76 protein-coding genes, 1 tRNA gene and 3 pseudogenes are annotated in these 88,336 nt (G+C 65.2%); 44 read left to right on the forward strand and 36 right to left on the reverse strand.

The genetic code is table 11. The features are described from left to right. The 8 genes from A9W99_RS04260 to A9W99_RS04295 all read left to right on the forward strand — a co-directional run. A partial coding sequence (locus tag A9W99_RS04260) for a transglycosylase domain-containing protein (protein WP_253869585.1) occupies positions 1 to 1,555 on the forward strand: 1,555 nt, incomplete at its 5' end. After that, positions 1,552 to 3,207: a glycosyltransferase family 87 protein gene (locus A9W99_RS04265; RefSeq protein ID WP_067373937.1), complete on the forward strand. Its 1,656-nt coding sequence runs from the start codon at positions 1,552 to 1,554 to the stop codon at positions 3,205 to 3,207. The genes A9W99_RS04260 and A9W99_RS04265, both read left to right, overlap by 4 nt. Then, positions 3,207 to 3,845, forward strand: a complete 639-nt coding sequence (locus A9W99_RS04270; RefSeq protein WP_067373940.1) for a DJ-1/PfpI family protein — start codon at positions 3,207 to 3,209, stop codon at positions 3,843 to 3,845. The genes A9W99_RS04265 and A9W99_RS04270 overlap by 1 nt, the downstream gene beginning before the upstream one ends. 122 nt (positions 3,846 to 3,967) lie before the next feature. Then, the gene (rpsF, locus tag A9W99_RS04275) at positions 3,968 to 4,258 is read left to right on the forward strand and encodes a 30S ribosomal protein S6 (protein WP_067235043.1); all 291 of its coding nucleotides are present in this window, start codon (positions 3,968 to 3,970) and stop codon (positions 4,256 to 4,258) included. A gap of 119 nt (positions 4,259 to 4,377) precedes the next feature. Beyond that, positions 4,378 to 4,896: a single-stranded DNA-binding protein gene (locus A9W99_RS04280; RefSeq protein WP_067373943.1), complete on the forward strand. Its 519-nt coding sequence runs from the start codon at positions 4,378 to 4,380 to the stop codon at positions 4,894 to 4,896. A 45-nt stretch (positions 4,897 to 4,941) separates the two neighbouring features. Then, positions 4,942 to 5,196 (forward strand): 30S ribosomal protein S18, encoded by a 255-nt coding sequence (gene rpsR, locus A9W99_RS04285; protein ID WP_067235040.1) that lies wholly within the window; start codon positions 4,942 to 4,944, stop codon positions 5,194 to 5,196. Positions 5,197 to 5,229: 33 nt separating this feature from the next. Continuing rightward, the gene (gene rplI / locus A9W99_RS04290) at positions 5,230 to 5,688 is read left to right on the forward strand and encodes a 50S ribosomal protein L9 (protein ID WP_067373946.1); all 459 of its coding nucleotides are present in this window, start codon (positions 5,230 to 5,232) and stop codon (positions 5,686 to 5,688) included. 581 nt (positions 5,689 to 6,269) lie between these two features. Next, positions 6,270 to 9,350: a replicative DNA helicase gene (locus A9W99_RS04295; RefSeq protein WP_067373949.1), complete on the forward strand. Its 3,081-nt coding sequence runs from the start codon at positions 6,270 to 6,272 to the stop codon at positions 9,348 to 9,350. Positions 9,351 to 9,557: 207 nt separating this feature from the next. On the opposite strand, the gene A9W99_RS04300 is transcribed toward A9W99_RS04295, so the two are convergent. Further along, positions 9,558 to 10,073, reverse strand: coding sequence for a nuclear transport factor 2 family protein (locus tag A9W99_RS04300; RefSeq protein ID WP_067373952.1), 516 nt, complete (start codon positions 10,071 to 10,073; stop codon positions 9,558 to 9,560). Positions 10,074 to 10,475: 402 nt separating this feature from the next. On the opposite strand from A9W99_RS04300, the gene A9W99_RS04305 reads away from it, so the two are divergent. Next, positions 10,476 to 10,817, forward strand: a complete 342-nt coding sequence (locus tag A9W99_RS04305) for a helix-turn-helix transcriptional regulator (RefSeq protein ID WP_067373954.1) — start codon at positions 10,476 to 10,478, stop codon at positions 10,815 to 10,817. Positions 10,818 to 10,820: 3 nt separating this feature from the next. Then, on the forward strand, positions 10,821 to 11,306 hold the full coding sequence (locus A9W99_RS04310) for an SRPBCC domain-containing protein (protein ID WP_067373959.1): 486 nt from the start codon (positions 10,821 to 10,823) through the stop codon (positions 11,304 to 11,306). Between the two features lie 57 nt (positions 11,307 to 11,363). On the opposite strand, the gene A9W99_RS04315 is transcribed toward A9W99_RS04310, so the two are convergent. Continuing rightward, positions 11,364 to 12,002, reverse strand: a complete 639-nt coding sequence (locus A9W99_RS04315; protein ID WP_371514917.1) for a TetR/AcrR family transcriptional regulator — start codon at positions 12,000 to 12,002, stop codon at positions 11,364 to 11,366. Between the two features lie 73 nt (positions 12,003 to 12,075). Between A9W99_RS04315 and A9W99_RS04320 the strand changes: the two genes are divergently transcribed. The 3 genes from A9W99_RS04320 to A9W99_RS27090 all read left to right on the forward strand — a co-directional run bounded on the left by A9W99_RS04320 (position 12,076) and on the right by A9W99_RS27090 (position 14,995). Further along, positions 12,076 to 12,930 carry a metal-dependent hydrolase gene (locus tag A9W99_RS04320; protein ID WP_067373961.1) on the forward strand — a complete coding sequence of 285 codons (855 nt, stop codon included), beginning with the start codon at positions 12,076 to 12,078 and terminating at the stop codon, positions 12,928 to 12,930. A gap of 201 nt (positions 12,931 to 13,131) precedes the next feature. Then, positions 13,132 to 13,566 (forward strand): hypothetical protein, encoded by a 435-nt coding sequence (locus tag A9W99_RS04325; RefSeq protein ID WP_216639704.1) that lies wholly within the window; start codon positions 13,132 to 13,134, stop codon positions 13,564 to 13,566. A 19-nt stretch (positions 13,567 to 13,585) separates the two neighbouring features. Next, positions 13,586 to 14,995, forward strand: a complete 1,410-nt coding sequence (locus A9W99_RS27090; RefSeq protein WP_253869587.1) for a hypothetical protein — start codon at positions 13,586 to 13,588, stop codon at positions 14,993 to 14,995. Between the two features lie 17 nt (positions 14,996 to 15,012). Here A9W99_RS27090 and A9W99_RS04335 read toward each other — a convergent pair whose 3' ends face one another. Beyond that, the gene (locus A9W99_RS04335; protein WP_067373967.1) at positions 15,013 to 16,044 is read right to left on the reverse strand and encodes a fused (3R)-hydroxyacyl-ACP dehydratase subunits HadA/HadB; all 1,032 of its coding nucleotides are present in this window, start codon (positions 16,042 to 16,044) and stop codon (positions 15,013 to 15,015) included. A gap of 123 nt (positions 16,045 to 16,167) precedes the next feature. Between A9W99_RS04335 and A9W99_RS04340 the strand changes: the two genes are divergently transcribed. The 4 genes from A9W99_RS04340 to A9W99_RS04355 all read left to right on the forward strand — a co-directional run bounded on the left by A9W99_RS04340 (position 16,168) and on the right by A9W99_RS04355 (position 19,425). Continuing rightward, the gene (locus tag A9W99_RS04340; RefSeq protein ID WP_067373968.1) at positions 16,168 to 16,407 is read left to right on the forward strand and encodes a hypothetical protein; all 240 of its coding nucleotides are present in this window, start codon (positions 16,168 to 16,170) and stop codon (positions 16,405 to 16,407) included. After that, on the forward strand, positions 16,394 to 16,810 hold the full coding sequence (locus A9W99_RS04345) for a PIN domain-containing protein (protein WP_067373971.1): 417 nt from the start codon (positions 16,394 to 16,396) through the stop codon (positions 16,808 to 16,810). Before A9W99_RS04340 ends, A9W99_RS04345 begins: the two co-directional genes overlap by 14 nt. A 263-nt stretch (positions 16,811 to 17,073) precedes the next feature. Beyond that, positions 17,074 to 18,306 carry an acyl-CoA dehydrogenase family protein gene (locus A9W99_RS04350; protein ID WP_067373974.1) on the forward strand — a complete coding sequence of 411 codons (1,233 nt, stop codon included), beginning with the start codon at positions 17,074 to 17,076 and terminating at the stop codon, positions 18,304 to 18,306. Further along, positions 18,307 to 19,425, forward strand: coding sequence for an acyl-CoA dehydrogenase family protein (locus A9W99_RS04355; protein ID WP_067373977.1), 1,119 nt, complete (start codon positions 18,307 to 18,309; stop codon positions 19,423 to 19,425). It abuts the gene before it with no gap. Between the two features lie 24 nt (positions 19,426 to 19,449). On the opposite strand, the gene A9W99_RS04360 is transcribed toward A9W99_RS04355, so the two are convergent. Then, on the reverse strand, positions 19,450 to 20,073 hold the full coding sequence (locus A9W99_RS04360) for a PAS and ANTAR domain-containing protein (protein WP_067373980.1): 624 nt from the start codon (positions 20,071 to 20,073) through the stop codon (positions 19,450 to 19,452). Positions 20,074 to 20,411: 338 nt separating this feature from the next. Here A9W99_RS04360 and A9W99_RS04365 point away from each other — a divergent pair, with 338 nt between their 5' ends. The 4 genes from A9W99_RS04365 (at position 20,412) to A9W99_RS04380 (ending at position 23,440) form a co-directional block, all read left to right on the forward strand. Next, positions 20,412 to 20,696, forward strand: coding sequence for a type II toxin-antitoxin system Phd/YefM family antitoxin (locus A9W99_RS04365; protein WP_067373983.1), 285 nt, complete (start codon positions 20,412 to 20,414; stop codon positions 20,694 to 20,696). Further along, positions 20,693 to 20,950 (forward strand): Txe/YoeB family addiction module toxin, encoded by a 258-nt coding sequence (locus A9W99_RS04370; RefSeq protein WP_067373986.1) that lies wholly within the window; start codon positions 20,693 to 20,695, stop codon positions 20,948 to 20,950. The genes A9W99_RS04365 and A9W99_RS04370 overlap by 4 nt, the downstream gene beginning before the upstream one ends. Positions 20,951 to 21,017: 67 nt before the next feature. Then, a complete protein-coding gene (locus A9W99_RS04375) occupies positions 21,018 to 21,758 on the forward strand; it encodes an SDR family NAD(P)-dependent oxidoreductase (protein ID WP_067373989.1) in 741 nt (246 codons plus the stop codon). A gap of 245 nt (positions 21,759 to 22,003) precedes the next feature. Continuing rightward, positions 22,004 to 23,440 carry an FAD-binding oxidoreductase gene (locus A9W99_RS04380; RefSeq protein WP_067374143.1) on the forward strand — a complete coding sequence of 479 codons (1,437 nt, stop codon included), beginning with the start codon at positions 22,004 to 22,006 and terminating at the stop codon, positions 23,438 to 23,440. Between the two features lie 113 nt (positions 23,441 to 23,553). Here A9W99_RS04380 and A9W99_RS04385 read toward each other — a convergent pair whose 3' ends face one another. Further along, positions 23,554 to 24,876 (reverse strand): lipase family protein, encoded by a 1,323-nt coding sequence (locus A9W99_RS04385; RefSeq protein ID WP_067373992.1) that lies wholly within the window; start codon positions 24,874 to 24,876, stop codon positions 23,554 to 23,556. Between the two features lie 452 nt (positions 24,877 to 25,328). Between A9W99_RS04385 and A9W99_RS04395 the strand changes: the two genes are divergently transcribed. Next, positions 25,329 to 26,795, forward strand: coding sequence for an amidase (locus A9W99_RS04395; RefSeq protein WP_067373998.1), 1,467 nt, complete (start codon positions 25,329 to 25,331; stop codon positions 26,793 to 26,795). Positions 26,796 to 26,811: 16 nt separating this feature from the next. On the opposite strand, the gene A9W99_RS26415 is transcribed toward A9W99_RS04395, so the two are convergent. Genes A9W99_RS26415 through A9W99_RS04405 form a run of 3 tightly spaced genes read right to left on the reverse strand, consistent with a single transcriptional unit; the run spans position 26,812 to position 28,855 of the window. Beyond that, entirely contained in the window at positions 26,812 to 27,159 is a 348-nt protein-coding gene (locus A9W99_RS26415; protein ID WP_156622934.1) for a hypothetical protein, read from the reverse strand. 54 nt (positions 27,160 to 27,213) lie between these two features. Further along, positions 27,214 to 28,425 (reverse strand): thiolase family protein, encoded by a 1,212-nt coding sequence (locus tag A9W99_RS04400; RefSeq protein WP_067374001.1) that lies wholly within the window; start codon positions 28,423 to 28,425, stop codon positions 27,214 to 27,216. 31 nt (positions 28,426 to 28,456) lie between these two features. Further along, a complete protein-coding gene (locus tag A9W99_RS04405; RefSeq protein WP_067374004.1) occupies positions 28,457 to 28,855 on the reverse strand; it encodes a Zn-ribbon domain-containing OB-fold protein in 399 nt (132 codons plus the stop codon). 74 nt (positions 28,856 to 28,929) lie between these two features. Here A9W99_RS04405 and A9W99_RS04410 point away from each other — a divergent pair. Both A9W99_RS04410 and A9W99_RS04415 read left to right on the forward strand, forming a co-directional pair. Next, a pseudogene (locus A9W99_RS04410) lies at positions 28,930 to 30,180 on the forward strand (DNA polymerase); the annotation flags it as partial. 24 nt (positions 30,181 to 30,204) lie between these two features. Next, complete coding sequence (locus A9W99_RS04415; protein WP_067374010.1) at positions 30,205 to 30,921, forward strand: CoA pyrophosphatase; 717 nt, start codon at positions 30,205 to 30,207, stop codon at positions 30,919 to 30,921. 10 nt (positions 30,922 to 30,931) lie between these two features. Here the strand turns inward: A9W99_RS04415 and A9W99_RS25825 are convergent, their stop codons facing one another. The 3 genes from A9W99_RS25825 to A9W99_RS04430 form a co-directional block, all read right to left on the reverse strand. Continuing rightward, a complete protein-coding gene (locus A9W99_RS25825; RefSeq protein WP_082929816.1) occupies positions 30,932 to 31,360 on the reverse strand; it encodes a hypothetical protein in 429 nt (142 codons plus the stop codon). 25 nt (positions 31,361 to 31,385) lie between these two features. Next, positions 31,386 to 32,285, reverse strand: coding sequence for a hypothetical protein (locus tag A9W99_RS04425; RefSeq protein WP_067374017.1), 900 nt, complete (start codon positions 32,283 to 32,285; stop codon positions 31,386 to 31,388). Between the two features lie 149 nt (positions 32,286 to 32,434). Further along, positions 32,435 to 33,010, reverse strand: coding sequence for a hemerythrin domain-containing protein (locus A9W99_RS04430; protein WP_067374020.1), 576 nt, complete (start codon positions 33,008 to 33,010; stop codon positions 32,435 to 32,437). 246 nt (positions 33,011 to 33,256) lie between these two features. Here A9W99_RS04430 and A9W99_RS04435 point away from each other — a divergent pair, with 246 nt between their 5' ends. The 3 genes from A9W99_RS04435 (at position 33,257) to A9W99_RS04445 (ending at position 36,707) form a co-directional block, all read left to right on the forward strand. Continuing rightward, the gene (locus A9W99_RS04435) at positions 33,257 to 34,768 is read left to right on the forward strand and encodes an FAD-dependent monooxygenase (RefSeq protein ID WP_256389934.1); all 1,512 of its coding nucleotides are present in this window, start codon (positions 33,257 to 33,259) and stop codon (positions 34,766 to 34,768) included. A 407-nt stretch (positions 34,769 to 35,175) separates the two neighbouring features. After that, positions 35,176 to 35,475, forward strand: a complete 300-nt coding sequence (locus tag A9W99_RS04440) for a PE family protein (RefSeq protein ID WP_067374026.1) — start codon at positions 35,176 to 35,178, stop codon at positions 35,473 to 35,475. Between the two features lie 11 nt (positions 35,476 to 35,486). Then, positions 35,487 to 36,707, forward strand: coding sequence for a PPE family protein (locus A9W99_RS04445; RefSeq protein WP_067374030.1), 1,221 nt, complete (start codon positions 35,487 to 35,489; stop codon positions 36,705 to 36,707). A gap of 16 nt (positions 36,708 to 36,723) precedes the next feature. On the opposite strand, the gene A9W99_RS04450 is transcribed toward A9W99_RS04445, so the two are convergent. After that, positions 36,724 to 38,544, reverse strand: a complete 1,821-nt coding sequence (locus A9W99_RS04450; RefSeq protein ID WP_067374035.1) for an acyl-CoA dehydrogenase — start codon at positions 38,542 to 38,544, stop codon at positions 36,724 to 36,726. 164 nt (positions 38,545 to 38,708) lie between these two features. Between A9W99_RS04450 and A9W99_RS04455 the strand changes: the two genes are divergently transcribed. After that, entirely contained in the window at positions 38,709 to 39,896 is a 1,188-nt protein-coding gene (locus tag A9W99_RS04455) for a cytochrome P450 (protein WP_067374037.1), read from the forward strand. A 6-nt stretch (positions 39,897 to 39,902) separates the two neighbouring features. Here A9W99_RS04455 and A9W99_RS04460 read toward each other — a convergent pair whose 3' ends face one another. The 4 genes and pseudogenes from A9W99_RS04460 to A9W99_RS04470 all read right to left on the reverse strand — a co-directional run bounded on the left by A9W99_RS04460 (position 39,903) and on the right by A9W99_RS04470 (position 43,043). Beyond that, positions 39,903 to 40,844 carry an FAD-binding oxidoreductase gene (locus A9W99_RS04460; protein ID WP_067374039.1) on the reverse strand — a complete coding sequence of 314 codons (942 nt, stop codon included), beginning with the start codon at positions 40,842 to 40,844 and terminating at the stop codon, positions 39,903 to 39,905. Between the two features lie 23 nt (positions 40,845 to 40,867). Further along, positions 40,868 to 40,966 (reverse strand): annotated as a pseudogene (locus A9W99_RS27095) (hypothetical protein); the annotation flags it as partial. Then, positions 40,966 to 42,183: a GNAT family N-acetyltransferase gene (locus A9W99_RS04465; protein ID WP_067374042.1), complete on the reverse strand. Its 1,218-nt coding sequence runs from the start codon at positions 42,181 to 42,183 to the stop codon at positions 40,966 to 40,968. The gene A9W99_RS04465 and the pseudogene A9W99_RS27095, both read right to left, overlap by 1 nt. A gap of 296 nt (positions 42,184 to 42,479) precedes the next feature. Further along, complete coding sequence (locus A9W99_RS04470; protein ID WP_067374045.1) at positions 42,480 to 43,043, reverse strand: PadR family transcriptional regulator; 564 nt, start codon at positions 43,041 to 43,043, stop codon at positions 42,480 to 42,482. 87 nt (positions 43,044 to 43,130) lie between these two features. Here A9W99_RS04470 and A9W99_RS04475 point away from each other — a divergent pair, with 87 nt between their 5' ends. After that, a complete protein-coding gene (locus tag A9W99_RS04475) occupies positions 43,131 to 43,544 on the forward strand; it encodes a nuclear transport factor 2 family protein (protein WP_256389935.1) in 414 nt (137 codons plus the stop codon). A 2-nt stretch (positions 43,545 to 43,546) separates the two neighbouring features. Beyond that, positions 43,547 to 44,587 carry an LLM class F420-dependent oxidoreductase gene (locus A9W99_RS04480; protein WP_067374048.1) on the forward strand — a complete coding sequence of 347 codons (1,041 nt, stop codon included), beginning with the start codon at positions 43,547 to 43,549 and terminating at the stop codon, positions 44,585 to 44,587. Between the two features lie 49 nt (positions 44,588 to 44,636). Here A9W99_RS04480 and A9W99_RS04485 read toward each other — a convergent pair whose 3' ends face one another. The 6 genes from A9W99_RS04485 to A9W99_RS04510 form a co-directional block, all read right to left on the reverse strand. Continuing rightward, positions 44,637 to 45,887 carry a sulfotransferase gene (locus A9W99_RS04485; protein WP_067374051.1) on the reverse strand — a complete coding sequence of 417 codons (1,251 nt, stop codon included), beginning with the start codon at positions 45,885 to 45,887 and terminating at the stop codon, positions 44,637 to 44,639. Further along, on the reverse strand, positions 45,884 to 46,969 hold the full coding sequence (locus A9W99_RS04490) for a DUF1214 domain-containing protein (protein WP_067374055.1): 1,086 nt from the start codon (positions 46,967 to 46,969) through the stop codon (positions 45,884 to 45,886). The genes A9W99_RS04485 and A9W99_RS04490 overlap by 4 nt, the downstream gene beginning before the upstream one ends. Then, entirely contained in the window at positions 46,966 to 47,574 is a 609-nt protein-coding gene (locus A9W99_RS04495; protein ID WP_067374058.1) for a TetR/AcrR family transcriptional regulator, read from the reverse strand. Before A9W99_RS04495 ends, A9W99_RS04490 begins: the two co-directional genes overlap by 4 nt. Positions 47,575 to 47,624: 50 nt before the next feature. Then, positions 47,625 to 48,164, reverse strand: a complete 540-nt coding sequence (locus A9W99_RS04500) for a TetR/AcrR family transcriptional regulator (RefSeq protein ID WP_067374061.1) — start codon at positions 48,162 to 48,164, stop codon at positions 47,625 to 47,627. A 216-nt stretch (positions 48,165 to 48,380) separates the two neighbouring features. Then, complete coding sequence (locus A9W99_RS04505) at positions 48,381 to 49,592, reverse strand: acyl-CoA dehydrogenase family protein (protein WP_067234883.1); 1,212 nt, start codon at positions 49,590 to 49,592, stop codon at positions 48,381 to 48,383. Further along, on the reverse strand, positions 49,589 to 50,227 hold the full coding sequence (locus A9W99_RS04510) for a TetR/AcrR family transcriptional regulator (protein WP_067374065.1): 639 nt from the start codon (positions 50,225 to 50,227) through the stop codon (positions 49,589 to 49,591). The genes A9W99_RS04505 and A9W99_RS04510 overlap by 4 nt, the downstream gene beginning before the upstream one ends. A 149-nt stretch (positions 50,228 to 50,376) precedes the next feature. On the opposite strand from A9W99_RS04510, the gene fdh reads away from it, so the two are divergent. Genes fdh through nrfD form a run of 3 tightly spaced genes read left to right on the forward strand, consistent with a single transcriptional unit; the run spans position 50,377 to position 55,690 of the window. Further along, entirely contained in the window at positions 50,377 to 53,643 is a 3,267-nt protein-coding gene (gene fdh, locus A9W99_RS04520) for a formate dehydrogenase (RefSeq protein WP_253869589.1), read from the forward strand. Continuing rightward, positions 53,643 to 54,632, forward strand: a complete 990-nt coding sequence (locus A9W99_RS04525) for a 4Fe-4S dicluster domain-containing protein (protein WP_067374074.1) — start codon at positions 53,643 to 53,645, stop codon at positions 54,630 to 54,632. The genes fdh and A9W99_RS04525 overlap by 1 nt, the downstream gene beginning before the upstream one ends. Continuing rightward, entirely contained in the window at positions 54,629 to 55,690 is a 1,062-nt protein-coding gene (gene nrfD, locus A9W99_RS04530) for an NrfD/PsrC family molybdoenzyme membrane anchor subunit (RefSeq protein ID WP_067374077.1), read from the forward strand. The genes A9W99_RS04525 and nrfD overlap by 4 nt, the downstream gene beginning before the upstream one ends. 72 nt (positions 55,691 to 55,762) lie before the next feature. Here the strand turns inward: nrfD and selD are convergent, their stop codons facing one another. Beyond that, positions 55,763 to 56,734, reverse strand: a complete 972-nt coding sequence (selD, locus tag A9W99_RS04535) for a selenide, water dikinase SelD (RefSeq protein ID WP_067374080.1) — start codon at positions 56,732 to 56,734, stop codon at positions 55,763 to 55,765. Between the two features lie 103 nt (positions 56,735 to 56,837). On the opposite strand from selD, the gene A9W99_RS04540 reads away from it, so the two are divergent. From A9W99_RS04540 to A9W99_RS04555, 4 genes are all read left to right on the forward strand, one after another. Then, positions 56,838 to 56,930 (forward strand) — tRNA-Sec (locus tag A9W99_RS04540). 29 nt (positions 56,931 to 56,959) lie between these two features. Next, complete coding sequence (gene selA / locus A9W99_RS04545; RefSeq protein WP_067374083.1) at positions 56,960 to 58,267, forward strand: L-seryl-tRNA(Sec) selenium transferase; 1,308 nt, start codon at positions 56,960 to 56,962, stop codon at positions 58,265 to 58,267. Beyond that, positions 58,264 to 60,054: a selenocysteine-specific translation elongation factor gene (selB, locus tag A9W99_RS04550; RefSeq protein WP_067374087.1), complete on the forward strand. Its 1,791-nt coding sequence runs from the start codon at positions 58,264 to 58,266 to the stop codon at positions 60,052 to 60,054. The genes selA and selB overlap by 4 nt, the downstream gene beginning before the upstream one ends. 308 nt (positions 60,055 to 60,362) lie before the next feature. Further along, positions 60,363 to 61,958: a SulP family inorganic anion transporter gene (locus A9W99_RS04555; protein WP_067374090.1), complete on the forward strand. Its 1,596-nt coding sequence runs from the start codon at positions 60,363 to 60,365 to the stop codon at positions 61,956 to 61,958. Here the strand turns inward: A9W99_RS04555 and A9W99_RS04560 are convergent. The 10 genes from A9W99_RS04560 to A9W99_RS04605 form a co-directional block, all read right to left on the reverse strand. Further along, positions 61,955 to 63,001, reverse strand: a complete 1,047-nt coding sequence (locus tag A9W99_RS04560) for a phosphotransferase family protein (protein WP_067374149.1) — start codon at positions 62,999 to 63,001, stop codon at positions 61,955 to 61,957. The two genes, A9W99_RS04555 and A9W99_RS04560, sit on opposite strands and share 4 nt — an antisense overlap. Further along, positions 63,001 to 64,215: an acyl-CoA dehydrogenase family protein gene (locus tag A9W99_RS04565; protein WP_067374093.1), complete on the reverse strand. Its 1,215-nt coding sequence runs from the start codon at positions 64,213 to 64,215 to the stop codon at positions 63,001 to 63,003. The genes A9W99_RS04560 and A9W99_RS04565 overlap by 1 nt, the downstream gene beginning before the upstream one ends. Before the next feature lie 44 nt (positions 64,216 to 64,259). Next, positions 64,260 to 65,030 (reverse strand): SDR family oxidoreductase, encoded by a 771-nt coding sequence (locus tag A9W99_RS04570; protein WP_067374152.1) that lies wholly within the window; start codon positions 65,028 to 65,030, stop codon positions 64,260 to 64,262. 38 nt (positions 65,031 to 65,068) lie between these two features. Next, the gene (locus A9W99_RS04575; protein ID WP_067374095.1) at positions 65,069 to 65,770 is read right to left on the reverse strand and encodes a transporter; all 702 of its coding nucleotides are present in this window, start codon (positions 65,768 to 65,770) and stop codon (positions 65,069 to 65,071) included. A gap of 21 nt (positions 65,771 to 65,791) precedes the next feature. Next, on the reverse strand, positions 65,792 to 67,132 hold the full coding sequence (locus tag A9W99_RS04580; protein WP_067374099.1) for an FAD-binding oxidoreductase: 1,341 nt from the start codon (positions 67,130 to 67,132) through the stop codon (positions 65,792 to 65,794). Between the two features lie 10 nt (positions 67,133 to 67,142). Next, entirely contained in the window at positions 67,143 to 68,468 is a 1,326-nt protein-coding gene (locus A9W99_RS04585) for a saccharopine dehydrogenase family protein (protein ID WP_067374103.1), read from the reverse strand. A 36-nt stretch (positions 68,469 to 68,504) separates the two neighbouring features. Further along, positions 68,505 to 69,812 (reverse strand): saccharopine dehydrogenase family protein, encoded by a 1,308-nt coding sequence (locus A9W99_RS04590; RefSeq protein WP_067374108.1) that lies wholly within the window; start codon positions 69,810 to 69,812, stop codon positions 68,505 to 68,507. A gap of 234 nt (positions 69,813 to 70,046) precedes the next feature. Next, the gene (locus tag A9W99_RS04595; protein ID WP_067374112.1) at positions 70,047 to 71,153 is read right to left on the reverse strand and encodes an NDMA-dependent alcohol dehydrogenase; all 1,107 of its coding nucleotides are present in this window, start codon (positions 71,151 to 71,153) and stop codon (positions 70,047 to 70,049) included. Between the two features lie 215 nt (positions 71,154 to 71,368). After that, positions 71,369 to 72,019 carry a TetR/AcrR family transcriptional regulator gene (locus A9W99_RS04600; protein ID WP_067374114.1) on the reverse strand — a complete coding sequence of 217 codons (651 nt, stop codon included), beginning with the start codon at positions 72,017 to 72,019 and terminating at the stop codon, positions 71,369 to 71,371. Between the two features lie 34 nt (positions 72,020 to 72,053). Next, positions 72,054 to 73,166, reverse strand: coding sequence for an adenylate/guanylate cyclase domain-containing protein (locus A9W99_RS04605; RefSeq protein WP_067374117.1), 1,113 nt, complete (start codon positions 73,164 to 73,166; stop codon positions 72,054 to 72,056). A gap of 154 nt (positions 73,167 to 73,320) precedes the next feature. On the opposite strand from A9W99_RS04605, the gene A9W99_RS04610 reads away from it, so the two are divergent. From A9W99_RS04610 to A9W99_RS04620, 3 genes are read left to right on the forward strand one after another with little or no spacing between them, the layout of a single operon-like run. Next, positions 73,321 to 74,622 carry an NAD(P)/FAD-dependent oxidoreductase gene (locus tag A9W99_RS04610; protein ID WP_156622935.1) on the forward strand — a complete coding sequence of 434 codons (1,302 nt, stop codon included), beginning with the start codon at positions 73,321 to 73,323 and terminating at the stop codon, positions 74,620 to 74,622. Next, positions 74,619 to 75,506: a phytanoyl-CoA dioxygenase family protein gene (locus A9W99_RS04615; RefSeq protein ID WP_253869593.1), complete on the forward strand. Its 888-nt coding sequence runs from the start codon at positions 74,619 to 74,621 to the stop codon at positions 75,504 to 75,506. Before A9W99_RS04610 ends, A9W99_RS04615 begins: the two co-directional genes overlap by 4 nt. Next, positions 75,466 to 75,849 (forward strand): RidA family protein, encoded by a 384-nt coding sequence (locus A9W99_RS04620; protein WP_067374122.1) that lies wholly within the window; start codon positions 75,466 to 75,468, stop codon positions 75,847 to 75,849. The genes A9W99_RS04615 and A9W99_RS04620 overlap by 41 nt, the downstream gene beginning before the upstream one ends. 5 nt (positions 75,850 to 75,854) lie before the next feature. On the opposite strand, the gene A9W99_RS04625 is transcribed toward A9W99_RS04620, so the two are convergent. Then, a complete protein-coding gene (locus A9W99_RS04625; protein ID WP_067374155.1) occupies positions 75,855 to 77,102 on the reverse strand; it encodes a CdaR family transcriptional regulator in 1,248 nt (415 codons plus the stop codon). Positions 77,103 to 77,230: 128 nt separating this feature from the next. On the opposite strand from A9W99_RS04625, the gene A9W99_RS04630 reads away from it, so the two are divergent. Both A9W99_RS04630 and A9W99_RS04635 read left to right on the forward strand, forming a co-directional pair. Beyond that, positions 77,231 to 78,727: an NAD(P)/FAD-dependent oxidoreductase gene (locus A9W99_RS04630; RefSeq protein WP_067374125.1), complete on the forward strand. Its 1,497-nt coding sequence runs from the start codon at positions 77,231 to 77,233 to the stop codon at positions 78,725 to 78,727. A gap of 31 nt (positions 78,728 to 78,758) precedes the next feature. Beyond that, positions 78,759 to 79,748, forward strand: coding sequence for an alpha/beta hydrolase (locus tag A9W99_RS04635; RefSeq protein WP_067374128.1), 990 nt, complete (start codon positions 78,759 to 78,761; stop codon positions 79,746 to 79,748). Between the two features lie 75 nt (positions 79,749 to 79,823). Here A9W99_RS04635 and A9W99_RS04640 read toward each other — a convergent pair whose 3' ends face one another. Beyond that, positions 79,824 to 82,061 carry an NADP-dependent isocitrate dehydrogenase gene (locus A9W99_RS04640; RefSeq protein ID WP_067374131.1) on the reverse strand — a complete coding sequence of 746 codons (2,238 nt, stop codon included), beginning with the start codon at positions 82,059 to 82,061 and terminating at the stop codon, positions 79,824 to 79,826. A 136-nt stretch (positions 82,062 to 82,197) separates the two neighbouring features. Next, a complete protein-coding gene (locus A9W99_RS04645; protein WP_067374134.1) occupies positions 82,198 to 83,445 on the reverse strand; it encodes a cytochrome P450 in 1,248 nt (415 codons plus the stop codon). A 252-nt stretch (positions 83,446 to 83,697) separates the two neighbouring features. Here A9W99_RS04645 and A9W99_RS04650 point away from each other — a divergent pair, with 252 nt between their 5' ends. Next, positions 83,698 to 86,994: a LuxR C-terminal-related transcriptional regulator gene (locus A9W99_RS04650; protein WP_067374158.1), complete on the forward strand. Its 3,297-nt coding sequence runs from the start codon at positions 83,698 to 83,700 to the stop codon at positions 86,992 to 86,994. 161 nt (positions 86,995 to 87,155) lie between these two features. Further along, positions 87,156 to 88,336, forward strand: a pseudogene (locus tag A9W99_RS04655) (DUF222 domain-containing protein); the annotation flags it as partial.

The raw sequence follows: 88,336 nt of genomic DNA on the forward strand, positions 1-88,336 counted from the left end.
ATTCCCGAGTGACCTGCCGCTCGATAAGCCCGTTGGAGCCGGTGGTCTGGAACTGCGCGCGGGCCTGATCCGGCGGCACGGTCGCCGGAAACACCTGTGCCGCTCGGTCGCTCGCCGACAGAGCCTTGGTTTCCACCATGCCGTCGAGGACCCAGTTCCAGCGCACGTCGGCACCCTTGGGATCGACGGCGGGATCAAGCGTGGACGGCCGCCGGATCAGGCCCGCGCGCAGTTCCAGACCACCGGCTCCAACGGGCTTATCGAGCGGCAGGTCACTCGGGAATTGATGGAGCTGTTCAACATCGACGAGCAGACGTTAAACACCCAGGGGCTGCAGGTCACCACCACCATCGAGCCGCAGGCTCAGCAGGCCGCGGTGAAGGCGGTGTCGAAATACCTCGACGGCCAGAATCCCGGCATGCGGGCCGCGGTGGTGTCAATCGACCCGCACAACGGCGCCATTCGCGCCTACTACGGCGGTTCTGACGCCAACGGATTCGACTTCGCTCAGGCCGGACTGCAGACGGGTTCGTCGTTCAAGGTTTTCGCGCTTGTCGCGGCGCTCGAACAGGGTATCGGCCTGGGCTACCAGGTCGACAGCTCCCCGCTGACCGTCGACGGCATCAAGATCACCAACGTCGACGGTGAGGGCTGTGGCACCTGCAATATCGCCGAGGCGCTCAAGCAGTCGTTGAACACGTCCTACTACCGCTTGATGCTGAAGCTGAAGGACGGGCCGCAGGCCGTCGCGGACGCTGCACATCAAGCGGGTATCGCGACCAGCTTCCCGGGTGTCCCGCATACCCTGTCCGAGGACGGCAAGGGCGGACCACCCAACAACGGAATTGTGCTGGGCCAGTATCAAACTCGGGTTATCGACATGGCGTCCGCGTACGCCACGCTGGCGGCGTCCGGCATTTATCACCGACCGCATTTCGTGCAGAAGGTCGTCAACGCCGAAGGCCAGGTGCTGTTCGACGCCGGTACCGCGAACAGCGCCGGCGACCAGCGCATCCCCAAGGCGGTGGCCGATAACGTCACCGCTGCCATGCAGCCGATCGCCGGCTATTCACGCGGCCACAGCTTGGCCGGCGGACGGCCGTCGGCGGCCAAAACCGGCACCACGCAACTGGGTGACACGAAGTCGAACAAAGACGCGTGGATGGTCGGGTACACGCCCTCGCTGTCCACGGCTGTCTGGGTGGGCACCGCCAAGGGTGACCAACCGTTGGTAACCGCCTCGGGTGGAGCGGTTTACGGGTCGGGTCTGCCGTCGGACATCTGGAAGACGACCATGGACGGGGCGCTGAAGGGCACCTCCAACGAGTCCTTCCCCAAGCCCACGGAGATCGGTGGTTACGCGGGCGTGCCCGCGCCACCGCCCAAGCCCGTCGCGCCGGCACCGTCGGTGACGGTCATCCAGCCTACCGTGGAAGTCGCCCCGGGCATCACCGTCCCGGTCGGTCCGCCGCAGACTGTCACCGTCGGGCCGCCGCCACCGGCGCCTCCCGCCGGCCCGCCCGCTGGCCCGCCCGCTGAGCCCTCGCCGCCGTGACCGGCGCTCAGCAGCAGCGCGCCACCATCTCGCCGCGTCCGTTGGCCGCGGATCTGCGGAGTATCGGCAACCGCGATTGCCCAAGCCGCACCGACCCTTTGGGCGCCGCGCTGGCGGACGTCATCGGTGGACCGGTTGGCCGGCACGCGCTGATCGGCAGGGCCTGGCTGATGACTCCGCTGCGGGTGATGTTCGTGATCGCGCTGGTGTTCCTGGCGCTGGGCTGGTCGACGAAGGCGGCTTGTCTGCAGAGCACCGGTACCGGGCCGGGCGATCAGCGCGTCGCGGTCTGGGAAAATCAACGCGCCTACTACGAACTGTGCTACTCCGATACCGTGCCGCTGTACGGCGCGGAGTTGTTGAACCAGGGCAGGTTTCCGTACAAATCCAGTTGGATCGAGACCGACGGCAGCGGCGCACCGCAGACCCGCTACGACGGCAAGCCCGCGGTGCGTTACATGGAGTATCCGGTGCTGACCGGGGTCTACCAGTACGTGTCGATGGCGGTGGCCAAAACCTATACCGCCCTGAGCAAACTCATCCCCCTGCCGGTGATCGCCGAAGTCGTGGTGTTCTTCGATGTGGCCGCATTCGGGCTGGCTCTGGCCTGGCTGGCGACGGTATGGGCAACCTCGGGCCTGGCCGGCAGGCGCATCTGGGACGCAGCCCTGGTGGCGGCTTCGCCGTTGGTGATCTTCCAGATCTTCACCAACTTCGACGCTCTGGCAACGGGATTCGCGATGGCCGGGCTGCTGGCATGGGCGCGGCGCAAACCGGCGCTGGCGGGCGTGCTGATCGGGTTGGGCGCGGCGGCCAAGCTGTATCCGCTGCTGTTCTTGGGCCCGATGTTGGTATTGGGCATCCGCACCGGTCGGCTGCGGGCGGTGGCCGGGACCGCCGCCTCGGCGGCCGCGACCTGGCTGCTGGTGAATCTACCTGTGCTGGTGCTGTTTCCGCGAGGCTGGTCGGAGTTCTTCCGGCTCAACACTCGCCGCGGCGACGACATGGACTCGTTGTACAACGTGGTGAAGTCCTTCACCGGCTGGCGGGGTTTCGATCCGAATCTGGGCTTCTGGGAACCGCCCATGGTGTTGAACGCGGTGGTCACCGGGTTGTTCGTAGTGTGTTGCGCGGCAATCGCTTACATAGCGCTCACCGCACCGCAGCGCCCCCGGCTGACGCAGCTGGCCTTCTTGACGCTGGCCGCGTTCCTGTTGACCAACAAAGTGTGGAGCCCGCAGTTCTCGCTATGGCTGGTACCGCTGGCGGTGCTGGTCCTACCGCACCGCCGAATACTGCTGGCGTGGATGACGATTGACGCGTTGGTGTGGGTGCCGCGGATGTATTACCTGTATGGCAACCCGAATCGCTCGCTTCCCGAGCATTGGTTCACCACGACCGTCCTGTTGCGCGACATCGCCGTTGTAGCGCTGTGCGCGTTGGTGATCCGGCAGATCTACCGGCCTGATGAGGACCTCGTGCGGTGGAACGGGCGGCTGGACGATCCGGTGGGCGGCCCATTCGACCGTGCGCCCGACGCTCCACCCGGTTGGCTGCCAGACGGGCTACGTCCGGCCTTGCAGCGGCGTGCGGTCACGGCGCGGGCTCCCGCCGAGACCGGGGCAGCAGCGTCGGGCGCCAGGAGCACCTGATGCTGGTCGCGATCCCGGTGTTTCCCCGATTCACGGCACTCGACGCTGTCGGGCCCTACGAAGTGCTGCAACGCATTCCGGCGGTGGATGTGGTCTTCGTCGGCCACCAGCGGGGTGAAATGCGTACGGAGAACGGGATGCTGGGGGTCACCTGCGACGCCACGTTCGACGAGGTCGGGGCACCCGACGTCGTGGTCGTCCCCGGGGGTATCGGCACCCGCGCGCTGATCCACGACCAAGTCATCCGGGGATGGCTGCAGCGGGTGCATCCGCACACCACGTTCACCACCTCGGTATGTACCGGTGCTTTGCTGCTCGCTGCTGCGGGCCTACTGGACGGACTCACCGCGACGACCCATTGGCGGGCGGCCGACCTGCTCAACGAGTTGGGCGCGCGCTACGTGCCGGAGCGCGTCGTCGAGCATCTGCCGCAGCGGATCATCACGGCCGCGGGTGTTTCCAGCGGCATCGACATGGCCTTAAGGCTGGTCGAGCTGCTGGTCGACCGGCAGGCGGCGCAGGCAGCTCAGCTGCTCATCGAATACGACCCGCAGCCTCCGTTCGATTCGGGTTCACTGGCCAAGGCCGACGCGGCGACGAAGGTCAGGGCCGAGGAATTCCTGCAAGCCAGGAAGTGATCGGGTCGCGGATTTTCCCCGCTGACTGCCGTCCGGTAGCCTAGCGGGGTTGCCGACGCAGGCGACCCTCCTGCCACGGACAGGCCGTGGCCGCACAGACCAGAGGAGGTGGTGAGGTTTCCATGCGTCCATACGAAATCATGGTCATTCTTGACCCCACGCTCGACGAACGCACTGTGGCCCCGTCCCTGGAGACGTTTCTCAACGTCGTCCGCAAGGACGGCGGAACGGTCGAAAAGATCGACATCTGGGGTAAGCGCCGGCTGGCGTACGAGATCGCCAAGCACGCCGAGGGCATTTATGTGGTCATCGACCTGAAGGCCGAGCCGGCGACAGTGTCCGAGCTCGATCGTCAGCTCAGCCTCAATGAGTCGGTGTTGCGCACCAAGGTGATGCGCACCGACAAGCACTGACTGTCCGCTGTCAGCGCGGTTGCCTAGTCTGTTGAAAAGCTCGTTATGTCCTATCGGCCGATTCAAGGCGAAACCCGAGGCAAGACCAGGTCGGAACAGGACGGACCAGGAGGAACATTGTGGCTGGTGACACCACTATCACCGTCGTCGGTAACCTGACCGCCGACCCGGAACTGCGGTTCACGCCATCGGGTGCCGCGGTGGCGAACTTCACCGTGGCGTCCACACCCAGGATCTACGACCGCCAAAGCGGGGAATGGAAAGACGGCGAGGCGCTGTTCCTGCGGTGCAATATCTGGCGTGAGGCTGCGGAGAACGTGGCCGAGAGCCTGACCCGCGGGTCCCGCGTGATCGTCAGCGGCCGGCTCAAGCAGCGTTCCTTCGAGACCCGCGAAGGCGAGAAGCGCACCGTCGTCGAGGTCGAGGTCGACGAGATCGGCCCCTCGCTGCGCTACGCGACCGCCAAGGTCAACAAGGCCAGCCGCAGCGGTGGCGGTGGCGGCGGCTTCGGCAGCGGCGGTGGCGGCGGGTCCCGGCAGGCGCCGGCCCAGCCGAGCAGCGCACCGGCCGACGACCCGTGGGGCAGTGCCCCGGCGTCGGGCTCGTTCGGCGGCGGCGACGACGAACCCCCCTTCTGATTCCCGATACTTCAAGACACTTCTGAACGGAAAGAAACTAGAGACATGGCCAAATCCACCAAGCGGCGCCCGGCTCCGGAAAAGCCCATCAAGGCGCGTAAATGCGTCTTCTGCGCCAAAAAAGAACAGGTGATCGACTATAAGGACACCACGCTGCTGCGGACCTACATCAGTGAGCGCGGCAAGATCCGGGCGCGCCGGGTCACCGGCAACTGCGTACAGCACCAGCGGGACATCGCGCTCGCAGTGAAGAATGCCCGCGAGGTCGCGCTGCTGCCCTTCACCTCGTCGGCGCGGTAATCGACGAAAAGTTAACGGAGAGTTCGTAATACGATGAAACTTATTCTGACGGCCGACGTCGACCACCTGGGTACCGTCGGCGACACGGTCGAGGTCAAGGACGGGTACGGTCGCAACTTCCTGCTGCCGCGCGGATTGGCGATCGTCGCCTCACGTGGCGCCCAGAAGCAGGCCGACGAGATCCGCCGGGCGCGCGAAACCAAGACCGTGCGCGACCTGGAGCACGCCAACGAAATCAAGGCGGCGATCGAAGCGCTGGGCAAGGTCTCGCTGCCGGTGAAAACCGCCGCCGATTCTGGCAAGCTGTTCGGCTCAGTGACCGCCAACGACGTCGTGACCGCCATCAAGAAGGCCGGCGGGCCCAACCTCGACAAGCGGATCGTGCGGTTGCCCAAGGCGCATATCAAATCCGTTGGCACCCATCCGGTGGCGGTACACCTGCACCCCGAAGTCGACGTCGAGGTTGCCGTCGACGTCGTCGCCGAAGCCTAACCTCGCGAACAGACGCAAAATCGCCCCATTTCGGCCGAAATTGGGCGATTTTGCGTCTTCTCGGGAGCGTGGCAACGCGCCTCGGCGAACCGTGCAGCGGTCATGGCTGGCGAACTATTTCGAACGCGGTTCGAGGCGACCGCTTTTACCGGTGCTTAACGCGCCGAAAATCTGGCCGAAAACCAACACGCCCGACTAGGTAACCTGGCCCGACACGCCGAAGAGATTGTTGTCCACACACAATGTGGCTTGTCGTGGGACGTTTATCAGCAGTGATGTCGTAACACCCCGCATTGATCCACAGGTTCTCCACACCCCGCTCAACACAGGTGCCGACGGATATGCACACGCGATGCACAGCTCCATGAACAACACCTCTTGGAGTACTTTCCAGCAACGTTTAACGTCATCCCGGCGCGAGGCGATGGCAGGTGCTTCGGGACGACGACAATGCGGGCTGCGCAGCGGCCTGCTGAGTAGCCGGTCAATTGAGCGGGGCGGGTGTCGGTGCCGTGACTTACGCTCTTGAGAACAGCTGTCGAATGTATGTTCGGGTGCCTGGTCGGAGGAGGTGAGAGCGTATGGCGGTCGTTGACGATCTGGGGCACCCGGGCATGGATGCCACGCCGCCCAGTGAGGACTTCGGCCGTCAGCCACCGCAGGATCTGGCCGCCGAGCAGTCGGTGCTGGGCGGCATGCTCCTGAGCAAGGATGCGATCGCCGATGTGCTGGAACGGCTTCGGCCCGGCGACTTCTACCGCCCGGCGCACCAGAACGTCTACGACGCCATCCTCGACCTGTACGGACGAGGCGAGCCGGCCGATGCGGTGACGGTAGCCGCCGAGCTGGACCGCCGTGGGTTGCTGCGCCGTATCGGCGGCGCGCCGTATCTGCACACCCTGATTTCGACGGTGCCGACAGCTGCGAACGCGGGTTACTACGCGGGCATCGTCGCCGAGAAGGCGCTGCTTCGCCGGCTGGTGGAGGCCGGGACACGAGTCGTGCAATACGGCTACGCCGGTGCTGAGGGCGCCGATGTGGCCGAGGTGGTGGACCGGGCGCAGGCCGAAATCTACGACGTCGCCGACCGCCGCCTGTCCGAGGACTTCGTGCCGCTCGAGGATCTGCTGCAGCCGACGATGGACGAGATCGACGCCATCGCGTCCAATGGCGGCTTGGCGCGCGGTGTGCCAACCGGTTTCACCGAGCTCGACGAAGTGACTAACGGTCTGCATCCGGGGCAGATGATCATTGTTGCGGCCCGTCCGGGTGTGGGGAAGGCGCTTGCGCTGGATACGCCGCTGCCGACGCCGTCCGGTTGGACCACGATGGGCGATGTCAGTGTCGGCGATGAGCTGCTCGGCGCTGACGGGAAACCGACGCGGGTAGTGGCGGCGACCGATGTCCTGTTGGGTCGCCCGTGCTACGAGATCGAGTTCTCTGACGGCACAGTCATTGTCGCCGACGCGCAGCATCAATGGCCGACGAGCTACGGCATCCGGACGTCGGATCAGTTGCGTCGCGGCTGGGACACCATCAATGCAGCCGGGTCGGTCGCGCAGTGCGCCCAGGGGCAGACCGCCGTATTGGCTCCGGTGCTCCAGGTCGATTCGGTGCGTCGCGTGCCCAGCGTGGCTGTGCGCTGCGTCCAAGTGGACAGCACCGATCATCTGTACCTGGCCGGCCGCGGGATGGTTCCGACCCACAACTCCACCCTGGGGTTGGACTTCATGCGGTCGTGTTCGATCAAGCACCGCATGGCCAGCGTCATCTTCTCGCTGGAGATGAGCAAGTCCGAGATCGTGATGCGGCTGCTGTCGGCGGAAGCGAAAATCAAGCTCTCCGATATGCGTTCGGGTCGGATGAACGACGACGACTGGACTCGGCTGGCGCGGCGGATGAGCGAAATCAGCGAGGCGCCACTGTATATCGATGATTCACCCAATCTCACCATGATGGAGGTGCGGGCCAAGGCTCGGCGGCTGCGGCAGAAGGCCGACCTCAGGCTGATTGTGCTGGACTACATGCAGCTCATGACCTCGGGTAAGAAGTACGAGTCGCGACAGGTGGAGGTGTCCGAATTCTCAAGGCATCTCAAGCTTTTGGCGAAGGAGCTTGAGGTTCCCGTGGTCGCGATCAGCCAGCTGAACCGCGGGCCCGAACAGCGCACCGACAAGAAGCCGATGTTGGCCGACCTTCGCGAGTCGGGATGTCTGACCGCCGCCACGCGAATCCTGCGTGCCGACACCGGTACCGAGGTCACGTTCGGGGAGCTGATGCGCACCGGCGAACGCCCCCTGGTGTGGTCGCTGGACGAGCGGCTGCGCATGGTCGCCCGGCCGATGACCAATGTGTTCCCGAGTGGCCACAAAGAGGTGTTCCGGCTGCGGCTGGCGTCGGGGCGGGAGGTCGAGGCAACGGCTAACCATCCCTTTATGAAGCTCGACGGTTGGACCCCGTTGGAGCAGCTGAAGATTGGTGATCGTATCGCGGTGCCCCGACGGGTGCCCGAGCCCGTCGACACGCGGCGGATGGACGAGTCTGAGCTGATACTGCTGGCCCACATGATCGGAGACGGTTCGTGTGTGAAGAACCAGCCGATTCGCTATGCGTCGGTGGATGAGGCGAACCTCGTCGCGGTGACGATTTCGGCCGCGCACTTCGGTGTTACAGCCGTTCGCGACGAATACCCGGCGGCGCGGGTGACGACGCTGCGGATGCCCTCGCCGCATCGTTTGACACACGGCAAGCGCAACCCAATTGCGGCCTGGCTCGATAGCCTCGGCTTGTTTGGAAAGCGCAGTTACGAAAAGTTCGTGCCGCAAGAGGTTTTCAAAGTTCCCAATGATCAAGTCTCACTATTTCTGAGCCACATCTGGGCGACGGATGGTTCGGTGCGATGGAATGAGTCGATTGACCACGCGCAGATCTACTACGCATCAACCAGTCGCCGCCTGATCGATGACCTTATGCAGTTGCTGCTTCGTCTTGGCGTATATTCCCGCACAGCACGTGTGCGGAAGTATGGGTACCGCGATTGCTGGCATCTATATATCGATCGGACCGAGAATCAGGCCAGGTTCCTGAGAAGCATTGGTGTGTATGGTGCCCGAGGTGAGTCTGCGCGAGAGGTCCTCGCTAAGCTTGACAAGCGAACTGGCCGTCCAGGGGCTGACACGATACCCAAAGAGGTGTGGGCCAAAATCGGAGAAGCGCTGGCTGCCAAGCGGATCACACACCGTGAACTCTCAGCCGCGATGAACTCGCATTTTGCTGATGCGACAAGGAGGTTTGCGCCTGGCCGGCGGCGGTTGCATGACGTGGCTCTCGTGCTTGATGATCGCGAAATTCACACGCTGGCAACGAGCGATGTCTTTTGGGACAAGATCGTGGAGATCAGTAGCATCGGCGAACACGATGTTTACGACGGTACCGTTCCTGGTACGAATAACTTTGTGGCACAGGGTATTTCAGTGCATAACAGCCTCGAACAAGATGCCGACGTGGTAATTCTCTTACACAGGCCCGATGCATTCGAACGTGACGACCCGCGTGGGGGAGAGGCGGATTTCATTCTCGCCAAACACCGTAACGGTCCGACCAAGACGGTGACCGTCGCGCATCAACTGCATTTGTCCCGATTCGCCAACATGGCCAGGTGATCGCCGAATAGTAGTCGCTCTTGTCGATCCTCATTTCAAAGGCCGCATTCTCATTCGGCGTGTCATCCCAGTGTCGCGAATGACAAATAATGACGCGATGTGATTGCCGGGATGATGGCGTGCCGCGCGATTTCACCGATCATGGCTAGGTAGACGAAGCGCAACTTCAGTGTGCCGACCCGACTTCGCCTGCCAGCACTCCTGTCGCTAGATGAGCCTCGGCACGAAGACGTCGGCAGTCCGCAGGGCGAAACCGAGTGGGGCGGCAAGCGCGGCGACCAGCGCGCCTTTCGCGCGTCCGCGCCGTCGTGTAGTCACTCTGGGGGGCAGTGTCGCGAAAAGTGTTGCCAGAGTTGGCAACGGTCGGGCGAAGATTGTGAGTTCGACGATCATTCCCTGCTCGTTGACACGGACCAGATTCATGGCATCTAGCTGCAGTCCGCGCACGTTTCCGCTGAACGTGAACACTCCTGTATCTCCGCGAGTCAGTGGCTCAGTGGTGGACAGACATTCGATGACCGCGAAAATATCGCTGTGCAGCGCAATGACTTCCTCCTTACCTTCAAAGCGGATGCGCGAGGTCAACGGACTCCGAAAGACAACATCGGAAGCAAGAATCGGTGCGAGGGCACCGCTGTCGGCATTTTCCGCGGCGGCGCGCAGGGCAGTGATCGCCGTCAACAATGCCGGTTCGTCTGCTTGGTTAGAACCTGATGTGCGCATCGATACTCCTTAGGTGAGAGTTGCTTCCAATGTGTTCGCGATCTACAGCTCTTACCTTTATGACGAATGGCGAAGCCTCAATCCGACAGACAACTCTGCGAATATCCGGCAGTGCTCAGATGCTCGTGTTGTGAAGTTTGCCGAGTTGGCTGTCCAGGCCGAGACAATGCATTCGTTGCCGGCGAGCTCCTCGACGACACCCACACCATGGTTGCGGTCGACACACGACAGACGTGCGGGGACCGGTAGCTGCGGGTGGTTGGTGTTCAAGCCAGGTTGCGTAAGTCGCGCGGGCCACATCTCGACAAGTGGAGCGCGGCCCGCGGCGGCTTACCCGGCGGTGCGTATTCAGCGGGGACAGGGGCCTTGAAACATACAACCATTTGGTTGTATGTTTGCTCCGTGACCCGGGTTGACGAGGATGGGGTGGACGCCCTATTCCATGCGCTCGCCGACCGCACGCGACGTGACATCATGCGCCGGGTGCTGGCCGGGGAGCACTCGGTGTCCGCGCTCGCGGCGAAGTATGAGATGAGCTTCGCGGCGGTGCAGAAGCACGTCGCCGTGCTAGAAAAGGCCACCTTGCTGACCAAGCGACGCAGCGGTCGCGAGCAGTTGGCCAGAGGCGACGTGGCGGCGGTGCGGTCGGTGGCGTCCATGCTCACCGAGCTGGAACAGGTTTGGCGTGGTCGTATCGCGCGCATCGACGAACTCATCGCATCCGACTCAACCAGGGAGGACTGAACCATGCCTGTCACCGACGTCCAGCAGGACCTCGATAACTTGACTCTGACCATCACCGCGGACTTCGCCGCGCCGGTCGAGCGGATCTGGCGGGTCTACGCCGACCCGCGCCAGCTGGAAAAGGTGTGGGGGCCGCCGACCTATCCGGCGACCGTGGTCGACCACGACCTCACACCCGGCGGCCGTATGACGTACTTCATGACCGGGCCGGATGGCGACAAGTACGCCGGGTACTGGCAGATTACGGCGGTCGACAAGCCGACGAGTTTCGCCTTCATCGACGGGTTCGCCGACCTGGACTTCAACCCGAACCCCGCGCTGCCGGTCTCCAAGAACGTCTATACCTTCGCCGAGCACGGCGGCGGCACGCGCGCGATCTACGTGAGCACCTTCGAGTCCGCCGAGGCGCTTCAGCAGGTGCTGGACATGGGTGTGGTCGAGGGCGCCTCATCGGCGATCAACCAGATCGACGACCTGGTTGCCTCCTGAATAGCGCCGCAGCCGGGCGTCTGCGCAGGTCAAGGATCGCAGTAGGAGATGCCGACGCTATTCGGCGGCGGGATCCGCCAAAACGTAGCCGGCGAGGCTGCCCAGCAATCCGGCGCAGTGCTCGACGAGTTGGTCCGGGTGGTAGTCGAGTTCGCCGTCAGCCCAGCGGCGCAGCACCTCGAACACCCCGCCGACACCCACAATTGCGGCGAGCCGGCCGACCTCGACCGCGGAATCGGGGATGTTCAGGTGTAGCCGGGACTGTTGCCAGACGAGGTCGGCGAAGCTGGCAAGCAGCTCGCTGCGGAGTCGACGCAGGGTGGGTTCGGTGCCCGATTCTACGAACAGAATCCGGGCCAGCCGTGGATCGTCGTGGATCATGGTCAGCATCGCCCGGATCGGGGCTTGCGCCAGCGCGTCTGGTGTGAGGCTCCCCTCGGGGATAGCCGCCACGATGGCGCCTTGCATGGAGGTGCGCAGTTGCTCGGCGACGGCGCGCAGCAGCGCGTCGCGGTCAGCGAAGTGCTGATAGAAGTAGCGCGACGTAACCCCGGACGTCGCGCAGACCGCGGTGACCGTGGTGTCGGCGGCGCCTCGGGTGCCCATCAGCTCGATCGCCGTATCAATAAGACGCGCTCGACGCCCGGCCTCGCGCTGCTCGGCTGTCATGCCGCCATAGATCCGCGCCGGGCTCACGGCCTACAGTCTGTCATTCATATCTGACTAGGCGTAAAGTCAGATGCAAAGCTGCTACTGACAGGAGACTGCTATGTCCAGCGCATCGCCGGCCAAACGCCCTGCTCTGAAAGCCCGCCGGGTTCAGTTCACCCCGCCCACGGGCAGCCGCAAGCATTTCGCCGGCGACGACCTGGTGATGAGCCATTTGGTCGCGATGCTGTCCGCGGTGTTTCCGGAGGGTGAGGACTTTTTCATCCGGTCCGTGCGCAACTATCGCGACCAGGTGACCGATCCGGAACTGCAGCAGGCGGTCAAGGGATTCATCGCCCAAGAGGCCACCCACCGCCACCAACACCGGATGCTCAACGATCGCCTCCAGGAGATGGGGTATCCCACCGCGCGGTTCGACCGCCACGTCACGTGGTTGCTCGCCAAACTCGAAAAGGTGTTCTCCACGGAGATGGCGCTGGCCGGCACCGCCGCCCTCGAGCACTACACGGCGACGTTGGCGGAGCTCCTGCTCACCGACGACCAAATGTTGGATTTGCTCGGCCGATCGGACGTGCGCCCGATACTGCTGTGGCACGCATTCGAGGAGTGCGAGCACAAAGCGGTGGCCTTCGACGTCTTTCGAGCGGTCGGCGGAACCGAGCGGACCCGGGTGCGTGCCATGCGAATTGCCACCGTGATCTTCTTGGCCGAGATGGTTTTCCAGACGCTCCGGTCGATGGCCCGCGACCGCGCGTCCTATGACCCGCGACGGTTGCTGCGAAGCCTCAACGATTTCCGCAAATCGCCGTTGGTGAGCGCCGAGACCCGTCGTCGCATCGCCTCCTACAACCGCGCGGGATTCCACCCGGACGACTGGGACAGCACCGAGGTCCTCGACCACTGGTCCAAAGAGCTCTTTGACGCCGACGGAAATCAGCTCGTTCAGGCGAGGTAGCTCCCGCCTGACGAACCGACGCGAAAGCCTGTAAAACCAGCGAGATTCCGCGCGACCGCGAGAGGCTCGGCCGGGAAATATGCGTATCCGCCCGCGCTAGGGTTATCCAATGACTCGCATGAGGGCGGATGACCGAGACTGCCCCGGACATCGCTGGCAATCGCAAATACGCGCCGTCGCAGGAGCGTTCAGCAGGGCATGATGCCAGACCCGCGCGCCCACTACGACGGGAATGCCCTGGGTTACTCGTTTTCGCCGCCGGCCCACGCGCGGCCCCGAAAGCGATCAACCGCCGACACCGTCGCGACGGTAATTCTGTTCACGCTGCTGTTGCTGGCAATCGGGTTGTCGGTGGCTGTGTCACTGCTGCCGTCCCTGTCGATGATGATGCCCATTTGCAGTGACAACTGCGACAGCCCGGAGATAACCCGTCTTGACCATCAGGTGAAAAGCGGAGTCGCCATGATCTGGATTGCAGCAATCGTTGCGGTTCTGGTGGCCGGTACCGGCACAGTCGTGGCGGGTGTGCGCCGATGGGTGATGTGGATCTGGCCGACGCTCGGGCTGGCGATAGTCGTCGTTTCGTTCGTGATAGCCGGCTTCACATGGTTGGACGCGATCCCGAGCGGTGCGTAAGACAGGAGCCCTCCGGCGATTGCGCGACACGGAGCACGCGGGCTCAGTGCCGCGGGGCTTCGCCTACGCGCTCGCGGGCCTGGGCATTATCGCCGCGCTCGTCCTGACTTTTTGCGCATGTGCGGCGCACGGGCCGAAACCCGAGGCGACGCCGGCAACGCTCACAGCTGCGCCGCCAGAACTCGCGAATTGTGCACCAAATCGGTTGGCGCGCTGCATACCCGGGTTGGCGGACGTCGATGCCAATCTCTTCGATGCCGTCGACGTATTCGCGCCGGAACCAGGATTCGCCGCAGTGCCGCCCAGTGCGGCCCGGGAGTCTGCGCCGGATGATTGCAAGTACCTGCCAAGGTTCGCAGCGAAGGACGCACCGGAACTTGATGTGGAGTACCGGCCGGCCACCGATGCCAATGGAATGCCCTTCGACAATCGGTTCCCCGCGCACGGCGGTGAGCCCGTTCATTTTCGGGTGCTCGCCGCAGCCGAAGGCAATGACCTCGCCACTGCGATGGCCTCGTGGGCGCACCGATGTCCCATGTGGGGCATTGCCCACACGATGGAGGACGACCGGGTACTGGGGTGGCTGGTCGCCGAGTCTGGTGAGAAGCTCGCCCGGTACCAGGTGGGCGACATCGACTGGCAATGGCCATATGTCACGCACATGGCGGCGACCGTACTGCCCAACGGGGTGATAGTTCAGGCGTGGTATCGCACCACCGATCCGTCGGCCGCGTCGCGGAATCACACTCTGTCGCAACTGATCCGCGCCGCGGGCCGGCCACGCCCGCGCTCCGCGCTGCCACCCAGTCTCGCCGACTGGAGCCTGGCCCAAATCTCGACGCTGCTTCCGCCCCTGTCGAAGCAGACTTCCATCGACGCCGGCACCCGCGCCAGCGGCGCCACGAGCAGCGTTCCAGGCGACCCACTCTGGTCGCTGTGCCCGTCGGACGACCATGGCTCCACACCGCGCTACGACCCGCTGGCAAGTTGGCACGACTTCGACCAATCGAAGTGGGATCAGCAGGGAATACCACCCCGCCCCTTCGTTATAATCAAGCGGGCCGGCATTGGCGTTCACTACTTGGCCGACCTGCGGAGAGAGATCGCCACCTGCACCGCGCAGCTGTCGAAGAAACCGGCGGTATGTGCCGACCGGCCGAATAGCCAATTCCTCCAAGCAGATTCGGCGGTCGCCGAAGGCGAGGACACGGTGCGCTTGACGCATCGATGGATGCGGGAACTTTCGGTCCGCGGCCACGGCATGTGTAGCGAAGGCGTCGAAGCCATGAGAGTCAGCCAGGTACGCGGGCTGATCATCATCAGCAGTTCGAGCAAAGGTGGCGTTTTTGGCACGGAGACGCCCCCGCTGGCGCTGAATACGCTCGACGAGCTTCTTGCCGAGACCGTGCGGAGGGTCAAGGCCGCCTAGCGGTCGTCGCCGTCAGCTCAGCGGAAGCGGACGTGCAACGTCGCCAGGCCGAAGATCTTCCGGCCACCGGACTTCGCGCCGACGATGACGACGCCGCTGCGGGTGGCCGGGTCCAGCGATTTGATGCGGCCGCTGAACTCGATGTCTGCGCCCTCGGCAGCAGATACGATCGCCGGCGCGGACAACCGCACCGCGTAGCGGGTGACGGCACCGGGGTCGCCCGACCATGCCGAGGCGAATCCGGCGCCCAAACCCATGGTGAGCATTCCGTGGGCGATCATGTCTGGCAGCCCGGCCAGCTTGGCAAGGTTCTCGTCCCAGTGGATCGGGTTGGCGTCGCCGGCCACGCCCGCATAGTTGACCAGGTCGCCGCGGGACAGCCGTGCATGGTGCACCGGGAGCTCGTCGCCGACCTTCAGGTCATCGAATGACGGCGTTCCCGGCCTGCGGGTCGTGCCGCCCTCGGAGATCCGGACCTCACCCTCGGGCCGCACCGTCTTCTGATAAGCGGAATGGGACTCTTCGATGTCGAGGACGTTGAAATCGTGCATCATCGCGCTGCGCACGGCGGCCTTGACCGCCGGATCGACATCCTCGGTGGTGAGGCCGACGACGGTGGTGTGCAGGGTGTGCACCCGCTCGCCGGCGGTGTCGGTGAACGTGTTGGTCACCGTGATCAGGTCTCTACCGGCAATCCTTCGCACCGACGTCAGTTCGACGTCCACGGAAAGGTCGTCGCCCGCCACGATCGGGCGGTGCTGCTCGAAAACTTCCTCGGTCTGCACGTAGGTGTCGTAACCGACGACCACCTCTTCGAACATCCGTCGATTGCAGGCCATGCCTGGGACCGAGGTGAACGTCAGCGGCGCCACCAGGCCCGAATAACCCAGGTCGGCGGCGGCGGCGACATCCCAGTGCGCAGGGTGATAGTCCTGCACTGCACGGGCGTATTCGCGTACTTTCTCGCGGCCGACCTCGTAGGTGTACGCCATCCGGTAGTAGTGGCCGACCCGCGATTCGATCGCCGACGCCTCTGCTGCTGCGGTCATGATTGCTCTGCCGTTCCGTCGGCTTGTTGTTGAGGCCGACCGAAGCACACTAGCGCGCCGCGGCGCGACCGAACCGCAGCCGACGACCGCGACGATCCACAGTAACTGCGATACTGTGAATCTGTGAAGAACATTACCGTCTCTGTTTCCGCCGATGTGTACCGCGCGGCGAGGATTACGGCAGCCGAGCTCGGCACCTCCGTGAGCGCCCTCGTTGCTGGATACCTCGGCACGCTTTCCGAACGGGACGCGGAGTTTTCGCGGCTGGAGGAGAAGCAGCGCAAGACCCAGGCTGAAATCCGCCGGTTTCGTGCGGGTAATCGTCTGAGCCGGGACGAAGTCCACGACCGTGCGGTTCATTGACACCAATGTCCTGCTCTATGCGATCTCGTCCGATCCCGAAGAGCGGGAGAAGAGCAGGCGTGCAAACCAAATCCTGGCCGCTCGAGACCTGGCGGTATCTGTTCAAGTTCTCCAAGAGTTCTACGTCCAGGCAACGCGCATCAACCGGCCGGATGCGATCACGCACGAGCAGGCCGTCGATCTCGTGGAGTCGTACATGCGGTTTCCCGTCGCTCCGATCACAGCCGGGCTCATGCGGGCAGCTTTTGCGACAAGCCGGCAGTTTCGCATCTCGTACTGGGACGCTGCGGTCCTGGAAGCCGCCCGGGCTATGGGTTGTGATGTCGTCCTGTCTGAGGACTTGAGCGATGGCGAGGACTACACCGGGGTACGGGCAGAGAACCCGTTCGGCAAGACCAGTTGACCCTCCACGGACCACGTCGGCAGCGCCCGGCGGCCGAGGAGCTTACTGCGACTGTTCCCGTCGACGACGCCTCGCTCGGTATCAGCATCGGACGTTGCCGGCTCGGCTGCCAGGCGTGCAGCCGCGGACATGGCCGTGCTCGACACGCGGGATGCGATCGCGAGCTAGGGCGTGCGGGCCGCCAACTCGAGCCCACGGGTGCGGCTGGTGCAGTGAGAGCTAGACTCACCCGGACCTGATACGACTTCACCGCCGGGACATAGATGGATCTGCAATGGTCAGAGGCTGACCGGGCATTCCAGGAAGAGGTCCGGCGTTTCCTCGACCAGAAGCTCACCCCCGATCTGCGGCGAGCCGGCCGTTTGATGACCAGCGTCTACGCCGACCACGACGCGAGCATGGCCTGGCAGGCGATTCTGCACGAACGCGGCTGGGCGGCGCCGGCCTGGCCGGTCGAATACGGCGGTTGCGATTGGACCCTGACGCAGCACTACATCTTCAGTCGCGAATCGGCGCTCGCGGGCGCTCCGGCGTTGTCTCCCATGGGAATTCGGATGGTCGCACACGCGATCATCGCGTACGGCACTGACGCCCAGAAAGACTACTTCCTGCCCCGCATCCTGACCGGCGAGGTTTTCTTCTGCCAGGGATACTCCGAGCCCGAGGCCGGGTCGGATTTAGCGGCGCTGTCGATGGCAGCGGTAGCGGACGGCGACGATCTGATTTGCACCGGCAGCAAGATCTGGACTACCCATGCCGCCGAGGCGAATTGGATGTTCGCGCTGGTGCGCACCTCCCGCATGCAGAAGAAGCAGCAAGGCATCACGTTCGTGTTAATCGATATGACCTCGCCCGGTGTGTCGATTCGCCCACTGGTGATGACGTCGGGCGAGCAGATTCAGAACCAGGTGTTCTTCGATGACGTGCGCGTTCCCAAAGCCAACGTCGTCGGCGAGATCGACGGCGGCTGGACGGCGGCGAAGTATCTGCTGGAGTTCGAACGCGGTGGCGGCGCGGTAGCGCCGGCCCTGCAAGTGCGGGCCGAGGAGATCGGCGCGGCGGCAACCGGCCAACCCGGGCCCAGCGGCGGACGGCTGGCCGACGACGAAGCCTTCATGCGCAAACTGGCGGACGCCAGAATCCGGGCAGAGGTGTTAGAGGTGCTCGAGTATCGAGTGCTCGCGGCGGTGGCCGAGGGCCGCAACCCCGGTGCGTCGTCGTCGATGCTCAAGATCCTGGGCACCGAACTCAGTCAGGAACTCACCGAACTCGCGCTGGAAGCGGCCGGACCGCGCGCCCGCGCTTACCAGCCGCACGCGACGATGCCCGGCGGCCCGATCGCCGAATTCCAGCCGCCCGCCGACGGATACCTGACCGGCGAGTCGTGGCAGGCGGTAGCGCCGCTGCGGTATTTCAACGACCGCGCTGGCTCAATTTACGCCGGCAGCAATGAGATTCAGCGGAACATCCTTGCCAAGACGGCGCTGGGCCTGTAGATGGACTTCAATCTGACCGATGAGCAGCAACTGCTGCGGGATGGGCTGACAAGGTTTCTCGCCGCACGGTACAACCTCGAGGCGAGCCGCGCAGCCGCGAAGACCGGTGCCGGCTGGCAACCCGATATCTGGCGTGGGTTCGCAACCGAGCTGGGCATTCTGGGTGCCTCGTTTCCCGAGGATGTCGGCGGAATCGGCGGTGGCCCAGTCGAACTCATGATTATCACCGAGGCGCTCGGCCACGCACTGGCAATCGAGCCGTACGTCGACGCGGTCGTCGTCGCCGGCGGACTGTTACGCCGCGCCGGAGGGCCGGCCGCGACATCAGTGCTGAAGGACATCATCGCAGGCAATGCGATTGTGGCGGTGGCGGCCGCGGAGCCGACTTCGGGCGATCGTTGGCAGGACGTGTCGACAGTGGCCCAGCCCGACGGTGACGGATGGGTATTGAGCGGCGCCAAGATCATGGCCATGGCTGCACCGCTCGCCACCCATCTCCTGGTTACCGCGCGCACCCCCGGCGCAGACGGAATCTCGTTGTTTCTCACCGAGGTTGGCGCCACTGATATAAAGACCCACCCATACCGAACCATCGACGACCGGCGGGCGGCCGACATCGAGTTCAACGAACTCCGGCTGCCATCGGACGCCTTGCTCGCGGGCCAAGCGTGGCCATCTTTGGCTCGGGCGCGAGATGAGGGCGCCGCGGCGATCTGCTCCGAGGCAGTTGGCTGCATGCGAAAAGTTCTGGCGGACACCGTCGAATACTGCAAGCAGCGCCAGCAGTTCGGGCAGCCGATCGGCCGGTTTCAGGTGCTGCAGCACCGCATGGTCGACATGTATATGGAACTCGAACAATCCGTCGCCGCGGTCTATCTCGCGATCCTCAACCTGGACGGCGACGACACTGTCCGCGCTCGCGCGGTATCGGTCGCCAAGGCGACCGTCGGCCGGGCGGCGCGGTTCATCGGCCAGCAAGCCGTGCAGCTGCACGGCGGGATGGGGATGACCGAGGAGCTGGCGATCGGCCATTACTTCAAGCGCCTCACCGCGATTCAGTACGAGTTCGGGACGACCGATCAACACGTCGCGCGGTATGCCGACCTGACGAAGCCGTAGACCACCCGCGGGTGTGTCCGTTTGCTAAGCGGTGAGCAGGGCGTGGTCGATGTAGGCCAGTCGGTCGGGCGGCGCCTTTTGGTTGATGGTGGCCAGGAAGCGGCTGGCCAGGTCGCGCAGCTTGGAGTTGGTTTCCTGGGAGCGCCAAACCAGGATGTCGAAGGCTCGCTCGGCCGATATTCCATACGCGGCCATCAGGACACCCTTAGCCTGTTCGATACGGGCCCGGGCGGTAGCCGCCTCCGAGAGCACGGCGGTGATGTCGGATTGCACTGCCTCGGTGACGTCGACGTAGAACCCGGTAGTGCCGACGACCGTCCCGGTGTTGTCAAGCAACGAGTCGCCAACTACCACCACCGTGCGGGTGCGTCCGCCAGTGTCGATGATGCGGTGCCGGCTGCTGAAGGGTTCGCCTCGCAACACCCGTTCCAAGGCAGCTGCTACTTCGTGGCGGTCGTCGGGATGCTTGTGCCGCAACAAGAGCTCGGTCGTGGGCTGTACCGCTTCGCTGCTGTCGTAGCCGTGCATGCGCGCCACCGCGTCTGACCACTCCCAGCGCTGGCCGTCGAGGATAAAGCGGAATCTGCCGACTCGCTGCGAGCCGCCGGCCCCCAGCACCTCGTCGATGGCGCTCAGTTCGTCAGCCAACTGCGATGTCCACTCGTCATCTGTCGCTCGCGGCGAACCGTCCTGGCCGACGTGCGGGGGATCCTCCTCCTGAACAACCCCGCTGTCCGGCGACTCATCCCGCCTATTCGACGCCACGTCGTCCTCCCGTCACAGCGACCTTGATCGTCGGACGCCTCAGCAAGCAGCATGCATGTACCTGTGCGTCCCACACGGGATACCCAAAGTCATCCGTGAAATGCGTGCCATGAATGAGCCATCCGGCGCCCGTCATGTGGTCACACCGATAGTGCTGCTCGTACGGATTGCCCGTACTGTAGTGGTACGGAGACATCGTACGACTCAGGAGGGTTCAGCTTATGGCCATCAGCGCAAGTGAAGCGCGCCAGCGCCTATTTCCGCTGCTTGAGCAAGTCAACAACGACCACCAACCTGTGCGCATCACGTCCAAAGCAGGAGATGCGGTGCTGATGTCTGCCGATGATTACGACTCGTGGCAAGAAACGGTCTATTTGCTGCGCTCGCCCGAGAACGCACGTCGACTCATGGAGGCCGTCACTCGAGACAAGGCCGGTCGCGCCGCATCCGCCGGGTACACCAAGTCGATCGACGACCTACGCGAGATGGCCGGCGGGGAGGAGTGAGGAGCATAAGCTTCGATCCGGACGGGTGGAACGACTTTCAGTTCTGGCTAGCCTCTGACCGCAGGACGGCACGCCGGATTATCAGGCTCATCGCAGAGATCCAGCGCAACCCATTCACAGGGATTGGAAAACCAGAACCGCTAAAGGGGGAACTGTCCGGGTACGGGTCCCGGCGAATCGACGACGAACACCGGCTCGTGTACAGAGCAGACGACGATGAAGTCAAAATCCTGAAGGCTCGATACCACTATTGATGTGCGGCCAACGACCTTTGCGGTCCGACGCTAGGGATCGATGGCCAGGCGAGTCGAAAGGCGGACAGTGACAGCTTTACAGGGCAAGATCGCGCTGGTGACCGGCGCCTCGTCGGGCCTGGGCGCGGAAACGGCACGCCTGCTGGCCCGCCGGGGCGCGAAAGTCTTCGGCATCGCGCGAGACGCCGAGCGCCTCGGTGAAGTGTTCGCCGACGTGGACGGCGGTGCTTACGCGTCGGTGGACGTGGTGTCGCCGCAAGCCTGCAGCGCTGCCGTCGAGCAGTGCGTCGCAAAGTTCGGCGCACTCGACGTGCTGATCAACATTGCCGGGCGGCACCAGATGCGGCGGACCGAGCTGATGAGCGACGAGGACTGGGCTGACGACCTGGCGACCAACCTGAGCGGCCCGTTCTACCTGTGCCGGGCCGCGTTGCCGCACCTGCTGGCCCGCGGCGGCAACATCGTCAACGTCGCGTCCATCGCCGGCGTCGAGGGCCAGGCGTATTCGGCAGGATATTGCGCGGCCAAACACGGGCTGATCGGGTTGACCCGTGCACTGGCGGTGGAATACACGGCGGATCGCTTGCGCGTCAACGCAGTATGCCCCGGCGGGATGCTGACGCCGCAGATCGAGCAGTTCAGCGCCCCGGAGAACCCCAACTACGACCTGATCATGCGTTCGGCCGCACCGCGCGGCATGATGCAACCCGGCGACGTCGCCAACGTCATCGCATTTCTTGCCAGCGACGCCGCTGCGGCCGTCCACGGCGCCGTCTACCGGGTTGACAACGGCAAAGGCGCCGGCTGAGCACAAGCCCGAAAACGTTCGCGCCGCCAACGGTAAAGGTTCGGCCACGGTTGGGTATCGCGCGACATGGCAGCCGGGAAGTTGTCCTCCGGTAGCCAACAATGCGGGACATGACGCAATCGCGGGATGGTGCCGGCCCGCAGCGCCCGGCTGCGCCGCGCTCGCGACCGTCACTGCGGGATGGTGCCGGCCCGCAGCTCCCGGCTGCGCCGCGCTCGCGACCGTCACTTCACAGCAGCGCGACGTTGGCGCGTGAGTTTTCGCGTCAGACGTTTCTGCGGGGCGCCGCCGGAGCGTTGGCCGCCGGCGCGGTCTTCGGCTCGGTGCGTGCCACCGCAGCTCCTAATGCCTCAGGCTGGGAGGGCCTTTCTTCGGCTCTCGGCGGAAAGGTGTTGCTACCGGACGGTCCCCAATTCGCAACGGCCAAACAGGTTTTCAACACGAACTACAACAACTCGACGCCGGCCGCGATCGTCACTCCCACCTCGACTGCCGACGTGCAAAAGGCGATGGCATTCGCCAGTGCGCACAACCTCAAGGTCGCACCGCGCAGTGGTGGCCACTCCTATACCGGAGCGTCCACCGCCAACGGAACCATGGTGCTTGACCTGCGTCAGCTGCCCGGGGGAATCAATTTCGACGCCGGCAGCGGCCAGGTCACGGTGACTCCCGCGACCAGTTTGTACGCGATGCACGAGGCGCTGGCCGGAGCCGGCCGGGGCATCCCGACCGGTACCTGCCCGTCGGTCGGCTCCGCGGGGCATGCCCTGGGCGGCGGAATGGGGGCCAATTCCCGTCACGCCGGCCTGCTCTGCGATCAGTTGACATCGGCGTCGGTAGTGCTGCCCGGCGGCCAGGCGGTCACCGCGTCAGCCGCCAGCAACCCCGACCTGTTCTGGGCGTTACGCGGTGGTGGTGGCGGCAACTTCGGGGTGACAACCTCGCTGACGTTTGCCACGTTCGCCACCACGAACCTCGACGTGGTGAACCTCAACTTCCCGCCGCAGTCGTTCGCGCAGGTCCTGGTCGGTTGGCAGAATTGGCTGCGGACCGCCGACCGAAACAGCTGGGCACTTGCGGACGCCACCGTCGACCCAATGGGCCCGCATTGCCGAATTCTTGCGACCTGCCCGGCCGGATCGGGGAATAGTGTTGCGGCCGCAATCATTTCAGCTGTCGGGCTGCAACCGACCGGTACCGAGAACCACACATTCGACTACCTGGACCTGGTCAAGTATCTGGCCGTCGGGAACCTCAACCCGGCGCCGCTCGGATATGTCGGCGGTTCCGATGTCTTCCCCACCGTCAACGCCGCCGTCGCCAAGGGGATCGCCGCTGCCGTCGACGCCTTTCCCCGTGGGGCGGGCCGCATGTTGGCCATCATGCACGCGCTCGACGGCGCCATGGCCAGTGTGGCGCCCGGGGCCACCGCGTTTCCATGGCGGCGACAGTCCGCATTGGTGCAGTGGTATGTCGAAACCTCGGGTGACCCGTCGGCGGCGGCCGGCTGGCTAAATACGGCACATCAAGCGGTGCAACCGTATTCGGTCGGCGGCTACGTTAACTATCTGGAGCCCAATCAGCCTGCGTCGCGCTACTTCGGCTCGAATCTGTCCCAGCTGAGCACCGTTCGGCAGAAGTACGATCCGGGCCGAGTCATGTTCTCTGGGCTCAATGTCTAGCTGTCGAACGGCGCGTCACCCCAGAGTTTCGTTAGGGGCTTACTGCCTGCCTACGATAGCTCCGCGCAGCCCATTGCGCCCTAATCAGGCAATTTCGTTGACTATCAACGGGTTTAGGCCAAGCGGCCTGCAATTACCCGCACAGTGGTCGCTCCCAGTTTCAGCATGCCCAGATACGTGGACGGATTGAGTACGGTCGGCCACACGGCTTTACGGTCCTGCTGATGAAACGGCTGGCCGGCGAATCGCTCACCTAGCCAGCGCAGTGCCATCGGTGCGGACAGCGGATGCAACAGTAGGTGCCCGCAGAACCGGTCTCGATGATAGGCGACGGCTGCGCCACCGTACCGGTAGAACGCGACCAATTTGTCGATGGCATCGACACTGATGATCCTGTCGTGGGCGGACTGCACGACCAAAATCGGTGCCTGAGGGGTCAATTGGCCCACTTTCGTGGCGTCGAAGACCTCCCTCACCTCGGGGAGCTCCCACAGTTCGTCGGCGGACATGTCCACGTAGGTGCCGATGTCGGTGTGGCGCAAACGCCACACGGCCTCAGCTGTTGTCATCGTGTGCAACTCGTCGAGCAACCGCCGGCCTGCCTCGGTGGCATGCTCGTCGACAACACGTTGCGCCCCGGGGAACACATGGGTCAACGCCGCGATCATCAGGGCGGCAAGACCTGCGAAGAACGTTCCGTTCAGATGGCGTGCGACGCTGCCGCAGTCCCCGACTGGTGAACCCAGCACCGCTCCGACCACGTTCAGCTCCGGGGCGTAGTCGGTGTGGTGTTCAGCTGCCCACGCCGAGGCCAAACCTCCACCCGAATAACCCCACAGTGCGACCGGAGCCGACGACGATAACTCGAGCCGGTCGCAGTTCAGCGCTGCCCGCACACCGTCGAGGATGCGGTAGCCGGGCTCATGCGGAGCTCCCCACATGCCGTGGCAGCCCTCATGGTCCGGAACCGAGACCGCCCACCCCTGAGCCAACGCGGCCGCGACCAGCAAGTATTCCGATTGCACGAACGCGCCGATCGGCCTCGCGCCGAGCCGGAGCGCATACGACGGAAAGCATCGCGGTGCGACAGCGTCGATTGCGCACTGATACGACAGCAGCGGGCGTACTTCTCCTGGACTGGGGCCTGGACTGGGGCACTGTGGCACCAGGACGGTGGTGACGGCGACCTCGGGCTCGCCGTGCAGATCTGTGCTGCGGTACAACAACTGTGTTGCGCGCACCCGCTGTCGGATCACACCTAGAAAACCCAGCTCAACCGTGCGTGAGCTGAGCACATCGCCGGGCTCAGCCTGCTGATATCCCGAGGGCGCGCGGTAGAACGGGTCCTGGTCGGGAGCGAGCAACGAATTCTCGCGACCTAGCTCCTCGTGAGGTGCGCCAATCGGCGCCGCCGCTGTCGTGGAGTAATCGCTCATCGTCAATCCCTCTCATGTCAGGTGACCGGCAGCGTGACGGTTGCGCGGTACCGCCGGTACCACTTTTTGTACCCGAGATGAGAACTTTGAACCCACGCGCTACGCCGCCGTGTCGCCCCATTAACTGGTTCCGCCGGGAAGCTGCCGCAGCAGGAAAGGGTCCTACGGCAGTTACGTGCTACCGCGTGCTCTCATCGGGGAGTTGGCGTTGAGACTGGTGCGAACCCGGCGCGTCAGGGTCGTCGTGCTGGTGCTCCAGTTGCTCTTCCTCTTCACGCTGCGCGTCAGTCGCCCTCCGGGCGTCCTTCGGCACCGGCTTTGAATTGCTGCCGCCTGGCTGATCCACGCGAGGCCTCCCGGGAAGTCTGTAGTTGCTCCCGATCAGGATCTCCCGAATCATCCGCCGCGAAACTTCGGTTACTCGTCGTTACCGAAAGGCATACGGTCAGACGATGAATTTCGACGAGTACCGGAAATACGACGACACCGGGCTGGCGAAGCTGGTCGCCGACAAGGAGGTGACGGCCGCGGAGCTGCTCACGCAGGCGCGGGAGCGGGCCGCTGCGGTAAACCCGCGGATCAACGCGATCGTGCGTGACGTCCCTACGTCGCCCGACGACCTCAGGGGCCCATTCGCCGGAGTCCCGTTTCTGATCAAGGACATCGCCCAGGACTACGCGGGTCTGCCCACCTCGCAAGGCTCACGCTCGCTGATGTCGACGCCCGTTGCCGAGCACGCCACCGTGGTCCAGCGCTGGATCGACGCCGGATTGGTGATCTTTGGCAAGACCAACCTCCCGGAGTTCGGGGCCAAGGGCATCACGGAGCCGGTGGCATGGGGGCCGGCACGCAATCCGTGGGACCTGCAGCGGACGCCAGGTGGATCCTCGGGAGGTTCGGCAGCTGCGGTCGCGGCGGGGATCGTGCCGTGTGCCGGCGCGAACGACGGTGGCGGTTCGATTCGCATTCCGGCGGCGTGTTGTGGGCTGGTCGGTTTGAAGCCAGGGCGCGGGCTGACGCCCATGGGCCCGGCGACCGGCGAGTCCATGCACGGCGCGGCGGTTCAGGGGGTGGTGTCTCGGACCGTGCGGGACACGGCTGCGATGCTCGACATCATTTGTGGCGGAGAATCTTTCGGGCCATACCTGCCGGCCGTGCCCGACGCCCCGTTTGCGTCGTGCCTGGGCGAGGACCCTGTCAGACTCCGGATCGGCGTACGGGTGCCGTCGGCGATCAATCCGAATCCGCACCGCGAAGCTTTTGCGGCCGTCGATGCGTCCGTACGCGTGCTGTCCGAGCTGGGTCACGACGTCGAGGAGCTGCCGCAGGCGCCGTACGACGATGCCGCACTCGCTCGAGAGTTCCTGCTCACCTGGTTCGTCCACCTGGCCTGGGAGGTGGACGAAGCCAAGCGGTTGGCCGATGCGGGCAACGAGTCGTTCGAGCGCGACACGCTGCTCATGGCCGCACTCGGCCGCGCGACCAGTGGCGTCGACTACGTGGACGCCGTACAGCGGCGCCACGAGCACACCCGGCGGCTGACCACGTTCTTCGAGTCGTACGACCTGCTGCTGACCCCGACTTTGGCGACTCCACCGCCGAAGATCGGCGAGTTCGACTTGCCGGTCGCATTGCAGCGCGGCGCCGATGCGCTGATCAAGACTCGCACCGCCCGCCTGTTGCGTCATACCAAGATCGTCGACGACATGGTGCAGCAGAACCTCGGCTGGGTGCCGTACACCCAGCTGGCGAATCTCACTGGGCGCCCGGCGATTTCGCTGCCACTCCATTGGACCGCCGACTCTTTGCCGTTGGGCGTGCAGTTCGTCGCGCCGCTGGGCGGCGAGTCACTGCTGATCCGGCTGGCGGCCCAGCTTGAACAGGCGTGTCCGTGGGCTGATCGGGTAGCTCCGATCTAGGCGTGTCGCGGCCTTCTCAGAGCCCGCCGCACTGCGCCGGGCCGCTAAAGATTGTGGCCCACGGCGGGCAGCCGGGCGGCGGAGGCGATCCCGGAGGCGCGGGTGGCCCTGCCGGCGGAATCGGACCGGTGGGATAGGGCCACACGTGACCCGTGTCCTCGTCGACCACACCGGTCGGCCCGTAGTGATAGTTGTGGCAGACGCTCCAGTTCCAATGCACGAAACTCGTGTTCGGCGGGCCGCCGGGAGCCCAGTTCGGCGGATCGCCCGGACAATACGGCCGGCCGGTCGCCTGCGCGGTCCCTGCACCCAGGCCCGCCAGAACCAGCAGAGCCGTCGTCAACGGTGCGATTCCTCGCCTCATGATCAGTCATCTTGCATCGGACGGCTTGCGAAATTCTTGCGGCTGCTCGCGCTACTAAGCCGCCGACTTTTCCAGAATGTGCACGCCGCAGGCCGAGCCCAAGCCGATGACATGGGCCAAGCCGACTTTCGCATTGTCGATCTGACGCTCGCCGGCCTCTCCGCGGAGATGGTGGCAGATTTCCCAGATGTTGGCGATGCCGGTAGCCGCGATGGGATGACCCTTGGACTGCAGGCCGCCCGACACGTTCACCGGCGTCGACCCGTCGCGCCAAGTGGCGCCGGAGTTGAAGAAGTCGGCGGCGCCGCCTTCGTCGCACAACATCAAGTTGTCGTAGTGCACCAGCTCGGCGGTGGCGAAGCAGTCGTGCAGTTCGACCAGGTCGAGGTCGCTCGGTCCGATTCCGGCTTGCTCGTACGCGGTCTGGGCGGCGTTGCGGGTCAGCGTGTTGACGTTCGGCAGGACCTGGCAGCCCGGCTCGTAGGGATCGGTGGTCAGCACCGAGGCCGACACCTTCACCGCGCGCCGACGCTGCTCGGGCGACAGCGATTTCAGCGTCTCGCCGTTGCACACCACCGCGGCCGCGGCACCGTCACAGTTGGCCGAACACATCGGCCGGGTGTTCGGGTAGGCGATCATGACATCGTTCATGATCTGTTCGAGGGTGAACCGCTTCTGGTAGGCGGCAAGGGGATTCAGCGTCGAGTGGGCATGGTTCTTCTCGCTGATCTTGGCGAACAGTTCGAAGCTGGTGCCGCCGTACTTGTGGCCGTACTCGGTGCCGATCTGGGCGAACACACCGGGCATGGCCTCAGTGCCGATCCGCCCGTCGACGGGCGCGACCGCCCCGTAGCGCCCCTTCGGCGCCCAGACGTCGGTGTCGGCCTTCGTCTTCCCGCCCGCTCCGAGCAGTCCCGCGCCGGACAGCTTTTCCACGCCGACGGCCAGGCCGTAATCGACCTCGCCGGCCTTGACGGCCATGATGGCTGTGCGCAGCGCGGTGGCGCCCGTCGCGCAGGCGTTCGCCACGTTGTAGACCGGAATGCCGGTCTGGCCGATCTGCTTCTGCAGCTGCTGGCCGAGCCCCGCATTCGCATTCATCAGGTTGCCCGCCGCCAGCACTCCGATGTCGGCCATGCTCACGCCGGCATCGGCCAGCGCGCCGGTGGCCGCTTCGGCCGCCAGGTCTACCGGGTCGCGGTCGGGATGCTTGCCGAACTTGGTCATCCGGATACCCAGGATCCAAATCTCGTCGCTGGCGCTCATCGTCGCTGCTCCTTCGTCAATCGGTGCTAAGTCAGGGGACGGGCTCGAAACCGAAGCCGATTGCCTCGGTGCCGGCCGAGTCGGTGCCGATCGGGTAGGTGGCCAGCCGCACTTTCATGCCGTCGCGCACATGCTCTGGAGTGGGGTCGACGTTGATCAGGTTGGCGCGCACCTGTGTGCCCTCGCAGTCGACAACCGAGGCCACAAACGGGACGGGGATCCCCGGCGCGGCGAAGGTGACGATGGTAAAAGTCCGCACCGTGCCCTCGGTCGCAACCGGGACGGTCTTGAACTCGGTCGCGAAACAGCCGGCACAAGCGTTGCGGCGGTCGAAGAACCGAGCACCGCAATTCGTACATTCCTGCGCGACCAGATGCGGTTCGCCATCGTCGAGCACCAGATAATCGACCAACGCGATTTGCCCAGCCATAGAAACCTCCGTGACGTCTCTGATGACGGTAGCGAGCGCGATTGATCGGGCGCATCAGCGGGTCGCCACAATGGTGGGAGACCATGGCCGAGATGAACAACGTGCCGAATGAATTCGACGTGCGCGGGCGGGAGCTGCAAGACGGAGAGCTCGCCTCCTGGCTGGCCGAACATAGCCTGGGCAATCGCTTCGGCCTGGCAGTCGCGGCTTCCAGTGGTTCCGTTGCGGTGGCGATCGTGGCGGCGGACGGGGATGGCCGCTACATCGACGTCGCCGCGTTGACGCCGGACGACGAGGCGGCGCTGGCGTCCTGGCTCGCCGACCCTGGCCCGCCCAAGGCGGTACACGAGGCCAAGCCCGCGATGCACGCTTTGGCCGGATGCGGATGGGCGTTGCGTGGTGTCGCCTCGGACACCGCGTTGGCGGCATATCTGTTGCGGCCCGAGCATCGCAGCTTGGCGCTCAATGATCTGTTGATACACCACATGCGGTGTGCGCTTCCCACGGAAGCTGCTGAACCGCAGCAACTTTCATCGCTGGACCGGAAGGCGGTGCCGGCGTTGATCCTGAAGGCATGCGCGGTGCTCGATCTGGCCGACGTGCTTGACGAGGAGTTGGCGCGTATCGACTCGTCGTCGTTGCTGAGCCGGCTGGAGCTGCCGGTGCAGCGGGTGCTGGTCGACTTGGAGACCGCAGGCATCGCGGTGGATCGGACGGCACTGACCGGCAGACTGCTGAGTTCGATCGCGTCCGATGGGCGCGTCCACACCACCTTTCACCAGACCACCGGCAGGCTCAGTTCGTCCGACCCGGATCTGCATGCTGCGGCCGGCCGGATCCGGCAGGCGTTCGTGGCGGGGGATGGGTACGCCGAGCTGCTGACGGCGCGATACCGCCAGCTCGAGATGCGGGTCATGGCCCACTTGTCCGGCGATGCCGGACGAATCGTCGAAGACGCGCGCAGGCTCGGATATGCCGCCACCCTGCTGGGCCGCCGCCGCTACCTGCCCGAACTTGACAGCAGCGATCCCCAGGTACGGGAGGTCGCTGAGCGGGCCGCGCTGGCCACGTCGGTAGCGGGCGGCGCAGCCGACATCGTCAAAGTCGCGATGATCAACGTCCACCAAGCGATCAACGATGCCGGGCTGAAATCGCGCATGGTGTTGCAAGCGAATGACGAGCTGGTGTTCGAGGTAGCGCATGGCGAACGTGACATCTTGATGGCGCACGTGTGCGAACACATGAGCGGCGCATATCCGCTGGATGTGCCCCTCGAGGTTTCGGTCGGATACGGCCTCAACTGGGGTATCGCCGCCACGGCATGAACCGCACATGCATATGGTCGAACGGTGCCGATCACCTATGACGATGCGCTGCGCGAGCAGATCCGTGCCCGTTTGACCGGTCACGATCGCCGCGTCGTGACCGACCCGACGAAGCGGCATGCGGCCGTCGCGGTGGTGCTGGTCGACTCCGAGGTCGGCGAAGACAGGGTGGACCCGGCGCCGGTAGAGGAATGGATCGACGGGCGGCCGATCCCGGAAAGCTTAGACGGCCGCATGGTCGACGTCTCCGGCGGTGCGGCTTTCCTGTTGTGCCGCAGAGCATCTCGCCTCACCTCGCATGCTGCGCAATGGGCGCTGCCCGGCGGGCGGGTGGACCCGGGCGAGACAGTGGTAGACGCCGCACTTCGCGAGCTGGACGAGGAGGTGGCCGTCCAACTGTCCGAGGCCGCCGTTCTCGGCCTGATCGACGACTACCCAACACGGTCTGGTTACGTCATCACACCGGTGGTGATCTGGGGCGGCGGACGACTCGATCCCCAACCCGCGCCCGACGAAGTGGTGGCCGTGTATCGGGTTGGCTTGCACCAACTGCAGCGCCCCGATTCACCGAGATTCATTGCGATCCCGGAGAGCCCCCGACCGGTCGTGCAAATCCCGTTGGGAAACGACTTGATTCACGCGCCGACGGGCGCTGTGCTGCTGCAGCTGCGGTGGTTGTGCCTCGAAGGCCGCCACGATCCGGTCGACGAGCTCGAGCAACCGGTATTCGCCTGGCGGTAGACAGTCTCGGTCATGCGGCGGGTTGCACGTGAATGTTTCTCGCGCCCTTGGCGTTACGCAACCCTGAGCAATTCACGCAGCCGATGCACGCCACGCAGTCGGTGCAGCGCACACAGCCGACGCACGCCGCGCAACGGGTGCAGGCGACACATGCCAGACATGCCACACATTCGCGGACAGCCACGCAGAGCACCATCAACGCACTGGAAATCACCCCGGCACTGCCCGCGGTGCCCGCCGAGCCCGCGACCGCAACGCTGCCGGCGGTCGCAACCGAGCCCGCCACGGCCGCACTGGCCGCTGTCGAAACCGATCCGGCAACCGCGACGCTCTTTGCCGTGGCGACTGAGCCGGCAACCGCCAGGCTGTCGACGGTGGCTATCGAGCCGACAACCGACTCATCTTCACGCGCGTCTATCGGCTCCCACGGCACTTTCATGGGTTCATCCTCACGGTCGCGCGGCTCACACTGAAGAAGCAGCCAAATGTGCGCTGCTGTCCTGTAGTTCGTGGCGACGTACATCCATCGGAGTTACGGCGGGGATGTCGCCACCTGCGACCACTGCCCTGGTGATCGGGGTCAGCGCCTGGAACAACGCTTCCACCTCGTCGTCACCGAGGGCCTGGAGCGCCGACAGGGCGAGTAGGTCGGTTCGTGCCTCGATCTCGTCCTTCAGCTCCCTGCCCGATGGCGTCAGGGATCCGTCGTCGGTCAGCAAGCCACGCTCCATCAGCCTTTGTTCGTGGTGTCGCCACTCGGTTTCGTCGTAGTCGCGGGTGCGGGCGATGTAGTCGCGCGGGACCTTGCCTGCCGCCGCATGCAACACGTTGGATTCCCGGCCGGAAATCCCCGCAGCGGTCAGTACCGCCACGTGCGCGTCGCCACGATGTTCCCGCAGCAATGTGGTGGCGTGCCACAACGCGGCCAGCGGATCCTCCGGCCACGGCAGCGCCAGATTCGCGGCGAACAACGGTCTTGCGTCCAGCGGTGCACCGCGCGCCGCACGCCCGGCCAATTCCGCTGCGACACGGACGTTTTCGTCTGCCTCCAGACCGTAGCGGCGCAGCGTCGCCACGGCAGAGTCATCGCGGGCACGCAAGGCGGCTTCCGGATCCGCGATCTGCCACGCCGCCGGCAGCGCCTTGGCGACCCGTTGAGGCGCGAAGTTGTAGAAGATCGCGGTAACCACCTCGGTCGGAACCATGCCCAGCGGCGCGGACCGGGCCGCGAAGTAGCCCATCCAAAACCCGCGGTAGCCCAACGCGTCCAAAGCGGCTCGCGCCTCGGGAGCGAAGTACGTCACCGCATGCACCGGCTCGAATCGATCGAAGAAGCGTCGCGCCAGCCCCGGTTCTCTGCCCATCGTCGCAGTTAACCATGCGATGCCGACAGCGCTATTTCAGGTCATCGCCGAAACTGCGCGGAGGGCGCGAGTTCGCCGCCAACGTTGACCCTCTGCGCAGGTTCGGCGCCACTACCGCAGGCTCGACGCGAAACGGCGCGCACCACAGCTCACTTGCCTTTGAGGCTGCCGATGCGAAGCGAAAAGTCGGTGCGTTCGGACCGTTGGGCGCCCTCGACCTTCTCCACGTAGCGTTCGGGGTCGCGGTCGGTGATCGGCAACCCTTCGGCGGTTGGATGCTCGGCCATGAATGTGCTGTATTGCCGTCCGAGCGCTTCGCGCAGCCCGATCGGGGCATGGCGACGGAAGTCTGAGAGTCCTTCTCGTTCTTCTTCGCCCATGTGCTCGTCGTTAGCGAGCCGGGTGCGCCCGACCGCCGCCCACCATTCCTCGCTGCCGACACGGCTTGCGTTGGCAGCCCGCACTCCGTCGCGAATGTCATTGTGATCGCCGATGGCGTCGAGCGTCTCGCCCTCGGGATCGTCGGCACCCCGCTTCAGCAGCTGCGGGTAGAAGATGCTCTCTTCGATATAGGCATGTACGTCGAGCTTGTCAGCGAGCGGACGCCACACCCGCCCGAGCGCGGCGTGATCGACAGGTTCCTGCGACTGCAGATAGTCCAGCCTGGCGAACTGTTCCCGAAACCATTCGTGGTCAGCGAGGATCAACATGGTGATGTCAGCCATTCCCCACTCCCAGCCTCGGCGACCGCTGCGGCATTTGTCCCATTGTGCAACCAACGGCTCTGTGCAACCAACGGCTCTGTGCAACCAACGGCTCGCGGCGGGTTCCGTGGGAGGGACAGGAGAAAATTACTCTCTCACTTTCAACATATAGCGCACCCCGGGGCTTGCGGCAAGACCGGGGGTATGGCGCAAAATCGCTGGCCGAAGCCGTAATTCACTGACTGGGGGTGCTGCGTGGGTGGCGAGTTGACGCCGGATAGGTCGCACAGCGCGGACGGATCGACATCCGGCCACGCGGTGGTTGTCGCCGGAGGCGGTCCGACGGGCCTGATGTTGGCCGGTGAATTGGCCCTGGCCGGAGTCGACGTCGCCGTCGTCGAGCGCCGGGCCAATCAGGACCTGATCGGCTCGCGGGCTGGGGGCCTGCATTCGCGTACCATCGAGATCCTCGACCAGCGCGGAATCGCCGACCGGTTCTTGGCAGCGGGTCAGGTGGCGCAGGTCGCTGGATATGCCCAAATTCGGCTGGACATCAGCGACTTTCCCACCCGGCATCCCTACGGACTCGCGTTGTGGCAAGAGCACATCGAACGCATCCTGGCCGAGTGGGTCGCAGAGCTCAAGGTCCCGATCTATCGCGGATACGACGTGACGGGTATCGCTCAAGACGGCACCGGCGTGGACGTCGCACTGGAGGGCGGTCGGTCGCTGCGCACGAGGTATCTGGTCGGCTGCGACGGAGGGCGCAGCGTGGTTCGCAAAGCAGCCGGCATCGAATTCCCAGGTTGGGATCCGACGACGAGCTATCTGCTCGCCGAGGTCGAGATGGATTTCGACCCGGACAAACCACCGGAATGGGGCATCCGCCACGATGCCCTCGGCGTGCATTCGATGAGCGTCGAGGACAGCGGCTCGGTGCGGCTCATGGTGACCGAGCAGCACTTGCGAACCGGAGGAGAGCCGACGCTGGCCGAGTTGAGCGAGGCGCTCATCGCCGTGTATGGCACGGATTACGAGATCCACAGTCCCGCTTGGATTTCCAGATTCACCGACGCGGCGCGGCAGGCCGCGATCTATCGGCACAAAAGAATACTGCTCGCCGGCGATGCCGCACACGTGCATCACCCGGTGGGTGGACAGGGCCTCAACACCGGTGTGCAAGACGCGGTGAACCTGGGCTGGAAGCTTGCCCAGGTGGTCAATCACACCTCACCCGACAGCTTGCTGGATACCTACCATGCCGAGCGGCACCCGGTCGCCGCGCGGGTGCTGCGCAACGCAATGGCGCAGATGGCGCTGCTTCGCGCCGACGATCGCACCAAGGCGATGCGCGACGTCGTTGCCGAACTCCTGGGCATGGAAGAGCCGCGCAAGCGCTTCGCCGCGATGATGTCCGGTCTGGACATTCGCTACGACCTCGGCGACGGGCACCCACTGCTGGGGCGCCGCATGCCTGATCTCGACGTCGTCACCGCAAATGGTTCGGTGCGCGTCTTCACACTGCTGCGTGAGGCCCAGCCGGTGCTGCTCAACCTCGGTGATCCCGGCGGCTTCGACATCGCTGCCTGGAGCGGTCGTGTTCGATCGGTTGACGCGAAATACGTTGGTGACTGGGAGCTTCCGGTATTGGGCGTGGTCACCGCTCCCGTTGCGGTGTTGATCAGGCCGGACGGATACGTTGCCTGGACGGGAGATTCTTACCGCGACGGACTCGCTGAAGCACTCACGACGTGGTTCGGGCCGCCTACTGGGGACTAAGCGCCAGGCCCGTGGGCATAGCGAGGCCGCACATATGTGCGTCGTCTATGAGGTGAACTCCCCTGAAACTGACGCCTCTGCCTGAGGGGTGTCGGCGTCCACCGGTGATTTCAAACGAAACACGTTGGCGCAGTGCTAGATATCTAGCCAGCCGGGCGTCGAATACATGGCCGTGCGTGACGCTCGGCTACCTTCGCAATGGTCATAGAAAACTCCAAACATATTAATTCACAACATCATTCACGCCACATTCAAATGGATCGGCAAAATGAACGGTTGTCGACAACGCAATGAATTAGCGCGCGGGAAGTTGTCATTCCCGGATGCGGCTGACCTACCCTCGCAGGTGGTTCGGTGACAGCGCCGTCACTGAAACTCATTGATGAAACGGGTTTTTGAGGAGCAACATGTCGATGGTTATCGCAGAGCCGCAGGTGCTTGCCGTGACCGCTGCGGAAATGCAAGCCTTGAATGCATCGGTCTGGGCCGAAAACGTGGCCGCGGCAGTCCCGACGACTGGAGTGGTGCCGGCCGCAGCCGACGTGGTGTCCATCCTGACTGCTGTGCAATTCGCCTCCCATGCAAGGCTTTACCAAGAAATAAGCGCTCAGGCCGCAGCGATCCGCGAGCAATTGGCAACCACGCTGGAGATCAGCGCCGGATCGTATGCGGCCACCGAGGCTGCGAACGCGACCGCGGTGGCCTAGGCGGATCAACTATGGTCGATTTCGGGTTGTTACCGCCGGAGATCAACTCCGCGCTGATGTACTCCGGTCCAGGCTCTGCTCCGATGCTCGCCGCCGCGGCGGCGTGGAAGGCGCTGGCCAGCGAACTGCACACCACCGCGTCCGCCTACGCGACGCTGATAAACGGCTTGACCGACGGGCCGTGGCAGGGACCATCCGCGGCATCCATGACTGCGGCCGCGTTCCCCCAGCTGGCATGGCTGAGCGGCACCGGCGGACAAGCCGATGAGGTCGCCGGCCAGGCCGCAGCGGCGGCGGGCGCCTATGAGGCGGCGTTCGCCCAAACCGTCCCGCCGCTGGAGATCGCGGCCAACCGCACCTTATTGATGGCGCTGCTGGCGACAAACTTCCTCGGTCAGAACACCGCCGCGATTGCGGCCACCGAGGCCCAATACGCCGAGATGTGGGCACAGGACGCGGCCGCGATGTACGGATACGCGGGGACTTCGGCGACGGCGTCGACGCTGACGCCGTTCAGGCCGGCAACACAGGCCACCAACCCCGCCGGACTGGCCGGCCAGGCCGCTGCCGTCGGCCGAGCTGTCGCAACCGGCACGGGCGTCAACGCCGAAAGCCTGAAAGCAATCCCGAGCACGCTGCAGAGTCTGGCCGGCGTGACGAGTACGCCGCCCGGAACGGCCGATATCACTGCTGCGCTCAACCCGCTCGGCCTGAGCTTGACCTCCAACGGCAGCGGGATCGTCGTGGATGGGGTGTTGGGCGATCTTCTGAAGGGCCTGACTGGATCGTCGACATTGAGCGCCAGCACCCCGTTCGACACATTCATCAGGCTGATTTCGCCCGTGCGGCTTTTCACAACCTCGTTCAAAGACATCCAAGGCCTCAGCCAGGCGCTGTTGCCACAGGCGGCCAAGGCGGCCCCGGAGATAGCCAAAGCCATAGAGTCGGTACCCCATGCGTTCCCCAACGTGATGGGCGGTGCGGCAGCAGGGGTTGGTCGGGCGATGTCGGTCGGCGGATTGTCGGTTCCGTCGGCGTGGGCCGGAGCCGCGCCGACGCCGACCACACCACTTGTGACTCTGAACGGACTCGCGGGAGCCGGGGAACCGGCGACCAACGCGTTCAACGGACTGCCGTTGTTGGGCGGTGGACGCGGTGCACCGGTCCCGTTCGCCGCTCCCAAATACGGGTTCAAGCCGACGGTGGTGGCACAGCCGCCGGCCGGGGGATGATGCGGCGCGCGCGATGTCAGAAGGCGTCGTCAGCCACGTCCATCAACTCGATGTCGACGTTCTCGACCACAACTCGGGTCGCAGAGATCGCCGGCAGGATGGTCTTGGCGAAGAATGCGGCGGCGGCGATCTTGCCACGATAGAACGACTCATCGGAGCCGGCATCGATTGCGGCGGCAGCGATCTCGGCCTGCACCAGCAGGCGCCACCCAATGAGCAGGTCGCCGACGGCGTGCAAAAAAGCCACCGACACCAGCCCGATCTTGTACAGTTCGGTGGGATTACGTTCTGCCGCAAAAAGATACGTGGTAAGGGTGCCCGTCATCGCCTGGACGTCCGACAGGGCCGCCGCCAGCAGCGCGCGCTCGGCCTTGAACCGGTCGCCGGCGATGTTATCGATGAACGTCGTGATCTGCCCAGCGACGTGCCCGAAGGCGACACCCCGGTCGCGCGCCACCTTGCGAAAGATGAAGTCCAGCGACTGGATCGCGGTCGTGCCCTCGTACAGCGAGTCGATCCTGGTGTCCCGGATGTACTGTTCGATGGGATAGTCCTTCAAAAAGCCCGACCCGCCCAGTGTTTGCAGGCTTTCGTTGATCCACTGGTAGGACTTCTCGGATCCGACGCCCTTGATGATGGGTAGCAGAAGATCATGCACACGTGCGGCCAAATCGGCGTCCACTCCGTCCACCAGCGCAACTCCGGACTCGTACTGGTAGGCGGCCGCGTACATGTACAGTGCGCGCAACCCTTCGGCATAGGCCTTCTGCAACATGAGACTTCGCCGCACGTCCGGGTGGCGGGTTATCGGTACCCGCGGCGCCGTCTTGTCCATGAAACGACTCAGGTCTGGTCCCTGCACCCGTTGCTGCGCATAGTCGAGTGCGTGCAGATACGCAGTCGACAAGGTTCCGATTGACTTGATACCGACCATCATTCGCGCGTACTGAATGGCCTTGAACATCTGCGCGATGCCGTTGTGTACGTCGCCGACCAAGTACCCGACGGCCGGAATGCCATTAGCGCCAAAGGTCAATTCGCAGGTCGGCGAGGCCTTGATGCCCATCTTGTCTTCCAGCGCCGTCGCGAACACGCCGTTGCGTTCGCGGAGATCCAGCGTGTCCGGGTCGAAGAGCAATTTCGGAACGTAGAACAGGCTCAGGCCCTTCGTGCCGGGTCCGGCACCCTCCGGCCGCGCCAGCACGAGGTGGAACAGGTTCTCCGCAGTGTCACCGACGTCGCCCCCGGAGATGAACCGCTTCACCCCCTCGATATGCCAGGTGCCGTCCGGTTGCGGTATTGCCCTGGTGCGCCCAGCGCCGACGTCAGAACCCGCGTCGGGCTCGGTCAGGGCCATCGTTCCCGTCCAGCCGCGATCCAAACCCACACGCGCCCATTGCTTCTGCTGTTCGGTACCGACCAGCGCGAGCACCTGGGACATGAGCGGCGTGCTGTACCACTGAATGGCGGGGTTGGCGCAGATCATCATCTCGTTGACAGCCCAAGTCAGTGGAGCCGGTGCCGACATTCCGCCGATCGCCTCGGACATTCCGATTCGCCACCATCCGGCGTCCTTGAACGCGGCAACGGCCGGTCGCACGGAATCCGGCACCGCAATGGTGTGCTCATCGGGAAGGAAGCGCGGCGGGTTGCGATCGGCTGCGACGAACGAGGCCGCGATCGGCCCCTCGGCCAGCCGCGCCACCTCGCGGAGGATCTCACGCACCGTCGCGGTGTCCAGGTCACCGTAGGCGCCCGAATCGAGCACGGCGTCGAGACCGAGAACCTCGAACAGGTTGAACTCCAGGTCTCGCAGATTCGCTCGGTAATGACCCATCGCTGTCCTCCACACATTCACAAAACGCGGTTTCAGCACCCCTCGGCCGCTCTGCGACAAAGATCCTCCTCTAACGGGCAGTCGCCCGCCCCCGTTTTGCGAAATCGATTCGGCTGACCGGCTCGCCCAAGTTCGCATATCGCGACGTCGGTGGGTGTTCAATCATGAGCGTGTTTGATCGCGGACCTGCAGCCGGAACTCCGACGCTGCCGATAGACCTCTACAGCAGGGAGACGCTGCTCAAGCCCGTCGAGACCTACCGACGGATCCGCGATGCGGGAGCCGCGGTGTGGCTGCCAAAGCACCGGTCCTGGGTCATGGGCCGCTACCGGGATGTCCGCCAAGCGCTCGGCGACGACAAGACCTACTGCAGCGGCGACGGTGTCGCTGCCAATCCGATCACCAATATCCTGGCCGCGGGTACCACGCTCGCCAGCGACGGCGACGCGCACGTCAGGCGGCGTCGCCAACTGCTGCAATCACTTTCGGCCAAAGCACTCGCCGCGGTCGACCCGATTCTGCAAGCGGAGGCATCCGCGCTTATCGATAAGCTGTGCCACCGTGACGAGTTCGACGGAGTCGCCGATTTCGCCGCGCATCTCCCCATCCGGGTAGTCGCCGATCTCGTCGGTGTCGACATCGACCACCACCGAATGCTGAACTACGGCCGCGGCGCATTCGACGTCCTGGGACCGATCAACGGTCGAACGTTGAGGGCAATGCCTACCGGATTGAGCCTGCGGCGTTATGCGCGAACTCTCCGCTCCGAGAACGTCAAGTGCGGCGGGTGGGCGGAATCGATTCTGGCCGCGGGCCATGACGGCACTTTGAACCCGGCGGAGGCCAAGGCGATGGTGATCGATTTCATCGGCCCGAGCCTGGATACCACGATCCTGGCATCCGCCCAGCTGTTATGGAGCTTGGGCACCAACCCCGACGTATGGAGCGAGCTGCGGCGTGATCCCGATCTTGTGCCGGTCGCCACGGTCGAAGCCGTCCGCCTCGGCTCGCCGGTGCGTGGGTTCACGCGAATGATCAAGCGCGACACCGAGATCGACGGCACTGTTCTGCGCAGGGGCCATCGCGTGGCGTTGCTCTATGCGTCAGCCAACATGGACGAAACCCAGTTCGAACGGCCTGAGGATTTCTCGTTGCATCGCAAGGGTGCCAACCTCGGATGGGGTTTCGGTGCCCACGCCTGTGTCGGCATGTACCTGTCGAAGATGGAGATGCATGCGTTGTTGCGCGCGATGATCCCGAAAGTCGAGCAGATCAGGGTCGAGAATCCGGTTCGGTTGCTGAACAACACACTTCAAGGTTTCGAATCGCTGCTGGCAAGTTTTCGCCGGTAAGGGCGTTCAGATCAGATCGCTGGGCAGCTCGTCGCTCAGCATGGCCTGGGCCAGCAGCTCACCGAGCAGCGGCCCGAACTTCATCAGGTTGCTGCCGACGAATGCGACGACGCGGCCGCGGCGACTCACGGTCCACCCGTCGCCGCCGGCATCCAGCCAGGGCGCGCGCACCGTGACGCAGTTCACCTGGTCGACCGGCACCAGCGACGGGAACAGCGCGTGCACGGTCGCGGGGTCTGGCGTGACTTGGCCGAATGCCCACCGGCCCGTGCTGCCCACCGGCAGCCCGTAGCCCTCGGGTGCGGAAAGGCATGCCGCACCAACGGCATCGGGCCCTTCGTAGGTGATGCGAGTGTGCGGAAGGAACTCGACGTCGAGCGGCCCGAAGAGTGCCGGCGTCTGAACGCCAGCACAGATGAGCACGCGATCGGCTCGCACTATCGTGCCGTCCGCAAGGACTATCGAGCCGTCGTCGGCAACCGAGGCGATCTCGTCGCGACGGATGCTCACCCGCTGGGCCAGGGCGGTCAGCGCCCGCCGGATGCGCAAGCATCCGCCGAGCGGATCGAAAACGCCTGTCTCCCAAGGTGGAACTGCGAAGGGGATCCGTGCCGCGATCGCCGACCGGTCAAGCCATGAGAACGTGGCGCTAGCGTCGGTCATGGCGGCTGCGACGTCGTCGCTGGGACCGGCGGCGATAAATCCTTCGGAGCCAAGCAATCGTCCCGCACCGAAATCTGCTTCCCAACGCCGCCAACCGACGCGCGCCCTGATCGCGAGCCGGCATAGCGACGGGCGCCGATGCGCGACGCGGAAAATCCGTGCGAGCCCCTTGGACTGTTCGGCAAATGGCTCGCCGCGCTCGAAGACAATCACGTCTTGTTGGCGCCGCGTCAGCTCATACCCGGCGGCGAGCCCACATATTCCTGCACCGATGACGACAATCACGCGCGCTAAGTCCTGGTCTGATGGTGACGACCCGCCTCGCCCGGCTGCGCCGCGCTCGCGATCGCCCTGGTCTGATGGTGACGACCCGCCTCGCCCGGCTGCGCCGCGCTCGCGATCGCCACTAGAAGAAGAAACCCGCGAACGGTGCTTGGGGCACGGTGAACAGCCGATCGGCCTCGGCAAGTGCCGCAGTATCGTCGGCCTGGACCAATCCGGCAACCGCGAGACCGCGCCACGTCGCACCGCCTAGAAGCACGGTGGCAAGGCCCTCTACATCGACGTGCAGTTGGGCGGGCGAATCCGTCGGTTCGGCGCCGTCACCCGTGATCGTGAATGTGGCCGAATTGCTCTGCAAGAGTGGGTCATTCACCTCGATGTTGACGGACCCCGCTTCGGCGTATCCGCGCGCAGCCAGCGCCTGTCGGACGTCGACGATCCGAAGCCACGTTTCGTCGTATACCGCGCGAACCTTCACGGCTCGTCGATCCGATAGCAGCAAGGGCAGCGGATCATCGAGGGGGAGCATCCAGAACATCACGCGGTCAACGAGATCCAGCCCGAACAGGAAGCGCAACAGTCCAAGGTAGGCATCAGTGGTGGGTGCGAAGAAATCCTCGACCACGATGGTGCGCTGATCACTGATGAACCACTGCTCGGTATCGACGGGCCGGTATCGGGCGAACCCCGACTCGGATCCCGGCTCGCCGTGCACCGCGATATACGAAGGCTGAGCGGATGATTCGGCGCGCAGTCGCAAGCCCTCCCACCACACTGCTGCGCGGTCAACGGATCCCGGGCGGGAAGGCCGATTGTCGGCATAAATCCTCGGCAGTACATCCCATGCTTCGGCCGGGTCCAGCAGTCGCACCGGCCCGCCGGAGCGGATGGCTGGACGAAGCACTGCCCGCGCCGTCTGAACCTCGACGCTTTGGCATGAGCTCGCCACTCCGTAGCCGTAGCGCCCATAGATCGTCGCCTCGGATGCCCGCAGCGTCGCGACCACCTCACCGCGTGCGGCGATGTCGCGCAGTTGATGACGCACTAGATCGGTGGCGATACCTTTCCGGGTGAACGACGGCGAGACGCCGATGTGTGTCACCGCGGCGTGACTGACGATGGTTCCGCCCGGAAGTGTCAGTCCGCACGATACGGCGTCCGCGGTCCCGACGAACTGTCCGTCGACGAATGCCCCGATGGTACGGCCGGGTTCGAGCAGCTTGCTGATCTGGCCGGGCGGCAGGTTCGACAACGGAGGGAACCCGACCATGGCGGTGCGAAACAGGTTGGCCGCGGCGATGAGGTCGTCCTCGCTGTCGAGAACACGGATGTCGGCGTTCATGTGGCCATCATGTCCCGCGTCCGTCGCGGCTCTGCGAGCGGCTCGTTATTGGAGAAATTGCCGCGCACTTCGCGCACAGGTGCGGCCACAGCCGCCACATTCGTCTCTGCCGGAGAGGCATATGCCGGTTTGTCCGGCTCTGCGCGACAACCGTCGTCCGTTGCGAGATTGGCGCTGCCCATAATGCGAGTTGCATGTGTGCCCCAGGCCCGTTGTCGCGGCGAGTCGCACAAAAGACACAACCCCTGCTTCCGGGGACTGCAGTGACTGGTGAGGCCGCCGATACACTGCCGCTATCAGGGCACCGGCGACAAACGGCGTTCCAGCACCGTTAGAGCCTGCTCGGCCCACCGAATGTTCTCTTGCTCGAACGAGATTCCGCGCAGCAATGTCAAATAGGGCCCCACACGCTCGGCATGGGCAAGATAATCTTCCTCGGTTCGCCCGCCGAGGAGCCGCGTGCGCAACCGCTCGTAGCGTTCCAACTTCCCTGTCGCCCACTGCAAGCGCTCCACGATGAATTCCCGCACCGTCTGCCGGTCACCGGCATCGGAAGCCTGCACCTTGACCAGGAGTTCATCGCGGATCACCGAAGGTTTTGGCGCTCTAGCGGTGAAATGGCGGATCGCGTCGCGACCGGACTCGGTCAACGAATACATCCGCTTGTTGGGCCGGCGTTCCTGATGGACTACGCGAGCCTCGATCAGACCCTGCTCGGCCAGGCGTTCGAGCTCCCGATACAGCTGCTGCGGCGTGGCCATCCAGAAGTTCGCCGTCGAGGCATCGAAATCCTTGGCCAGGTCATATCCGGAAGATTCGCCCTCGAGGAGGGCGGCCAACACGGCATCGCGAAGCGACATAGCCGGATCATACAACGCAACGATTATTCAACAAAGTGACTAATCACCTATGGACATAAATGGCGACAGCCTCTACCGTCAACTGTCGTGAGCAACAAACACCCCTTCCGCAAGGCGGTCGAAGACCGCGACGAGGCAACCATCCAGGCGATGCTCGCCGATGACGTCGTCTTCACCAGCCCGATCGCCTTCAAGCCATATGTCGGCAAGCCGATAACCGCGGCGTTCCTGCGCGGCGTGCTGCGGGTCTTCGAGGACTTTCGCTACGTCCGGGAAATCCATGACGCCAACGACCATGCGTTCGTATTCGAAGCCACCGTTGCGGGAAAGAAGATCACCGGCTGCGACTTCCTGCACTTCAACGACGACGGCTTGATCGACGACTTCATGGTGATGGTGCGACCACTGTCGGGCGCGACGGCGTTGTCGGAGGCGATGGGCGCGCAGTTCGACCGCATCCAACAGGAGGCCCTCGAACTCGCCGAGGCGGGGCAGCGCTGACCATGCGAATCGGATTGGCCATCAACTACGCGGGCGGCTTCAAGGAGGTGGCCGCCGAAGTAGCCGACCTCGAACGCGCCGGTCTGGATATCGTCTTTGTCCCCGAGGCGTATTCGTTCGACGCGGTGAGCGCACTCGGTTACCTGGCGGCCAGCACCGAACGGGTTCAATTGGCTTCCGGCATCCTGCAGCTCTACACCCGCACTCCCACCCTGACTGCGATGACCGCCGCGGGTCTCGACTACGTCTCCGACGGCCGCTTCACCCTCGGCCTGGGTGCCTCCGGACCACAGGTCATCGAAGGATTTCACGGTGTGCCTTACGATGCTCCGATTGCACGCACCCGCGAGGTCATCGAGATCTGCCGTCAGGTGTGGCGGCGGGAGACCGTGCAACACCAAGGAAAGCACTACACCATCCCATTGCCGCCCGAATCCGGCACTGGCCTCGGAAAGCCCCTCAAGCTCATCAATCAGCCTGTCCGGGAACGCATTCCGGTACTGGTGGCAGCGCTGGGCCCCAAGAACGTCGAGCTCGCCGCCGAGATCGCAGAGGGCTGGCAACCGATTTTCTATCTACCGGAGAAGGCGCGCGGCGTGTGGGGCGAGGCCCTGGCGGCCGGCCAAGCCAAGCGGGATCCCGCGTTGGGTGAGCTCGAGGTCTACGCCGGGCCGGTATTGGCGATCGGCGAGAACGTCGAGCCGCTACGCGAATTCGTCAAGCCACACCTGGCGCTCTACATCGGCGGCATGGGCGCCAAGGGCAAGAACTTCTACCACACCCTGGCCACCCGATACGGCTACGGCCCGCAGGCCGACCGGATCCAAGAGCTGTATCTGGCCGGCGAAAAGGACCGCGCTGCCAAGGCGGTACCCGACGAATTGGTGCGCGACGTCAACCTGATCGGGCCTCCCGGGTTCGTCAAGGAGCGGGTCGCGGCGTTCCGCGAGGCTGGGGTCACCACCCTGACCGTGGCACCCATCGCGGCGACGCCGGCCGAACAGGTCAAGCTCATCGAGGCCCTTCGAGAACTGGTGGACTGACGAACGAAAACCGTTCGTGCTCGGCCGGGTGCATTAATCCTGCCACCCGTCATTCGGCGTCATCGATGAAACGTCTGCGGTACGCGGCGAACCGAGTGGCGATCTCCTCGCGGTCCAGTCCCAAGTCATCGGCATTGTAGAGCACACCGCCGTAGCGGCCACGCGGATGTTCGGCGCGAAATTCCGCCATGGCCTTGCGCACGGAGTCGTCGAACGGCTGCCCGGCGCGCTGGTAGATGCGTGCGATGGTGCCCTCCTCGTCGGCCATGAAGTCGGTGAACCGCACGTCGATCGACTGAGCGCGCGGCAACAGGTCGCGGTCCTGCAAACACGCGTTCAGCAGATCCTCGGCTCGGTCCAGCCAATCGCGCGCGATCTTCACCGGATCCGGCCGCGCCATGGCCATCCGCGCCGAATAGCAGATCATCGTCGCCATCGACAATGTCACCTCCACCGGATCCCGATGTGTCAAAACGAATGTCGCGTCGGGAAAGGTGGCGAGCAGCGTCGGGAACTGCTCCAGGTGCTGCGGTGATTTGAGTACCCATCGGGTGCCCCCTCGCAGCCACTGCATGGCTTGCAACATGCGCTTGAGGTAAGCGTAGCTTGGCCCCTGGTCGTGCGATTTGTAGTGGGCGGCGAAACTTGGTATGTGGTAGACGCTTTCGAGCAACATCCCGGAGATGTCGTTGGCGAACAGTTGGATCTCTTCGTGCGCATGCTCGACCGTCATATCGTGCATGCGCTTGAATTCCGGCATCGACGTGTTGGTCAGCTCCAGTGCGGTCGCACAACGGTCGCGGCGCGGCTGCTCGTCGCTGGCCTCGTCGGGTGAGGGGAACGGTTCCAGACTCTCCCAGTACGGCAGGTGCCGCAGCGACGGGTCGGCGGCCAGCATGTTGTGCAGGTGCGTGGTGCCGGTGCGCGGGAGTCCGCAAATGATGATCGGTCGTTCGACGGGGACGTCTTCGATCTCGGGGTGCTCGGCGATCAGCGCCTCCAGCCGCAGCCGATTGACCAGGTTCTGCACCACCTGCTCGAAAGCGACCGCGACGCCGGTGTCGGACAGCCCCGCCTCGTCGCGCAGCGATGCGCACAACACATCAAGCCGTTCCCGGAATCCCGGATCACCCCAATTGTCCAGGCCGGTGCGCTGTTCTGCAGCCGCGAGCATCTCTTCGGGTTGCAGCCGCAACGTCGCGCCGTAAGCGGCCAGGCCGTCGCGGATCGGTTGTGCCGCAGCCGGATAGACGGGATTGGCCAGATCCGTCAGCCTGATATCGGCAGGACGGTCCGTCATCGCGTCATCCCTGCCACGTCGGCGACGTGGACGACGCGACACGTGGGCCGCACCGGTGTCTCCTCGGGCAGGAACCAGCGCAACCAGATCAGCCCGCGGGCACGGCCCGCGGTGGACACCCAGTTGGGGTGCCCAGGATCCTTGTCGCTGACCACAATTCGCCACGAGCCGTCCGTCTCATAGGCGACGTGCGCGCCGTTGATGGTGACGCGTTCGTAGGTGTAGTCGTAGGTGTGCAAGAACGGGTTCCAGAGGCACAGGTTCCAGAACACGCAGTCCGGTGACGTACCGTCGATCACCAGGGCCTGGTCGGGTTTCAAGTCGTAGGCGCCCATGGCGTAGGCGGCGTCGGCCGCCGACCAACCGTAGGCGTGCTGCGGCACAGGGAAGGGCTCGGCGATCTGGTTGGGCGGTTGGACGCGGGTGGGCAGGAACGACATCTGCTCGCGCAGCCAGGTGCGTGCGGCGCGGAACCGCCGGGCCAAATCCTCTGGGGCGTCCAATTTTCGCGGGGGCGGATCGATCGCCTCGATCTTCCATTGCGTGCGACGTCCGGTGGCCGGTTCGGTGAGGTAGTCACGGGTAAGCGCGTGCACGGCGTCGGGATCGAGTTTGAGCCAGGTTCCGGGTTGCGGTTCCGGGCTGAGGGTGAACTCGAAGTTGCCGTCGTCGTCGAACTCGAGGTTGCGGTCGTTGATCGTGCCGACGATGCGGTTGCTGTAGCGGCCGTCGTCGGGTCCGCCGTAAACCGTCATCGACAGGTAGACGGCGTCGCCGCGGTTCCCGGTAATCCGGTAGGTACGGTTCGGGTCGATCGGAGCGACTTGGTAGAACGCATCGGAGTTGTCGCCGCCCCATTTCAGGTAGGGGCCGATGACGTCGACCAGAATCGGATTGTCCTTGTCGCCCCAGACGTAGGTGTCGACGGCGACCCGTAACACGCTGAACGCCAAGCGGTAGCCGTCGAGTACGTCGGGCTCGTCCAGTGGTGGGTCTGCGGCGAGGATCTTCTGCTCGATGGCGCGCACCTCGTCCAGCAGGCCGTTGAAGGCTTCGGAGGCTTCGGATAGATCGGTTGTCATCTACTTCTCCGTTTCTCGGCGCCTCGAATGACCATGGCGCACAGGCGTTCTGCGAGGGCATCTAGGTCTTGAGAATTTCCGTGCTGCTGCACCTGCGCGGCGTAGAAGGCGGTGCCGACGAGCACCTGGTAGAGCATGTCGACGTCCACATCCCGGCGCACCAGGCCTTGGTCGACGCCGCTGCGCACCAGGGCGGCGAACTCGGTGAGCGTGCGTTCGTCGAGCAGTTGCTGGGTGCGGATGTGCAGGGCCGGGTCGCGGTGGCGCTCGGCAAGGATGCCGAGCGCGGCGGCCTCGACGACGGGTTCGCGCCAGAACCGCAACACCCCGCGGACGAACACCAGCAGATCGGCCTCGAAGTCACCCGAATTCTCGACCAGTGCGGCATCGGGCGGCTGACCGAATACGGCTTCGAAAACCACGTGCGCCTTGGACGGCCAGCGCCGGTAGACGGTGGGGCGGCTCACCCCGGCCTCGCGGGCGATCGCGTCAATGGTCACCTGGTCGTAGCCGTCGTGGGCCAGCAGGCGGCGGGTGGCGTCCATGATGTCGCGCTGCGTGCGGGGGTCGCGCGGACGACCGCGGACGGCAGCGTGCGCAGACATGCCAATATCGTTACATCACGTAACGTAAAGCTGTCAAGAGATACTGCGCCTTACCCAAGTCGCAAGAACCGCTGTAGCAACGTGCGTTCGGTGACGGGGTCTTTGACGGGCCAACACCACAGTGCGAGAAAGACGCGGATCAGCCACTGTGCGGCGAGTGGATCGGGATCCTCCTGACCAAGCATCTCGGCGGCGAAGCCGGTAACGGTGCGCGAACTGGTGATCCACTCGCTGACGGGCGTCGTGTGCATTGACCGCATGAGCTGGGCTAGTGGATCAGATTGCAGGCTCTGCAGAGCGACGATGGTGGCAGTGACTACGCGATCCGGACCCGAAAGACCCTGGATCGCCTCCCGTGCCGTTTCCACGATGCGAACCGATTGGATGGCAACTACGGCGTCACGGATTGCAGCCTTGCCTCCGGCATGGCGGTAGATGGTCGCAGGCGAGCAGTGGACCTCGGTTGCCAAGGCCTCGATGGTGAAAGCCTCGTATCCGTGTCGCGAGATGAGGTCGGCAGCTGCGGCGTAGATGCGTTCGGCGGCTTCACTGCGGCGGTCTCGACCCACTAACCAGTCATCGCGTGGCATCTAACCAGGCTCCTGGCGTCGCCGGACCGGGTGAAATTCTTCCCTCATGCTGAGACATATCAACAGATCTTTCTCAAGTTAATCCGCTGGTAGGTCAGCATAGGCAGTGTCGGGCGCTTGGACCGTTTGCAGCTGGCCGTCCAATAGGGTGAGCAGACGCAAAATCGCCCGACACGCCGTGCGTTCACGCAATTTTGCATCTGCTCGCCGCCTTGGTTACCGGATCGGAAGTCCGGTCAGCGCCCTCGAAATCACCAGGCGCTGGATCTCACTCGTGCCCTCGAAGATCGTGAAGATCTTTGCGTCGCGGTGCATCCGCTCTACCGGGTAGTCGCGGGTGTAGCCGTTGCCGCCGAGGATCTGGATGGCCTCGTCGGTGACATAGACCGCGGTCTCGCTCGCCACCAGCTTGGCCATCGAGCCCTCGGCGGATTCGAAGTTCTGGTTGTTGCGCGCCATCCACCCGGCGCGCCAGACCAGCAACCGCGCCGCGTCGATGCGGCTCTTCATGTCCGCCAACTTGAACGCGACCGCCTGGAATTCACCGATCTTGCGACCGAATTGCTCACGCTGGCAGGCGTATTCGAGGGCATACTCGTATGCGGCCCGCGCTACGCCGACGGCCATTGCCCCGACGGTGGGCCGGGTGCGCTCGAAGGTCTTCATCGCGGCCTGTCCGCCCGCTGAAGCGCCGGATTTCACCCGAGCGATCCGTGCTTCGAACTTCTCGCGGCCGCCGAGAATCGCGTCCTCGGGCACTCGGACGTTGTCGAGCACCACTTCGGCCGTGTGCGACGCGCGAATTCCGTGCTTCTTGAACTTCTGACCCTGAGCCAGCCCATTGGTATCCGGCCCAATCACGAATGACGCCTGGCCGCGGGTACCGAGTTCGGGATAGACCGAGGCAACCACGATGTGCACGTTGGCAATACCACCGTTGGTCGCCCACGTCTTGGTCCCGTTGAGCACCCACTCCCGAGCGGCCTCGTCGTAGCGGGCACGGGTACGGATGCCACCGACGTCAGAACCCGCGTCGGGCTCCGACGAGCAGAACGCACCAAGCTTGGGTTCGCCGGCAGTGCCGAACATTTCCGGCAGCCAGCGCCCCAGCTGCTCGGGAGTTCCGTTGCCCGCCAAGGCCGCTGCGGCCAGCCCGGTGCCCATGATGGACAGTGCGATGCCGGCATCACCCCAGAACATCTCCTCGAATGCGACGAGCATGCCCAGCCCGGTCTCCTCAGCGGCTTGCTGCGCAAAGAAGTCGGGCGAGTAAAGGCCCACTTTCGAGGCCTCTTGGATGACCGGCCAAGGGGTTTCCTCTCGTTCGTCCCATTCGGCCGCGGCGGGACGGACGACCTCGGCCGCGAACTGGTGCACCCAATCGCGGACCTCGATCACGTCGTCGCTCAGTTGTAGCGAATAAGTCACAGTTCTGCTCCTGAAATAGGTTGGTGTTTAACGGTATAGCGGCCCAGAACGCTGATGGTCTGGTTGACCCAGGCCTCGAAGTAACGCTCGTCGTCGATGTTGCCGGGGGAGCGACCGGTCAGCGCTTGCAGCGTGGCGGCGTAGGACAGCGAACCGATTGCGACGGCTGCGATGGCTTCGGGATCGGGGATACGGGTGCGGCCGGAGCTATTCGATCTCTTCAATTCGTCGGCGAAGCGCTGATAGGCGTTGTCGGTGATGACCTGCCAAGTCTTCTCGTCCAGATCGCCGAGCTCGTCCGGCTCGCGCAGCATGACCTTCAGCAAGTCCTCGCTCTGCTTCAGGTTGTTCCAGATCAGCCGGCCCGCGGTGCGCACCGCGTGTTCTACGCTGCCCGGCTCCTCGGCGTCGTACTGCTCGCGGGCGGACACAATGCTGTCGATCCGGTACTCGACTGCCGCTTCCAACAATTCGCGCTTCGAGGCGAAGTGCTTGTAGAGCGCACCCGAGCCCGGCGCCAGGCCTGATGCCCGTTGGATGTCAGCCACCGACGCCGCGGCGTACCCCTTCTCGGCGAAGAGCTTCAGTGCTGCAGCCAGCAGACGATCACGTCCCCCAATAGACCTTGTGGCCATGGTGAGAGAGTACTCACTCACCGCAGGAAAAGCAAGCCGCGCTCGTTGCCGCCATTACAGAGCCAGTGCAGACTCGGCCACCAAGCGCCGACCGAAGAACCGTGCAGAACTACAACGCTTTAGCGGGCGCGTCGCACTAGGCTCGCACCATGGCAATCCCGCGACTTTTCCTGGAATGGCCCGTCGTCCGTCAGCTGCGTTCGGGGGATGTGCTCGGCCGCGGACCGGCGGTCACCTCCAAGCAGACTCGCGCCATCGCCCCGCGCACGTCGACGGCCGACCGGGTGGTGCAAAGCGTTTGCCCATACTGCGCGGTCGGCTGCGGGCAGCGGGTATATGTCAAGGACGACAAGGTCGTTCAGATCGAGGGCGACCCCGATTCGCCGATATCCCGCGGCCGGCTGTGCCCCAAAGGCTCGGCCAGCGAGCAGCTGGTCAACTCGCCGGGGCGGCAGATCAAGATGCTGTACCGCGCCCCTCGCTCTACTGAATGGCAATCGCTGGATCTCGACACCGCCATCGACATGGTGGCCGATCGCTTCGTCGAGGCCCGCCGCCATACCTGGCAGGACATCGACAAGAAGGGCCATCCGCTGCGGCGCACCATGAAGATCGCCGCCCTGGGCGGCGCGACGCTGGACAACGAAGAGAACTACGTCATCAAGAAACTCTTCACCGCCGCGGGTGCGATCCAGATCGAGAACCAAGCCCGTATTTGACACTCCGCCACGGTTCCCGGTCTGGGAACCTCCTTCGGGCGCGGCGGCGCCACCCAGTCACTGCAAGACATGGCCAACTCGGATTGCATCGTCATCCAGGGCTCCAACATGGCCGAGTGCCATCCGGTCGGCTTCCAGTGGGTCGAAGAGGCGCGAGCCAAGGGCGCCAAGGTGATTCACGTCGACCCGAGGTTCACCCGTACTTCGGCGGTGTGCGACAAGCACATTCCGATCCGGGCCGGTTCCGACGTGGTGCTGCTGGGCGCGCTGATCAACCACGTGCTCACCCATGACCTGTGGTTCAAGGAATACGTGCTGGCCTACACCAACGCGGCGACGTTGATCAACGAAAACTACCGGGATGCCGAGGATCTGGGCGGCCTGTTCTCCGGCTTCGACCCCGAGACCGGCCAGTACGACCCGTCGACGTGGGCTTACGCGGAGCAGGACGCCGATCACGAGCACGGCGGCAGCGCCTCGGACCGTGCCGCGGGCGATATGCACGGCAGCGGTGGACCGCCGCTCCCGCATGCCCGTGTGCTGCGCGACGAGACGCTGCAGCATGCGCAGACGGTGTTCCAGATCCTCAAGCGGCACTACGCCCGCTACACGCCCGAGATGGTGCGCGACGTTTGCGGCATCAGCATCCGAGACTTCGACTATCTGGCCCGGACGATCGTCGAAAACTCCGGCCGCGACCGCACCACCTGTTTCGCCTACGCCGTGGGGTGGACACAACACACGCTGGGTGCCCAATTCATCCGCACCTCAACGATTTTGCAGCTGCTGCTGGGTAATGTCGGGCGACCGGGCAGCGGCATCATGGCGCTGCGCGGCCACGCCACCATCCAGGGCTCCACCGACATCCCGACGCTGTTCAACTTGCTACCCGGCTATTTGCCGATGCCCGTGGCCGGCGTCCACGACACCTTCGCCGAATACGTGGAGGCGGTCGGGCCGAAGAACCAGAAGGGGTTCTGGGCCAACGCCGACACCTACATCGTCAGCCTGCTCAAAGCCTGGTGGGGCGAGGCCGCGCGGGAAGACAACGACTGGGCCTACGACTATTTGCCACGGATCGACGGCCCGCACGGGACGTATCAAACGGTCATGTCGATGCTGGAAGACGACGTCGACGGATACTTCCTGCTGGGCCAGAACCCGGCCGTCGGATCGGCGCACGGCCGCATGCAGAGACTGGGCATGTCGCACCTGAAGTGGCTGGTGGTCCGTGACCTCAACCTCATCGAGTCGGCCACCTGGTGGAAGGACGGTCCGGAGATCGCGTCCGGCGAGCTGCGCACCGAGGACATCGAGACCGAGGTGTTCTTCTTCCCCGCGGCCACCCACGTCGAGAAATCTGGGTCCTTCACCCAGACGCAACGGTTGGTGCAGTGGCGGCACAAGGCGGTCGAGCCGCCCGGCGACTGCCAGAGTGAACTGCAGTTCTTCGTCGAGCTGGGCAAGCGAATCCGTGCGCGGCTGGCCGGTTCGGCTGACGAACGCGACCGCCCGCTGCTCGATTTGACGTGGGACTATCCGGTCGACGAGCACGGCGAGCCAGACCCCGAATCCGTGGTGGCAGAGATCAACGGCTACTACCTGACCGGGCCGAACGCCGGCCAGACCGTGCCCGGCTACACCGAATTGCGCGCCGACGGTTCGACGTCATGCGGCTGCTGGATCTACTCCGGGGTGTATGCCGACGGTGTCAACCAGGCCGCGCGCCGAGTGCCACACGGCGGTCCGAGTCCAAGTCAGTCGGAGTGGGGCTGGGCGTGGCCCGCCGACCGTCGCATCCTCTTCAACCGCGCGTCGGCCGACCCCGACGGCAAGCCGTGGAGCGAGCGCAAGAAGTTGATCTGGTGGGACGAGCAGCAGGGCCGCTGGGTCGGTGACGATGTGCCCGACTTTCCGGTGGACCGCGACCCGCACGCCCGGCCGGACCCGGATGTCGGCGGACCGGACGCCCTGGCGGGCGATGACCCGTTCATCATGCAGGCCGACGGGAAAGGCTGGCTGTTCGCCCCCAAGGGCATGGTCGACGGCCCGCTGCCCACGCATTACGAACCGCAGGAGTCGCCGATCGCCAACCCGCTCTACCCGCAACAGCAGAACCCATCGCGAATCGTGTTCCCGCGCAAGGACAATCTGAGTGCACCGAGCGCCGATGAACCCGGAGCCGAGGTGTACCCATACGTATTCACCACCTACCGGCTCACCGAGCATCACACCGCGGGTGGGATGAGTCGATGGCTGCCCTACCTGTCCGAGTTGCAGCCCGAGATGTTCTGCGAAGTCTCTCCTGAGCTGGCCGCCGAGCGGGGCCTCGAACCCTATGGCTGGGCTACCATCATTTCGCCGCGGGCCGCCATCGAGGCCAAAGTGCTTGTCACCGAACGTGTTACGCCGCTGGTGATCGGCGGCCGCACGGTGCACCAGATCGGGTTGCCCTATCACTGGGGCGTCGGAGGCGACGCGGTGGTGAGCGGTGACGCTGCCAACGACCTGCTCGGTGTCACCCTGGACCCGAACGTGCAGATTCAGGAGTCCAAGGCCGGCTCGTGTGACATCCGGCCCGGTCGCCGCCCACAGGGCGAGGCGCTGCTGCGCCTGATCGAGGAGTATCAGTCGCGGGCGGGCGTGACCGTCGAGACGGGCAACGCGCGCGTCACCGAACCGGAACGGGAGGGCTGATGGGGCAGCTGGCTGGACCGACCGATCCCACCACCGACGCGCGGTGGCCAGATCCCAAGCCGCGCAAGGGTTTCTTCACTGACACGTCGATTTGTATCGGCTGTAAGGCGTGCGAAGTGGCCTGCAAGGAGTGGAACCGCAATCCGCTCGACGGCGAGCTGGAGTTGCTGGGCTCGTCCTACGACAACACCGGGCACTTGGGTGCCAGCACGTGGCGGCACGTCGCGTTCATCGAGCAGGGCCGCGACCGCATCGAGCAGGCGCGGGAATCCGGTCGCGCGCTGGTGAACCTGGGTATTCCGAAGCTGCCTGGCCCGCCGGATGCGGTAGACACCAAGCCGCCCGACACTCCGGAGTTCCGCTGGCTGATGGCCTCGGACGTCTGCAAGCACTGCACGCACGCCGGCTGCCTGGATGTCTGCCCGACGGGCGCGCTGTTCCGCACCGAGTTCGGCACCGTCGTCGTGCAAGACGACGTGTGCAATGGGTGCGGCACCTGCGTGGCCGGTTGCCCGTTCGGCGTGGTCGAACGCCGCAGCGACGGGACCTACACGACGCCGGCCCAGCGGTCGGATCGGCCGGCCGAAAAGTTCGTCACCGGCGTCGCGCAGAAATGCACGCTCTGTTACGACCGGCTCGTTGAAGACCAGACACCGGCCTGCGCAAAGACGTGCCCCACGACGTCGATCAAGTTCGGCAACCACGACGAACTGGTGGCGCAGGCGCGCGAACGGGTCGCCGAATTGCATGCGCGGGGGCTCACCGAGGCCCGCCTGTACGGCGCCAACGAGCACGACGGCGTCGGCGGCACCGGGTCGGTCTTTCTGCTGCTGGACGAGCCGGAGGTCTACGGCCTGCCACCCGACCCTCGGGTACCTACCGCCGACCTGATGCAGATGTTCAAACGGGCCGGCATGGCCGGGGCGGGCATGATCGCGGCGGCGGCGCTGGCTTTTTTGTCTTCGGTCAATAAGGCGAAGCGCCGGTGAGCACCTCGGAGTTCGACAGCTTACGACCGCCGCAAGCCGGCGGCGGTCGTCGTAAGCGGGGGAAGCGACGCCGCGACGAGACCCTGATGGTGCCCGAGGCGGAATTCACCAGCTATTACGGACGTCCGGTGGTCAAGCCGGCACCTTGGGGACACGAGGTCGGGGCCTACCTGTTCCTCGGCGGCGTGGCCGGCGGGTCGGGTCTGCTCGCGGCCGGTGCCCAGCTCACCGGGCGTCCGGCACTGCGCCGCAACGCGCGGCTCTCGGCGCTGGTGGCGGTGATACTCAGCGCGGCCGCCCTGGTCAAGGATCTGGGCCGGCCTGAGCGATTCGTCAACATGATGCGGACCGTCAAGCTCACGTCGCCGATGAGCCTCGGCTCGTGGATTCTGAGCGCCTTCAGCGCGGGTATCGGCATTGCCGCGGCGGCTGAGGTAGATCGTCTGACGGGCGAGCGAATTCCATTGGGGCCCTTACGTCCTGTACTGCGGACGGTCGAAGGGCCCGCCGGTTTGGAGGCGGGCCTGTTCGCGGCACCGCTGGCGGTCTACACCGCGGTGCTGCTCGGCGACACCGCGACCCCGACGTGGAACGCCGCCCACGAGGACCTGCCGTTTGTCTTCGTCAGCTCGGCCAGCCTGGCCGCCTCAGGCCTGGCGATGATCACCACGCCCGTCGCCGAGACGGCTCCGGCGCGGCGCCTCGCCGTCCTCGGCGTGGTGGGCGACCTCGTCGCGACCAAGGTCCTGGAACGCCGGATGGACCCGGTGGCCGCAGAGCCGCTGCATCACGGTGGCCCGGGCCGGATGCTGAAGTGGAGCGAGCGGCTCGTCATCGCGGGCGGATTGGGGACGCTGCTCGGCGGCCGGCATCGTGCCGTCGCGGTGGCGTCCGGCCTGGCGCTGATGGCGGCGTCGGTACTTACCCGGTTCGGCGTGTTCGAGGCGGGGCTGGAGTCCGCCCGCGATCCGCGTTACACGATCGAGCCGCAGAAACGCCGGCTGGCCGCGCGCCGGGCGGCGGGCATCACCGACGACTCGATCACGACCGCGGGCTGAGCCGTCGAGCGTGGGGTTTATGCACGCTGAATCGGCCCTGGCCGTGCGTTAAGCCCACACTCGGCGCGGGCTTCAGCGCACTTGGATGCCCTCACCGGCCACGGTGTGGCCGATGACCGGATAGCCGGGTAGCTCGCCGACTACCAGCAGGCCGCCCGAGGTCTGCGCGTCGGCCAGCAGTAGCAGGTCGTCCTCGGCGACATTGTGCCGTAGCTGCGGGCGTACCCAGTCGAGATTGCGGCGGGTGCCGCCGGAGACGAACCCGTCGCGCAGCGCCTCGCGCGCGGCATCGATCACCGGCACGGCCGCGCGTTCGACGACCGCGCCCACCTTCGAGGCCCGGCACATTTTGTGCAGGTGTCCGAGCAGGCCGAACCCCGTCACGTCGGTGGCGGCGCGCACGCCGGCTGCCAGCGCAGCGGTGGCGGCGTCGCGATTAAGTTGGGTCATGGTCGCGATCGCCTCTTTGAAGACCTCGCCGGTCTGCTTGTGCCGGTTGTTCAGGAGTCCGACACCGAGCGGCTTGGTGAGGGTGAGCGGCAGACCCGGTTCGGCGGCATCGTTGCGCAGCAGCCGGTCGGGATCGGCGACTCCGGTTACGGCCATGCCGTACTTGGGTTCCGGGTCGTCGATGGAGTGGCCGCCGATCACCGGACAGCCGGCCTCCGACGCCACCGCCAGGCCGCCCCGCAGCACCTCCGTCATAAGCTCCAATGGCAGCAGGTCGCGCGGCCACCCGACAAGGTTGATGGCCACCACCGGACGCCCACCCATCGCGTACACGTCGGAGAGCGCGTTTGCCGCCGCGATGCGGCCCCAGTCGTAGGCGTCGTCGACGACCGGCGTGAAGAAGTCCGCCGTTGACAGCACCGCCAGGTCGCCGACCAGCACCGCGGCCGCGTCATCGCCGTCGTCGAGCCCGACGAGGACGTTCTCGCTCGGCTGCCCGACCAGGCCGCGCACCGCCTCCTCGAGTTCGCCGGGCGGAATCTTGCACGCGCAGCCGCCGCCGTGCGCATACCCGGTGAGCCGCGTCTGGGACATGGGCCGAGCGTACGTGCCCGCGAAAGTGCAACTACCGACGGCGCTACTCGGGAAACGAGTCGCCAATCGCACTTCCGCGGTGCTGGAAGTTAGGTTTACCGGTGGAGGCGTTTGGGTTCCTGGTGGGCCCCCCGGTCTTCAAAACCGGTGAGATCGAGCAGCTCGGTCTGGCGGGTTCGATTCCCGTCCGTCTCCGCGACTCCGCCTAGGGCGACGAGGAGGAAAGTGACGCAGGTGGACCCGCGCCGCCTGATTCCGCGTACGGATCAGTTGCTCGCGCTGCCAGCGGTGCAGCGGGCACGGGTGCGGCTGGGCGAACACGTCGTCAGAGCCGTGGTGCGCGAAGTTCAAGCCCAGGCCCGTCGCGGCGACCTGGCGCCCGACCGGGTGCAGGACGGGGTGCTGGCGTCCCTGGCCGCGCGCACGACCACGTCGCTGCGGCCGGTTCTCAACGCCACCGGCGTCGTCGTGCACACCAACTTGGGCCGTGCGCCGCTGGCCGCGGGCGCTGTCGAAGCGCTGGTCGAGGCGAGCGGCTACGTCGACGTCGAACTCGACTTAGCCACCGGCACCCGCTCTCAGCGCGGCGTCGCTGCGCGCGAGGCGCTGCTCATCGCCTGCCCGGCGGCCGAGGACGCGCTCGTGGTGAACAACGGCGCTGCCGCGCTGGTGCTGGCGACCACTGCCCTATCGGCCGGGAAGGAGGTGGTGGTGAGCCGCGGCGAGCTGATCGAGATCGGCGCCGGATTCCGGCTGCCCGACCTGATCGCCTCCACCGGTGCCCGGCTGCGTGAAGTGGGAACCACCAACCGCACGCATCTCAAGGACTACGCCGAGGCGATCGGCCCGCAGACCGGGTGCGTGCTCAAGGTGCACCAGAGCAACTTCCGGGTGGAAGGATTCACGGCAACCGTCACGCTGCCCGAGTTACGGCTGTTGACCGCCGAGCGGGACGTGCCGTTGGTCGCCGACCTCGGCAGCGGACTGCTGGCGCCCGACCCATTGCTGCCCGACGAGCCCGACGCCGCCACCGCGCTGTCCGAAGGTGCCGACGTCGTCACCGCCAGCGGCGACAAACTGCTCGGCGGGCCGCAGGCCGGCGTGGTGCTCGGCCGCGCGGACGTGGTGGCCCGGATGGCACGCCATCCCCTGGCGCGTGCCGTGCGCGCCGACAAACTCACCCTCGCCGCCCTGGAGGCGACCGTCCGCTCAGGGATATCGCCAGTAACGCGGTATCTGCACGCCGACTCCGAACGGCTGCGCGTCCGGGCCGAGCGGCTGGCCGCGGCGGTCGGCGCGTCCGTCGTCGCACACGACGGGCGAGTCGGCGGCGGGGGAGCGCCCGGCGTTCCGTTGCCTGGGTGGGCGGTACGGCTTCCGGAGTCCGCCGCCGCCCTGCTACGCGCGGGCGATCCCGCCGTGCTGCCGCGCGTGCACGACGGTGCCTGCCTGCTGGACCTGCGGTGTATACCCGAGTCCGACGATGATCGCCTGCTGGCCGCGGTGCGCAAAGCGTTGGGTGCAGATCCCTGAGCACGCACGTCATCGCTACCGCCGGTCACGTGGACCACGGCAAGAGCACCCTCATTCGTGCCCTCACCGGTATGGAGCCCGACCGGTGGGAGGAAGAGCGCCGCCGTGGCTTGACCATCGACCTCGGGTTCGCCTGGACCACCCTGCCGTCGGGCCGGTCGATCGCTTTTGTCGACGTGCCAGGCCATCAGCGGTTCCTGGCCAACACGCTGGCCGGCCTCGGTCCGGCGCCGGTGGTCTGTTTCGTCGTCGCCGCCGACGAGGGTTGGCGGGCACAGTCCAGTGACCATCGAGATGCGCTCGCGGCGTTGGGAATTCGTCACGGCCTCATCGTGATCACCCGTGCCGACCGGGCGCCCGAGCGCGGGACGGCGGTTCTTGCGCAGGCGCGCGCGGAGTTGGCCGATACCGGTCTGCGAGATGCTCCCGGGGTGATCGTGTCCGCGGTCGACGGCACCGGGCTGGCCGAGTTACGCGCCGTCATCGACGACGTCCTGGCTCAGGTGCCCCCGCCCGATGCCGCCTCGCGGTTGCGGCTGTGGGTGGATCGGTCGTTCACCATCACCGGCGCGGGCACCGTCGTGACCGGGACGCTCGCTGCCGGGACCGTGGCTTGCGGTGACCGGATGGACGTGCTGGGTGCAAAGCACATGCGCTCGGCGGTGATCCGGGGTCTGCAGAGCTGCGGCGAGCCGCATACAACTCTCGGACCGGTGGCGCGGGTGGCGCTGAACCTGCGCGGCGTCCCGCGCGATGCAATCCACCGCGGCGACGCCCTGGTCACTCCAGACGCCTGGCCGAGCACCCGCATCCTCGACATGTGCCGTACTACCGGCCGCCCGTTGACGGAGGTCGCCACACAGGTCGTCGTGCACGTCGGGACAGCGGCCGTGCCCGCGCGGCTGCGACCTTTCGACGACGATCACGGGCGGCTGACGCTGGGTAGAGCGCTGCCGTTGGTTCTGGGTGACCGGCTGGTGTGGCGTGCGGCCGGCAGTGCCGGAGTGCTAGGCGGCGCACAGGTGCTCGACGCCGATCCACCGGCGCTGCGCAGGCGGGGCGACAGTGCGCGCCGGGCCGCGGCGCTTGCTGTGATGGACGCGGGCGGCGACGTCGCGGCCGAGGTGGCCCGCCGGGGTGCGGTGCCGGAAAGCCACCTGCGCCGACTGGGGTTGTTACCGGCGTCGGTGCCCGCCAAGGTGCGAGTGGTGGGCGGCTGGTGGGTGCATCAGCCGGCATATGCCGCATGGCGGCAGCGACTGCGGGCAGCGGTAGACGAGCTGCATGACCGAGATCCGTTGGCTGGCGGGCTGTCTCGGGGAGCAGCTCGTGACCTGCTGGCCCTGCCCGACGAGGCTCTGCTGGAGGCCGTCGCGCGCGACGCGGGGCTCGAGCAGGACGGCGGCCACATCCGGGTGGCCGGTGCTCGTGGCGAGCTGGGCCAGGCCGAAGCGGCGGTGGGTGAGCTGGAAACCCGGCTGGGGGCCGAGCCGTTCCGCGCGCCGGAGGCCTACGAGCTGTCGGAACTGCACCTTGGTGCTCGGGAACTGGCCGCGGCCGAACGTGCCGGCCGTGTGCTGCGGCTGCGTGACGGCGTGGTGCTGCTGCCCACCGCACCTGCGCTGGCGATGCGGGAGCTGGCGCGGCTCGAGCAGCCGTTCACCACAAGCCAAGCGCGGCAGGCGCTTTCCACAACACGGCGGGTCGCGATCCCATTGTTGGAATACCTGGACGGGCGCGGTTGGACGCGTCGATTGGATGCCGGCCACCGCGAGGTAGTGCGGTAGATACGCCGAGCAGACGGAAAATCGCCCAAAAACCCATGGTATTGGGCGAATTTGCGTTCCCCCGCAAGCGGGAGGTGCCCCCAGCTCGCCAAACGACAAAGATTTGGATTCGCTATGCACCCCGCCCGCCAAGTTGACCGGGCAGTACAGCGCCCATACCTTCGGATGGAGGGGCGAGGCGTTTCTCAGCCGGACAACGAAGTCCGGGCCGCGTGTAAATGCCAGTGCGCCAAGAGGTTACATCGACCTGCCGCAGCCTTGACAGTGGTTTATCGCAACGTCCCCTACTACCAACGAGGGAGCGACCAATGCAGCACGCCTATGCGGCGGGCGACCAAGGCGTCGAAGACAACCGCACGTCGCGAATTGACCGCGTGCGCTCGGTGATTCGCCACGACCTGCCCGCCTCGCTGGTTGTCTTCCTGGTCGCGCTCCCGCTGTCACTGGGAATCGCCATCGCCTCGAACGCGCCGGTGCTCGCCGGGCTGATTGCCGCGATCGTTGGGGGCATCGTCGGCGGAGCCGTCGGTGGATCACCCTTGCAGGTCAGCGGGCCCGCGGCCGGCCTCACCGTTGTCGTCGCCGACCTCATCGCCGAGTTCGGCTGGGGAATGACGTGTTTCATCACCATGCTGGCAGGCATCATGCAGATCCTGTTGGGGCTCAGTCGCATTGCACGAGCCGCGCTGGCCATCTCACCGGTCGTCGTGCACGCGATGCTGGCAGGCATCGGAATCACGATCGCACTGCAGCAAACCCACGTGCTGCTCGGCGGCGAGTCACAAAGCACGGCTTGGGAAAATGTCACCGGTCTGCCCGCACAGGTGCTCGGCGCGCACCGGCCCGGTCTCATCCTGGGTCTGCTGGTGATCGCCATTATGGTCCTCTGGCGCAAGGCCCCTCGCCGACTGGCGCGCATTCCGGGGCCGTTGGTCGCCATCGTGGTCGTGACGGTCGTCTCGGTGCTGTTTCCGTTCAACGTGTCTCGCATCAGGCTGGATGGCTCGATCCTGCAGGCGATACACCTGCCGACGCTGCCCCATGGAAACTGGGGAGCTGTCGCCATCGGAGTAATCACCGTCACGCTCATCTGCAGCGTCCAGAGTTTGCTGACAGCGGTCGCGACCGACAGGATGCACAACGGACCGCGCACCGACTTGAATCGCGAACTGATCGGGCAGGGCGCCTCAAACCTGGTGTCGGGCGCTGTCGGTGGGCTGGCCATCGCCGGCGTGATCGTCCGAAGCTCCGCAAATATCAACGCGGGCGCCAAGACCAGCGCGTCGACGATCATGCACGGGTTTTGGGTGCTGGTCTTTGCGCTGCCTTTCGCGGGGTTGGTCGAACGGATTCCCACCGCAGCGCTGGCCGGCCTGCTGATCGTCATCGGAATCGAGCTGCTGAAACCGGCGCACATCGAAACCGCCTTGCGCAACGGCGATCTCGCCGTCTACGTGGTGACCGTAGTCTGTGTCATCTTCCTGAATCTCCTGCACGGAGTCATGATCGGGCTGGCCCTCGCCATCGCGATGACCGGATGGCGGGTGATACGGGCCAGGGTGCAGGCCGAGCAAGTTGGCCACGAGTGGCATGTGGTTGTCGAGGGGGCTTGCACATTCCTGGCGCTGCCCCGGCTGACCCACGCGTTGGCATCGGTGCCGCGGGGCGCGACGGTCACCGTCGACCTGTCGGTCAACTACCTCGACCACGCTGCACATCAGGCGATCAGCGACTGGGAGCGGCAGCACGTCGCTGCCGGCGGAACGGTCCGGATTCTCGGCGGGTTGCAGACGGGCCGCCTCGCCCATCGGGCGGTACAGGACCTGCTGGAGCCCCAAGCACCGGCGCCGGCCGAAGTCGAACGCAACCCAGCCCGGTCGACGTTGGTGTCGGAGCCAACTTAACGAATACCGATCCCCGAGGCATCGGCGATTTCGGTGGCCTTGCGCACCACGGCATCGATGCGCGCGACGGTGGGAGTTCCTGCCGCAGCTTTGTTTTGCGGCTCGTCCATGGCCCGGCGCATGACGCCTTCGGCGATGATCGCAAGCTTCCACAGGCCCAACACATGCCAGTACTGCAAAGCGGACCCATCGCGTCCCGTCGCTTCCAAATAGCGGCGGGTCATTTCCGCACGATCGGGAAACCCTTCCAGCGTCGACGGCGCGAAGTCACCGCCCGTCGTCTCACCGGGTTCCGGCCAGTAGGTGAGCAGGCTGCCCATGTCCGCCAGCGGATCACCCAGCGTGGAAAGCTCCCAGTCCAGCGTCGCCACCACTGCACCGGACTCGGGCGAGGTGATCAGGTTGCGCAGATGGAAATCCCCATGCACCAAGCTGATTTCGCGCTGCTCCGGGGCGGTGGCCACCAGGCGACCGGTGAGAGCGTCCAGCTCGGGTAGCTCACGCGTCTTGGACATTTCCCACTGCCCGGCCCACCGCTTGAGCTGACGCTGGGCATACGGCTTGTGGCTGGCCAAATCCGCTAGTCCGACCTCCGCAAGGTCGACGGCGTGAATCTTGGCCAACGTCGCCGGTAGGTCGAGGGCGATCTGGCGACGCTGCTGCGGCGTCAACGCGCGCGCGACGTCCATGGTGTCGACAACCAGGCCGTCGACGAACTCCATCAATACCAGCGGCACTTCTGAAAACTCCGAATCCGTTGTGGTGCCCAGTATTCGAGGTACCGGCACGTCGGTGTCCCGGAGTGCGGCGATGATTCGGGCCTCCCGCAGCACGTCGTGCGCCGAGGCCAGCAGATGACCCAACGGCGGGCGACGCAACACCCAGGCACGGTCTGCGGTATCGGTGACGCGGTATGTCAAGTTCGATTGCCCGAGGCCGATCCGCCGGAAATGCAGCGGCGCCTCGAACTCGATGCCCAGTTTCGTCAGCCATCGCGTCACGGCGTCTGGATCGAGGCCGACAACCTGCTGCACCTCAGTCATCACGCGCCCACACGATACTTGCGCAACTCCTGTTTGGCGATGGCCCGCTTGTGCACCTCGTCGGGGCCGTCCGCCAAACGCAACGTGCGCAGGTGCGCCCACGCCGTCGCGAGTGGGAAGTCGTCGGTGACCCCGCCTCCGCCGTGCACCTGGATGGCTCGGTCGACCACCTTCAGTGCGATGTTCGGCGCGGCGACCTTGATTGCCGCGATCTCCGTGCGAGCCTCCTTGTTACCGACCGTGTCCATCAAATACGCGGCCTTCAACGTGAGCAGGCGGATCATCTCAATCTCGATGCGGGACTCGGCAATCCAATCCTGGATGTTGGCATTCTCGCTGATGGGCTTGCCGAAGGTGACCCGTGACTGGGCTCGTTTACACAGCAGCTCCAGTGCGCGTTCGGCCATGCCGATCGCGCGCATGCAGTGATGGATGCGGCCGGGCCCGAGCCGGGCCTGGCTGATGGCGAAGCCTTCGCCCTCGCCCTTAAGCACGTCCTTCGCCGGTACCCGCACGTCGTCGAAATCGATCTCGGCGTGCCCTTCTCGGTCCTGGTAGCCGAAGACCGGCAGGTTGCGGCGCACGGTGATTCCAGGGGCGTCGATCGGCACGACCAGCATCGACTGCTGGCGATGCGGCGCCGCATCGGGATCCGTCTTCCCCATCACGATCAGCACTTTGCAATTTCGGTGCATCCCGTTGGACGCGAACCACTTTCGCCCGTTAAGGACATAACCGTCACCGTCGCGAACCATCGACATCTCGACGTTGGTCGCATCCGAGCTCGCCACCGCCGGCTCGGTCATCGCGAAGGCGGACCGGATCTTGCCGTCCAGCAACGGCTTGAGGTAGCGCTCCTTGTGCTCGTCGGTACCGAAGAGCGTGAACACCTCCATGTTGCCGGTATCCGGAGCGCTGCAGTTGCACGCTTCGGAGGCGATGTGGCTGCGGCCCATGATCTCGGCCAACGGCGCGTATTCCAGGTTGGTCAGCCCCGGCCCCCACTCGCGGTGAGGGTGAAAGAGGTTCCACAGTCCACGCTTTCGCGCCTCTGTCTTCAGCTCTTCCAAGATCGGTGGGTGGAAGTGCGGGTCGTCCGCTTCCCGCATCTGCTCGTCGTAGACCGCCTCGGCCGGGTAGACGTGCGCATCCATGAATTCGAGCAGATCGGTCTGGTACTGCTGGGCGCGTTCGGAAACGTCGAACAGGGACATGAGAACACCTCTGACATCCGTTGAGAAAGGGCTGCCCGCCAACTCTATGCCGACTTCCGGAAGGGCCCAGCATCACCGAGGCGCTGTCCGCCGTCAAGCACGAACGTCTCGCCCGTGACCCAGCTCGCCGCATCAGAGACCAGGAACGCAATGACCGAGCCGACGTCCTCAGGCTTTCCGATCCGCGCCAATGCGGTCGCCGAATTCAACTGGCTCTCATGCTCTTTCCACAGCGCCTCGGCCAGCTTGGTCCGGATGACACCGGGCGCGACGGCGTTGACTCGGACCTTCGGGGAGAGTTCGAGCGCCATCTGCTTGGTGAGGTGGATCAGCGCGGCCTTCGAGGCGTTGTACAGCCCGAGGTTCGCCTCGAATCCCATCCCGCCAATGGATGCCATGTTGGTGACGACGCCGCCGTGCTCGCCCATCCACGCGCTCGTCACCAGCGACGTCCACAGGATCGGTGCCCACAGGTTCACGTCGAAGGTCTTGGTGAAGCGGGCATGGTCCTGATTGGTCACCGGGCCGTAGGACGGGTTGGTGCCGGCATTGTTGACGAGGATGTCGACGCTGCCGAACTTTTCGAGCGCGATGTCGATGCAGCGCTGGGCGGCTCCTTCGTCGACGGCATGCGCGGCGACGCCAATCGCGTTGCCGTACACCTGTTCTGCCGCGGCAGCCGCAGATTCCTGTTTGCGCGACGTCAGGACGACGTTGCCTCCGGCTGCCGCAATCGCTTGTGCCGCAGCCAGTCCAATACCTCGTGAGGCGCCGGTGACGACGGCGGTTCGGCCGGTGAGATCAAGTCCGCTCATGTCACAACCCTTCTGGTATTTGCCACGTTCTTGTTTGATCAAATGCGGGTCGACGTTACGGACGCGTCGCCCACGGTATGGGCGTCGGCGCGGATGTTGTGCGTGTCGAATGCGCGGTAGGCGCGGTAGATAACGAACATCATCAGGCCCCAGGTGGACAGCGCCAAGATGTAGAAGATCGTGTGCTCCGAGTCGTCGCCTGGGATGTGGACGAAGTCGTAGATCGCGGCGATGACAATGTTGCAGGCGGTGGCGGCAGCGACCCACACAGCGTGTGCGCGCTCACCGATGTCCCACAGGCGTCCGATGAAGTAGATCAAGAACAACGAGGTGAGCGCCATCGTCACGAGGTAGAAGATCTTGCCGGGAGTACCGATTTGCGCGGCGAACTCGGAAAGGACGAAACCGACAACGGCTGCGAGGGCGAACGCGCCGACGTCCACCGCTGCGGACGGCTTGTACCGATGGGTGACCTTCATCAACCCGAATACCAAGATCAGCGTAAAGCCGATGGAGCGGGAGAACGCGTCCAGGAAGTACGCGACGTGATACATCGGGCTGTCGTGTCCGGCGTGGACGAGGCCGTAGATCAAGAAGTTGGTTCCCGACGTCCCCATGATGAGCCATTCGATGCCGAGCAGATAGTTCTGGTGGTTCCGGATGAACTTGACGCCGTACGTGAATCCGACGGCAATCATCCAGATGTCTGCGACCGCGAAGAGCAATTCTCGGATGGACACGATTTCTCCTTGGGTGGTATTTCAGGCGGTCGGTTGGGCGACGAAGCCGCGCAGTGGCGATTGTTTTTTCCCGCGGGCGGCCAGGCGGTCGGAGGCGCGGTCGGCGAGCCAGATGAGGTTCAGTGCCGTGGAATTGACCATGCCGGGCCAGAACATGCCGCCCCGATGCCAGATGGTGGCCAGGTCGTCGGCCATCGGCTCGCCCGCGATGTGATCGGCGAGCATGTGCCCGACGTACTGCGCCTGGGCGAAACCGTGACCGTTGCACGCGATTGAATACAGCACGCGGGGCGACACCTGTCCGGCGAGCGGAAGCCAGGTGGAACTCATGCCGATCCACCCGCCCCACGCCCGGCGAGGCTGCACGTCGGCGAGAGTCGGAAAGCGTTGCCGGAAGCCACGCAGCAGATCGGCGGCGAGGGTTTTCGACGGGGTACGGGCCTCGAGTGGGCCGCGGGTGGTTTCCAGTTTGCGGGTGCCGAACACGATGGTGCCCCGCGGCGTCACCCGGTAGTTCTCCATGATCATGTGCGCGGTGACCACGGGTGCGCGACTGGTCCAGCCGAGGGCGTCGAGCCGTTCGGGGGCGATCGGCTCGGTCTCCACCAGCGACGTCCACACCGGCGACACGAGTCGCTTCGGGGTGATCGGCAGGTCGCGTCCGTAGGCGTTGGTGGTGAGCAGCGCACGATCCGCGCGGACCCGGCCGTGCTGGGTTTCGACGAGTACCCCGCGCGGGCCGTCGGTGACGTCATGCACTCGCGTGTGCTCGAAAACCCTTGTGCCGGAAGCCAGCACAGCAGCGCGTAGGCCACGGACATATTTGCCGGGGTTAAGCGTGCCGCCGACACCTTCACGCATGCCGCCGAGGAAGCCGTAGGGCACACCTGCCTCGCGGCCGTCGACGAACTCGGCAGATGACCCGGCCTGTGACGCGATCCGCGCACTGCGGCGAACCTTGCGAAGCTGTCCCTTCGTGACGGCCGCCAACACGATCCCTTCCTGTTGGTACTCGCAGTCGATGGCACGGTCGGCGATGACCCGCTCGGTGTGTTCGACGGCGTGTTCGGCGTAGGCGAACAGGGCGCGCAACCGATTGCGGGAGTTCGTCATGGCCAGCAGGCCGGGATCGGCGGCCACCGAGTTCGTCACGTACCCCGCGTTGCGGGAAGTGGCACCCCAGCCGCACGTCTGCGCTTCGAGCAGCACGACGTCGGCGCCGGATTCGGCGAGTCGCAGGGCCGCCGACATGCCGCCGCCCCCGCCGCCGATGACGACGACGTCGCAGGTGATGTCGTCGGCGAGGGCGGGTTCGCCGACGATGTCCAGCTCGGCCCACCCGGTCCGCGACAGCAGGTCCATGACTCGGCCCTTAACGTGCGTCGACGGCTGCGCGGCGTGCCGTGATCGCGGTGCTCGGGCTGATCACGGCTTCGACCACCTCGTGCAGCGGTGCGCCGGCGGTGCGGGCCAGCGCGGCGTAGAACCGTTCGGGGTTCGCCCAGTCCTCGGGAGACAGGACACCGGCGGCGCCGTCGAGGTCCGCGATCGCCAAGATCATGAAGGCCGCGGTGGCCGATCCGGTGCCTGCCGCCATCGAGTCGATGGCCGTACCCGGTCCACTGACCGGCAGACGCCGGATGGACACGACCTTCTCGCCGTCGCGGATGCCGGTGACCCGGACGTAGTTGATGCCGCGATAATCGGGGTGTTTGCGACGCGCGGCCGTTGCGAGGAACTTGAGCACTTCGGATGCGGTCATCTCGCGGCGTCTGACGCTGCCCCACAGGCCGGCGAGCGCATATCGCCACACGCTGAGCGCCCCGGTCCTGTCGGTGGCGATGTCGTTGACGAAGTCGATGGCGTCGTCCATCGGGAGCCGACCGTCTTCGACGGCGACCGCGATACCGCGCATGATGCCGTTGATGGGCGGTGGATCGAGCGCGCCCAGGACGCGGATCCGGTCGGCGCCCGGCCAGCGGCGCGGCATGGTGACCGATTCGGGGTGCGCGCACTCGTAGAGGCGGTAGCCGTCGCCGAAGGAGTGACCCAGATCGAAGACGTCGTTTTCGATGAACGTCTGGTGGACGACGGACCGGCCGTTCTCCCAGGTGTGGCAGGGGCCGGCGAAGCCGCGGATCGCGTGGTCGAGGACGGCGCGACCGAACGGGACCGGTCCTTCGTCACCGGTCGCCCAGCAGACGTCGATGCGTTCGACGGTGTCCATGTCGCGGGCGGCGTCGGCGGCCATCACGTTGGTGAACCCGGGAGATGCCCCGCAGCCGATGAAGATCGGCACGCGGGCCTCGCGTGCCCTGGCGTCGAGCGCGAGAGCGGCACGGGTGCTGGCCTCGTCGTCGTCCAGGTCGAGGTATGGCACCCGCAGTTCGAGGCAGGCCTGCATGACGGGTTCGGCGGTGCGGTTGTACGGTCCGGCGCCCAGGACGACCAGCGACGCACCCTCGATCGCATTGCGCAGGGCAGCGGAGTCGAACAGGTCGAACGAGCCGACGGTCGCCGATCCGGGTGGAAGTTTCCCGACGAGCGCGTCGAGCGCCTGTGGCGCGATGTCGTACAGCTCCAACTTCCAGTCCTGGCCATCGGTGGCTGCGCGGGCAAAGCGTTCGATCGCTACCCGGCACATATCACCCGCGGCCCCGATGAAGACGATTCGCCGTGTGTTACTGCTCAAAGCCATGACCCTCTCCGTTCAGTTGGCTCTGGAATGCCCCGCTCAACTCGCGGCGGCGCGGACGTGGTGCGTGGGCGTACCGATCGAATCCGGGACGTCGAGGATCTCGTCGCGCGGGGTGCCGACACGTTCGAGGGCCTTATAGAACTGCTCCGGTTCGGCCCATTCTTCGGGCGTGAATACCCCTGCGCGGGTGGAGGACTCGTCGTCGAGTGCGACAACCATGAACGCGGCGCACGCCGTTCCCGTCGCCGCTGCCATGTCGGTGAACAGGTAGGTGCCGGGGCCACACACCGGGGTACGGCGGCAGACCACCGTGGGTATGCCATGCCGGATTCCGGTCACCTCCACCTTCAAGCCCGATTTGTAGGGGAAGGTATGGCCCACCGCCGCCAAGACAAGGAACTTGATCAGCTCGGTGCGCGTCGCCTCCCCGGTACGCACGAGGTTTCGCATTCCCGATAGGGCGTGGCGCCAGCCCTTCACACTGCCGAGCTTGTTTGTCATCAGGGCCTCCAGGAAGTCCACTGCCTCCTCCATGGGCATCTTGCCCTTCTGCACGGCCAGGCCGACGCCGCGGACAAGGCCGTTGTACGGCGCTGGATCCAGGCCGCCGAAGCAGCGAATGTTCTTGGCATCCGGGTACTTTCGCGGCAACGTCACCGGCTCCGGGTGAGCGGTCTCGTGCACCATGGTCAGCCCCAGTCCGCCGCCCAACTCCGTCCAGCGGGTCTCCAGCCAGGACTGGTGCATCACCGGCCCGCCGTTCTGCCAGGTCATGCACGGCCCGGCGGCGACGCGCAGCATGTGGTCGAGAACCGCGCGGCCGATGGATCCGCGCTCATCGCCGACTACCCAATACACATCGATGTTCTCGACGGAGTCCAATTCGCCGGCCGCATCAGCGACCAGCATGTTGGTGATGCCGGGAGACGCGCCGCAGCCGACATACATCGGCACCCCGGCCGCTCGAGCATCGTCGTGCAGAGTCAGTGCGTGCAGGGTGCTTTCGATATCGTCGTCGAAATCGAGATATGGCACTTTGGCCGCCAGACACGCCTCCATCACGGGGCCGGCGGTGCGGTTGTACGGACCGGCGCCGAGCACGACGAGCGTTGCTCCTTCGATGGCGTCGCGAAGCCCCTCGGCGTCGTACAGGTCGAGCCGTGCGGCGGTGGCCAGCCCGGCCGGCAGCCGCTGTAGCAACTGATCGAGGAGCTCGGGACGAATGTCGTAGAGGGCCAGCTCCCAGTCGCCCTCGGCGACGGCGAATCGTTCGATGGCAAGCCGACACATCTCTCCTGCGGCCCCGATGAAGACAATTCGCTTCGGGGCGCTAACTGTGGCCATCAACCCTCTCCGTTCTGTTGGTTTAGCCGAAGCCGCGGCGACGAAATGCTGCCGATCCGCAAAAACCAAACACGATTCGAATTCGAGTTTATAGCGAAGGCACCGCCCTGTCAATGTCCCGCCAGCGGCGCAAGTCCCGTTGCCGCGCCTGGCTGACAGCCGCCGCGTCGAGCGTGCAACCAGGGCGGAAAAATCGCCAAATTGTCGCCCTCAGAGCACGTTCGGCGAACTGTCTCAGTGAACGATCACGCCGCGAATGTTCTTGCCGTCACGCAGATCCTGATAGCCCTGGTTGACGTCTTCGAGACGGTATTTCGTGGTCACGAGTTCGTCGAGCCTGAGCTGGCCGGCATCGTAGAGCCGCAATAACCGCACGATGTCGTATTGCGGATTCGCGGAACCGAACAGGGTGCCGCGGATCGTCTTTCCGGTGAGGGTGAGCATGGCACCGGAGACGTGGATCGTCGCTTTTGCGGGGTCGGCGAGACCCACGACGACTACGGTCCCGCCCTTGCCGACGATATCGAACGCTGCCGAAATTACCCCTTCGTCGACGGTGCCGACGGTGACGATGGCCTGGTCCGCGCCTTGGCCCCAAGACAATTCGTTCACTTTCTCGGCCGCTGCGGCGGCATCCTCGAACGCATGTGTCGCACCGAATTTCATTGCGGTGTCGCGCTTCAGTGCTATCGGGTCGACAGCGACGACGTACTTGGCGCCGGCGTGCGCCGCCCCCTGCACGGCATTGATGCCGATACCGCCGATGCCGTACACGACGGTGATGTCGCCCGGACGAACGTTGCCGGCATAGGTGGCGCTGCCCCAGCCGGTCGGCACGCCGCAGCCGACGAGAACGGCGGTCTCGAGGGGTAGCCAATCGTCAATCTTGACCACCGAATGCTGTGAGATCGTCGCCTTCTTGGCGAAGGTCCCCAGCATGCACATCGCACCGAAATCCTGTCCGTCGCCGTGGAATCGGAACGACCCGTCGGGCATGCAACCCTCGAGAATGGTGGCGCCCATGTCGCATAAACTCTGCCTGCCGGTCGAGCAATACCGGCAGTGACCACAGCTGGGAATGAAGCTGCACACCACATGGTCTCCGGGCTTGACCTTGGTGACACCGGGACCGACGTCCTCGATAATGCCGGCACCCTCGTGGCCGCCGACGATCGGGAAACGGGGTGGCAGGTCGCCGTCGGTGAGATGCAGGTCGGAGTGACACAGTCCGGCTGCGGTGTAGTTGATCAGCACTTCGCCTTCAGCAGGACCGTCGAGGTCGAGTTCCATGATCTCGAAGGGCTTGCCCACCCCGAAAAGCACTGCTGCTGTGGTCTTCACCGGAATCTCCTTCGGGGGCGACGGAGCATCGGCACAAAAACGATCTGAAATCGGGTTCGATTTTAAGTTGGGAAGTGCGGGGTTGTCAACAACTCATAACCCCAATCAGTCCTAAGCGCCCGTTGCGCCGAGCGTGTTTTCTGGGCGGGAAATCAGCGAAAAAGCCGCCCTGGCAGCGTGTTCGGGCGGTTGGGAGCCGCACACAGTGCGGATTCTCATCTCGCCCGTCGAACTTTGGATCCGTGGGGGGCATACGTCTCGAGATAGGCGGTGAGCAGACGGCGCGCCTCATTGATCGTGGCGTCATCTCCGGTCGCGGACAGCCGGAACGCTACGTCGAATAGTCGGTTGCCGGCTTCGAACGCGAGCTGTACGACGAGTTGCGGGGTGTCAGCACGGACGAGATTGTGCTCAATGAGGAAGCTCCAGAACAGTTTTGCCTGCGACTCGTCGAATGCGAGCGCCATTTCGTTGAGTGTCGGGGTGCGGCCCGCGAACCACAGCTGGACAAAGTCGGGGTGCTCGCGGAAATAGGCGAGGTAGGGATCGATGACCGCGTCGATGGCGTTGCGCAGTGTGCGCAACTTGGAGCGGTTCACCGACGCGGAGATGCGGGCGTCGAGTTCACGTAGATGGCGCTGCACGAGCTCGGCATCAACCTGATGCCGGTCGGAGAAGTAGTGATACAGCGAAGCGGTCGGGATGCCGGCTCGCTCACCGATCGCTTTCAAAGTGGCGGCCTCGTAACCCTGTTCGCAGAGCAGCGTCTCGGCGGCGTCAAGAATCGCTTGCACCCGCTCGAGCCCGCGGCGCTGCATCGGGGCGGAGCGAGGAGGCGTGGAGGATGTTAGCTGATTATCGAACACGATTCGGGATCGTATCAACCTTTGGCCATTGTTGTCAGCGGTCGGCGCGTTCAATCCGGAAGAGCTTGACCTCGGCGCGCACGCCTTTGAGCCGTCGCGCGCCGACCGAAAACCACTCGAAATTCCCGGCATTGCCGACGGCATCACGCGTCGACTCCGCAGCCAGAACCGTTCCCGGGTGTGCGCTGGCGGTGACCCGGCTGGCCAGGTTGACCGGACTGCCGAACCAGTCGCCGGCCCGGCTGATCGCCGATCCGGACGCCACGCCAATTCTCAACGGCGGCAGGTCATTTGCCGCCGCTACCGCGAGATCCAGCACGGCCTGAAGCAGTGGCGCGGGTTCCGGACAGACCAACATCACCGCGTCGCCGATCGACTTGATGAATCGGACGGGAGTTATCGCCACGTCGTGGGCGATCTCGGCGAGCCGGCTGGCCACACGTTCAAGGTCCTGCGCGGGCAGTGCCTCGCCGAGCTGGGTGAAGCCGGCCACATCCGCGAAGGCGACGGTGACCGGACGGGCACCCGGCAGTGTTCCCGCGGCTCGTTCCGCCGCGTTCACGGCCTCGGTCTCAACCGAATGACGGATTTCCATTCGCATCAGGTCGTCCATCATCGGTGCCAGCAGCGGAACCGCGATCTTCGCCAGTTGCTCGGTCGCCTGGGCGAGCTCGATTTCGGAAGCACCTGGCCGCAACAGGGTCTTGAGGGCCGCCTCACGCATCATTGCGGCGGCATGCCCCAGGCTCTCCACGAGTATTCGCATGACGGCAACCGCATCGTCGGGGTCATAGCCGATATCCAGAAAAACTTTGGCATGTTTCACCGCCTCGGCGTCCGCGCGCGGCAAGATCGCAGCGTCCGGGTCGGCGATCCGCGGCAGGCCGATGGCTCGTTGCATACGCTGCAGCACACTGAGCTCGATCCCGGTGGACTCGCAGATTTCGCGCGCAGATACCAGGGTTCCGTCATCGCCGAGGATCCGGTAGGCGGGCAACATCATAGGCGCGGCCGCCGATTCGCGAATGTGCTCGAGAGTGAACCCCCGATCGAGTAACCAGGCGATCAGCTCGGCGCGGTCTTGGCGTGCGGCACCCTCGAGTCCGTCGAGCAGACCCGACGCTTCCATATCGACGTCTGACGCCATGCGTTTCACCCTATTGCCTCGGGTCCTGACGCACTCTCCCGTTGGCGTCGAGGTTGACAGGATTCACTACGTACCATAAATTCAAACACGATTCGGGATCGAGTTCAAGCACAGAACCCGTTGCGCCGGCAGGCCGTCAGGACTGGAGAAGACGTTGGCCGAAACCTATGACGCCGCGGTGATCGGTGCCGGCTTTGCCGGGCTCATCGCGGCACGCGATCTAAGCGTGCAGGGCTACTCGGTGATTCTCCTCGAAGCGCGCGACAGGGTCGGCGGTCGCACGTTTACCGGTGAGGCTTTCGGTCGTCAGGTCGAGTTCGGCGGCACCTACGTGCACTGGACTCAGCCGAACATGTGGCAAGAGCTTCAGCGCCACCACATACCACTGGCGGTGCCGCTGGAACCCGCCAAGGTCTACTGGCTCGCCGACGGTGCCACTCATTCCGGTACGCCGGAGAAGTACGGCGCGGCCGTCGCACCGCTGATCGGTCGATACGTCGCCGACGCACGGGCCCGGTTTCCGCTGCCCTTCGAAGTAAACGCGGTCGATACCAGCGCCATCGAGCAGGAAACTCTCGAAGACCGGCTCAACTCGCTGAACCTCTCCGAGCACGACAGAGACTTGCTCGACGGGGCGATGGCCGCGCTGGTGACCAACTACAAGGAACATGGCATCGCACAGTTATTGGCGGGCGTCGCAGCCTATTTCGGCCACTGGGACGCATACTTCGAAACCGCTGGCACCTGGCCGATCGAAGGCGGAACCAAGCGACTGGCGGAGGCCATTGTCGCCGAGTCCAACGCCGAGCTGCGGCTGTCCACACCCGTTGCCGCCATTGCCGACGACGGCTCTGACGTCACCATGACGACGCGGGACGGCGATCAGATCCGCGCGCGCGCCGCCGTCGTCGCACTGCCGCTGAACACCCTGGGAGACATCACGTTTACTCCGGACGTCCCAGAAGCGGCGCGCACCATGATCGATCAGCAGAACCCGATCATGGCTTCCAAGATTTGGGTCCGGGCCAAGGGCGAACTAGAGCCGTTCCAAGCCGTGGCCCCAGTCGGCAAGAACCCGATCAACGCCGCCCGAGTCGAATACCACGCCGACGGCCACACACTCGTCATGTGCTTGTGCTGCAACGCCGCCGCCATCGACGCCACCGACCGAGAAGCCGTGCAGGCAGCGCTACGGACATTCGTCGCCGACATCCACGTGCTGGAAACGGCCTGCCACGACTGGACCACCGACGAGTTCGCCAAAGGCGGCTGGATGCTGCACCGGCCCGGACACTTCACCAACGGCGCTGTCGAGCTGCGCAAGCCGCACGGTCGAATCCACTTCGCCGGAAGCGATATCGCAGCCATGGATGCCGGCGCTATCGAAGGCGCGATGGATACCGGCGCGCACGCAGCCCGCAACGTCGCTGCGGCATTGGGCCAGGGCGCCCGATGAGCGTGCGTGTAACCGAGCAGATGAAGCGCGACCTGGCCGATGACGGCGCCATCGTCGTCCGCGGCTTGTTCACGCCCCAAGAACTCGAGCGCGCACGCGAGTGCTTCGACTACGGAATCGCCCACCCGGGTCAGCCGAGCAAGGTCTATGCGGGGACGGACGACGAGCACTTCAACGAATACGGCAACCCCGCCAACGTCGAGCAGTACCTAGCGCTGATCAAGGAGCTCGGACTGCAAGACTTCGTGGCTTCGCTGTGGGACTCGCAGAACGTATGGTTCCTCGGCGAGGAATTGTTCATCAAATCAGGCGGCAAGGCCGGGCGGTCGCCCTGGCATCAGGACACCTCGTACCTGCCGGCCAACGGTCCGCACCTGCTCAACATCTGGATCAGTTTCGAGCGGATCCCCAAGAAGAATTCACTCGAAATCGTGCGAGGCTCCCACCTGGGCGTCCAGTACGACGGCACGTCTTACCTCGATCCGGCCGACCCCACGGCCCCGGCCTGGGGTGGCGACTACTTCCCCCGGCTTCCGGACATAGAGGCGGAGCGCAAGAAGGACCCGACGTCGTGGGACGTCATTTCCTGGGATATCGAGCCCGGCGATGCGCTGGTGTTCCACTCCGGCAGCCTCCATGGCGGTGCTCCGGTGACGCCGGACTGTCCCACGCGCCATACCCTGGTCCTGCGGTTCTTCGGCGACAAGCTGTTCTACCGGCCACTGCCCGACATCAAGGCAAACTATGGATACGACGCCAGCTCGCTCAACGACCCATCGCGACACCTGGCGACCCCTACCGAAACAGCTACTTCGCACAGCTACGCTGACCGGAGGAGCCGCCATGAAAGAAGTCATCCCGGAGTGGATGCAGCCGATCTATGACGCCTATCATTTTGCGCCCGCCGTGGTCGACGGCGATTACCTGCGATGCTCGGGAATGATTGGCATGCATCCCGATCAGAGCGTGCCGGAGGATCCGACGGCCCAGTTCACCCTGGCTTTCGAGAACCTGCGCGGGTTGCTGCAGGAGGCGGGTCTGACGTTGGCAAACGTGACGGAAATGACCACCTACCATGTCGGTCTGCGTGCGCACCTGCAAGCGTTCACCGCGGTCAAAGACCAGTTCATGCCGGCGCCGCACGCGACGTGGACCGCCGTCGGGATCTCTGAGCTCGCTGCTCCGGGAGCGCTGGTCGAGATCCAGGTGACGGCGCGGACGACTTGACGCAATCAGGTTGAAGTCAGGACGGGCGGGCCGAGTTGGTGAGCGAGTTCAAGAGCCAGCTCGATCGCCAACCGGCGCTCGCCGGGCTGATGACCGAGTACCTCAGTCGCGCGTGCGATTCGCTGCAAAACCGTGTTGCGGTGGGTGTGCAGTCGCGCGGCGGCACGGGGTGCGTTCTCGGCTTCGTCGAGGAATACCCGCAGGGTCTCCCGAAGACGTGCCGCATCGGGTGTGTCCACGGCGAGCGGCCCGAGCGTTGTGGCGACGAATTCCGCTGCGCGGCTGCGGTTTTGCGCGGCCAGCGCGGTGACTTCCAGGTCATGGTAGAACGCGAGCCGGGCACCGCCCGGGTGCCCGACGAGCAGATTCTGGATCGTCAAGGCCGCGTCGTGGGAGCGGCGGAAGCCGCTGATGCCGGTCCGCGTCGGCCCCACGGCGACGCGGATGTTGGGCGGTGCTTCGCCGATTGCGCTACGCATGGCTTCGAGTGCCGGCTCGGCATCTGTGCCCAACCACGCCCAGAGTGCGGAGGTTCCGACGGACAGCGTGAGCGGAGGTCTTGCCCCGGCGGCGCGCGCCAAGGTGGTGGCCGTGGACTCCAGGGCGCCGTGTTGCTCGCCGGGCGGTTGGGTCCACAGCACCAGCGCGGTGTGGCGCCGAGCGAACTCGTATCCCAGACGTTCACCGGCCCGGCGGCGATCGATCGGGGCACCGTCCAAGATCAGCCGGATGGTTTCGGCGCGCCGCGCCGGTGCGCCGCCAAGCAGTTCCTCGCGCTCGCGTTGCGCGGCGGTGATCACGGCGGCGATCACGTGGTCGACGTACTCGAACATGCGCTGCGAGGAGACCTCGAGCAGTTGTACAAGCAGTGGGCCCGACGAGACGACGCGGGTGGCATGCGCCAGGAAGCGCCGCAAGGCGACATTCTGCCCGCGACGATAGGACTGGAAGATCACGTCGAGGTCGATGCCGCGCCGGGCAACCGTTCGCGCTATGTCGAGCGCCTCGGGCGGGACGTCGATGGGCGTCGGCTTGGCGTCGCGACGGACGAATGTCGTGAGCAGGCGCACCGCATTGGCGCGATTGCTCGCCGACATATCCGCCACGATCGCCGCGTCGGCACCCAGCGTCGGGGCCAGATCGAGCTCAGCGGCGTCCATCTCGGCGACCAGGTCGTCGAGATCGGCCAGCATCGATTCGGCTACGCCGCCCATCAGTTCGGCTATCTCGGGCGACAGTTCCTCGCCAAGCATCCAGTCAAGTGTGCCATCGCACATATCTTTGCGCCAAGACTAGGCGAGAAGACATACCAAAACGCTTGTTGCGGCCATACCGTGACAACACACCACAGCCCCGCCGTCAGCCAGGCCAGGAGACACCAGTGACGATCACAACCAACCAGACGCAGACCACGGATTTCGACGTGTTGATCGTGGGTGCCGGAATCTCGGGAATCGGCGCGGCATACCACCTCAAGACCCGCCGCCCGGGTACTTCGTTCGCGGTACTGGAGGGCCGCGACTCGATCGGCGGCACGTGGAGCCTGTTCCAGTACCCGGGCATCCGCTCGGACTCGGACATGCCCACCTTCGGCTACAGCTTCAAGCCGTGGACGCACCGCAAGTCGATCGCCGACGGGCACATCATCATGGATTATCTGCAGCAGACCGTCGCCGAGAACGGGCTGGCCGAGCACATTCGTTTCGGCTATCGGGTGTTGCGCGCGGAATTCAACACGTCGGACGGGCGTTGGACGGTCACCGCGCAGCATTCCGACAGCGGCACAACGACTTTCACCGCACGATTCCTGTTCATGGGCACCGGCTACTACGACTACGAGGAAGGCTTCACACCGCAGTTCGCCGGCGTCGAGGACTTCGAAGGTCAGGTCGTGCACCCCCAGCACTGGCCGGAGGATCTGGACTACACCGGCAAGCGTGTGATCGTAATCGGCAGCGGCGCAACGGCTGTCACGCTGATCCCGTCGATGGCCGACAAGACGAGTCACATCACGATGCTGCAACGCTCCCCGAGCTACGTGTTCTCGATTCCGGCCGAGGACCCGATTGCCAACACCCTGAACAAAACGCTCGGACATGAGCGCGCGTACGAGATCGTTCGACGCAAGAACATCGCACTCGCTCGCGGCCTCTTCAAGGCCTGCAAGCGCGCTCCGAAACTGATGCGCAGGCTGCTGATCGCCAACGTGCGCCGGCAGCTGCCCAAGCACTTCGACGTCGACACCCACTTTTCCCCGCGCTACGACCCGTGGGACCAGCGGCTTTGCATGGTGCCCAACGGTGATCTGTTCAAGACGCTTTCGTCCGGGAAGGCCTCGGTGGTCACCGACCGGATAGCGCGGTTCACCAAGACCGGCCTCCTGCTGGAGTCGGGCCAGGAATTGGCCGCCGACATCATCGTGACCGCGACCGGACTGAACATGTCGGTCTTCGGCAAGGTCCAGCTGAGTGTCGACGGCGAGCCAGTGCATCTGCCGGACACCACGATCTACAAGGCGATGATGCTCTCCGGCGTGCCCAACCTCGCGTTCGCCGTCGGCTACACCAACATCTCCTGGACGCTCAAGGTGGATCTGGTCTGCGAGCACTTCTGCCGACTGCTCGACTACATGGACGCGCACGGCTACGGCATGGTCGAACCGGTACTGGACGATCCGCACATGGAGCGGGTGCCGGCGATGGACATGAGCTCCGGCTATGTTCAGCGGGGGATCGCCAAGTTCCCGCGGGGAGGGACCCGCGGCCCGTGGGCTTTCAAGCACGCGTACGAAATGGATGCCGAGCGTCTGCGCGAAGGCCCGGTCGAGGACGCCGCGCTGAAGTTCACTCCCAGCAAGCCGGCTGTGCTGGTGTCCTGAGCGACTGGTGTCCTTGCCGAAAGGGATCACGATGAAGAACCTCACCTTCCCCAGCCACGGGGTTAGCTGCGCCGCTTGGCATATCCCGGCCGGCAGCGAGGCACTGGCCGCCAAGTCCGGGCGCCCGTGTGTTGTCATGGCGCACGGCTTCGGCGGTACCCGGGACTCCGGCTTGCTTGCCTACGCCGAGCCCATCGCCGCTGCCGGCATCGACGTCCTCCTCTTTGACTACCGCGGCTTCGGTGACTCCGAAGGCACGCCCCGCCAAGATGTTTCGGTCCGCCGCCAGCGCCAGGACTACCATGCCGCCGTTGCGGCAGCCCGGCACTTACCCGGCGTCGACCAGGACCGAATCGCGGTGTGGGGCACGTCTTATGCGGGCGGACACGCGATTGCGGTTGCCGCGCAGGACCACCGCGTAGCGGCCGTGGTGGCGCTGACACCCGCAACCGACGGACTGGCCACCCTGGCGCACCTCGCACGCCACGCCGGCGTCGGCCAACTAGTTCGTCTGACCGGACACGGGCTGTTCGACGTGGCTTCTGCTCTCACCAAGCGCGAGCCGCATAACGTGCCGGTCGCAGGGCAACCCGGAACGTTGGCCATGATCACCGCCCCGGGCGCCGAGGAAGGCTGCGAGTCGATTGCCGGCACGACTTGGCGTAACGAGGTGTGTGCGCGCGCGGCTCTCAAGGTGGCGTCGAACCGTCCCACCGCCTCTGCCAGCCGGTTGGCTTGTCCACTGTTGATGCAGGTCGGCACCAACGACCACGTTGCACCGCCCAACGCTGCACGCCGAGCCGCCAGAAAGGCCGGATACTGGGCACAGCTGCGCGAGTACCCCGTCGACCACCTCGACGTCTACGAGGGTCCATGGCAGGCACGGATTCTGGAAGACCAGCTTGACTTCCTCACGCACGTACTCGATCCGTCGCGCGCCGCCGACGTCCACCTCCGCCGTCAGGCCGAACGACTGCGGACGGGGCGTTTGGTTGTCAAGCTGCCTTGGCTGATTTCCTGACCGTCACGTGCTTTCGAGCTAGCCGGGCTGTCGAGCCTGCGGGCAGGGATTCGACCAGCGTCGATGCCGAGAGCGTCAGTCGTTGGCGTGCGCCAGCGCGTCGTTGAACGTCTTGCTCGGCCGCATCACCGCCGCGAGCTTGTCGGGATCGGGGAAGTAGTACCCCCCGATGTCGACCTCTTCGCCCTGGGCCTCGTTGAGTTCGGAAATGATTTTCTCTTCGTTCTTGGCCAAGGTATCGGCGACCCGGGCGAAGTGATCGGCGAGTTCTTTGTCATCGGTCTGCGCGGCCAGCTCTTGCGCCCAGTACATGGCCAGATAGAACTGGCTGCCCCGGTTGTCCAGCTCGCCGGTCTTGCGCGACGGGCTCTTGTTGTTCTCCAACAGCTTGCCTATCGCGGCGTCAAGCGTCTTGCCCAGAATCTTGGCTCGTGGATTGTCGGCCTTGATGCCCACATCCTCGAAACATGCCTCTAATGCGAGGAACTCGCCGAGCGAATCCCAGCGCAGATGGTTTTCCTCCACCAGTTGGTGGACGTGCTTGGGCGCCGAGCCTCCCGCGCCGGTCTCGTACATTCCGCCGCCGGCCATCAGCGGAACGATGGAAAGCATCTTGGCGCTGGTGCCCAACTCCAAGATCGGGAACAGGTCGGTGAGATAGTCGCGCAGAATGTTGCCGGTGGCGGCGATGGTGTCCAGCCCGCGGATCAGGCGCTCCAGCGTGTAACGCATGGAACGCACCTGCGACATGATCTGGATGTCGAGACCCTCGGTGTCGTGGTCCTTCAGGTATGTCTGAACCTTCTTGATCAGCTCGTTCTCATGCGGACGGTAGGGATCCAGCCAGAACAGCACCGGCATGCCGGAGTTGCGGGCACGGGTGACGGCCAGCTTCACCCAGTCGCGGATCGGCTCGTCCTTGACGATGGGCATACGCCAGATGTCGCCGGTCTCGACGTTTTGCGTCAGTAGTACTTCCCCGCTGTCGATGTCCACGATGTTGGCAACGCCGTCCTCAGGAATCTCGAACGTCTTGTCGTGCGAGCCGTACTCCTCGGCTTTCTGGGCCATCAGCCCGACGTTGGGCACCGTGCCCATGGTCGTCGGATCGAAGGCGCCGTTGGTCTTACAGAAGTTGATGAGCTCCTGGTAGATGCGGGAGAAGGTGGACTCCGGCATCACGGCCTTGGTGTCCTTGGGACGCCCGTCGGCGCCGTACATCTTGCCGCCGGCGCGGATCATCGCGGGCATCGAGGCGTCCACGATCACGTCACTGGGCGAATGGAAGTTGGAGATGCCCTTGGCCGAATCGACCATCGCCAGCTCGGGGCGATGCTCGTGGCAGGCGTGCATGTCCCGGAGGATCTCGTCGTGCAGCGACGCGGGCAGCGTCTCGATTTTGTCGTAGAGATCGGCCAACCCGTTGTTGACGTTGACGCCCAGTTCGTCAAGGACCGCCTGGTGCTTCTCGAACGCGTCCTTGTAGAAGACCTTCACCGCGTGGCCGAAGACGATGGGGTGACTGACCTTCATCATCGTGGCTTTCACATGCAGCGAGAACATCACGCCGGTTTTGCGGGCATCCTCCATCTGCTCTTCGTAGAAGTCGACCAGCGCCTTCTTACTCATGAACATGCTGTCGATGATGTCGCCCTCGTCGAGCGACACCTCGGGCTTAAGCACGATGGTCTTGCCGCTCTTGGTGACCAATTCCATCTTCACTTTGCGGGCTCGGTCCAGGGTCATCGACTTCTCGCCGTGATAGAAGTCGCCGTGCTTCATGGTCGCCGCGTGGGTGCGCGAAGCCATCGACCATTCGCCCATGCTGTGCGGATGCTTGCGCGCGTACTCCTTGACCGCCTTCGGCGCGCGACGATCCGAGTTGCCTTCACGCAGCACCGGGTTTACCGCGCTGCCAAGGCATTTGGCGTAGCGCTCCTTGATCTCCCTTTCTTCGTCGGTCTTGGGGTTTTCCGGGTAGTCCGGGATCTTGTAGCCCTTGCCCTGCAGTTCCTTGACGGCGGCTACGAGTTGCGGCACCGAGGCGCTGATGTTGGGCAGTTTGATGATGTTGGTGTCCGGCTCCTGCGTCAGCTTGCCCAACTCGGCGAGGTTGTCCGGCACGCGCTGGTCTTCGTCGAGATGGTCGGGGAACTCCGCCAGGATGCGCGCGGCCACCGAGATGTCACTGGTTTTGATCTTGATGCCGGCCGGTTCGGCGAAAGCCCGCAAGATCGGCAGAAAACCGTAGGTCGCCAATAACGGCGCTTCGTCGGTCAGCGTGTAGATGATGGTCGGCTGCTCGTCGCTCATGGCGGTTCTCCCGGCGTCGCTGTCGTGGATTTGAGGCGCTCCATGGTTTACGGCTCCCAGTATCCCGGCTCCACGTTATGTGTGACATGAGCAGGGTCGGTTTCGCTAGTGCTGCCGACCCGAACGCTTCGCGATCTCAGTGCGCGATGTCGAATTCGATGGGCACCGTGATGGGCCCGCCCAGGGCGGTGACCGGTTTCCAAGGCGCAGGACCGGTGCGGCGGGCGTTGGGCATCCGCCGTGTCATAACCGTCAGCGCTTCAGCCAGCTCGAGGCGCGCGAGATTAGCACCGAGGCAGTAGTGCATGCCGCCGCCGAAGGTCTGGATCGGCGGGGCGCCGACGCGGCAGATGTCGAGCCGGTCGGGGTCGTCGTAGACGGCAGGATCTCGGTTGGCCGACCCGGTATTGACGACCACGATCGTGCCAGCCGGGATCTTGACTCCGGCGAGTTCGACATCCTCGACGGCTGCGCGCAACGTAACGAACGTGATCGGGGAATGGCGGATGAGCTCCTCGACGGCACTGCGCGCGAGCTCCGGGCGCCGGCCCAACAGCGCCCATTGGTCGGGGTGATCGCACAGCACGTGGACCGCGGCACCCAGCTGGAGGCGGGTGGTGTCGGTCCCCGCCAGCAGCAACGCGGCGACGAGCATCCGGAGTTCGTCGGCGCTCAGCCGATCGCCTGGAAAATTCGGGTCTTCGGCACGGATCAGCTCGGATATCAGGTCGTCGGTCAATGTGCACCGCCGACGCGCCACCATGTCGTCGATGTAGGCGTCGAGGGCATCCCATGCGCCCAGGATCGTCGGCGTTTTGTCGGCTGCATTCCAGCCGAAGGCCTCCAAGATGTCATCGGCCCAGCGGGAGAACAATTCCCAGTCCTCGGGTGGCGTCCCGAGCAGCGCGCAGATGACCGGAATCGGGTATTGGCGGGCAATGTCGCTGACAACGTCACAGGTCCCGCGGCCGGTGTGGCGGTCAACAAGTCCGGTGATGATGTCGACGATTGTCGTGCCCAGTCGCGCGGTCGCTTTCGGCGTGAAGGCTTTGGCCACCAGTCGCCGGAGCCGACGGTGTTCGTCGCCGTCGAGGCTGATGATGTTAGCGGCGAGGCGGTCCCACAGCGGGCCGGCGGTAATGCCTTGCGCGGCAAGGAACATCCCTTGGGGCACCCGGAATCGGGGGTCGCGGAGGACGGTGTGAACGAGATCGTAGGTCAGCAATTCGGGCCCGTATAGCCCGATCGCGATCGGCGACTTCTCGCGGGCGTCGCGAATGATCGCGTGGGCGTCGTCGGGGTGTTCGGCGTGCTGGTAGTTGAGAGTCGGTAGTCCGGCGTCGAAAACGCTCGGGCAGGTGGATCCGTCGACGGTCGCAGTCATGGTGGTCCTCCTCGGTCGGGTTGTCGACTTGAGCCTGGCTTTTGCGGAGCGCCAGACCATCGGGGAGAACACGTAACTGAACTCTGGTGGCGTGAGATCGCGCGCCGAGCGTCACGCCGGCGCAACCATCGCCACCGAACGTCATGCCGGCGTGACCATCGCCCAGCCGGGCCACGAATTCGCTGGCTCCGCGACGCGAAGTACGGGATTTCCCTGATGTTTGCGGCTTCTCGCCCCGAGATGCTGGCTAGCATGACCGAAACTGATCCACGTGCGGAGTTGAACTGGAGCGACGTGCTGCCGACGGGAACGGTGACGCTGCTGCTCGCAGATGTCGAAGCCTCGACTCGGTTGTGGGAGACCCAACCAGAGGAGATGACGGCCGCCGTCGCGCGCTTGGATCGCACACTTGCCGACCTGCTCGCCGCTCACGGCGGGGTGCGGCCGGTCGAGCAGGGTGAGGGCGACAGCTTCGTTGTCGCTTTCGCCCGCGCGACCGAGGCGGCCGCGTGCGCATTGGAGTTGCAGCGTGCGCCGCTTGCCCCGATCCGGCTGCGGATCGGCGTGCATACGGGCGAGGTGCAATTACGCGACGAGGGCAACTACATCGGCTCGACGATCAATCGGGCGGCACGGTTGCGCGATCTGGCCCACGGCGGCCAGACAGTGCTCTCGGGCACCACCGAGGATTTGGTCGTCGACGCACTTCCGGCTGACGCGTGGCTGACCGATCTCGGCAGGCACGAACTGCGCGGCGTCGCCCGCCCCGAACGGGTGGTGCAGCTGTGCCACCCCGATATCCGCAACGATTTCCCGCCGCTGAGAACTTCGAAAACTGTTGCTGCCGAGCATCTTCCAGTGCAACTCACTAGTTTCGTCGGCCGGGGTACGGAGATTGACGGCGTGCGGCGGACCCTCTCCGCCGACCGGCTGGTCACCCTGACAGGCGCGGGCGGGGTGGGCAAGACCCGACTGGCCATACAGGTCGCCGCCCATATGGCCGGCGATTTCGACGACGGAGTCTGGTATGTCGACCTGGCACCGATCGCCGACCCCGACCTGGTGCCGGTTGCGATGGCTGAGGCCCTCGCCCTGGCGGACCAGCCAAGCCTCTCTACAACAGACACACTCATACGGTTCGTGAAAGATCGTCGGATGTTGGTGCTGCTGGACAACTGCGAGCACCTCTTGGATGCGAGTGCTGCGTTAATCACCGCGCTGCTGAGCGGCTGTCCGGGAGTGACGTTGCTGGCGACGAGTCGTGAGCCGGTCGGGGTGGCCGGCGAGGTGACGTGGCGGGTGCCGTCTCTCTCTTTGGACGACGATGCCATCGAGCTGTTCGTCGACCGGGCGCGCCGGGCGCGGTCCGAATTCACCATGTCCGACAGCGACGTCGCGGCGGTGCGCGGGATTTGCGGTCGCCTCGACGGGATGCCGCTGGCCATCGAACTCGCCGCCGCGCGGGTGCGGGCGCTGTCGCTCGACGAGATCGTGGACAGTCTGAATGACCGCTTCCGGTTGTTGACCGGTGGGCGGCGTACTGCAGTGCGCCGACAGCAAACCTTGCGAGCGTCAGTGGACTGGTCGCACGCGTTGTTGACGGAGTCCGAGCGGGTGTTGTTTCGCCGGCTTGCGCCGTTCATGGGTGGATTCGACTTGGCCGCCGCTCGTGCCGTCGCGGGCGGCAGCGACGTCGAGCGCTACCAGATCCTCGACCAGCTCAGCTTGCTCGTGGACAAATCGCTGGTGGTGGCCGACGACACCGGCGGCCGAATGCGATACCGGCTGCTAGAAACCGTGCGTCAGTACGCCCTGGAAAAGCTTGGTGAGTCCGGCGAAGCCGATACTGTGCGGGCCCGTCACCGGGACTACTACACCGCGCTGGCAGCGATGCTCGACGCCCCGGCCGCCACCGGACACCAGCAGCGCGTCGAGCAAACAGAAATCGAGATCGACAACCTACGCGCGGCGTTCGCGTGGAGCCGCGAAAACTTTGATCTCGAACTGGCACTACAGATCGCGTCGTCCCTGCAGCCGCTGTGGCTCACCCGTGGCCGCCTACGCGAAGGGCTGAGTTGGATCGATGAGGCACTGGCCGACCTCGATCTCATGCAAGACGCCACCGACCGGGAGGTTGCGCCCGCGGTGCTGGCGCGGACGCTGGCCGACGCGGCTTTGCTCGACGGCTGGGTGGGCGTACCGGAGAGGAAGGAGCAGGCCACCGAGGCGCTGGCGATCGCGCGCCAACTCGACGACCCCTCCCTGTTGGTCCGCGCCCTCACCGCCTGTGTTGGCACGGCCGCGTTCAACGCCGAAGAAGCGGCGACGTACTTCGCGGAGGCCATAGAGTTGGCACGCGCTCTAAGCGACAAATGGAGACTGAGCCAGCTGCTGGGCTTTCAGGCGTATGCGGCCATGATTGCCGGGGACCCGATAACGGAGGACGCGGCCGTGGAAGGGCGTGAGCTTGCCGACGCGATTGGCGACCGGTTCGCGTCCGGCCAGTGCCGTCTGTGGGGTATCGCCGGCGGGCGGTGTGTACGGGGAAACCTCGTGGGCGCCGATGCAGAGTTGCGGGAGTTGATCGCCGACGCCGACACCGCAGGCGACCCGTTGTGCAGGTTCAACGGCCTCATGACGCAGAGCTTTGTCTTGGGGTGGCAAGGCAAAACCGCCGCCGCGCGCGCCGTCGCGGAAACGGCCATCGAGTCCGCCGCCGAATTCGGCGCGGTGATCGAGGGACTCGGCTATCTGACGTTGGGTTGTGCGCATGTCGCCGCGGGCGATGTTGCGGCCGCCAAGGATGCTCTCGCACAGGCCTACAGCCGCATACCGGACGCCGGGTTTACGACGACGAATACGGTGTGGCGAGCCGAAGCCGAGCTTGCCGCAGGCGATGTCGTCGCCGCCCGGTTCTGGGCCGATCAAGCCGTGTTGGCAAACCGGGGATTTTTCCGGATGCTGGCGCTGATCACTCGTGCTCTCGTGGAACTCGCCGAAGGCGACGCGGAGGCAGCTGAGCGTGACGCGCACGACGCGCTGGCGTGCGCGACCGATACCGGGGTACAGCTAGGCGTGCCCGGAGTCTTCGACTTTCTCGCCCGGTTGGCCGCACAGGCCGAAAGCTACGCCGAAGCGGCCAGACTCGTTGGTGCAGCAGAAGCCCTCCGACTGCGCACCGGCGAGGTGCAGTACCAGATTTATCGAGGCGACTACGAAGCGTTGGTCGCCGTGCTGCGAGATGCCATGGGCCACGACGCCTTCGAGGCCGCCCGCGCCGAGGGCGCCACGTTGTCCACCGAAGAGGCGATCGCTTACGCGCAGCGCGGTCGTGGCGAACGCAAACGCCCGTCCACCGGCTGGGGCTCGCTGACCCCGGCCGAGCTGGACGTTGTTCGGCTAGTCAGTGCGGGCTTGGGCAATAAGGACGTTGCCACAAGGCTTTTCATCTCACCCCGCACCGTGGAAACTCACCTCACCCACGTCTACACCAAGCTTGGCCTAGCTTCGCGCGTTCAGCTTGCGCAAGAGGCAGCACGGCACATCTAATGACGCTCATCGCCGAACGCGACCGGTGATCGAGGGTGTCGACGTCCCAATGTGCGCACCGTGCAGGCCGCCCCTGGCCGCTGTCGGGCGTCTTTTCGTTGATGTGGGTGGTGTATCCGCTGGTGGGGGGTTTTGTCGTAGGTGGCTGTCATGATGCGGGTATGTCTTTGACCGCATCGCCTGCCGCGCCGGTGAGCCCCGCCGAGCGTGTTGGGGTGTTGTTTGAGCAGTTGGCGGAGTTGGCCGGTCAGCGTAATGCGATTGATGGGCGGATCGTGGAGATCGTCGCCGAGCTCGATCGCGACCAGCTGTGCGGGATTACGGGGGCGCGGTCGGTGCCGGCGTTGGTGGCCTGGAAGCTGGGGGTGTCCTCGGCGACTGCGCACACGATCAGCACGGTGGCGCGCCGGCGCGAGGAGTTTCCGCGCTGCGCGGCGGGTATGAGTGAGGGTCGGCTGTCGTTGGATCAGGTCGGGGTGATCGCGGCGCGGGCCGCGCAGGGCTCTGATGAGCATTATGCCGAGTTGGCGGCGGTGGCCACGGTCGGCCAGTTGCGCACCGCGCTCAGGTTGGCGCCGCGCCCTCAACCCGAACCTCACCCTGAGCCGGAGCGCTCGATCAGCAGGATCTGCGATGAGCAGTCCACGTCGTGGCGGATCACCCTTCCGCCGGCTGGATGCCGCGAAGTTCGACGCGGCACTGGCCTCGCATCGGGATGCGTTGATGGCGCGGTGGAAGCGCGAGCACGACACCGGTGGGCGCGGCTCCGATCATGCCGTCCCGTTGCCCACTACTGCGGATGCGTTTATGCGGCTGGTCGAGGCGGGGTGGGACGCCGAGGCGGCCCGGCGCCCGCACGGCCAGCACACCACCGTGGTGATGCATCTGGATGTCAAAGAGCGCCTGGCGGGTCTGCATCTGGGTCCGCTGCTCACCGACGCCGACCGCCGCTATTTCACCTGCGATGCCATCGCCGAGGTGTGGTTCGAGCGTGACGGGCAAGTCATCGGCGCCGGGCGCAGCACCCGTCTGATCAACCGGCGGCTGCGCCGCGCCCTGCAGCACCGCCACCCCACCTGCGCGGTTCCCGGCTGTGGGGCCACCCGGGGCCTGCACGCCCACCACATCCGGCATTGGGAAGACGGCGGGGAAACCGAACTGGCAAACCTAATCTTGGTGTGCCCATACCATCATCGGCTGCACCACCGCGGCGTCATCACCATCAGCGGACCCGCCGACGATCTCATCGTCACCGACAGCGACGGACGAACCCTGAGCGCCGCCTCGCTGGCCCGCCCACCCCCAGGCCCACCGCCGGCGGTCCCCCCGGGCCCCGGCCCCA

Origin of the sequence: Mycobacterium sp. 1164966.3, assembly GCF_001665395.1 — a bacterium.
GTDB lineage: Bacteria > Actinomycetota > Actinomycetes > Mycobacteriales > Mycobacteriaceae > Mycobacterium.

Excerpts from the sequence above, each read along its gene's own strand:
- A9W99_RS04270 (WP_067373940.1), top strand. The coding sequence starts at position 3,207 with ATGCTGGTCGCGATCCCGGTGTTTCCCCGATTCACGGCACTCGACGCT.
- rpsF (WP_067235043.1), top strand. The coding sequence starts at position 3,968 with ATGCGTCCATACGAAATCATGGTCATTCTTGACCCCACGCTCGACGAA.
- rpsR (WP_067235040.1), top strand. The coding sequence starts at position 4,942 with ATGGCCAAATCCACCAAGCGGCGCCCGGCTCCGGAAAAGCCCATCAAG.
- rplI (WP_067373946.1), top strand. The coding sequence starts at position 5,230 with ATGAAACTTATTCTGACGGCCGACGTCGACCACCTGGGTACCGTCGGC.
- A9W99_RS04295 (WP_067373949.1), top strand. The coding sequence starts at position 6,270 with ATGGCGGTCGTTGACGATCTGGGGCACCCGGGCATGGATGCCACGCCG.
- A9W99_RS04300 (WP_067373952.1), bottom strand. The coding sequence starts at position 10,073 with ATGCGCACATCAGGTTCTAACCAAGCAGACGAACCGGCATTGTTGACG.
- A9W99_RS04310 (WP_067373959.1), top strand. The coding sequence starts at position 10,821 with ATGCCTGTCACCGACGTCCAGCAGGACCTCGATAACTTGACTCTGACC.
- A9W99_RS04320 (WP_067373961.1), top strand. The coding sequence starts at position 12,076 with ATGTCCAGCGCATCGCCGGCCAAACGCCCTGCTCTGAAAGCCCGCCGG.
- A9W99_RS04325 (WP_216639704.1), top strand. The coding sequence starts at position 13,132 with ATGCCAGACCCGCGCGCCCACTACGACGGGAATGCCCTGGGTTACTCG.
- A9W99_RS04335 (WP_067373967.1), bottom strand. The coding sequence starts at position 16,044 with ATGACCGCAGCAGCAGAGGCGTCGGCGATCGAATCGCGGGTCGGCCAC.
- A9W99_RS04350 (WP_067373974.1), top strand. The coding sequence starts at position 17,074 with ATGGATCTGCAATGGTCAGAGGCTGACCGGGCATTCCAGGAAGAGGTC.
- A9W99_RS04355 (WP_067373977.1), top strand. The coding sequence starts at position 18,307 with ATGGACTTCAATCTGACCGATGAGCAGCAACTGCTGCGGGATGGGCTG.
- A9W99_RS04365 (WP_067373983.1), top strand. The coding sequence starts at position 20,412 with ATGGCCATCAGCGCAAGTGAAGCGCGCCAGCGCCTATTTCCGCTGCTT.
- A9W99_RS04385 (WP_067373992.1), bottom strand. The coding sequence starts at position 24,876 with ATGAGCGATTACTCCACGACAGCGGCGGCGCCGATTGGCGCACCTCAC.
- A9W99_RS04395 (WP_067373998.1), top strand. The coding sequence starts at position 25,329 with ATGAATTTCGACGAGTACCGGAAATACGACGACACCGGGCTGGCGAAG.
- A9W99_RS26415 (WP_156622934.1), bottom strand. The coding sequence starts at position 27,159 with ATGAGGCGAGGAATCGCACCGTTGACGACGGCTCTGCTGGTTCTGGCG.
- A9W99_RS04400 (WP_067374001.1), bottom strand. The coding sequence starts at position 28,425 with ATGAGCGCCAGCGACGAGATTTGGATCCTGGGTATCCGGATGACCAAG.
- A9W99_RS04405 (WP_067374004.1), bottom strand. The coding sequence starts at position 28,855 with ATGGCTGGGCAAATCGCGTTGGTCGATTATCTGGTGCTCGACGATGGC.
- A9W99_RS25825 (WP_082929816.1), bottom strand. The coding sequence starts at position 31,360 with ATGAAAGTGCCGTGGGAGCCGATAGACGCGCGTGAAGATGAGTCGGTT.
- A9W99_RS04425 (WP_067374017.1), bottom strand. The coding sequence starts at position 32,285 with ATGGGCAGAGAACCGGGGCTGGCGCGACGCTTCTTCGATCGATTCGAG.
- A9W99_RS04430 (WP_067374020.1), bottom strand. The coding sequence starts at position 33,010 with ATGGCTGACATCACCATGTTGATCCTCGCTGACCACGAATGGTTTCGG.
- A9W99_RS04440 (WP_067374026.1), top strand. The coding sequence starts at position 35,176 with ATGTCGATGGTTATCGCAGAGCCGCAGGTGCTTGCCGTGACCGCTGCG.
- A9W99_RS04445 (WP_067374030.1), top strand. The coding sequence starts at position 35,487 with ATGGTCGATTTCGGGTTGTTACCGCCGGAGATCAACTCCGCGCTGATG.
- A9W99_RS04450 (WP_067374035.1), bottom strand. The coding sequence starts at position 38,544 with ATGGGTCATTACCGAGCGAATCTGCGAGACCTGGAGTTCAACCTGTTC.
- A9W99_RS04455 (WP_067374037.1), top strand. The coding sequence starts at position 38,709 with ATGAGCGTGTTTGATCGCGGACCTGCAGCCGGAACTCCGACGCTGCCG.
- A9W99_RS04465 (WP_067374042.1), bottom strand. The coding sequence starts at position 42,183 with ATGAACGCCGACATCCGTGTTCTCGACAGCGAGGACGACCTCATCGCC.
- A9W99_RS04470 (WP_067374045.1), bottom strand. The coding sequence starts at position 43,043 with ATGTCGCTTCGCGATGCCGTGTTGGCCGCCCTCCTCGAGGGCGAATCT.
- A9W99_RS04480 (WP_067374048.1), top strand. The coding sequence starts at position 43,547 with ATGCGAATCGGATTGGCCATCAACTACGCGGGCGGCTTCAAGGAGGTG.
- A9W99_RS04485 (WP_067374051.1), bottom strand. The coding sequence starts at position 45,887 with ATGACGGACCGTCCTGCCGATATCAGGCTGACGGATCTGGCCAATCCC.
- A9W99_RS04490 (WP_067374055.1), bottom strand. The coding sequence starts at position 46,969 with ATGACAACCGATCTATCCGAAGCCTCCGAAGCCTTCAACGGCCTGCTG.
- A9W99_RS04495 (WP_067374058.1), bottom strand. The coding sequence starts at position 47,574 with ATGTCTGCGCACGCTGCCGTCCGCGGTCGTCCGCGCGACCCCCGCACG.
- A9W99_RS04500 (WP_067374061.1), bottom strand. The coding sequence starts at position 48,164 with ATGCCACGCGATGACTGGTTAGTGGGTCGAGACCGCCGCAGTGAAGCC.
- A9W99_RS04510 (WP_067374065.1), bottom strand. The coding sequence starts at position 50,227 with ATGGCCACAAGGTCTATTGGGGGACGTGATCGTCTGCTGGCTGCAGCA.
- A9W99_RS04525 (WP_067374074.1), top strand. The coding sequence starts at position 53,643 with ATGGGGCAGCTGGCTGGACCGACCGATCCCACCACCGACGCGCGGTGG.
- selD (WP_067374080.1), bottom strand. The coding sequence starts at position 56,734 with ATGTCCCAGACGCGGCTCACCGGGTATGCGCACGGCGGCGGCTGCGCG.
- A9W99_RS04555 (WP_067374090.1), top strand. The coding sequence starts at position 60,363 with ATGCAGCACGCCTATGCGGCGGGCGACCAAGGCGTCGAAGACAACCGC.
- A9W99_RS04560 (WP_067374149.1), bottom strand. The coding sequence starts at position 63,001 with ATGACTGAGGTGCAGCAGGTTGTCGGCCTCGATCCAGACGCCGTGACG.
- A9W99_RS04565 (WP_067374093.1), bottom strand. The coding sequence starts at position 64,215 with ATGTCCCTGTTCGACGTTTCCGAACGCGCCCAGCAGTACCAGACCGAT.
- A9W99_RS04570 (WP_067374152.1), bottom strand. The coding sequence starts at position 65,030 with ATGAGCGGACTTGATCTCACCGGCCGAACCGCCGTCGTCACCGGCGCC.
- A9W99_RS04580 (WP_067374099.1), bottom strand. The coding sequence starts at position 67,132 with ATGGACCTGCTGTCGCGGACCGGGTGGGCCGAGCTGGACATCGTCGGC.
- A9W99_RS04585 (WP_067374103.1), bottom strand. The coding sequence starts at position 68,468 with ATGGCTTTGAGCAGTAACACACGGCGAATCGTCTTCATCGGGGCCGCG.
- A9W99_RS04590 (WP_067374108.1), bottom strand. The coding sequence starts at position 69,812 with ATGGCCACAGTTAGCGCCCCGAAGCGAATTGTCTTCATCGGGGCCGCA.
- A9W99_RS04605 (WP_067374117.1), bottom strand. The coding sequence starts at position 73,166 with ATGGCGTCAGACGTCGATATGGAAGCGTCGGGTCTGCTCGACGGACTC.
- A9W99_RS04615 (WP_253869593.1), top strand. The coding sequence starts at position 74,619 with ATGAGCGTGCGTGTAACCGAGCAGATGAAGCGCGACCTGGCCGATGAC.
- A9W99_RS04620 (WP_067374122.1), top strand. The coding sequence starts at position 75,466 with ATGAAAGAAGTCATCCCGGAGTGGATGCAGCCGATCTATGACGCCTAT.
- A9W99_RS04625 (WP_067374155.1), bottom strand. The coding sequence starts at position 77,102 with ATGCTTGGCGAGGAACTGTCGCCCGAGATAGCCGAACTGATGGGCGGC.
- A9W99_RS04635 (WP_067374128.1), top strand. The coding sequence starts at position 78,759 with ATGAAGAACCTCACCTTCCCCAGCCACGGGGTTAGCTGCGCCGCTTGG.
- A9W99_RS04640 (WP_067374131.1), bottom strand. The coding sequence starts at position 82,061 with ATGAGCGACGAGCAGCCGACCATCATCTACACGCTGACCGACGAAGCG.
- A9W99_RS04645 (WP_067374134.1), bottom strand. The coding sequence starts at position 83,445 with ATGACTGCGACCGTCGACGGATCCACCTGCCCGAGCGTTTTCGACGCC.
- A9W99_RS04650 (WP_067374158.1), top strand. The coding sequence starts at position 83,698 with ATGACCGAAACTGATCCACGTGCGGAGTTGAACTGGAGCGACGTGCTG.